Source organism: Janibacter sp. GXQ6167 (assembly GCF_041365945.1).
GTDB lineage: Bacteria > Actinomycetota > Actinomycetes > Actinomycetales > Dermatophilaceae > JBGFSK01.
In genome coordinates this window covers 1-113,228 of record NZ_JBGFSK010000003.1, presented here as the reverse complement: position 1 = coordinate 113,228, position 113,228 = coordinate 1, and the positions used below count along the sequence as shown (strand labels likewise).

The window sequence follows — 113,228 nt, the reverse complement described above, 5'->3', positions numbered from 1 at the left end:
CGCTGATCGAGGCCATGGAGCCCTACGAGGGACTTCCGTGCGGTCTCGGCGCTCGCGACACCCTGCGGACCGAGATGGGCTATCCGCTCCATGGCAATGACCTCTCGCTCGACATCACCCCGGTGATGGCCGGCTCGGCGTGGGCCGTTGGTTGGGACAAGCCGACCTTCTGGGGCAAGGACGCGCTCGTCGCACAGCGCGTGGCGAAGGAGTCGCGCCTCTTGCGAGGCCTCGTCGTGACCGGCCGGGGGATCCCGCGACCGCACCTCAGCGTCAAGAACACCGAAGGGGACGTGGTCGGTGAGGTGACCTCCGGGACCTTCTCCCCGACCCGGAAGCAGGGGATCGCCTTGGCGCTGCTCGACCGGTCGGTCAAGATCGGCGACGAGGTCGTCATCGATGTCCGCGGGCGCGACGTCCCCGCCGAGGTGACCAAGCCCCCCTTCGTCGAGGTGCAGGTGCGTCAGGCGTGAGCGAGCGGTGGAGCTGGACCTACACCGGCCCGAGCGGCCAGCCGCTCAGCGAGGAGTCCGCGGTGGCCGCTGGGTTGCCCATTGACGCGGTCTTCCCCACGCAGGCCGATGCCGAGGCGTGGTTCGCCGAGATCTGGGGCGACCTCGCCGACGCCGGAGTCTCCGCGGTGACATTGCACCGCGACGGCGACGTCGTCTACGGCCCGATGAGCCTCGAAGCGACTGAGTGACGACATCGCGAGAGGGGGGGTTCTGATCGGACTCCCGGAGGTCGGCCGCGATGGCCTGAGCGATCACGATCAGGCGTTGCCCCCGTTGAAGTAGGGCGAACCCGCCCGGCTCTGGTCAGGAGAAGGCGAGCGATGCCGTGCCATAGCGCTGCGGTGGAGTGCAATGCTCCAGCGCAGCGCCGTCGAGGTCTAGCGGCGGGCGAGCGGTGCGGAGGAGGCCATGGACGGTCGAGACCTCACGAAGATCGGAGCTCGGATCGATCACGGTGGTCGAAGGGGGCTCGGCCCACGGTTGCAATTCGGCTGCGGTTCGAGCGAGCGACAGGTGGGCGTGTCCACCCCCACCGCGCTCGGCCCGACGCGTCAGCAGAGCCAGCACGGCGGCGACAATCCCGTAGCCGGTCGCGTGATCGAGCGCCTGAACGGGTAGCGCGCCCGGAGAATCATCGGGCTGCCGGTACTGCCACGCGATCCCGCAGGCCGCCTGCACGATCGAATCGAAGCCGCGTCGCGCCGCCCACGGCCCGGTCCGTCCCCAGGCGTCCAGCGTTGCGATGATGAGGTCCGGGCGGCGCTCGAGGAGGACCTCTGGTGCCAGACCGAAGGGGGCGAGCGCGCCGCCGCGGTAGCCCATCACCACGACATCGGCCTGGTCGATCAGAGCACGGACCGCTGCTCCCTGCTCCGGTACCCGCAGGTCCGCGAGGGCGCTGCGCTTGGACCAGCCCGTGTCGAGATGGGTGCCATGATCTTCGGGTCGGTGCGGTGGGTCGATCCGCAACACGTCGGCCCCCAGCGCTCCAAGGACCCGAGTCGCCGTCGGCCCCGCGATCACTCGGGTGAGGTCGAGGACCCGCACCCCGGCGAGCGGCAGCGCGCCCGGCGTCACCGGTAGCGGTTCGCCCTTGGTCAGACTCCAGCCGATCCACGGAGCGAGATTCGCGTGACGCCCCGGATCGCTCGCTCGCCATTGGGCGGGTGTGCGCACAGCGGCCGCGACGCCACCTGAGGCCACCACGGCGTCCTCGATCTCGGTTGCGCTGCGTTCGCCGATGGCCGCGGCAACTGCGTCGCGGGCGTGGCCTGCGGGATTGGTGAGTCCGAGGGCCGATCGCAGGGCGGCGGCATGGTGCGGATAGTTCGCGTGGGTCCGAACCCAACCGTCGGTGGCCCGGAAGAAGCCGCTGAGGGGAGCGAAGGCGGTCAGGGCGGCGCCGTCGACGCGTAGCAGGCCATAGGAATCGAAGGCGGCGGCGACCGCTTCGGAGCGCACCGTCACGGTCCCAGGGAGGCCAATCGCCTCGCGCCAGCAGCTGAGGGCTGTGGCGGCCGCTTGGACCGCACCGAGCGCGAGCCCTTCGACATCGAGCGGACCGCCCCACCAGGAGCGGGGCCCCGTCACCGGCGCCGCTTCTCGGGCACCGAGGACGGGGGCGAGGGCTCCGAGCAGCTCCTCGCCCGCCACGAGCTACGCCCGGGGCTTGCCGCCGCGCTGCACCATCGGCGCGGGCAGGCGGGTCCGGCGCAGTTGGAAGGCGCGGGTCGTGAGGTAGAGCCCGAGGCCACGAAGGGGGGTGTCCGGACCGAACTTTTCGATGATCTGCTTCTTCGTGCGGAACCAGAGCAGCACCGCGTCGCCGATCGCGAGGAAGACGATCAGGTACATCGACAAAAAGACCAGGGTCGCCCACTGCTGTGCGACCAGGGTGAGGAGCAGGACACCGAGCATCAGCGGCAGCAGGATCTCGCCGATGTTGAAGCGGGAGTCGACCGCGTCTCGGACAAACCGGCGGACCGGACCCTTATCCCGTGCCGGGAGGTGCTTTTCGTCGCCGGTGCGCATCGCCTCGCGCATCTTCATCGACTCTTCGCGGCGTCGCATCCGCTCGGCCTTGCGATCGGCCTTCTTGTTCCCGGTCGCGGGGGCACCGACGAGGGGGCGCTTGCGAGCGGCCTCCTGGTCCTTGCGCTTGGGCGTCGGACGATTCTTGGCGCCCTCCCGGTAGGGGTGAGCCGCCTCGGTGGCCTCTTCTTGCAGGGTCTTATCTTTACGTCCGAACACGAGGGGCACTCTAGTAGCGTTCGCGGATGACCACCGACGCCACTGACGCCCTCACCCCGGACGCGATCGCCGAGATCACCAAGCGCGTCGCCGACCTCATGCCGCAGGTCCGCGCCGATCTGGAGGACTTAACCCGGATCCCGAGCGTCAGCCTCGACTCCTTCGACCAAGCGCAGGTGCAGCGCAGCGCAGAGGCGACCGCCGAGTTGCTACGCGCCGAGGGCCTGGAGGTCCAAATCGTTGAAGAAGGGGGTCGCCCCGCGGTCATCGGGCACATCGACGGCCCTCCGGGAGCCCCGACGGTCCTGCTCTACGCGCACCACGACGTCCAGCCGCCCGGTGACGAAGCGGACTGGGATTCGCCCCCCTTCGAGCCCACCGAACGCGACGGCCGGCTCTACGGACGTGGCGCGGCCGATGACAAAGCCGGGGTGATGGCGCACGTGGCCGCCCTGCGCGCCCACCGCGGCGCCCTACCGGTCGGCGTCACCCTCTTCATCGAGGGCGAAGAGGAGATCGCGAGCGAATCCCTCCCGCGCCTGCTCGAACGTCACCGCGACCGGCTCGCCTGCGACGCGATCGTCCTCGCGGACTCGCTCAACTGGGCGATCGGGACCCCGGCTCTGACGACGACGCTGCGCGGCTCGATCCGGGTCGTCGTGACCGTGCGGACCCTCGCTCATGGCGTGCACTCCGGGATGTTCGGTGGGGCCTGTCCCGACGCGATCACATCCCTGGCCCGCCTGCTCGCGACCTTGCACGATGAGGCCGGAGATGTCGCCATCGCGGGGCTAACGAGCGGCGAGGCGCCCACACTCGACTACGACGAGGCTCGCCTCCGAGAGGAGTCGGGTCTGCTGCCCGGGACCGAACTCATCGGCACCGGCACGATCCTCGATCGCCTCTGGACCAAGCCAGCCGCGACCGTGATCGGCATCAACAGCCCGAGCGTCGAGGAGGCGGGCAACGTGTTGAACCCGACCGCCAGCGCCAAGATCAGCGTGCGCCTCCACCCGGAGCAGGACCCGATGGAGGCATGGGAGGCCATCAAGAACCATCTCGAAGGCAACGCGCCCTGGGGCGCCGAGGTCAGCGTTCAACTGGAAGAAACCGGCTGGGGGTTTGCCGCCAAGGCCGAGGGCCCGGTTTACGACCAGGCGCGCGCCGCCTTCGCCGATGCCTGGGGGAGCGAACCGGTCGACGTGGGGATCGGTGGGTCGATCCCCTTCGTGCGAGCCTTCGCCGACCTCTTCCCCGACGCGGCCATCCTCGTCACCGGGGTCGAAGACCCCGACACCCGCGCCCACGGCGCGAACGAGTCCTTGCACCTCGGCGAGTTTGAGCGCACGTGCGCTGCCGAGGCCATCTTGTTGGCGCGCCTTGGCACGCTGGGGAAGGGGGAGTAGCGGTGGCCGATCAGGCCTATGTCGAGGGCGAGTTCAACCGCGACACGAACTACATCGAGGATCGGATTACGGCCGACGGGAGCAGTCCGTGGCCCGTCGAACCGGGTCGGTACCGGCTGGTCGTGGCGCGGGCCTGCCCCTGGGCCCATCGTTCGACGATCGTGCGGCGCCTGCTCGGGCTCGAAGACGTGATCTCGATGGGGATCTGTGGACCCACGCACGACCAGGACTCGTGGACCTTCGACCTCGATCCGGGTGGGGTGGACCCCGTCCTGCAGATCCCGCGGATCAAGGACGCCTACCTGGCGCGCTTCCCGAACTACCCGCGTGGGATCACGGTCCCGGCCATCGTCGATATCCCAAGTGGCGGAGTCGTCACGAACAACTTCCCGCAGATCACCCTCGACTTTTCGACGCAGTGGCGTGAGTACCACCGCGAGGGTGCCCCCGATCTCTATCCGGAGCCGCTGCGCGAAGAGATCGATCGGGTCGCCCGGCACATCTACACCGAGATCAACAACGGGGTGTACCGCTGCGGGTTCAGCGGACAACAGGCGGCCTACGACGCCGCCTACGAGCGCCTCTTCACCGCGCTCGACCTCGTGAGCGAACGACTCGCGGGCCAGCGGTATCTCGTCGGGGACCACATCACCGAGGCCGACGTGCGCCTCTTCACCACCCTCGTGCGCTTCGATCCGGTCTACCACGGGCACTTCAAGTGCAACCGATCGACGCTGAGCGCGATGCCGGTGCTCTGGGCCTATGCACGCGACCTCTTCACGACGCCGGGGTTCGGCGACACGGTGGACTTCACCCAGATCAAGGAGCACTACTACATCGTTCACCGCGACGTGAACCCGACGGGGATCGTGCCGCGCGGGCCGGATCTCGCCGGTTGGCTCGAACCTCATGGCCGAGAGGCTCTCGGCGGGAGCCCCTTCGGCGAGGGCACGGCGCCGGGCCCGGTCGTCGCGGGGGAGCGGGTCGCGCCGGCTAACAACCCACTCCTCGACGACCGCGGCATGGTCCGGACGAGCTGATCGCGGGCGGGGTCCGCCCGGGCGCGATTGGGTAGGGTCGAGGAGATCTGCCCGCAACCAACCCCACAAGGGAAGGCCCCGTCATGCCCGAGCTTTTTATCGACGGTGAGTGGCGCGACGCCGCCTCCGGCGAGACCCGCACGATCACCTGCCCGGCGGACGGTACCGAGGTCGCCGTGGTGAGCGAAGGGGGCGCGCGCGATGCCCTCGACGCCGTCGCTGCGGCCCGTCGCGCCTTCGACGAGGGACCCTGGCCGCACACTCCGGCACCCGAGCGCGCCGCGCTCCTGCGGGCCGTCGCGGACCGTCTGGAGGCCGAGAAGGACGAGGTCGCCCGCCTCGAATCGCTCGACACCGGGAAACGCTTCTATGAGTCCCAACTCGATGTCGACGACATCGCCTCGGTCTTTCGGCACTTCGCCGACCTGGCGGCCGCCGACGCGGGGCGGGTCGTCGACACCGGGATGAGCCACATCTCCAGCCGGATCGTGCATGAGCCGGTCGGTGTGTGCGTGCTCATCACGCCCTGGAACTATCCGCTCCTGCAGACCTCGTGGAAGGTCGCCCCGGCGCTGGCTGCTGGCAACACCTTCGTGTTGAAGCCCAGCGAACTCACGCCCCACACGGCGATCTGGCTGATGAAGACCCTCGATGACCTCGGTCTGCCGAAGGGCGCCGCGAACCTCGTCCTCGGCGCCGGCGCCGAGGTGGGACCGCCGATGACCGAGAGCCCCGACGTCGACCTCGTCTCCTTTACCGGCGGGCTTGTCTCCGGCAAGCGGGTGATGGTGGCCGCGGCCGAGACCGTTAAGCGGGTCGCGCTGGAGCTCGGCGGGAAGAACCCCAACGTGATCTTCGCCGATGCCGACCTCGACGCCGCGATCGACAATGCGGTGACCGCGGTCTTCTTAGACTCCGGGCAGGTCTGCTCTGCGGGCGCTCGCTTGATCGTCGAAGAGGAGATCCACGACCAGGTCGTCGCCGAACTCGTCCGGCGCGCGAAGGCCATCCGCCTCGGAGGCCCCTTCGATGACAGCGCCGAGACCGGACCGCTCATCAGCGCCGAGCACCGCGCGAAGGTCCAGGCCTATGTCGACCAGGCGGTCGAAGAGGGCGCGACCCTGCTCGCCGGCGGCGGCGCTCCGGACGACCCGGAGCTCGCGAACGGCTACTACTTCGAGCCCACCGTCCTCGATGGCGCCACCACCACGATGAGCGCCGTCCAAGAGGAATCCTTCGGGCCGGTCGTGACCGTTGAGACCTTCTCCGGTGCGACCCGCGATGAGGCCGAGGACGCGGCCATCGCAATCGCCAACGACACGATCTACGGGCTCGCCGGTGCCGTCTGGAGCGAAAATGCCGGGCGGGCCGAGCGGGTCGCGAGCCGACTGCGCCACGGCACGATCTGGATCAACGACTACCACCCCTACGTGCCGCAGGCCGAGTGGGGCGGGATGAAGCAGTCCGGGATCGGCCGCGAGTTGGGCCTGGCCGGTCTGGAGGAGTACCGCGAGACCAAGCACATCTGGCACAACACCCGGCCGGCTCGTGCCGACTGGTTCGCCGACGAGGGGAGTGACGCATGAGCAAGCACTATGACTACGTGATCGTCGGGGGAGGTTCGGCCGGGTCAGCGCTCGCCAACCGCCTCTCCTCGGACCCCAGCACTTCTGTCCTGGTGCTCGAGGCCGGGCGCAACGACTCCAAGCTCGACCCCTTCATCCACATGCCAGCCGCGCTGCCCTTCCCGATCGGCAGCCGCTTTTACGACTGGAAGTATGAGTCGGAGCCCGAGCCGCACATGGGTGGCCGGCGGGTGTACCACGCCCGCGGCAAGGTCCTCGGGGGCTCCTCCAGCATCAACGGGATGATCTTCCAGCGCGGCAACCCGATGGATTACGAACGGTGGGCCGCCGACCCGGGCATGGAGTCCTGGGACTACGCGCACTGCCTCCCGTACTTCAAGCGGATGGAGACCTGTCTCGCTGGAGCCGACGCCTGGCGCGGCGGATCCGGACCCTTGATCCTTGAGCGCGGCCCGGCGACCTCGCCCCTCTTCGGTGCCTTCCTCGAGGCCACCGAGCAGGCCGGTTACCCGCGCACCGACGACGTCAACGGGTATCGCCAGGAGGGCTTTGCTCCCTTCGACCGCAACGTCCATCGCGGCCGCCGACTCTCTGCCGCGCGCGCTTACCTCCACCCGGTGATGAGCCGCAAGAACCTGGACGTCGAGACCCTCGCTCTGGTGACCGGCCTCACGATGAACGGCACCCGGGTGACGGGGGTGACCTACCTGCGGGCCGGGCGAGTGCGACGCGAAGTGACCGCGGGCGACGTGATCCTCTGCGGCGGTGCCTTCAACTCGCCGCAGCTGCTCCAGCTCGCGGGGATCGGCGACCCCGAGCACCTCTCCGCCGCGGGCGTGCAGACGCGGGTCGAGCTGCCCGGCGTCGGCGCGAACCTGCAGGATCACCTGGAGGTCTACGTCCAGTACGCGAGCACCCAGCCGGTCTCGATCGCGCCGTGGATGAAGCACTACCACAAGCCGCGGATCGGGGCCGAGTGGCTCTTCCTCCGCCGCGGAGTCGGGGCGACCAACCACTTCGAGGCGGGTGGGTTCATCCGCTCCAACGACGATGTCTCGTACCCGAACCTGATGTTCCACTTCCTGCCGATCGCGATCCGCTACGACGGCTCGCAGCCGGCGGCCGAGCACGGGTACCAGGTCCACATCGGGCCGATGTACTCCGATGTGCGCGGTTGGCTGCGGATTCGCTCGGCCGACCCGATGGAGCACCCCGCGATCCAGTTCAACTACCTCTCGACCGAGAATGACCGCCGCGAGTGGGTCGAGATGATCCGGGCCGCGCGCACGATCCTCGAGCAGCCCGCCTTCGCCCCCTTCAACGGCGGCGAGATCAGCCCCGGGCCGAGCGTCGATACCGACCAGGAGATCATCGACTGGGTCGCCAAGGACGCCGAGACCGCGCTGCACCCGTCCTGCACGGCGAAGATGGGTACCGACGAGATGTCTGTCATCGACCCGACCTCGATGCGGGTCCACGGGGTCGATGGCCTGCGGGTCGTCGACGCCTCGGTCTTCCCTTATGTCACCAACGGCAATATCTATGCCCCGGTGATGATGGTCGCCGAGAAGGCCGCTGACCTGATCGCCGGCAACACCCCGCTGCCGCCCTCGGACGCCCCCTTCTACCGGCACGGGACGGGCATGCCGATCTTCCCGCCCGGGGACCCGCGCAATGACGCCTGGGACGCGACCCGAGAAATCCCGAGTGCGGCGCAAGCGAACCGCACCCATCAGGGCTGACGAGAGGCCACCAGCGATGAGCGACCTGCGTGAACCCACCGAGACCGATCAGATCGACGGGGGGAGCGCAGGTGAACCCGCCGTCCGGACCAACTGGGTGGTCTTCACCGCCTCCGCGGTCGGCATTATCGCGATCGCGCTCTGGGCGATCATCCGACCGGAGCAGGCCGCCGAGCAGTTGGGGGTCTGGGTCGGGTGGACTTCCACCTGGTTCGGGTGGTTCTACATCGCGCTCGCGACCGCGATCTTGATCTTCGTGATCTATCTCGGCGCCTCGCGGTACGGCCACGTGCGCCTCGGGCCGGACCACTCACAGCCGGAGTTCTCCACCTTCTCCTGGGCGGCCATGCTCTTCGCTGCCGGCATCGGCACCGACCTGATGTTCTTCTCGGTCGCCGAGCCGGTCACCCAGTACCTGCAACCGCCGGACCAGCAGGGCGGGACGATCGAGGCCGCCCGTGAGGCCACCGCGTGGACCCTCTTCCACTATGGGTTGAGCGGATGGGCCATGTATGCCCTGATGGGGATGGCGCTCGGGTACTTCGCCTATCGCCTTCGCCGCCCACTCGCGGTGCGCTCGGCGCTCTACCCGATCTTCGGCAAGCGGATGGATGGCGGGCTCGGCGATGTCGTCGACACCGCCGCGATCCTCGGCACCGTCTTCGGGGTCGCGACGAGCCTCGGCATTGGCGTGGTCCAACTGAACTTCGGCCTGAAGATCCTCTTCGGCGCCGAAGAAAGCACCGGCTGGCAGATCGCGCTCGTGGTCCTCGCCGTCGTCATGGCCGCGATCTCGGCGACCACCGGCGTCGACCGGGGCATTCGCTTCCTCTCGCAACTGAACGTGCTGCTCGCGATCGGCCTCGCCGCATGGGTGCTCGTCACGGGCAAGACCGCCTTCCTCCTCGATGCGATCGTCACCAATGTCGGTGACTTCATCCGGCGATTCCCGGCGATGACGATGGAGACCTTCGCCTACGGCAACACCGAGGCGGTCGAGCAGTACGGGGCCCTCGACTCGACCACGTGGCTGAGCTACTGGACGCTGTTCTTCTGGGCCTGGTGGATCGCCTGGGCGTCCTTCGTCGGGCTCTTCCTAGCCCGGATCTCGCGGGGGCGCACGATCCGCCAGTTTGTCCTCGGGACGATGGTGATCCCCTTCTCCTACATCGTCATGTGGATCTCGATCTTCGGCAATAGCGCGATCGACCGGATCCGCCAGGGTGACGAGTCCTTCGGGACCTCGACCGTCGAAACCCCCCAATTCGGCTTCTACACCCTGCTGATGGACTACCCCGGGGCGACCTTCATCGCGGGCGTCGCGACCTTCGTCGGGTTGCTCTTCTACGTCACCTCCGCCGACTCCGGCGCGCTCGTCATGGGCAACCTGTCGTCGAAGCGCCGCTCGGCGACCGACGATGCCGCGCCGTGGATGCGGATTGTCTGGGCGGCGGTCACCGGCCTGCTCACCATCGCCGTGCTCATCGTCGGAGGCGTCGGTGCGCTGCAAAACGCGACCCTGATCATGGGCCTGCCCTTTGCGATTGTGCTGCTCCTCGTCATGATCGGCCTGTTCCGGGCGCTCCAGGTCGAGGGTCACCGCGTGGATTCGTCGCGCCACTCCCTTCCCCAGATCATCTCGGCCCGCGGCGCTCAGGTCGATCCGGGCGCGGGCCGGTCCTGGAAGGCCCGGCTGGGACGCGCGCTCAACTTCGTCACCGTCGCCCAAGCCTCGCGCTATCTCGATGAGATCGTCGAACCGGCCCTGCGCGACGTGGCCGCCGAACTGCGTGAGCAAGGCGTTTCTGCGGAGGTGCGAACCGACGCGCCCCTGACCGATATCACCGACGACGACTGCACCGGACGCAATGTCGAGCTGCGATTGACGGGGGAGCAGCAACACCCCTTCGTCTACCGCGTCGCGGTGCAAGAGGCGCCGGTGCCCGCGTACGGCGGGCGGATGGTCCGCGGTCAGGACCGCTACGCCCGCCTGGAGGTCCACCTCGCGGGTGGCGGCCTCGGCTACGACGTCATGGGTTATAGCCCGCTACAGATCATTCACGACTGCCTCGACCAGTACGAGCGGCACCTCGAGTTCCTCCGCCTCGAGGACCCGAGCGCCTGATCAGTCCTTGCTGGTCTCTCCCGGGAGGGCGAGCATCCGGTCCAGAGCGATCTTGGCCCAATGGGCGACCTGCGGGTCGACGTGGATGGGGTTCACCACGCGCCCCTCGACGAGAGACTCAAGCGCCCACACGAGGTGCGGGAGGTCGATCCGGTTCATCGTCGAGCAGTAGCAGACATTGCGCTCGAGGAAGGAGATTTCCTGCTCGGGGAACTCGCGGGCGAGGCGCTGCACGAGATTGAGTTCGGTCCCGACGACCCACTTCGTCCCCGGGGGCGACGCCGCCACGGTCTTGATGATCTTCTCGGTGGAACCCACCTCGTCGGCGAGCTCGACCACCTCGTAGCGGCATTCGGGGTGGACGATCACCTTCACGCCCGGGATCTCCCGGCGCGCGGCCTCGACGGCCTCGACCGAAAAGCGTCCGTGCACCGAGCAGTGCCCGCGCCAGAGGATCATCGTCGCGTCGCGAAGTTCGTCGATGGTGAGACCACCCATCGGGCGGCGCGGGTCCCAGACGACGCATCCGGAGAGGTCACCGCCGAGATCGCGGACGTAGGTATTGCGCCCGAGGTGCTGATCGGGCAGGAAGAGGACCTTCGGCCGCTGCTCCAGCGCCCAGGTGAGAGCGGTCTTGGCATTGGAGGACGTGCAGATCGCGCCGCCGTGCTCGCCGGTGAAGGCCTTGATGGCGGCCGAGGAGTTCATATACGTGATCGGGATGACCTGATCGGCGACCCCGGCCTCGGTGAGCTCATCCCAGCACTCCTCGACCTGTTCGATCGCGGCCATATCGGCCATCGAGCAGCCCGCAGCGAGGTCGGGCAAGATCACCGTCTGGTCCTCGCTCGTCAAGATGTCGGCGGACTCGGCCATGAAGTGGACCCCGCAGAAGACGATCCACTCGGCATCCGGCCTCGCCGCGGCCTCCTTGGCGAGTTTGAACGAGTCGCCGGTCGTATCCGCGAACTCGATCACCTCATCGCGCTGGTAGTGATGGCCGAGGACAAAGACGCGATCCCCGAGGGCTTCCTTGGCGGCTCGGGCGCGCGCGACCAGGTCCGGATCGCTCGCCGGTGGCAGCGATCCGGGACACTCGACGCCCCGTTCGGTGCGCAGGTCGCGGCCCTCACCGAGGACCAGCAACGGAAGGGGGGACGAGGGGCCTGACGTCGTGGCGGTCACGGTTTCAGAGTTTCCCACAGACCTCCGTACGCTGGTGATCATGGACGCCCTCCTTCGCCTGTTAGAAGAAGAGGTCATCCTCCTGCTGATGATCCTGCTCGCGGTGGGATCGGTCCTCGGGGCGGTGCGCTTCAAGCGCGTCCAGCTCGGCCCAGCGGCCGTCCTCTTCGCCGCGATCGGCATCGCGAGCCTCGGCGCGACCAAAGGATTTGAGCTCCAGGTCCCCGAGGAGATCGGCATCCTCGGGCTGGTCTTGTTTACCTACACCGTCGGCGTCGTGTCGGGACCGAGCTTCTTCGCGTCCCTGCGCCGCGGGTGGGCGCCGATGCTCGCCGTGCTCGCCACCTTCGTCACCGTTGGCGGCGTCGGAATCGCCCTCGGTCGCCTCTTCGGACTCACCTCACCGGTCATCGCGGGCACGTTCGCCGGGGCCCTCACCAATACCCCGGCCCTCGCCGCAGCCACCCAGCGTTCGGGTGACACGGTCGGTCCGACGATCGGCTACTCGATCGCGTACCTCTACGGCGTCATCGGGATGCTCGCGGTGAGCCTGGTCGTTTTGCGCCAGGAGCGATCGGGTGAGAAGGGGGATGCGCCCCTCACCAACCAGACCGTGCGGGTCGACCGCGATGACCTCACACCCGTCGGCGCCCTGGTCCGCCGCTATAGCGGCCAACTCGTCGTCTCCCGCCTGCGTCACGGCGAGGAAAGCCCAATCGAGTTGCCCTCGGACTGGACCGTCTTGCAGAAGGGCGATCTCGTCGGCCTGGTCGGTCCCGAGGACGTCGTTGCCGAGGTCGCCGAGCGGCTGGGGCATGTCTCCTCCCACGAACTCGTCGAGCACGGGGCCTTCGACTACCGCCGGATCACCCTGTCCAATCCCAAGCTCGCCGGTCGGACCCTCGGCGAGATCGGCATCGATGAGACCTTCGGCGCCAATGTCACCCGGGTCCGCCGCGGTGACGTCGACCTCGTCGCCCATGAGCAGTTCGTCACCCAACTGGGCGACCGGCTGCGGGTGATCGCTCCCCGGCGCACGATGGGAGCCGTCACGAAGCACCTTGGCGATTCCGAGCGCGGGCTGTCCGATATCAACCCGATCGGTTTCGCCCTTGGGCTCGCGATCGGCGTCGCCGTCGGGATCATCGAGATCCCTGTCCCCGGGGGATCCTTCGCCCTCGGTGCGGCGGCGGGCACCTTGCTCGTCGGGTTGGTCTTCGGGCGGATGGGTCGCATCGGCCCGATCGTGGTCTCGATGCCCAACTCGGCGGCCAACACCTTGTCGGTCTTCGGGATGCTCACCTTCCTCGCCTACGCCGGGTCCCGCGCCGGGCAGGGCTTCGCGGCGGCGATCTCCTCCGACCTCGGGTGGAAGATCGCCGTCATCGGTCTCGCGATGACGACCCTCGCCGCAGTGATCCTCGCCGGAGTGGGGCGCTGGGTGCTGAAGATGGACCCGCGTGAACTCGCCGGAGTGATCGCCGGGAGCCAGACGCAGCCGGCCGTCTTGGCCTTCGCCAACGAACGGACCGGCTTCGATACCCGGGTCGGTCTCGGGTATGCCCTTGTCTTCCCCGCCGCCATGATCGCCAAGATCATGTTGGCCCAAGTGATCGCGGTGCTCTAGCCATGCATGTGCTCTTCGCCCCCGACGGATTCACCGGCACCCTGACCGCGCAGCAGGCCGCGGCCGCGATGGCCGAAGGGTGGCGCGCCGCGGCACCGAATGACCTCATCACCATCGTGCCGCTATCCGATGGTGGACCCGGATTCCTCGATGTCATCGCGCAGTCGATGGCGGGGGAGATGGTCATGACGACGGTCTCCGATCCGCTCGGGCGGCCGGTACCCGCCGGGATCTTGCTGACCGGACCGGACGGTGACCGCACCGCGTGGATCGAATCCGCCCAAGCCATCGGGCTCCATCTGCTCAAAGACGCCGAGCGGAACCCCGGCCGCACCACCACGGTGGGCCTCGGCGAACTCATCGCCGCGGCCACCGACTATGACGTGCAGCGCATCGTGGTCGGGCTCGGCGGGTCGGGGACCAATGATGCCGGCGCGGGACTGCTCGCCGCCCTCGGCGCCGGGCCCGCCGACGTCCTCGCGACAGGAGGGGAGGGCCTGCTCGCCGTCCGGGAATCCGACCTGGAGGGCCTCGCGGCCGTCCGAGAGCGCCTCGCGGGCATCGAGCTCATCGCGGCGACCGACGTGGACGCACCACTCCTTGGCCTCCAAGGGGCGAGCGCGGTCTATGCCGAGCAGAAGGGGGCGAGCGCCGAGCAGGCCCAGGCCCTCGAGGCGTGCCTTGGCCACTTCGCCGACCAGGTCGGTCGCGTCCTGCCGGCGCCCACCGATCTGATGACCGGGCGCCCCCGCCGGACCGACCGTGAACCGGGCGCCGGGGCGGCCGGAGGGGTCGGCTTCGCCCTTCTCCTCCTCGGGGCCCGCCGCCTGAGCGGGGTCGACCTCGTCCTTGAGGCCGTCGATTTCGACCGCGTCGCTGCTGCGGCCGATGTGATCGTGACCGGCGAGGGCACCGTGGACTGGCAGAGCCTTCAGGGCAAGGTGGTGACCGGCGTCTGCCGCGCCGGGGCGCGCCATGCCGTGCCGGTCGTGATCATCGCCGGCCGGGTCCTCCTGGGGCGTCGCGAGTCGATGGCGATGGGCGCGGCTGGGGCCTATGCCGTCGCTGAACGCCTCGACGAGGTCGACCGTGCCCTCCTCGATCCCGTGGGGACCTTGACCGAACGGACCGAGCGGGTGGCCCGTACGTGGTCTCCGCGGCGCTGACGTACGCTGGTGGTCAGGTTCACCTCACTTCTGACGGGAACAACCGGCCACGGCCGCAGCGTTACCCACGAAAGAACCTTCACGAACCCGCACCACCGCCCAAGAGTTAAGGACCGAGCATGAGCGTTCACGAGTCCGACCAGCAGGTCGCCGCTACCGAGCAGGAGACGCACGGCGTCCTGCTGACCGATGTCGCCGCGAGCAAGGTGAAGTCCCTGCTCGAGCAGGAGGGTCGCGATGACCTGCGCCTACGTGTCGGTGTTCAGCCCGGCGGCTGCTCCGGCCTGATCTACCAGCTCTACTTCGACGAGCGTTCCCTTGATGGCGACCTCGTGCGTGATTTCGACGGTGTCGAGGTCGTTGTCGACCGGATGAGCGCCCCCTACCTCGGCGGCGCGACGATCGACTTCGCCGACACCATCGAGAAGCAGGGCTTTACCATCGACAACCCCAACGCGGGCAGCTCCTGCGCCTGCGGCGACTCCTTCAGCTGAGTCGCTCCATAAGGACCCGACACCGCGAGCGCGGTCGCCCCGTTTCATGATTCGGGGCGACCGCGCTCGCTGCTATCGGTAGAGGGCGTCGTTGCCCTTAGACGAAGTACATCTCCTCAACGAGGTCGCTCGCCCCGTCGGGGACGCTGATCAGGACCTGCGGATGCGCCATGGCGGCCGAGGCCAGGACGTCGGGGCACTGCGCAGCGAGGTCGCCGAGGTTGCCGGTGTCGAGGCTGTCGGTCGGGGTGGGGTGCATCTCGCTCATGGCCCCATCGTACTCGCTGATGTGATCTATGCCACACCGCGAGCGTCTGTAGGGTTCGCTGCGTGCCTATCGCTATTGCGGGATCCATCGCCACCGACCATCTGATGACCTTCACGGGTCGGTTTGCTGATTCGTTGGTGGTCGACCAACTGGACAAGATCTCGGTGTCCTTCCTCGCCCATCGCCTCGAGATTCGTCGCGGCGGCGTCGCCGCGAATATCTGCTTCGGGATGGCGGGCCTTGGTCAGCGCCCGATCCTCGTCGGCGCCGTCGGCGAGGACTTCTCGGACTATCGCTCCTGGCTAGAACGCCATGGCGTGGATTGCACCTCGGTCCACGTGTCCGAGACCCAGCACACCGCCCGCTTCGTCTGCACGACCGACGACGACATGGCCCAGATCGCGACCTTCTATGCGGGCGCGATGTCCGAGGCACGCGAGATCGAACTCGGCCCGATCGCCCAGCGCGTCGGGGGGCTTGACCTCGTCCTCGTCGGCCCGGATGACCCAGAGGCCATGCGGCGGCACACCCAAGAATGTCGGGACCGAGGCATCCCCTTCGTCGCCGATCCGAGCCAGCAGCTGGCCTTTAGCGACGGTGAGTTCATCAAGCAGCTGGTCGACGGGGCCGAGTACCTCATCACCAACGAGTACGAGTCCCACCTCACCGCGCAAAAGACCGGCTGGAGCCAGGACGAGATCAACGACCGGGTGCGCTACCGGGTGACCACGCTCGGCAAGGATGGCGCGCGGATCACCGGGGCCGATATCGACCCCATTGAGGTGCCCGCAGCGCGCGAGGTCACGCGGGCCGACCCGACGGGTGTCGGCGATGCCTTCCGCGCCGGATTCCTCACCGGAGTGAACTCGGGCATCCCGCTGCGCCAAAGCGCCGAACTCGGCTCGATGCTCGCCACCTACGTCCTTGAGACCATCGGGACCCAGGAGTACGAGCTGGGCCGTGGGCGCTTCCTGGAGCGGCTCGCGGACTCCTACGGCGCCGAAAGCGCCGAGATCATCGCCCCCCACATCTCCTGCCCGCACCGCTAGGTCACGCGTTATGGCGGCTGACGCACCGCCCTTCCCGCCGATCGATCCGGGACTTACGCCCTGGGCCCTCGCCGAACACGAGCCGAGCGCGGGGGAGGACCTCGTCGCGGTGGGCGCCGATCTCGACCCCGCGACCTTGCTCGCGGCGTACCGCGCGGGGCTCTTCCCCATGGGACTTGGGCGTCACGGACGCCCACCGATCGGCTGGTTCGCCCCCACGGTGCGCGGTGTTCTTCGTCCGGGCGGATTCCATGTCTCACGTTCGCTTCGGCGTTCGGCGCGGCGCTATGAGGTGAGCGTCGATCAGGATCTTCGGGGGGTGATGGCGGGCTGCGGCGACCCGGCCCGGACCGGGCGGTGGATCACCCCGCAGATCAGCGCGGCGTACGAGCGCCTGCACGACCTGGGGTGGGTCCACAGCGTGGAGGTCTGGAAGCCGGGGGAGCGCGGTCCGGATGCTCTGGTCGGTGGGGTCTATGGCGTCGCGATCGGTGGACTCTTTGCGGGGGAGTCGATGTTTCACCGGGCGACCGACGCGTCCAAGGTGGCCCTGCTCGCACTCGTCGAGCGGGTCTTTGCCGATGGAGATCCACGCCGGGTGTTCGACGTCCAATGGTCGACGCCACATCTGGCGAGCCTCGGGGTGGTTGAGCTCCCCAGGGAGGAGTACCGCGCGGTGCTCGCAGAGGCCCTGCACGCCCCAGACATCGACTTCTCGATCCCGCCGGACGGGGTCGCGACGATCGCCGAGCCCTAGGGCCGCCATCGTTGCGAGCGGACCGCGGCGATCGCGTCGGGGAGCGCCGCGCAGAAGGCGCTCACCGCCCGGTCTCGGTCGGGGGCCACCGCGCGAAGGGGCACAGTGATCCGAATATTGCCCGTGGTCGGTGCGCCGACGGCGGCGAGGACGTGGCTCGCGGTGAGCGTGTCGGCCGTGCACGCTGATCCCGAGCCCACGGCGAACCCGCGCCGCCCGAGTTCGTCGGCGAGGTGATCGGCGTCCGCGTCGGGCACCGAGATCGTGGTGATGTGCGCGAGCCGATCGAGTTCTGGACCCGGGGTGAGTACCCCGTCGATCGCGCGAGCGGACTGGCGGATGCGCTCAACCAACGCGCGGGCGCCGGACTCCTCGGTTGAGTCGGCGTCCACGTGCCGCCATGCCTCGGCCGCGGCGAGGGCCGCTGGTGCATCAGGTGGGTCGGCAGCCCGCCCGCGCTCGTGCGGGCTATGGGGGCGAAGCCGATCGCAGCGCACGCCGGTCCGCACCACGAGCAACCCGAGGGCGGGACCACCGAAGGCCCGGGCATCGCCGACCAGGACGTCATAATCTCGCGGCGTTTCCCCCCGACCGAGGACGGCGCGGGCGTCGACGAGCAGCGGCACGCCCACCTCGGCGCAATGCGCGGAAGCAGCAGGAAGCGGCTGGATCGTGCCCAGCTCGCCGTTGGCCGCTTGCAACGCTGCGAAGGGGGTGCTCGCCCCGATCGCCTCGGCCCAGGCCGCGAGATCGACCCGACCCTCGCGATCGACCTCGACGAGGCGCTCGGATCCACCCCCTTCGGCGCCAGCGAGCCAGCGCAGGACGCTCGAGTGCTCGACCGCCGACGCGACCGGTCGTCCGTCGGATCGGCGGCGCGCCCGGGAGAGGCCAGCGAGGGCGCTACGCAGGGCCGAATCGCCCGAGGCGTGGAGCGTGATTTCCTCAGGGCTGACCTCGAGTAAGTGGGCGAGGACCGAGCGCGCCTGGTCCAGCAGACGCCGGGCGCGTCGCCCCGCTTCGTGACGGGCGAGCGGATCGGCGAAGGCTAGGTCCTTGGCGGCTTCCCAGGTTTCGCGGGCGCGCGGGTGCACGGGCCCTGGGTTGGCATCGAGGAGATGCTGCTCGTGACTCGCCACGACACCGAACCGTAACGCCCCCCTGCACTCGATCGGTCCCGGCGCTGCGGTACCGTGTGGTGTCTCTTGCCAACCATGGACGTGAGAGGGTGCGTCTTGCCTCACTCTGATGTGTCGACCGCGCGTCGCGGTCGTCGTCGAATCGCCACAATCGGGCTCGTGCTCGGTGTGTTCGCCCTCTCCGCGTGCAGCGCGGTCGGGGTTAACACCAAGTTCTCCAACGGCTACCTCCCCGAGGGGGTTACCGAAGAGTCCAAGCTGGTCACCGACTTGTGGATCGGGTCGTGGATCGCGGCCATGGCGGTCGGCATCCTCGTCTGGGGGCTCACCTTGTGGTGCATGGTGGCCTACCGCAAGCGCAAGGACGACGACGGTTCGCTGCCGATCCAGTTGCAGTACAACGTGCCGCTCGAAATCCTCTACACGGTCGTGCCGATGCTGATGGTCGCCGGCCTCTTCTACTACAGCGAGAAGGCTCAGTCCGAGCTGCACCGGATCGACCCGAACCCGGACCTCACGATCAACGTGGTCGGCAAGCAGTGGACGTGGGACTTTAACTACGTCGACGCGAACGTCCACGAGTCGGGGCAGATGGCGGTCATGACCGGCAAGCCCGGCGTCGAGCAGACGCTGCCGGACCTCTACCTCCCGGTGAACCAGAAGGTCGAGTTCCAGCTCACCTCCCGGGATGTCATCCACTCGTTCTGGGTCCCGGCCTTCCTCGAGAAGTTGGACCTCAACCCGGGCCTGGTCAACCGGCTCCAGGTGACCCCCAACAAGATCGGTACCTACACCGGTAAGTGCGCCGAACTCTGCGGTGCCTACCACTCGCAGATGCTCTTTAACGTCAAGGTCGTGAGCCAAGAGGACTTTGACGCGTACATGCAGAAGTTGAAGGACGAAGGTAAGACCGGGCTTCTGCCGAACACCCTGAACCGCAACGAATTCGTGCCTGGTCAGGACAAGCTGCTGCAGGAGGACGCCCAATGAGCACCATGGAGCGCACCGGTCTAGGTGGTGAGGAGCGGGATCTGAGCACGGGGCGCGCTTCCCGCGCCGGGACCCAGTTCTTCCGGTACATCACCACCACCGACCACAAGGTCATCGGGAACCTGTACCTCATCGCCTCGTTCATCTGGTTCCTGATCGGCGGTCTGATGGCCCTGGTCATCCGCCTCGAACTGTGGAAGCCCGGCCTGCAGGTCGTGGACAACCCCGAGCAGTTCAACCAGATGTTCACGATGCACGGCACGATCATGCTGTTGCTCTTTGCGACTCCCGCCTTCGCGGGCTTCGCCAACGCGCTGATGCCGCTGCAGATCGGCGCTCCCGATGTCGCCTTCCCGCGACTGAATATGTTCGCCTTCTGGCTCTACCTCTTCGGTGGCCTGATCGCCGGCGCTGGCCTCTTCGCTCCCGGCGGGGCGGCGTCCTTCGGGTGGACGGCCTACGCGCCGCTGTCGGACCCCACCTATAGCCCCGGTGTCGGTGGCGACCTCTGGGTCTGGGGTCTGGCCCTTGGTGGTTTCGGAACCATCTTGGGTGCGGTCAACTTCATCACCACGATCATCTGTCTGCGCGCACCCGGCATGACGATGTTCCGGATGCCGATCTTCACCTGGACCGTCCTGATCACCTCGGTGCTGATCCTGATGGCCTTCCCGGTGCTCGCCGCCGCCCTGATCGGCCTCGGTGTCGACCGCCGCTTCGGAGCACACATCTTCAATCCGGAAAACGGTGGGGCCATGCTGTGGCAGCACCTCTTCTGGTTCTTCGGTCACCCAGAGGTGTACGTCCTCGCGCTGCCCTTCTTCGGGGTGATGTCCGAGATCTTCCCGGTCTTCTCGCGCAAGCCGATCTTCGGCTACAAGACGCTGGTCTTCGCGACCATCGCCATCGCCGCGCTGTCGGTCTCGGTGTGGGCGCACCACATGTACGTGACCGGCCAGGTCCTCTTGCCCTTCTTCGCGATCATGACGATGTTGATCGCGGTGCCCACCGGGGTGAAGTTCTTTAACTGGATCGGCACGATGTGGGGCGGCAAGCTGGTCTTTTCGACCCCGATGGTCTGGTCGCTGGGCTTCCTCGTGACCTTCCTCTTCGGTGGTCTGACCGGTGTCATCCTCGCGAGCCCGGCGATGGACTTCCAGGTGAGCGACACCTACTTCGTCGTCGCCCACTTCCACTACGTCCTCTTCGGCACGATCGTCTTCTCGTTCTTCGCTGGCCTGTTCTTCTGGTGGCCGAAGTTCACCGGCAAGATGCTCGACGAGAAGCTCGGACACATCCAGTTCTGGCTGCTCTTCATCGGCTTCCACACCACCTTCCTCGTGCAGCACTGGCTGGGCGTCGAGCGGATGCCGCGCCGCTACGCGGACTACATGGTCGAGGACAACCTGACCCTCGGGAACCAGATCTCGACCGTCGGATCGTTCATCCTCGCGATCTCCTTCCTGCCGTTCTTCTACAACGTCTGGAAGACCCACGTGTCCGCGCCGAAGGTCGAGGTCGACGACCCCTGGGGTTATGGCAACTCCCTCGAGTGGGCCACCTCGTGCCCGCCCCCGCGCCATAACTTCACCTCGATCCCGAAGATTCGTTCGGAGCGCCCGGCGTTCGACCTGCACCATCCCGAATACGCGCCCCGCGCGATCACTGCCACCAAGGAAGAGGTCACTCGATGAAGGTCGAATGGGTCATGTTCGCCATCCTCGGCGTGTTCTTCACGATCGTCGGGGTGATCTACGGTCTGGTGACCGGATGGGGCGAGCCGGTCGGAGCGGTGGCGCTGCTGCTGTGTGCAGGCCTTGGCTTCATGATCGCCTTCTACCTCTGGCTCACCGCTCGGCAGCTGCCTGTTCGCCCGGACGACAACCCGGACGGCGAGATCGCCGACATCGCGGGCCCGTACGGCACTTTCGCGCCGTACAGCTGGTGGCCTCTGTGGCTCGGCCTCACCGCCAGCCTGTGTTTCCTCGGTGTGGCTGTCGGCTGGTGGGTCTTCGCCTTCGGTGCGGTGACCGGGGCGCTCGCCACCATCGGCTGGACCTTCGAGTTCTATAAGGACGAACACGCTCACTGACCCACCGGGCGCCGGGGTGCTCATGGCACTGCGGCGCGCAGGGTAGAGTAGGCAGCAGGGCCCCAGTGCTTCGGCATGGGGCCCTGATCTGTTGGTGGTGTTTGGGAAAGCGCAGGGGGTAGGCCCGAGATGGGTCGGACGAAAACAACGTGGACCGCGATGGCCGCTGCCGCCGTGTTGCTCGCAGCCGGATGTTCTGGGAGCGGGAGCACCACCGCGTCGACCTCTGGGGTTGATGAGCCAGGCGGCACGAGTTCGACCACTGATTCCACCCCGGCCGCGCTCGAGGTGACCCCCAAGGATGGCGCGACGGACGTCACGCCCGACACCACCGTCGAGGTGGCCGCGACCAAGGGATCGATCTCATCGGTGACGGTGAAGGATGCCGACGGGCACTCGGTGCCGGGTGAGGTCGACGGATCGACCTGGAAGGCCTCGGCGAAGCTGATGCCCCAGGCGACGTACACCGTGACGGTCAAAGCCGAGGGTCCTGGCGGGGCCCCGAGCACCGAGAAGACCACCTTCACGACCCTGACTCCGGGGATCACCGCAACCTACGGGATTCTCTACACCGACCAGAAGGTCGGCGTCGCCATGCCGGCGATCATCCAGTTCGACTCCGAGGTGACCGATAAGGCCTATCGGCAAAAGATCGAGCAGGCCGTGTCGGTCAAGACCACGCCCGAGGTCGAGGGCGCCTGGGGCTGGCTCGATAACCGCCAGCTGATGTGGCGGCCGAAGGAGTTCTTCCCGAGCGGGACCAAGGTCGAGATCAACGCGCCTCTGACCGGCTACCAGACCGGCCCGCAGAAGTGGATCGCCAACGATGCGACGGGTGCGATGACCATCGGGCGCAACCAGACGAGCGTGGTCGATCTCGCCAAGCACAAGATGACGGTCAAGCGTGATGGCAAGGTGATCAAGACCTACCCCGTGAGCGGCGGTCGACCCGGACCAGAGACCGAGACGCGCTCCGGTATGAAGGTCATCATGACCAAGGAGCCCGCGGTCACGATGGACTCCGAGAGCCTCGGGATCAAGAAGGGCGACCCGGGCTACTACCGCATCGATACCAATTGGAATATGCGGGTCACCTGGACCGGTGAGTACGTGCACTCGGCTCCGTGGTCGCAAGGCTCGCAGGGATACGCCAATGTCTCGCACGGGTGCGTCAACATGGCGCCCGGCGACGCGAAGTGGATGTTCGACAACTCCCTGATCGGTGACCCGATGGACTTCACCGGTTCCGAGCGAGAGTTCGCGCCCACCGAGGGGATCGGCGTCTGGCAGTTCTCCTGGGCGAAGTGGCAGCAGCAGAGCGCGCTGTAAAGAAGGGAAAGAGCGACGGGGAGTTAACCCCACCCGAGGTCATGCAGGGCCGCGTCGTCGATCCCGAAGTGGTGCGCCACCTCGTGGACGACGGTGATCGCGACCTCCCGGTAGAGCTCCTCGGCGTCCCGCGCCATGCGCCGTAGCGGGCCCCGAAAGAGCAAGATCCGATCGGGAAGGGCGCCCATCGCCCAGCCGCCATCGCGCTCGGTGAGTGGCACCCCTTCGTAGATCCCCAGCAGCTCGCGATCTCCATGCTCGGCGCTCGGCTCCGGCTCGACGAAGATCGCCACATTGTCGGTGAGCGCCATCAGCTCCGAGGGCACCTCCGCCAGGGCTGCCTCGACCAACTGATCGAAGGCATCGTCGTCGACGAAGGGGGAGTGCGCTACCTCGCTCATGTGAGGTCCAACGAGTCGACCGCGTCGGGGTGTTCCACGGCGCGCAGCTCTCGGCGCACGTCCAGGCGGTGCCATTGCCACAGACCCTGCCCAAGGACGAGGAGCCCGAGGCTGGTGGCCGCGAGGGTCAGCACCGACCCGGTCACGAGCGGGGCCACAAGTCCGACGAGGATCGAGTTGAGCACGAGGGTGAGCAGGGTGCTCATCGAGGCGGCCGAGCCCCGAGAGCGCGGGAAGAGGTCGAGCATGGCGAGTTGGAAGATCGGGAAGGCCATGCCCATCCCGAAGGCGATACCCGCCGGCCCGACGACCGCCCAAGGGAGGGTCGCGCTCGTCGCGGGCAGGGCCGCGAGGATGACATTGGCGATCGCGAAGGTGAGACCGACGACCTGGCCGATCGCGACCAGGATGTGGCCGGGAAGGCGCCCGGCGAGTTGGCCATGGAGGAAGGCGCCGGTCACCATGCCACCGATCATCGGCACGAAGAAGACCCAGAAGTCCGAGGACCCGAGGCCGAGCAGGTGCACGATGAAGATCGGCGCCGCGCCGATGTAGAGGAATTGGGCGCCGAAGGTAAACGCGCTGGCCGCGGAGAGCCGCTGGAAACGCCAGTTGCGGCCCACCTCGGCGAGCCCGGAGATCATCGGGCGGACCTTCACCGGCCGCCGCTCCGAGCGGGGGAGGGACTCGGGGAGCAGCACCGCGACGCTCACGGCGACGACCACCCCGAAGAGGGAGAGGAACCAGAAGATGAGCGGCCACGGCCCGAGGGTCAGCAACCACCCACCGACGATCGGGGCGATCGCTGGAGCGATCCCGAAGATCATCGCGATCGTGCTCATCAGGCGCTGGGCACGCTCACCGTCGTACAGGTCACGCACGACGGCCCGGGAAATGATCGTTCCCGCGCCCGCCGAGGCTCCCTGCAGGACGCGGAAGGCGAGCAGGACCGGCAGGGACGGGGCGAGCGCGCAGCCCACGGAGGCGAGCGCATAGACGATCGCCCCGGTGATCATGACCGGTTTGCGGCCGACCGCATCCGAGATCGGCCCATGGAAGATGCTCATCGCCGCGAAGGCGAGCAGATAGACGCTCGCGACCTGCTGCATCGCGGCGGTCCCGACCCCGAGGTCCTCACCGATCGCGGCGAAGGCGGGGAAGGGGGTGTCGATCGAGAACGGCCCGAACATGCCGAGCAGCGCGAGCACGCACGCTACGACGACGATGGAGCGGCCGTGGGGACGCGCATCGGGCCCCGGAGGCGTACCTTCGGGGCCCGATGCGGGAACTGGTGAGCTGGTCAGTCCTGGTGCTCCTTGGCACCGACGGCGGCCGGCTCCTTGGCCGCCTCCACCTCTTCGTGGTGGTGATGCTCCGCCTCGGCGAGCTCGGCCGGGGTGACCGGGTTCACCGCCTCGGAGAAGTAGAAGCGGGAGAGGCGCTCACGCCACTTGCGGCCACGGGACTGCTTGACCACGCCGTTGTCGTCCACGCTCGCCTCGAGCTGAAGCGGCTCGACCGGGTCGTGCTGGATGAGGTTCCACCGCTCGTACTCGCCGAGCGGCTCGTGGACCTCGAAGAACTCGCCGTCCGCGGTGCGGGTGATCCGCCCAGTCTCGCGGCCGTGGAGGACCTTGTTCCGGTCGTGGCGCTGGAGGCTGAGGCAGATCCGGCGGGTCGCCCAGAAGACGAGGATCGGAGCGAGGAAGGTGAGCAGACGCAGCGTGTGCGTGATGTCGTTGATCGACAGGTGGAACTTGATCGCCATGATGTCGTTGCTCGCGGCGAACATCAGCACGCCGTAGAAGGTGAGCGCGGCCATCCCGAGCGCGGTGCGCGTCGGGCGGTTCCGGGGACGGTCGAGCAGGTGGTGCTCGCGGTTGTCACCGGTGATCCACCGTTCGAGGAACGGGTAGGCACCCATCAGCGTGTACATGACGGGGATCAGCAACAGCGCGCCGATGGCGACGTTGAGGCTCCACGTGTAGCCGAAGGTGGTGAACTCCAGCCAGCCGGGCAGGAGTCGAAGCGCCCCATCGGCGAAGCCCATGTACCAGTCGGGTTGGGCGCCGGCGGTGGTGGCGTTCGGGTCGTAGGGGCCATGCGCCCAGACCGCGTTGATCTGCACCAACGAAGCCATCAGGGCGATGACGCCGAAGACGATGAAGAAGAAGCCACCGGCCTTCGCGGCGTAGACCGGCATCACGGGGAAGCCGACGACGTTGTCGTTGGTGCGGCCCGGCCCGGGGAACTGGGTGTGCTTTTGCAAGGCCACCAAGACGATGTGCGCGGTGAACAGCGCGATCAAGATGCCGGGAAGCAGCAGGATGTGCACGGAGTACAGCCGCGGGAGGATGTCTTCGCCGGGGAAGGTCCCGCCGAAGATCGCGTACGACAGGTACGAGCCGATGACCGGCGCCGAGAGCATGAAGCCCTGAGCGGCGCGCAGACCGGTCCCGGAGAGCAGGTCGTCGGGGAGGGAGTATCCGGCGAAGCCTTCGACCAGGGCCAGCATCGACAGCAGCGTTCCGATGACCCAGTTGAGCTCACGGGGCTTGCGGAAGGCGCCGGTGAAGAAGACGCGCAGCATGTGCACCGAGAGCGAAACGATGAAGAGCAGCGCCGCCCAGTGGTGGATCTGCCGGATCAGCAGACCGCCCTTGATGTCGAAGGAGATGTTGAGGGTGGTCGCGTAGGCACGCGACATCTCAACGCCCTGCAACGGGGCGTACGAGCCGTCGTAGTAGGTGTGCCCGTGGCTCGGGTCGAACCACAAGGTGAGGAACACCCCGGTGAGCATGCAGATGATCATCGAGTACATCGCGATCTCACCGAGCATGAACGACCAGTGGTCCGGGAAGACCTTGCGCATCAGGTACCCGACGCCCTTGGCGGCGCCGGTCCGGTCATCGATCCAGCCGGCGACGCCGCCGACCTTCTTCATACCGGGGGAGACGGGAGCCGTCGCGGGTGCGTCATTGGCGCGCAGGGCGTCGGCGGGACGAGCAGTGCTCATTAAGACTCACGCTCCCAGAAGCTCGGGCCGACCGGTTCCTGGAAGGGCTGGTCGGCGATCAGGTAACCCTCGTCATCGACGGTGATCTTCAGCTGCGGGAGCGGGCGCTTCGCCGGGCCGAAGATGACCTTGCAGTCGTCGGTGACATCGAAGGTGGACTGGTGACAGGGGCACAGCAGGTGGTGCGTGGTCTGCTCGTAGAGGCCGACCGGGCAGCCGACGTGCGTGCAGATCTTCGAGTACGCGACGATGCCCTGGTAGCCCCAGTCGCGAGCCTTGCGGCCGCCGGGGGTGTCCTGGAAGTCGTCCGGGTTCAAGCGCATGAGCAAGACGGCCGCCTTGCCCTTCTCCTCGAGACGGTGGTGCTCCATGTCGAGCAGGCCCTCGGGAAGGATGTGGAAGACCGAGCCGATGGTGACATCTTCGGCCTTGACCGGGGTGTTCTCCGGGTCGCGCACGAGGCGCCACTTGTGCGCGGTCCAGTGGCCGTCCTCGCCCTTCTTGCCATTCCAGTACGTGACCGACAGGTCGTTCTTCGGCAGCGGGCCGAGGCTACCGACCAGCTGGAGGAGAAGGGGGAGGGAGAACAGGCCGAGGGCCCCGCCGAGCGTGGCCTTCATCAGCGGGCGGCGGGTGATCTGCGAGGACTCCGCGCCACCGGCCATCGTCGCGACGAACTCCTCGCGGGCCTCGTCGGAGGAGCGCATCGGGTGGCGCATCTCCACCGACTCCTCATCGGGCATCAGGGTCTTGGCCCAGTGCACGGCGCCAAGACCAATCCCGAGCAGGCCAAGCGAGAGGCCAAGGCCGAGCAGGATGTTCGACAAGCTCACGTCCCCGAGACCGGGAACAAACGTGAGGGTCTGGACGTCGACCATGAAGTAGGCGACGAGGAAGAGCAAGGTGCCAAGGATCGACAGCGTGAAGAGACCGGCGACCTGCTTTTCGGCCCGGTCGGCGGCGGCCTCGGAGAGGTCAGAGGCACGCGGCACATGGGGCGGCAGCCCCGGGTTGGCGAAGCGCTCCGGGATGCCACCGGTGCCCTCGACGTGACCCTGGTCGAGGGGGACGGGAGTACCCGTCTCGTGAGGACTGTGCTCACTCATCGTGTCGTCGATCCTGTCTTTATCAAAAGGGGAAGGGTGAGGAGGCGAGGCCTAGGCCGATTTCTGACCGAGCCAGATGGCGAAGCCAACAAGGACTCCGAGGCCAACGGTCCAGATGAAGAGGCCCTCGGGGACCGGGCCGAGCGCGCCGAGCGGGTTACCACCGGGGTTCCCGGCCGACTCCTGGCCCTTGATGTAAGCGATGACGTCGCGCTTGGCCTCGGGGCTCAGGTTCGCGTCGTTGAACTTCGGCATGCTCTGGGGGCCGGTCTCCATGGCCTCGTAGATGTGCTGCGGCTCGACGCCGGTCACCTTCGGGGCGTACTTGCCGCGGGTCAGGGCACCACCGGCGCCGGAAGAGCCGTGGCACATCGCGCAGTTGACGCGGAAGATCTCGCCGCCCTTGCCCGGGTCACCCTTGGTGTAGTCGGTCCACTCGGCATCCGGGACGGCCGGGCCCGGGCCGAGCGCCGCGACGAAGGCGCCGATGTCGGCGATGTCCTCGTCGGAGAACTTCTCCTGCTTGATCCGCGGGGCCTGCACGTCGGGCTTGGCCATCGGCATCCGCCCGGTGCCCATCTGGAAGTCCACCGAGGCGGCGCCAACGCCGACCAGGCTCGGGCCGACATCCTTGATGCCGAGCCCGTTGTTGCCGTGGCAGGTGGCGCAGTTGGCGACGAAGAGTTGCTCACCCTTCTTGGCATCGGCCGCGCTGACGGCGGTGGCGCTCGCCTGCTTGGGCGCGATCGCCGCGTACGCCGTCCCCGTAAGGAGCAGCCCCACCAGGAGCAGCAGCGCCAACATGGCGGGGTGGCGGCGGGAAACCTTAGGCATGGAAGGTCCTGTTCTGTCCGGTCATCGTGGTCATCATCGTGTTTGCCGCCGTTACTGGAGCAGGTAAATCGCCGAGAACAGCGCGATCCACACCACATCGACGAAGTGCCAGTAGTACGAGGTCACGACCGCACCCGTGGCCTGCTGGTGGCTGTAGTGCTTGGTCGTAAAGGTGCGTCCGATGATCAGGAGGAAGGCGAGCAAGCCGGCGGTGACGTGGATTCCGTGGAGGCCGGTCGTTAAGTAGAAAACCGAGGACCACGCGTCGGAGGAGAAGGTCGCTCCCTCGTGGACCAGTTCGGCGTACTCCACGACCTGGCCGGAGACGAAGATCGCGCCGAAGATGTAGGTGAGCACGTACCACTCGCGCATGCCCCACTTGCCGACCTGCAAGAGGCTGCCGGTGCGGGCCTTCTGTCCGGCCTCGGCCTTCATGACCCCCAACTGACACCAGACCGAGGAGACCACCAGGATCGTGGTGTTGACCGCGGCGAAGGGGACGTTCAGCAGCTGGGTCTTCTCCGCCCACAGATCCGGCTCAAGCGCGCGGATCGTGAAGTACATCGCGAAGAGACCAGCGAAGAACATCAGTTCACTGGAGAGCCAGACGATCGTGCCGACCGAGACCATATTCGGGCGGCTAACCGGCCCGAGTGCGGGATCGGACGCGACGGGTCCGGACGTGTCTGAGTGCAGGGAGGATGCAGTGGCCACGGGCACATTATGCCGACGTCTGACTCTGGTTGCGCACCTACCCCCTGGTTTTGTCGTCGGCTCGTGACCGAACGGCCCGGCGAGGCAGCCGAGCGGCCCGGAATTGACGGGCCAAAGACCGGCGTGTCGGGGGCTCTGCGACGCCGGTAACATCGCCCCCATGAGTGCTTCCTCCTCGTCCGCCGTCACCACGTCGAAGAGCCAGCCGACCCAGCACCAGGTGCGGGTTCTGCTGTACAGCGACGACATCACGACCCGCGATGCGGTGCGCGCCGGTGTGGGGCGTCGACCGGCCCGCGATGTCGAGGTGGTCCAGTGGCTCGAGTGCGCCACGGGCCCGGCCGTCGTCGAGGCCGCCGATGCGGGGGGATATGACCTGATGATTCTCGACGGCGAGGCGGCCAAGAGCGGTGGGATGGGCCTCGCCCGTCAGTTGAAGCACGAAATCTTCCAATGCCCGCCGATCTTGGTGCTGACCGGCCGCCCGCAAGATGGCTGGCTCGCCACGTGGTCGCTCGCCGACGCCGTCGTGCCGCACCCGCTGGACCCGATCGCCCTCGCGGACGCCGTCGCCGGGCTTGCCCGGGGTGTCACGCCGAGCACCGACTGACCCCACGATGAGCTTTTCTTGGCCGGAGCTGCTGACCGAGCTGCTCACCGGTCACGACCTTGACGCCGAGCAGACGGCCTGGGCGATGGGCGAGGTGATGAGCGGAGAGGCCGCGCCCGTCCAGGTAGCCGGCTTCCTCATCGCCCTTCGTGCCAAGGGCGAAACCGTCCCCGAAATTGAGGGCCTCGTCTCGGTCATGCTCGAGCGGGCGGTACGAATCGAGGTCCCCGGCGAGACGGTGGACATCGTCGGTACGGGTGGCGATCGCCTCAACACGGTCAATATCTCCACGATGTCGGCGGTCGCCTTGGCAGGCAGTGGCCTCACGGTGGTCAAACACGGCAACCGTGCGGCGTCCAGCCAGTCCGGTTCGGCCGATGTCCTCGAGGCTCTCGGAGTGGATCTCGCGCTACCTCCGGATCAGGTGGGCCAGGTCGCGCTCGAGGCGGGAATCACCTTCTGCTTCGCCAATGCCTTCCACCCGTCCATGCGCCACGCGGCCCCGGCGCGGGCCGGGCTTGGGGTGCCGACGGCCTTTAACCTGCTCGGACCGCTCACGAACCCCGCCCAGCCTCGCTACTCGGCGGTCGGGGTCGCGAACCCGCGGTTCGCTCCGCTCATTGCCGGGGTCTTTGCCTCGGGTGGGCGGGAGGCAATCGTCTTCCGCGGGGATGAGGGTCTTGATGAATTGAGCCCGGCCGGGCCATCGAGGTTGTGGTGGGTGACGGGTGGCGAGGTCACGACCTGGGAGATCACCCCAGAGGAGGTCGGACTGCCGCGCCATGAGCTCGCCGAGATCCGGGGCGGTGATGCACGCGCCAATGCCGAGATCGCGCGCCGCGTCTTTGCCGGGGAACGCATCCCGGCCCGCGACGCGGTCCTGCTCAACGCCGGAGCCGCGTCCGCGCTCGCGAAGGCGCAGGGTCACCCGGTCGAAGATGTCCCCGCAGCGATCGCCGACGGGATCGAGCACATCGCGGCTGCCATCGATGACGGCCGGGCAGCGGCCGCGCTGGAGCGCTGGGTGGAAACGACCCAGCGCCTCGCGGGCTAGCCCTCCAACCCCAGGCTGAAGGCCGCCTCCAGGTCGTGGCGGCTGTAGGTCCGAAAGGCGATATGGGTCGAGGTGCCGATGATGCCGTCGACCTTGTTGAGCCGATCGGCGATCACGTCGTTCAGTTGCTCGTGCTCCTTGACTCGCACCATCGCGATGAGATCGGCGTCTCCGGCGACCGAGTAGACCTCGCTCACCCCGTCAATACCCGCGACGGTTTCGGCGACCTCGGGGATGCGGTCGACCTCGGCGTTGATGAGAACGATGGCGGTGATCACGACGCCCACCCTAGAGCAGGGGCGAGGTCGGCGTAGACCCCCCGAGCCCCTCCGACCGGGCAGGTCCACGACCCATCGATCTCGACGATCCGCACCCCGGGTTCCTCGAGCCAGCGCGCGAGCAACTCGGTCTCGGAGGCGAGGGCCGCGCGGGCCGGCCCGTCCGGAGCAGCGACGACCTCGGCACTGCTTCGCAGCGCCGAGACGTAGGGCATCGGATCGGCGCCTCGCGGGACGAGGCTGCTGCCCGCGAGCCGTCCATGGCGCACGCAGATGAGTTCCCAGCCGCCGCTCGGGCCCCGGCGCGCGGCGATGAGTTCGCGGGTGGCGGTGAGGGGCTCGGCACGTTGGCTGGTGCTGAGCGCGCGGACCAGGGCCGCGAGCCGATCGCGGACCTCGGCGGCCTCTTCGTAGCGGCCCTGATCGGAAAGACTCTCCATCCGCTCACGGAGGCGGGCGAGCGCGAGGCGGCCGTCACCGGTCAGCACCGTGACCGCCTCGGCGACGATCCCTTCGTAGCCCGTGCTATCGATCGCTCCCGTGCACGGAGCCGGGCATCGGCCGATCTCGGCGAGCGCGCAGGCGCTGGTCGGTTTGGTCGGGGAGAGCCGGGTGAGGCACTGACGCAGGGGCACCACATCATGCAGCGCCCGGACCGCGTCCTGCGCTGCTCCCCGGGAGGGGAAGGGGCCTGCCCAGGCCCGATCATCACCGCGAACCGAGCGGACGAGAGATAGCCGCGGGAAGGCCTCGTCGGTGAGGCGCACCCACCAGGCCCGCTCGGGATGGCGCGACCGCCGGTTGTAGCGCGGCTGGTGCGCCGCGATCAGGCGGAGCTCTCGGACCTGCGCCTCGATCGTGGTGGCACAGACGATGGGGGTGACCTCGGCGGCGAGGCGAACCATCTCGGCCATCCGCGAGCGCTTCTCGGAGGCGGTGAAGTAGGTCTGGACCCGAGAGCGGATATCGACCGAGGTCCCGACGTAGAGCGGCTCGCGGCGATCGTCTTTGAAGACGTAGACCCCCGGCGCGCTCGGCAGGTCGGCGGCAAGGTAGCGCTTGCGGCGCTGCTCCGGAGCGACTCGGGCGGTGTAGGACGCCAGTTCCTCGAAGGTCGTCACGCCGATCGACCCGAGCCGGCCGATCAAGGCGTGGAGGACATCGACGGTGGCCTTGGCGTCGTGGAGCGCTCGGTGATCCGGCGGGGTGCTCGCTCCGACGGCGGCGGCGAGGGTCGACAGCTTGTGGTTGCGGACCTCGCCGCGCGGGATCACCTGGCGGGCGAGGTGCACCGTGTCGAGGACCTCGGCGCGCGGCCACGGCAGCTGCGCGGCGGCGCAGGCGGCCTTGAGGAAGGAGATATCGAAGCCCGCGTTGTGGGCGACGAGGACCGCGCCCTTGGCGAACTCCAAGAAGGCGGTGACCGATGCGCTCGGGCCGGGAGCATCACGGACCATCGCGTCGGTGATGCCCGTGAGGGATTGGATGAAGGGGGGAATCGACCGGCCCGGGTTGACGAGGGTCTGAAACTCGCCGAGCACCTCTCCGCCGCGGACCTTCACGGCGCCGATCTCGGTGATCGCATGATCCGAAGGAGAGCCCCCGGTGGTCTCCAGGTCGACCACGACGAAGGTGACGTCGATGAGGTCGGTACCGAAGCCGAGGGTGTCCTGCTGGGTCATGGCCCGAGAACCTACGAGGTCGTACCGACAATCCATCGGCGCCACGCCCACCGAGCGGGGTTGTCGGTGGCGCGCCCTAGCGTCGTTCTCGACGCCGGAGAACCGCTCCGGCTCGAACGGATCGACACGAAGGAGGTGCGAGATGGCTCGCACGGATCTGACGATCGACTGCGCGACCTGCCCCGTTCAGCACGTGGGCTGCGCCGACTGCATGGTGACCGCGCTGGGCGGAGGTCCCGCGACCTGGGTGCCGGATCGAAGCCACAGCCCGTCCGAGGTCGCGATCGAGCTCGGGGAGGACCTGCCGATTGATCGCCGGGAGCGCGCGGCGCTCACCGCCCTCGTCGCCAGTGGGCTCGTCTCGGCGACGGAAGCGACCAGGGCCCGCGCGAGGCGCGAGCCCTGGTCGTCATACCGCGAAGCGGTGGGATAAAGCCGTCGGCGTGACGCCTCAGCCGTAGAGGGCTTCGATCTCGTCCTCGTAGTCGCGCATCACGATATTGCGCTTCAACTTCAGCGACGGGGTGAGCGTCCCGTTGTCCTCGGTGAAGTCGTCGGTCAAGATCGCGAACTTGCGGATCGACTCCGCCTTCGAGACGGCCTTGTTGGCCTCGTCGACCGCCTTTTGGATCTCGGCCAGCACGGTCTCATTGGTCCGGGCCTGCTCGACGGTGATGGTGCCGAGGCCGTTGTTGGCGGCCCAGCCCGGGAGCATCTCTTCGTCCAGGGTGACCAGGGCCGCGATGAAGGGCTTGCCGTCGCCGACGACCATGCACTGGGAGATGATCGGGTGCGCGCGCAACCGGTCTTCGAGCACGGCCGGAGCGACGTTCTTACCGCCGGCCGTGACGAGGATCTCCTTCTTGCGGCCGGTGATCTTCAGGTAGCCATCGGAGTCGAGCTCGCCGATATCGCCGGTGTGGAACCAGCCGTCCTTCAGCGCCTCGGCGGTGGCGGCCTCGTTGTCGCGGTATCCGCGCATGACGTTGACGCCCTGGACCAAGATCTCGCCGTCCTCGGCGATCCGCACCGACACCCCGGGGAGCGGGGCGCCGACGGTGCCGATCTTGACCTTGGCCGGGACGTTGACGCTAAGCGGTGCGGTCGTCTCGGTGAGGCCGTAGCCCTCGAGGATCGTGACGCCGATGCCTCGGAAGAAGTGGCCGAGCCGGGTACCGAGCGGGGCGCCTCCGGAGACCGCGTACTCAACGTGGTTGCCCATCTTGGCGCGCAGCTTGCTGTAGACGAGCTTGTCGAAGATGGCGTGCTGGAGCTTGATATTCAGCGGCACCGAACCGGTGTCCTGGGCCTTCGACCAGGCGATGGCGGTGTCGGCGGCCTTGGCGAAGATCTTGCCCTTGCCGTCGGCCGTCGCGGTCTCGTTGGCCTTGTTGTAGATCTTCTCGAAAACGCGGGGTACGGCGAGAATGAAGGTCGGCTGGAAGGCCTGGAAGTCCTCCAAGATGTTGGCGATATCCGCGCTGTGACCCATGCGCGCCTCGCCGGTGACGCACAGCACCTCGATGAAGCGTGCGAAGACGTGCGCGAGGGGGAGGAAGAGCAGGGTCGAGGCGCCATCGCGCTGGACGACGTCCCCGAGTTCGGCGAGGGTGTTCTCGGCCAGCCCGAGGAAGTTGTCGTGGGTCAGCTCGCAGCCCTTCGGCCGGCCCGTCGTCCCGGAGGTGTAAATGATCGTCGCGAGGCTGTCGCGGCGCACCGAGTCGATGCGCTCGTGGAGCTGGCTGTCGGCGATGTCGGCGCCGCTATCGGAGACCGACTGAAGATCGCCATCGTCGATGACCCACAGGTGGGCGAGGTTGGGGGTTTCGACGCGGGCCTCGTCCGCGACCGCCTTGTGGGCCGCGGTCTCGACGATCAGCGCCTTGGCGCCGGAGTCGCTCACGATCCACTGGACCTGCTCGGCCGAGCTCGTCTCATAGATCGGGACACTGACGGCTCCGGCGACCCAGATCGCGAAGTCGGCGAGGGTCCACTCGTAGCGCGTGCGGGCCATGATCCCGACCCGATCGCCGGCCTCGATGCCCTGCGCAATCAGGCCCTTGGCGAGCGCGCGCACGTCCTGATCAAATTGAGTGGTCGTGATATCGCGCCACCCGCCGTGCTCCTTGACCGAAAAGGCCACGCGTCGCGGGTCGTTTTGGGCGTTCCGGCCCGGCAGGTCTGCGAGTGAATCGGTCGGGTTGCCCTCGACGAGGCGGGGCCGCACGCTGTCCTGCACAGAAAATCTCCTTTGATTTTGGGTGCGCCACTGCTCACCTTGGCGGCGCGGTTAGCGCGAGTTTACCTACCGATCGGGAAACCGCAGGTGGAGTTGGCGGTGATGGTCGACATACTGACCGAGGCACCGAAGGATCGAGATCGAGGAGATATGGACAGCTCGCACGGCGTGCACCCGCCGACGGTGATCGACATCGTCGATGAGACCTTCGTGCGCGCGGACCCGCGCCGAGTGCGTGATCTGCTGGACCGGATGTCGAGCGCCGTGGTGTGGCCGGGGCTCACCCCCGAGGTCACCCTCGACCGAGGAACGCTGGGTGTGCACTGGCACATCGATGGCGAAGTGGTCGGTCGGATGGAGATCTGGCTCGAAGAGGTCAAGGAGGGAACTCTGGTCCATCACTTCGTCCAGGGACGCCTCACCAGGGCCCCTTCGCCGTGGACCACGGTGATCGCTCGCGCGTGGCCGAACTGGCCGAGCGAGCGTGCGGCCACCGCCTACGAGCGACGTCATGCGCGGTCCTGGAAGAGCGCGATCCATACCCTGAAGGACCACGCCGAAGGCCGGGAGCGGTAGTCTCCGCGCATGGCCGACAGCACCAAATCCAGCATCGTGATTAACGCCCCCGCGGGCGAGGTCCTCGACATCATTGCCGACCTGGAGGCCTACCCGCAGTGGGCCAAGGAGATCAAGCAGGTCGAGGTCTTGACCGAAGATGGGGACGGCTGGCCCGACCGGGCCCGCTTCACCCTCGACGCCGGTGCGATCAAAGACACCTACACCTTGGACTACACCTGGGATGTGACCGAAGACGGGACCGGCGTCGCGTCGTGGGTGCTCGTCGATGGCAATGTCTTAAAGGCCATGGACGGGTCCTACGAGTTGCGCGCCGACGGCGACGGGACCTCGGTCACCTACCAATTGATGGTGGACGTGAAGATCCCGATGCTCGGAATGATCAAGCGCAAGGCCGAGAAGATCATCGTCGACACGGCGCTGCGAGACCTGAAGAAGCGCGCGGAGGGCTGAGGTCACCCCGCCTTCGACCACCACTACCCCCTTGCCTTTGCACTTCGTCTCTGGGTCCAACGATGGGCAGCGGGCGGCGCTTGTCGCCGCCCTCCTTGACGACGCCATCGACCCGGTGCACGCGACCTGGGGAGCGACGACCCCATCCTCGGCGTGGGACCTCGCCGAGGACCGAGGGAGTCTGCGGCCTCTCGAAGGGGGACTGCGCGCGCTCCTCGTTGGCCTGGATCTGCCCGGGCCGGTCATCGCCGACCTCGTCGCCGGAGCCCTCCCGGAGGATCTGACCGCAATGGCGGCGCTCGCGGCCGGACTCCGCACGATGGGTGAGCGCACGATCGTTGTGGAGATCCCCGCCCGGTGCGACCCGGGCTCGGTGATCGCCCTTCCCGCGCGGGCGGCCCGGGCGTTGGACGCACTGATCCCGGTCGTCGCTCGCTGGGGTGTGCTAATCGGCCCCACCGGTGTCGGCACCTTGCCCCGTCCGGGCGTGGATGTCTTCGACGCGTTGCGCCAGGTCGCCGCCGAGCTACGGGATCTCGATGCGCTCCTTTGCGATCCCAAGACCGGAATCCACCATGTCCCAGGGGTAGGCCCGGCCGCCGCGGCGGCCAGCGCGGGTCTGGATGTCACGCTCGCGCTGATGGGGCGCGAGCGGACCCGCCGGGCGAGCGATGGCCACCGGGGAACGACGGGCGCGCGCGTGGTGCGCGAAGGGGATCACTGGCGCTACGAGATCGAGTTGCCTGGCCTGCACGCCCAGGACGTCGAGCTGCGCCGCCATCATGATGAGCTCGTCATCGCCTCGGCAGGACGCCGGCGCACTCACCTGCTCCCTTCGGTCCTGCGCCGTTGCGTGGTGACCAGGGCAGGCATGCGCGAAGGCGTGCTGACGCTCGACCTGGTCCCGGACGAGGCGGTGTGGCCCCGGTGAGCACCGATCCGAACGATCTCCTCCGCGACCTCATCGAGGCCCTCGGGCACCTGGACCTGAGCGTGCTCTCGAGCGGCGATCCGCAGGCCCTGGACCGCGCGCTGCTCGGCGCGAGCATGCTCGGATCGGCGCTCACGGATCTGACCGGAGAGCATGATGATGACCCGCAGTTCGGTGCACCGCTTCGCGTGCGCGACACCGCCGGTGTCATCATCCCCATCATCGACGACGATGACCCGGTCCGCCCGGTCGCGGGCCGGGAACCTCATGAGGAGGCCGGATGAGCAACGGGCCGCTCACCATCGGTATCGATATCGGTGGCACCAAGATCGCCGGGGCCGTGATCGCGCCCGATGGGCAGATCGTCGCGTCGGAGCGCATCACCACGCCGGCTGCGTCGACCGATGCGATCATCGCGGCAACGGCCGAACTCGTCACGACGTTGAAGGGCGCCGCCGACGGGCAGATCGTCGGTGTCGGGGTCGCGTGCGCCGCCTTCGTGGACAGCCGGCGCGGGTACGTCTGGTTCGCCCCGAATCTGCCCTGGCGGGATCTACACCTCGGCCCCTTGCTGGAGGATCGCCTCGACCTGCCGGTCATCATCGAAAACGACGCCAATGCCGCCGCGTGGGGCGAGTACCGGTTTGGCGCGGGCCGGGACGTCGACGACATGGTCCTGTTCACCGTCGGGACCGGAGTCGGCGGCGGCTGCATCGTTGACGATCGCCTGCTGCACGGCGCCTTCGGCATTGGCGGCGAACTCGGCCACATCGTGATCGACCCCGGGGGACCTCGGTGCGGGTGCGGCAACAAGGGCTGCCTTGAGGTCTACGCGTCGGGGAATGCGTTGGCGCGCAACGCCCGTGAGCTCGTGGCGTCTCAGTCCCCGATGGGTGAGGCGCTGCGCGAGGCGTGCGGCGGTGATCCGGATGCCTTGCGCGGCCACGATGTCACTCGCTTGGCGGAGGCCGGAGACCTGGCGGCTACCGAACTGCTCGAAGATCTGGGGACTCGCCTTGGCCAGGGGATCGCGTCGGTGTGCGCGGTGTTAGATCCGCGCCTCATCGTGATCGGGGGCGGAGTCGCGGCGGCCGGAGACCTCCTGATCGGACCGGCTCGCACCTCCTTTTCGAAACACCTCACCGGTCGCGGCCACCGCCCTTCGCCGGAACTGGTCGCCGCGATGCTCGGCAATGACGCCGGGATGGTCGGAGCGGGCGCGCTCGCTCATGAGCGCGTCGCGGGAGGGTAGCCGCGGTGTCGACCACGATTGGGATCGATATCGGGGGGACGAAGGTGAGCGGCGGCGTTGTCGACGCGCGGGGCCGGATCCTCGAGCGCGCTCGGCGCGATACTCCTGATCGCTCGCGCGAGCCCGCCGTCGTCGAGGAGACGATCATGGCGGTGATCGACGAACTCCTCGCCCGGCACGAGGGCGTCGAGCCCGAGGCGGTCGGGATCGGGGCCGCGGGCTTCGTCTCCGCTGACCGCGGGACTGTGGTCTTTGCTCCCCACCTGTCATGGCGCAACGAGCCGCTCCGGGACCGGATGAGCGAGCGGACCGGTCGGCCGGTCACCGTCGACAACGATGCCAACGCCGCGCTCTGGGCCGAGTATCGCTATGGCGCCGCCCATGGTCATGCAGAGGTCGTGATGATCACCCTCGGGACGGGGATCGGTGGCGCCCTATTGGTCGCGGGGCACTTAGCGCGCGGGCGCTACGGGCTCGCTGGCGAGTACGGCCATATGCAAGTCGTGCGTGGTGGGCTGCGGTGCGAGTGTGGCAACAAGGGCTGTTGGGAGCAGTACTCGTCCGGCAATGCTCTGGTTCGCGAGGCGCGCTCGATGGTCGCCGCGCAGTCCCCGCTCGCCAGCGAACTCGCGACGCGGGCGAAGGGGGATCCCGCCGCGTTGACCGGGCCAATGATCACCGAGGCAGCGCGAGATGGGGATCGCACGGCGAGGGAGTTGCTCGCCGAGGTCGGGGACTGGCTGGGCCGAGGCATCGCCAATCTCGCGGCGGCCCTCGACCCCGAGCTGTTTGTCATCGGCGGCGGCGTGAGCGCGGCGGGAGAACTGCTCCTTGAGCCGGCTCGCGAACGGCTCGCCAAACAATTGACCGGGCGTGGCTACCGGCCGGTGGCCCGAATCGTGGGGGCCCGACTCGGTCCGGATGCCGGACTGATCGGCGCGGCGGACCTCGCGCGGGTTGAGCATCTGGGGCCGCGATGATTGAGCGCAGCGCTTGTGCGTCAGAGGTCCAGGTCGATCAAGAGGCGGTGTGCCCGTGACACGACTTCGGGTAGCGAGTTACAACGTGCGGGCCCTACAAGACGATGTTGGCGCGCTCGTGCGCACGATCCGGGCGATCGATCCGGATGTCTTGTGCGTGCAAGAGATCCCGCGTTTTTGGCCGATCGCGATGCGGGTGACCGATCTGGCCCGCCGCACCGGATTGGTCTGGGCGGGGCGGGAGACCCGCAGCGGACAGACGAGCATCCTCACCTCGCCCCGGGTACGGACGCTGCAGGTGTCGCACCATCGCTTGCCGACGGTGAGCCGGCTGGATGCTCGTGGCTTCGCGATCGCTCGGGTCGCCCCCTTCGGCGGGTCGCCGGTCAGCGTGGCGAGCGTCCACCTCAGCCTCGACCCCGCCGAGCGAGTCCGCCACGCGCGCACCATCCTCGACGTGCTGAGCAGCGCCGGGGACCCGATGCTGGTCGGGGGCGATCTCAACGAGCAGGAAGACGGCCCGGCGTGGGCCCTCCTGACCGAGCGCCTGCGTCCGGTGTCGGTGATCGAGGCGACCTATCCGTCGTGGGGCCCGGACCGGGTGCTCGACGCGATCCTCGCCTCGCCCGATCTCACCGCACACGACCACGCACCGGTCCAGCTCGTCGCTCAGGATCTGGTGGCCGGGACCGACCATCTGCCGATCTGGGTCGACGTGACGACGCCCTAAAGGATCCCGTCGAATCTACGGACTCCTAAACCGCGCTGGGGCTAGACCCGGGCGCCGTTGTCAGGGTCCTCGCCGCGACGCGTGGGTTGGCGCAGAACGAGCGCGATGGAGCCGGCGACCATCGTGATGATCCCGATCCGCATGAGCGTGCTGCCGCCCGGCCCGACGAGCGCCACCCAGATCACCAGGGCGGGGCCGATCGTGAGGCCCAGCAGCGCGATCCAGAAGGTCCGGTCACGACGCGGCGGCAGGGGAGCGGTTGGTCCTGGGACAAACCGTTCGTCGGGGTCCTCACCTGCCCACTCCTGATCCCCGAGGAGGGCATCGGCGACCGAGCCGGTGGGGTCGACTCGCCACGGCACCGGCGCCGGTGGGGCGGGCGGGGGCGAATCAGCAAACGGGGAGGGGTTGACCCCTGGCTTCGCCGGCGGCCTGCTGTCCGGTGCAGGCCGGTCCGGTGGCGCCGGATCGGGGGAGGGCAGGTCGTGATCGGACTGCTCCGACTCGCGCAGGCGCGCGACGATCTGCGCGAAGGCCGCGTCGATCTCCGGCCCATCGTCGCGCGGGGTGGTGCCCTCTGGTCGCGCCATGGCGCAAATCCTCGCACGAGCGTCGTGCGGACGATGGTGTGACCCGTGAGATGGGGCAGGCGCCCGGACGTTACTGTGCCGTAGAGTGCGACGCGTCACATTCGAGGAAGGCGGAGCGTTGTTCTATTGGTTGCTGAAGGTCATCCTCACCCCGATCCTCACGGTGCTCTTCCGCCCATGGGTCGAAGGCAAAGAGCACATCCCCGCCGAGGGGGCCGCCATCCTCGCGAGCAACCATCTCTCCTTCTCGGACTCGATCTTTTTGCCGATGGTTCTCGATCGCCGGGTGACCTTCCTCGCGAAGGCCGACTACTTCACCGGCGAAGGGATCAAGGGTCGCCTCACCGCGAGTTTCTTTCGCGGTGTCGGACAGCTGCCGATCGACCGCTCCGGCGGATCGGCGAGCGAGGCGGCGCTGAAGGCGGGCACGAAGGTACTCGCCCGCGGCGATCTCCTCGGCCTCTATCCCGAAGGGACCCGCTCGCCCGACTCGCGCCTCTACCGCGGCCGGACCGGGGTCGCGCGGATGGCTCTTACTGCCGGGGTCCCGGTCATCCCCGTCGCGATGATCGACACCGACAAGGCCCAACCGACCGGCAAGATCATCCCGAAGATCATGCGCGTCGGGGTCCGGATCGGCGAGCCCTTGGACTTCTCGCGGTACGCGGGGATGGAAGGCGACCGGTTCGTGTTGCGCTCGGTCACCGACGAGATCATGTATGACCTGATGCGCCTTTCCGAGCAGGAGTACGTGGATATGTACGCCACCTCGATGAAGGAGCGCCTGCTGACGCGGGCCCGGCATCTGGCCCGTGAGCGCAAGGCTGCGGCCGAGCCGGGACGGGCCGTCAGCGAGCTCGAGGACGCGCTCGATAGCGCCGAAGGCTCATCGCGGGAGCGGTCCCCTTGGGCGGACGACGAGAGTTGAGCGAACTCGACGGCCACGCTCGCCGTTACGCGCCCTCGCCGCTGTTTGACAGCACCGCCGGGCGCGGGTTGGCCGTCTACCGTTTCCTCGCCCTCGGGTACGCGGGCGTGATCATCATGATGAACCGCGATCAGGTGGTTCGGCCGGTGATCTTGACGCTCACCTTCGCGGCGCTCATCGCCTGGTCGCTCGTCGCGCCGTGGTTTCCCCGCCCGAGCCGCGTCGCGCTCGCGGTCGAAACCCTCCTTGTCGTGGCCGGCATTCTGCTCACCAATGTCGTCTACAGCGAGGAGGCGCTCGCCGCCGGGGTCGCGACCATCCCCGGCGTGTGGGCCGGGGCCGCCGTCATGGCGGGGGCCCTATTTTCGGGCATTCGCGGGGGCGTGATCATCGCGACGATCATCGCGATCGCCGACCTGATCCAAGTCGCCGAGCCTAACGAACTCACGCGCCACAACATCGTCCTGCTCTACCTCCTTGGGATCTTGATCGGCCTGGCCGTCAACCTCGCCCGGGAGAGCCAGAACCGACTCGAGGCTGCCCTGACGGCCCGCGAACGGCTGAGCGAACGCGAACGCATCGCTCGGGCCGTCCACGACGGGGTCTTGCAGTCCCTGGCGTACATCAACCGGCGCGGTCGGGAGATCGGCGGCGCGTCGGTGGAGTTGGCGGACCTCGCTGCCGAGCAGGAGCGGTCCCTCCGCACGCTCGTCACCCGCTACGAGCCCGCCGTCGATCGGGCCGGCGACCAGGTCGATCTCGCGGCGACCCTCGCCCGGCACCGCACCGACCGAGTCGACGTGGTGCTGCCGGCCGGGCCCCTCGAAATCCAAGCAGCGGTGGCGACCGAGGTCGACGCCGCCGTCGCCGCGGCTCTCGACAACGTTCGCCAGCACGCCGGAGCGGACGCGAGGGCCTGGGTGTTGCTCGACCAGGACGACGACGAACTGCAGGTGATCATCCGCGACGACGGGGTCGGGGTCGCCCCGGGTCGCCTCGTAGAGGCCGCTTCGGAAGGGCGAATCGGCGCCAGCGGGTCCATTCGAGGACGACTTCGGGACGTGGGCGGCGATGCCACCTGGAGTTCGCGGCCGGGCGCCGGATGCACCGTCACGATGCGGATCCCCCATCGTCGCGAATCGGGTGCGCCGCATGGGGTCTATGCGCAAGGCTCGGGTCCATGACCGATGCCGGAAGCCGCGAACCGACCGTCCTCGTTGCCGATGACCACCCGCTGTGGCGAGATGCGCTCGTGCGTGATCTCGAAGCGCAGGGTCTGACCGTCGTCGGCACCGCCGCCGATGGTCCGGGTGCGGTCAACCGGACCCGGGCGACGGTCCCTGACGTCCTCGTCTTAGACCTCCACCTCCCCGGGCTGCGCGGCGACGAGGTGTGCCGGGCGATCAGTGACCTGCCAACCCACGTGCTCATCCTCTCGGCGAGCGGCGAGGAGAATGATGTCCTCGCGGCGATCAAGGCCGGGGCCTCGGGGTACCTTGTGAAATCGGCTTCCAGCGCGCAGATCGTCGCGGCCGTGCGTGAGACCGCGGCCGGAGAAGCGGTGTTCACTCCGGGCCTCGCCGGTCTCGTGCTCGGCGAGTTCCGGCAGATGCGCAGCACGGCGCGCGCCACCGAGGCTCACCCGCAGACCGGCACCACCCTGAGCGAACCGGAGAGCGCGGTGCCCGAACTGACGGACCGCGAGACCGAGATCCTGCGCTATGTGGCGATGGGGATGACGGCCAAGGAGATCGCCGCCGACCTCACGATCTCGCACCGAACCGTGCAAAACCACGTCCAAAACATCCTCGGCAAGTTGCACCTGCACAACCGGGTCGAGCTCACCCGCTTCGCCATCAGCCGGGGCCTCCACGACGTGTAGGGCAGGCTTTTTCTCGCCCAGCAGATGGACCTGGCGTGGGGCGTGTGCTACGGCGTGCCTATCCTTATCCGGTGACAACCGCTTTACCGAGCCCCGATCTGCGTGACCAACTCGCCGTCGACCTGCCTGCCGCCCAGCAGCCGGAGTGGCCCGACCCCGTCGCTCTCGATGAGGCCGTGAGCACCCTGGCCCAGTACCCCCCGCTCGTCTTCGCCGGAGAATGCGATGACCTCCGCGACCGGATGGCCAAGGCCGCGATCGGCGAGGCCTTCGTGTTGCAAGGCGGCGACTGTGCGGAGACCTTCGCCAGCGCCACCGCCGACAACATTCGCGACCGCGTCAAGACGATCCTGCAGATGGCGGCCGTTTTGACCTATGGCGCCGGGCTCCCGGTCGTCAAGGTCGGCCGGATGGCCGGTCAGTACGCCAAGCCTCGGTCTAAGTCCACCGAAACCCGCGACGGCGTGACCCTGCCCGCCTACCGCGGTGACATGGTCAACGACTTCGAATTCACCCCAGCGGCGCGGGCCAATGACCCGCAGCGCCTCGTGCGGGGGTACCACGCGAGCGCCGCGACGCTGAACCTCGTGCGCGCCTTCACCCGTGGCGGTTTCGCCGATCTACGTCACGTCCACGACTGGAACCGCGGGTGGGCCGCCACCTCGGCGAACCACCGGTACGACCGGCTCGCGCGCGATATCGACAAGGCCATGCGCTTCATGGCGGCCTGTGGTGTGGACTTCGAGGCGATGAAGGGGGTCGACTTCTTCTGCGCGCACGAGGCCCTGCTTCTTGACTACGAGCACCCGATGACCCGCGTCGATCACCGCACCGGGCAGCTCTACGACACCTCCGGGCACTTCCTCTGGGTAGGGGAGCGCACCCGGGACGTCGGCGGAGCGCACTTGGACTTCATCTCCAAGGTGCGCAACCCGATCGGGATGAAGGTCTCGGACAAGATCGATCTGGACGATCTGCGCCGCACGATCGACCTGCTCGACCCGCACCGCGAACCCGGTCGGCTCACCTTCATCACCCGGATGGGGGCTGGCACGATCCGCGAGGCTCTCCCCGAGATCATCAAGGCCACTCAGGACACCGGCTCACTCATCACCTGGATCTGCGACCCGATGCACGGCAACACCTTCGAGTCCGCCTCGGGCTTTAAGACCCGTCGCTTCGATGACGTGGTCGACGAGGTGCGCGGCTTCTTCGAGGTCCACGCGGCGCTCGGGACGGTGCCGGGCGGGATCCACGTCGAACTCACTGGCAACGACGTGACCGAGTGCATTGGCGGTTCGCTGCCGATCCTCGATGAGGACCTCAACAAGCGCTACGAGAGCCTCTGCGACCCTCGCCTGAACCACCAGCAGAGCCTCGAGCTGGCCTTCCTCGTCGCCGAGATGCTCGCCGAGCGGGCGGGCTAGACGATCAGGAGCGTGACGGTGCTGCCCTTCGGCACCGACGCGCCGACCTTCGGGTCGACCGCGCGGACCTCGTCCAAGGGACCGCCGAGGAAGGCCTGGACGCGCACCTTGAGGCCGGCGGCCTCCAACTCGCGGGTCGCGGCTGCTCGGCTCATGCCCATCACCTTCGGGATAGTGACCATCTCCGGGCCCTTGGAGATGGTGAGCGTCACCTCGGTCCCGCGGCGGACCGTCCCGTCGGCGCCGGGGTCTTGGCGAACGACGGCCCCCTTCGGGACCTTCTGGTCAAAGACCTCGGTGCCGCGAACGGCCTTGAGCCCCACGCCGGTGAGCGCGGATTCGGCCTCGTCGAAGGCCTTGCCGACGACCGTCGGGACGGTGATGGGTTCGGGTCCGCGGCTCACCACGAGGTTCACCCGTGAGTCGGGGCGCAGGGAGGTGCCGGTATCGGGATCGGTGCGAAGGATCCGTCCCTTAGCGACGGTCTCGCTGTATTGGCGGGTCGTGTTGCCAACCGCGAGGTGGTCCTTGGCGAGCAGGTCCTTGGCTTCCTTCTCGGTCGCACCGGCAAGGCTCGGGACCTCGTAGCGCTCCGGCCCACGGGAGAAGGTCACGATCACGTCGGAGCGCCGGTTGACCTCTGCTCCGGACACCGGATTGGTGGTGATCACGATCCCGCGGGGGATGTCCTCGTCGTAGGCCTCCTTCCGAGACAGGCGAAGGTCGGCCGAGCCGAGCAGGGCCTCGACCTCGGACTGGTTCTTGCCCTCCAGGGTCGGTACGACGGTGGGGGAGCCCGGACCGAGCGCGTAGTACCAGACGCCCCCGGTCACGAGGGCGAGGATCAGCAGGGCCGCGACCACCGCGCTGCGAAGGAGCGTGCGTCGGCGCGCGCGGACGGCCGCCGAAGGGGGCGGACGATCCCCCTTCCCCGTCGCCTTCGTCGTCGCGATCTCCTTCGGAGGTAGCGGGACCACCGCGGTGCCCTTGTCGGAGACCCCGCTCGGTGGGAGCTGGCGGGTCGCGACCGGCGCGGCCGAGACCGCGGGCGCCTGCGGGCGGGTGTCGAGGTCGGCGTCGTTCAGCAGAGCGCGCGTGCGGTGGACCTCAGCCAGCAGGGCGCGGGCATCGTTCGGGCGCTCGTCTGGGTCGCGGTGGGTCGCGAGTTCGACGAGATCATCGAGTTCTCGCGGCAGGTCGGGCACGACGAGCGAGGGTGCGGGGACCGACTCGTGGACATGCTGGAAGGCGACATGGACCGGGTTCTCGCCATCGACAGCCCGCCGGCCGGTCAACAGTTCATAGAGGAGCAGCCCGGAGGCGTACACATCGCTGCGGGCATCGGCGATGCCGCGCTCGACCTGTTCGGGGGAGAGATAAGAGACCGTGCCGAGGATGACCCCGCTGGTCGCCGTGGCCCCACCGACGTGCACGGCGCGCGCCAGACCAAAGTCGGCGACCTTGACCACCCCGTCCTCGCGCAGGAGGACGTTTTCGGGCTTGATATCCCGGTGGATGTACCCGGCGTCGTGAGCGCTCGCGAGACCGGTCAGCATCGGTTCGAGGAGGTCGAGCGCGGCGCGCGGGCTGAGCGGACCCTCGGCGGTCAGCACCTGGCGCAGCGTCCGCCCGGGGACGTACTCCATGGCGAGCCACACCATGGAGTCCTGCTCGCCCTGGTCGAGGACGGCGACGACATTGGGGTGGGCGAGGCGAGCGGCGGCGCGAGCCTCGCGGCGGAACCGGGAGACGAAGGCCTCATCGGTCGCGAGGTCGGCGCGCATGATCTTCAGGGCGACCTCACGCTCAAGGCGCAGGTCGGTCGCGAGGTAGACAGCGGCCATCCCACCGGTCGCGAGGTGCTCGAGCACGCGATAGCGCCCGTCGATGACCTCGCCGACGGGCGCGGTGCGAGAGCCAGGCGCCACAGATACCACGGGATGAAGTGTAAGAGTCCGCGCCTCGATGGCAGACTGTCCGGCGTGTCTTCCCCGTCTCTTGAAGAACTCGTCGGCTCCTGGCTGACCGTCCCCGACCTGGCCGAGCGCCTTGGCCTGCCGCTGTCGCGGGTCCGCGGGCTGATCGAGGACCGCGAACTCATCGCCTCGCGGGTGGGGCCGCGGCAGGTGGTCGCGGTCCCGGAGAAGTTCCTCGACGACGAAGGGGTCCTGCCCGCCCTTCGCGGGACGGTGACCGTCCTTGCCGACGGCGGCTTCAGCGACGACGAGATCATCGAGTGGCTCTTCACCGCCGATGACACCCTCCCGGGTGGCCCCACCCCGATCGAGTCGATCCGCGCCGGGCACAAGACCGAGGTTCGCCGTCGCGCGATGGAAGAGGCGCTCTAGACCGAGCGCAGCCCTCCTAGGCCTGCCGGGCCGTGGTCGCGTCGATGAGTTCGTGCAGGACCTCGAGCGCCTCGGGGTCGAGGCCCGTGGTGGCCTGCAGGGCCTGGTGGGCCCGCTCGATCAGCCGGTCGATATCGGATTCCACTGCCGCGACCGCGCCGGAGCGGGTCATGATCTCGCGGAGGTCATCGACCTGGCTTTCGGTGAGCGCTCCGTCCCCAAGACTCGCCTCGAGCACCGCCGCCTCGTCGTCGCTACAGGCTGCGAGCGTGCGGGCCACGAGGACCGTGCGCTTGCCTTCTCGCAGGTCGTCACCCGCGGGCTTACCGGTCGTCTCGGGGTCGCCAAACACACCGAGGATGTCATCGCGCAACTGGAAGGCCTCGCCGAGCGCCAGCCCATAGTCCGAGAGGTGGTCCAGGTCGGCGGCGCTCGCCCCGCCGGCCGTCGCGCCGATGAGAAGAGGGTGCTCGATCGAGTACTTCGCGCTCTTGTACCGGATCACGTGCCGCGCACGCTGGACCCGCTCGTCGTGGCCGAGACCGGTCCACGGGCGCATGGATTCGACGACATCGATGAACTGACCCGCCATCAGTTGAGTGCGCATTCGGTGGAAGACCGGCCGCGCCGCCGCCAGGGCCACCGGGTCGACCCCGCTTTCTTCGTAGAGGTCATCGCACCACACGAGGCAGAGGTTGCCGGCGAGCAAAGCGCCGGCAAGGCCAAAGCGATCGGGGTCACCGCGCCAGGCCCGCTCGGCGTGGTCGGCGGCCATGACCCGATGAGCGGCGGGGAGCCCGCGGCGGGTGTCGCTGTCATCCATCACGTCGTCGTGGATGAGCGCAGCGGCCTGGAAGAGCTCCATCGAGGCGGCGAGCGCGATCACCCCTTCGTCATCGCGGCCCTCGTCGGGAGCACCCGCGACCCGCCACCCCCAGTAGAGGAAGGCGGCGCGCAGACGCTTGCCTCCCCGCAGCAGGTCGGTGATCGGCGTCGTGAGATCCGCCACGTCGGGGCCGACCTCGGCGAGCAGTTCGCGCTGCTCGGCGAGGACCGCATCGAGGCGGGCCTGGACACGCGGGCGCAGGTCAGCGGCGGCCAAGGGGTCGCGTCGCGTCGACACTGGGAGGGCTCCATCGGTCGTCGGTGAATCGAGCAGCGGGGGGCCGGGAGGTGACCACCCGAGGTTCACGGTATGTGACTGGCCAGCCTACGGCGATCTGCGTGCTCTATCGTCGCGGCCATGACCGCAGGATCTACCGCACCCTTCGCCGACCCCGGAGCGCGCATCCCGCAACGCCTCGCCGCCCAGCGGGCATCGGTGAGCTTTGAGTTTTTCCCGCCGAAGGATGACGCGGGCGAAGCCGTCTTGTGGGAGGCGATCCACCGGCTTGAGGAGGTCGAGCCCGACTTCGTCTCGGTGACCTATGGGGCGGGGGGCACGACCCAGGACCGGACCGTGCGGGTGACCGAGCAGATTGCGAGCGGCACATCGCTCACCCCGCTTGCCCACCTCACCTGCGTTGGCGCCTCGGTCGCGCAGCTGCGAGAGGTCATCGCCGACTACCAGGCAGCGGGGGTCGAGCACGTGCTGGCGCTGCGCGGCGACCCTCCGGGCGATGTGCGCGGCACCTGGGTGGCCCACCGGGAAGGGTTGAGCCACGCCGACGAACTCGTGCGCCTGATCCGCGAGGAGAGCGATATCGAAGTGGGGGTCGCGGCCTTCCCCGACGGCCACCCCGAGTCCTCCTCGATCGAGCAGGATGTCGAGACCCTGGTGCGCAAGGCCGACGCCGGCGCCACCTTCGCGATCACCCAGATGGTCTTCGACGCCGACACCTACCTTCGTCTGCGCGATGCGGTGGCCGCGCATCGCGACCTGCCGATCACGCCGGGGCTGATGCCCGTCACCAATGTTCGCCAGATCGCGCGGATGTCTGAGCTCATGGGTACCCCGCTTCCGAAGACGGTCGTCGAGCGCCTCTCCGCGGTCGATGGCGACCCGGCCGCGGTGCGCGAGGTGGGCGTCCAGATCGCGACCGAGCTCGCCGAGCGGATGCTCCGCGAAGGCGCGCCGGGCATCCACTTCATCACGATGAATCGTTCGACGGCGACCCTCGAGGTCCACCAGAACTTGCTCTCCTGGTGGGCGTGACGGGCTCGGTCCTAGGGCGCTGACACCTCGGCCGGGGTCCCACTGGTGATCCGGACGAGCTCGTCGTAGGTCGTCGCAAAGACCGAGTGGCTGTGGCCCGCGGCCGCCCAGACCTGCTCGTAGCGCGCCAGCGCGGTGTCGATCAGGGTTCGGACCGGTTCGACGTGGCCCACCGGCGCAACGCCGCCGATGGCGAAGCCGGTCCGTGCTCGCACGAAGGCCGGATCGGCGCGCTCGACGGCGGCAAGGCCCAGGTCGCGGCGCACTCGCTCGGTATCGACCCGGTGACCCCCGGAGGTGAGGATCAGCAGCGGCGATGCCTCGCCATCGCTGTCGATCGCCGCGAACACCAGGGAGTTCGCGATCTCTGCCGGGGTGACCCCAAGGGCCTCGGCGGCGGCCTGCGCGGTTCGCACCGCATCGGGCAGATGCCGAATCGTGGGCGAGATGCCGTGCCCGCTCAACACGCCCAACACCCTGGCGACGCTCGGGTGGGTGGAACGGTCGACGTCGGCCGGTCGGTCGGGCGCCATGAGTAGTCCTCTTCGTTGATGACGGAAGAACCTCAAGGGAGGTCTGGCGTGAGTACATCAGGGCTTGTCGGTCGCGGTCGATACGCTGACCACCGAGTGATCAGCGAACAAGCGCATGCAGACGAAGGAGCGAGAAGGCACGTGAGCGATGAGCGCCGTACGTCCCGGCGGACGGGCGTTGAGTCCAATCTGCGGACCGCCGTCGTCTGGTCGGCCGTCTCCACGCTGACCAAGGAGCGACAAAGCGAGATCGGACGCCCCTTGCGCGTGCTCGATCTGGGTGGAGGGACCGGAGGTCTCGCCGTCCCGCTCGCCACTCAGGGGCACACCGTGACCGTCATCGACCCGAGCCTGGATGCCCTCGCGTCATTGCGTCGCCGCAGCGCCGAGGCCGGCGCCGAGGACCGGGTGCGGGCCGTCCAGGGTGATGCCGAGAGCCTGGCGGACATCCTCAAGCGCGGCTCGGTCGATCTCGTGTGCTGCCACGGCACCCTCGAGGTGGTCGAGGATGCCGATGACACGCTCGCCCGCATCGCCCACGTGCTCGCTCCGGGCGGTTACCTCTCGCTCGTCACCGCCCAGCGCCTCGCGGTCGTGCTCGCTCGAGCTCTCGCGGGCCGCTTCGAGCAGGCCCACCAGGCCCTGACCAGCACGGACGGTCGCTGGGGCGAGCATGACCCCCTTCCGCGGCGCTTCGATGCCGAGACGATCACCGAGATGGTCGAGCGCGTGGGCTTCACCGTCGAGGAGGTCCAGGGGCTACGCCTGTTTAGCGATCTGGTGCCGTCCGCGCTGATCGACGGTGACGCCGATCGGCAGGCGCTGCTCGCCTTGGAGATCGCCGCGAGCACCGGACCGGCCGCCGAGGTGCTCGGTTCGCTCGGGAGCGCGATCCACGTGTTAGCCCGACGCGACTAAGGACGCCGCCATGAGCAGGCGCCAGTTCGCGCCGCCGCGGCGGCTTGGCGACGACCCGCCGGATGACACGGGCTGCACCATCTTGCACGTCGACCTCGACGCCTTCTACGCCTCGGCCTCGTTGCTCTCCCACCCCGAGCTCGTCGGGACGCCGGTCATCGTCGGTGGGGGCAGTCGCGGCGTGGTGCTGTCGGCGACCTATGAGGCCCGGGCGAAGGGGGTCACCTCGGCGATGCCGATGTCCCGGGCCCTCAACCTCTGTCCCGAGGCCACGATCTTGCGACCCGACCATCACCTCTATCGGGAGATTTCCGAGGCGGTGATGGCGATCTTTGCCGATGTCACCCCGCAGGTCGAGCCGCTCTCCTCGGACGAGGCCTTCCTCGACATCGCCGGGGCCACTCGACTGCTGGGGCCACCGACCCGGATCGCCGAGTCGATCAGGGCTCGGGTGGAGCGCGAGCAGGGGATTACCTGCTCGGTGGGCGCCGCGGGGACCAAGTTCGTCGCCAAGATCGCCTCGTCGCTGATCAAACCCGACGGTCTGCTCGTCGTCCCGGTCGCCGAGTCAGTCGACTTCGTCCAGGCCCTGCCCGTCGCCGCGCTCTGGGGCGTCGGGGACAAGACCGAACAACGCCTCGCCGCCCATGGCCTGCGCACGGTCGCGGACCTGGCGAGCACGCCCCGGCACCGGCTGATGGACCTGCTCGGCCCCGCAGCCGGGGCACACCTGCACGATCTCGCCTGGGCCCGGGACCGGCGCCGCGTCGAGCCGACTCGTCAGGAGCGCAGCACCGGCGCCGAGCAGACCTTCGGACGCGATGTGCGTGACCCGGAGGCGATCAAGCGCACCCTGCTGACCCTCGCCGAGCGCACCGCGAGTCGGCTACGCCGCGGGGGCTGGCTGGCCCGGACCATCAGCATCAAGGTCCGGTTCGCCGATTTCCGCACCGTGACCCGCTCGCAGTCGCTCGCGCGGCCGACCGATGTGACCCACGAGGTCTATGCCGCTGCGGTTTCGCTCTATGACGCGATGGGACTTGGGCGGACCCCCCTTCGGCTCGTCGGGGTCCGTGCCGAGGGGCTGACCTCGGCCGATGTCACTCCCGTCCAGGGGTTGCTCGACGAGCCCGAACACGGGTGGCGAGACGCGGACCGGGCGGTAGACCGAGCCGCGGCCCGCTTCGGGAAGGGGGCAGTGCGCCCCGCGAGCCTGATTGAGGGCACCCAGGAGGGTGAGAGGTCTTCCACGAGGGACTGAGGCGGACGTATCCTCAGGGACGACGCGGGCGAAGCGGCTCCGAAGGAACCTTATGGGGCTCACCGTTCGTCGGTTGGGTTACCTTTAAGAGAGTTGTCGAGGGTCGCGTTCGAAGCGACCGAGCAGGAGGTCACCGCCGTGGCGCTGTCCGAGCGTGAGCAGCAGATGCTCGCCGAGATGGAGCAGGCGCTGTACGCCGAGGATCCCCGCTTCGCATCGCAGATGCGCCAAGGCCGAGGTCCCGGGGACCGGCGCCGGCTCGTCGCCGGAATTGTGGGGGTCGCCCTCGGCCTCGCCCTGGTCGTCGTCGGGATCAACACGACCTTTTGGATCGGCGCGCTCGGGTTTGCCCTGATCGTCGCCTCCGTCGCGCTCGCCTTGGTCCCGGCCCCGAAGGCCATGGGGGTGGTGCAAGACGACGGCACGACCAAGCCCGCCCGGCGCCGCAAGGGCCGGGGCAAGACCAGCACCAAAGGCAAGCCCAAGTCGGCGCGACCGGCGTCGGGATCCTTCATGGATCGTTTCGAGCAGCGCTGGGATGAGCGCCGCCGCGAACGGCCCTAGAACGCGAGCGCCCCGATCAGCCAGACGAGCCCCATCGTCAGGGCGGTCACGAACTCGATCCCCATGCTGCGCAAGAACCCCTTGATCGCGGCTTTCGTCGCGCTCCAGGCCCGGCTTTGATCCCGAAAGCGCGCGTACTCGATGAGATATACCGCCCCAATGAAGAAGAGCGGCAGTCCGACGAAGGGGATGACGAAGAACCCCACCACCCCGGCGAGGACTCCGAGGACGATCGTCCAGCCGCCGACACCGTCGGCCTTCAGGCGCCGACCGGGGATCAGGATCTGCAAGGTGACGCCGGTCAGGAAGAGAATCGCGCAGATCCCAAAGACGACCCATGCAGTGGTCCCGCCGGTCGCGATGGCCCAGATCAGCACCGCGCCCAGGCAGGCGAGCAGCCCCGGCAAGATCGGGATGACGATGCCGATGAGACCAACGACATAGAGGAGCACCGCCGCCCACTGGGCGACGGTGCTCCCGTCGATCTCGGAGGCAGCGGCCTCCGTGATCACGATCATCGCGCGGTCAGCGCTCGTCGTCGGCAGCGATGGCCGACGTAGCGCTGAGGCGCTCGCTCTGGTCGTCGATCTCGGCCAGGTCCTTCAGCCGGGGCAGGTGCTCGCGGCCGTGGTGGGCGCAAAACAGCAGCTCACCGCCGGCGTGCAGGCGGGCCCGCACGTAGGCCTGGGCTCCGCAGCGGTCGCAGCGGTCTGCCGCGGTCATGGGTGCGGCCAGGGTTGCGTTCACGTGTCGCCTACTTTCTCGTCGTCATCCATCTCGCACTTGGGCGTCAGTGAGGTGAACAGTCAAGCACGCCAAACCCTTCCCGGCCGCATCATGACCCTCTCGCGTGGCGAGATCGGGTGTTGTCGGTCCCCGGGGTTAGCCTGCAGATCAGCATCGCGTTAGAGCCAAGGAGCAAGGACGACCGTGACCCCGGCTGCCACCGCCAAGAAGGCGGCGACCAGTAAGTCCGCCCAGGACTACACCGCGCACCACCTCCAGGTCCTCGAAGGCCTGGAGGCCGTGCGCAAGCGCCCCGGCATGTACATCGGCTCGACCGACAGCCGCGGGCTCATGCACTGCCTCTGGGAGATCATCGATAACGCCGTCGACGAGGCCCTCGGTGGTCACGGAGATCGGATCGAGATCATCTTGCATGCCGACGGCTCGGTCGAGGTGCGCGATCACGCGCGCGGCATCCCGGTCGATATCGAGCCGCGGACCGGACTCACCGGGGTCGAAGTGGTCTTCACCAAACTGCACGCCGGCGGCAAATTCGGCGGCGGGTCGTACACCGCCTCCGGTGGGCTCCACGGCGTCGGGGCGTCGGTCGTCAACGCCCTCTCCTCCCGCCTGGATGTCGAGGTCGACCGGGGCGGCAAGACCTATGCCATGTCCTTTAGAAGGGGGGAGCCGGGCACCTTCTCCGATATCGCGGGCGCCCGGGGCACCAAGGACCCGAGCCACGACTTCACCCCCTTCGCCCGGGGCAGCGAACTCGAGGTGATCGGCAAGACCAAGCGTGGGGTCACTGGGACCCGGATCCGGTACTGGGCCGACCCGCACATCTTCCCCAAGGACGCGACCTTCGACCGGGAGGCGCTGATCGCGCGGGCCCGGCAGACCTCCTTCCTCGTCCCCGGTCTCACCCTGGAAGTGCGCGACGAGCGCGACCCGCAGGCGCCGACCTCGGAGGTTTTCCATCACGACGGGGGCATCGGCGAGTTCGCGGAGTTCCTCGCCCCGGACGCCCCGGTCACCGACGTCTGGCGGCTTCAAGGGACCGGCCACTTCACCGAGACGGTGCCGGTCCTCGACGCGGCGGGGCAGATGACCCCGACCGAGGTCGAACGCGAATGCGGCGTCGATATCGCGGTGCGCTGGGGGACCGGGTACGACACCCGGGTCTCCTCCTTCGTCAACATCATCGCGACGCCGAAGGGCGGCAGCCATGTCGCGGGCTTCGACGCGGCGCTGCTCAAGGTCTTCCGCAAGCAACTCGAGGTCAATGCCCGCCGGCTCAAGGTCGGCAATGACAAGGTCGACAAGGACGATGTGCTCGCCGGGCTCACGGCCGTCGTCACGGTGCGTCTCGCCGAGCCGCAGTTCGAGGGCCAGACCAAGGAGGTCCTCGGGACCGCGCCGGTGCGTCAGATCGTCGCCAAGGTCGTCGAGCGCGAGCTCACCGCCCGGCTGACCTCCACCAAGCGCGGCGACAAGCAGCAGGCGAGCCTGGTGCTGGAGAAGGTCGTCGCCGAGATGAAGTCGCGGATCAGCGCGCGGCTGCACAAGGAGACCCAGCGGCGTAAGAACGCCCTCGAGACCTCATCGCTGCCGCCGAAACTGCGCGATTGCCGTAGCAATGACATCGAGCGTTCCGAATTGTTCATCGTCGAGGGGGACTCGGCGATGGGGACCGCGAAGGAGGCGAGGGATAGCGAGTTCCAGGCGCTGCTGCCGATCCGCGGGAAGATCCTCAACGTCCAAAAGGCCGCGGTCGGTGACATGCTGAAAAACGCCGAGTGCGCCTCGATCATCCAGGTCATCGGCGCCGGTTCGGGCCGGTCCTTCGACCTCGACGCGGCCCGCTACGGCAAGGTCATCATCATGACCGACGCCGATGTCGACGGCGCTCACATCCGCACCCTGCTCCTCACCCTCTTCGTGCGCACGATGCGCCCGCTCATCGAGGCGGGCCGGGTCTATGCGGCGGTCCCACCGCTGCATCGCATCGAGGTGATCAACCCCGGCTCGAAGAAGAACGAGTACATCTACACCTACTCCGAGGCCGAGCTGCGGCGTGAACTCGCGCGCCTCGCCAAGCGCGGCAAGTCGATCAAGCAGCCAATCCAGCGCTACAAGGGCCTCGGCGAGATGGACGCCCACCAGCTCGCGGACACCACGATGGACCCGCGCCACCGGACCTTGCGGCGGGTCACGATGGGTGAGTTGGAAGACGCCGAGCGGGTGTTCGAGTTGCTCATGGGCAAGGACGTCGACCCCCGCCGGGAGTTCATTGTCTCCTCGGCTCGCGAGATCGACCGCGAACGGATTGACGCCTAGACCCTTGCCAACGGGCCGCTCCTAGGTCGATGGTGAACTGTTGCGAGGCATCGCCGCCTCGTGCGGGAGGAGCGCCACATGTCCGACGCCACCACGACCACGGCCACCGAGGAGCACACCGAACTCAAGCGAGCGATCGGCCCGAAGCTCCTGCTGCTCTTCATCATCGGAGACATCCTCGGCACCGGGGTCTACGCGCTGACGGGGAAGGTCGCCCACGAAGTGGGGGGAGCGGCGTGGGCCCCCTTCGTGCTGGCCTTCGCGATCGCCCTCGTGACCGCCTTTTCCTATCTCGAGCTCGTGACGAAGTATCCGCAGGCGGCGGGCGCGGCGCTTTATGCCCACAAGGCCTTCGGGATCCACTTCGTCACCTTCTTGATCTGCTTTACCGTCATGTCATCGGGGATCACCAGTGCCTCGACCGCGAGCAAGGCCTTCGCGGCGAACCTCGTCGATGGGTTCGGGCTCGATCAGGAAAACACCAACCTGGTCCTCGGGATCGCGCTCGTCTTCATGTTGGTGCTCGCGGCGATCAACTTCCGCGGCGTCGGCGAATCGGTGCGGGCCAATGTCGTGCTGACCCTGATCGAGCTCTCCGGTCTGTTGCTCGTGATCTTCGTCGGCTTCTTCGCGATGACTCAGGGGCGGGCCGACTTCTCGCGGATCACCGTCTTTGAGACCTCGGCCGATAAAAACGTCTTCCTCGCGGTGACGGCCGCGACCTCGCTGGCGTTTTTTGCGATGGTCGGCTTCGAAGATGCGGTCAACATGGCCGAGGAGACCCAGAATCCGGAGCGCACCTTCCCCAAAATCATGCTGACCGGGATCGGCATCACCGGGCTGATCTACGTGCTGATCTCGATCGTCGCGGTCGCGCTCGTCCCGGTGGCCGAGTTGGGCGAAGGGGACACCCCGCTCACCAAGGTGCTGACGGCGGGTTTACCGGAGTTCCCAGCCGATAGCGTCATGCCCTTCATCGCCATGTTTGCGGTCGCTAACTCGGCCCTGATCAATATGTTGATGGCCTCCCGGCTGATTTACGGGATGGCGCGTCAGGAGGTCCTGCCGCCGGTCCTCGGGTGGGTCCACAAGGGGCGGCGGACGCCGTGGGTGGCGATCATCTTCACCACGATGATCGCGCTTGGCCTCATCACCGTGGTCACTAAGGACGACAGCGACGCGGTGGCCGCGCTCGGCGGGACGACCGCGCTGCTCCTCCTCGCGGTCTTCGCGATCGTCAACGTCGCGGTCCTCGTCCTGCGCCGTGATCGCCTCGACCGCAAGCATTTCCGCACGCCAACGGTGCTCCCGGTGATCGGGGCCATCTCTTGCGCCTTCTTCGTCACCCCCTTCACCGGGCGGGACACGATCGAGTACGTGATCGCCGGCTGGCTGCTCGCGATCGGCGTCGTCCTCTGGGCGCTCACCTGGATGGCGAACCGCGCATTCTTTGCCAAGAAGACCTACATGCGCGACCCGGAGCACATGCAAGGCGACGATCTCGACGACTAGAGCGCGCCGATCCCGGCGATGACGCCGGTCGTCGGGACGCCCGAGCCATCGCGTTTGCCCGTGGGCTCGGGAAGGGGCAGGGGTGCGCCGTTCGACGCGCTCGCCCGGGCCGAGGCCGGTCCGGCCCAGGCAAAGACCAGAGTGTCCTCGCCCTTTAGAAAGCGGTGGCTGCGCACTCCGCCGGTGGCCCGACCCTTGGCGGGGAACTGATCGAAGGGGGCCACCTTCAGGGCGCCGCCATCGGTCCCGGGCAGGGCGGAGGAGGAGCCGGAGGCGGTGACCACGATGTTGTCTGCATCCGGGTCGACGGCCCCGAAGAAGATCACCCGGGCGCCGTCCGGGAGGCGGATCCCGGCCATCCCGCCCGCCGCCCGACCCTGCGGACGCACGAGATCGGCGGGGAAGTGGAGCAGCTGGGCATCGCTGGTGGCAAAGACCAGGTGCTCCGAACCGGTCCGGAGCATGGCCGCACCCACGACGCGGTCACCGTCTTTGAGGCCGATGGCCTCGAACCGATCCGCCTTCGGGTAGTCGGTCGTCACTCGCTTCACGACGCCCGATGCGGTCCCGAGGGCAAAACCCGGGCCGTCGGACTGGAGGCTGATCAGGGTGAGGGCGATCTCATCGGGCGCGAGATCGAGGTATAGCGCGACCGGGGAGCCTCCGCTGAGATTCGGGGCGCTCCCGCTCGGGGGCAAGGTCGGCAGGTCGAGGGCCGGCAGCCGCGCGACCCGACCGGCGCTCGTGACGATCCCGTACTCGCCGCGGGCGGTGGTCTCGATCGCAGCGATGATCGCATCGTGTTTGGCACGGCCGCCGTCGGCCGCCGGCGGGGTTCCGTCCGAGGTGCGCGCCAGCATCCCGGTCGAGGAGAGCAGCACCCAGCAGGGATCGTCGGGGACCTCTAGCGGCGTCGCGGCGGAAGCGGGGGTACCCGCGGACTCAAGCAGCACCGTCCGCCGCGGGGTCCCGTGGGCCTTCGCGACCTGGGCCAACTCATCGGAGACCACGCGGATCAGGAGTTTGTCGTCGGCGAGAATCGCTTCGAGCTCCTCGATCGCCGCGCGGAGTTCCTCCTGCTCCTTCTCCAGCTCAAGCCGCGAGAACTTGGTAAGGCGGCGCAGTTGGAGGTCGAGGATGTAGGTCGCTTGCGCCTCGGAGAGGTCGAAGACGCTCATCAAGCGGGAGCGGGCGGTGGTCGCATCATCGGAGGTCCGGATCACCTGGATGACCTCGTCGATGTCGAGGATTGCGATCAGGAGGCCCTCGACGAGGTGGAGGCGCTCTTGCTTCTTCCCGAGGCGGTAGGCGGTACGCCGCCGGACCACGTCGACCCGGAAGTCGACGTAGACGGTGAGCAACTCCTTTAGGCCCATCGTGCGCGGTTCGCCGTCGACGAGCGCGACATTGTTGATCGAGAAGGATTCTTCGAGCGGCGTCAGCCGGTAGAGGTGCTGCAGGACCGCCTCGGGGTTGAAGCCGGTCTTGATCTCGATGACGAGGCGCAGGCCGTTGGTGCGGTCGGAGAGATCGGTCACCGCCCGGATGCCCTGCAGCTTCTTGGACTGCACCGCATCGCGGATCTTCTCGGCGACGCGCTCCGGACCCACGAGGTACGGCAGCTCGGTCACCACGATGCCCTGGCGGCGCGCGGTGACCTTCTCGATCGAGGTCGTGGCGCGCGTGCGGAAGGTGCCCTTGCCCGTGAGGTACGCGTCGCGGATCCCCTCAAGGCCGACGATCCGCCCGCCGCCGGGCAGGTCCGGGCCGGGCACAAAGCGCATCAACTCATCGAGCGAGCAGTCCGGGTGGGTCAGCAGGTGGCGAGCCGCCCCGATCACCTCACCGAGGTTGTGCGGGGGCATCTGGGTCGCCATCCCGACCGCGATCCCGGTCGTGCCGTTGACGAGCAGGTTCGGGTAGGCGGCCGGCAAGACCTCCGGCTGGAGGAGCTGGTCGTCGTAGTTGGGGACGAAGGGGACGGTGTCCTCTTCGAGCCCGGTCACCATCAGCAGAGCAGCGGGGGCCATGCGAGCCTCGGTGTACCGGCTCGCGGCGGGGCCGTCATCGAGGGATCCGAAGTTGCCGTGCCCGTCGACGAGGGGCAGCCGCATCGCGAAGGGCTGAGCCATGCGCACGAGCGCGTCGTAGATCGCCGAATCCCCGTGCGGGTGGTACTTGCCCATGACCTCGCCGACCACGCGGGAGGACTTGACGTGGCCCTTGTCCGGGCGCAGCCCCATCTCGTGCATCGCGTAGAGGATGCGGCGGTGGACGGGCTTGAGGCCGTCGCGAGCGTCGGGGAGCGCCCGGGCGTGAATCACCGAGTAGGAGTACTCCAAGAACGCATTGCGCATCTCGTCGGTGACATCGATGTCCTCGATCCGTTCCGGGACATCGCGAGGTGGTGCCGGGGTGCGGGGGGCCATGGGGCTGGTGTCGGCTCTTTCGGTGGGGCGTGGGTGGACCGACCTATCGTGCCCGACGGCGTGGCGCGACACGCCACCGCCACGCGGTCGTAGGCTGGTTCGGCCGGGGGAATGTTTCCCGGCTCACATCACCAACCGCAGCGCAGCCTGCGGCGTCAGAACAGATATGACCGCCGTAACGCTCGCGCCTGCCTTCACGAGGGGACCGATGGCTCGCACCCGGGAGACCGATGCCCATGTGGCCGTGCGAGCCGTCTACGACGCGCATTACGGACGCCTGGCGGGCTGGGCCAAGGGCCTACTCGGAGACCCCGATATCGCGCACGATCTCGCCACGGAGGCCTTCATGCGCCTCGTTCGGGACTGGGATCGCGTCGACGAGCCCAAGGCCTGGCTCTACACCGTGACCGGCAACCTGATTCGCGATCACTGGCGCAAGCGGGGCCGCGAAGCCGCGGCCTACGCCCGGCACGAGGCCGGCAGCGACCGGGACGTCGTGAGTGACCCGGATACGGCAACCACCATCACGGTCCGCGATGCGATCCAGTCCCTACCGGATCGCTTGCGGCTGCCGGTGATGCTCTACTACTACGCAGATCTGCCCGTCGGCTCGGTCGCGCATCAGCTCGGCAAGTCGGATGGGACGATCAAACGGGACCTCTTCGAGGCACGCAAGCGCCTTGCCGTCCTACTGGAGGGTGCGCGATGAACCGCTTCGACCAGGACCCCGACGGGGCTCCTCACGATGGTGAGGACCGTCTGCGCGGTGACCTCCCGACGAAGGGGGTCGTCGAGGACTTCTTCGCCGCGGCTCATAACGACATCGAGCCGCTCCCTGCCGACGATCTGCGGTTCCAGCGGATTCAGCGGGGTGCAGCGCCGGCGCGGCGCGGTGCCCGCCGTGCTTCCCTCGCGGTCGCGGCCGCCGCGGCTCTGGCCCTCGGAGGCCTGGGCCTGTGGCACCAGACGCGCCCTGCCGATGTGATCGACGCGGCCGAGCAGAGCGCGACGACCGTCCCGGTCCCGTCGCCGAGCGATTCGTCCACCGCCCCGACCGTGTCGACCCCGACCGGGCCACTGCCTGTCCCGGTGAGCTTCGATATCGCCTCCTTCACCACGGGCAGTGAGACGGTCCAAGGAGCGCTGGGCTCGGCGGACTGCGGGGACCAGACCTGCACCTCAGTGGTGCGCTCCAGGGACGCCGGGAAGACCTGGCAGGCCGCGAGCGCCCTGAAGGACGTGACGGTTGCCCCCAATGGCTCCTTCGCCACCGTGCCGAGGCAGGTCTCGACGATGCGCTTCGCTGACGCCAAACGCGGCTGGATCGCCGGATCGACGGTGCTCGTGACCAATAACGGCGGCCAAAGCTGGACCAACTATCCCTACCCAGGGGGCACGGTCGTCGCGATGGAAGTCGACGAAAACCAGGTCCGCTTCGTCACCGCGCAAGAGTGCTCGGCGAGCGTCTGCTCTGGACCGGTGCGGGTCTATCAAGCCGCCGTAGGCGCCAAGCTCGCGGACTCGATGGTCCTGCAGATCGACGCGACGGACCTCACCGATGTCGAACTCGTGACCGACCGCTCCGGTGCCTACCTGATGACTCGTGAGCGCGGCGCCACGCCGCGCCTGCACCACCTCACGGTCGATGGCTCCAGCGAGGTGACCAGCCCGTGCGAACGCGGGTCGCTCACGATCGCCGCCCCGGCGGATCAGAGCAAGGAATTGCTCGCCGCCTGCGCCGTTCCCGACGGCCCGGACCACGTCCTCGTCACGATGGCCCAATCCTCCGACTCGGGGGAGAACTGGTCCGGGTCCGATGTCGGGCCGACTCGAGTAGAGGGCACCCGGGTGCGCCTCACCGCGTCGTCGCCGGAGAAGCTCGCCATCGCGACCGTCGGCGCGCAGCAAAACCGGGTCTGGCGCTCCGCCGACGGGGGCGGCTCCTGGGAGCCCGCCAAGGTCCCGCCGGCCGCGCACCTGTGGGTCGCCGCGGGTGGTGGGGATCGCGTTTTCGCCTTCAGCGGAGGCGGGTCCTATCAGGTCAGCGAGGATGGCGCAGTGACCTGGCGCGAGGTCTCCTTCCGCTGATCAGGCGTGGGAGGATGACGGTATGTCCGACACGCTTCCACCCGGTTATCCGACCGAGGTCGAGGCGGATGTGGTCCTGCGGGACGGAACCGTCGCCCACCTGCGGCCCATCCGGCCCGACGATGCGCCCGGGATTCACCGCTTCCATGCCGGTCAGTCCGAAGAGTCCATCTACTTGCGCTTCTTTGCCCCCCTTCGGACGCTGAGCGAGCGAGACGTCGCGCGCTTTACGACCGTCGACTATGTCGACCGGATGGCCCTGGTGGTCACCCACCGCGATGACATCATCGGGATCGGTCGCTACGACCGGATCGATCCCACCGCGGCCGAGGTCGCCTTCAATATCAGCGACCACTATCAGGGCAAGGGGATCGGCTCGGTCCTGCTCGAACACCTCGCGGCGATCGCCGAAGAGCACAACATCACCCGCTTCGAAGCCGAGGTGCTTCCGCAAAACCGCAAGATGCTCAACGTCTTTTCGGAGGCGGGGTACGAAGTCTCCCGGCGCTTTGAAGACGGCGTCGTCATGGTCCACTTCGACATCGAACCGACCGAACGCTCCCAGTCGGTCGCCTTCGCCCGCGAGCACCGGGCCGAGGCGATCAGCGTGCGCTCGCTCCTTCGCCCGAGCCGGATCGCGGTGATCGGTGCGAGCCGCCGGGAGCGGGCCATCGGGCACCAGGTCTTTAAGAACATCCTGGACTCGGGTTTTACCGGCGATGTCGTCCCCGTGAACCCCGAGGCCGGGGACATCCTCGGGGTGGAGGCCGTCGCATCGGTGCGCGATATCGAGGGGACCGTCGATCTGGCGGTGATCGCCGTGCCCGCCGACCTCGTCCTCGACGTCGTGCTGCAGTGCGCGGACATCGGGGTGCACGGCGTGCTGATCCTCTCGTCCGGCTTCGCCGAAGTCGACGAAGAGGGTGCGCGCCGCCAAGCGCGGGTCTTGCGAGCCGTGCGAGATAACGGCATGCGCCTCATCGGCCCCAACTCCTTCGGCGTGCTCAATCTCGATCCAGAGGTGTCGCTCAACGCGACGATGTCGGCGCAGATCCCGCCGCCGGGCCACCTCGGACTGTTTTCCCAAAGCGGCGCCCTCGCCGTCGCCAATCTCGAGTCGGCCGCCCGCCGCAATCTTGGGATCTCGGTCTTTGCCTCCGCGGGCAATCGCGCCGATGTCTCCGGCAACGACCTCATGCAGTACTGGATCGACGACCCCAACACCAGTGCCGTCGGCCTCTACCTCGAATCGATGGGCAATCCCCGCAAGTTCTCCCGGATCGCCCGTGCCCTCGCGAGCAACAAGCCGGTCATCGTGGTCAAGTCGATCGGGTCGACCTTCGGCGTGCCGCCCGGACACCGCGTCCGCACGATCAAGGTGGGGCCGGAGGCGTTCACCGCGATGATGCACCAGGCGGGCGTGATCCACGCCGAGAACGTCCACCAGATGTTCGACGTGGCCCAGCTGCTACTCCACCAGCCCCTTCCGGCTGGCCGACGGGTTGCGGTGGTCGGCAATTCCAGCCAGCTCACGGCGCTCGCCGCCAACAACGCGCGCGGCCGGGGACTCTCGGTCGTCCACGGACCGGTGTCGGTGCGCGCGGAGGCCACCGCTGCGGAGTTCCGGCGGGCGCTCGACGCGGCCTTCGCCGACGAGAACGTTGATTCGGTGATCGTGAGCTTCATCCCGCCGATCGGTGCGCTCGATGAGGACGTGGTTAACGCCGTGCGCCGCGCATCGAAGGAGTCGACCAAGCCCTGCGTCGCGACCCTGCTCGGGATGCGCGGCGTCGATACCGGAGACGACGGGGCGGTGCTCACCAGGGGAGCCGTCGAGGGCGAGGACGGCGTCGAGCCGAAGCGGGCCGTGCCGCTCTACGGCATGCCCGAAGATGCGGTCCGGGCGCTCTCGCTCGCGACCGAGTACGCGATCTGGAAGCGAAGCGACCGCGGCCAGCCCGTGGTGCGCGATGGCATCAACCGGGCCGCTGCTCGCGCAGTCGTCGACCGGGTGCTCGAAGAGGACCCCGAAGGGCGGGCGCTCACCGCTGACGAGGCGCATGAGCTCCTCGCCGCGTACGGGATCGATGTCTGGGATCGGGTCGAAGTGGACTCGGCCGATGAGGCCGTCGCGGCCGCCGAGCAGGTCGGGTATCCGGTTGTGCTCAAATCCCTCTCGCCCTTGGTCCGCAACCAGTCGGTGCTTGACGGGATCCGGGTCGATCTCGCCGACGCGGACGGGGTCCGGGCGGCCTACCAGGCGCTCGACCGTCGCTTGGCACCGCTCGATGCCAACCACTTCGTCGTGCAGAAGATGGCGCCGACGGGCGTCGCCTGCGTGGCGGCGACCACCGAGGACCCGCTCTTTGGGCCGGTGGTCTCCTTCTCGGTGGCGGGCGCTCCGACCGTCCTGCTCGATGACATCTCCTACCGGATCCCACCGCTCACCGATGTCGACGTGAGCGCGCTCATCGACGAGATCAAGACCTCGCCGCTGCTCACCGGCTACCGCCAGTCGACGCCGGTCGACCGGGCGGCGTTGGAGGACGTCATCGGGCGGCTCTCGCTGATGTCCGATGACCTGGTCGATGTCTCGCACGTCGAGCTCAACCCGATCATGGCCTCACCCGGGGGTGTCACGGTGCTCGGTGCCGAGGTCCAGCTCGCCCCGGGTCAGCAGCGCAAGGACCCGGGTCGGCGCACCCTCACGTAGAGTCAGCCACCATGCATGACTCTCACGTGGACCTCAGCGCCGTCGAACTGTCTGCGGCCCTGAATGCCGCGATCGAGCGCGCCGGGTACTACCCGGCGCTCGTCGCAGATGTGGTTCGCGCCGCGCTCGGCGACGAACCCGTGCACTCTCACCTGGTGCATCAGGAGACCACCTTCGACCGCGAAGTGGTCCGCCGTCACGTGACGGTCCTCGCCCGCACGCCCTCCCGGCTGATCATCGCGCACGCCGACGATCACCCCGAGGACGAGACCGGTCGCGGTGAGGTCGTGACGGCCACGACGGAATGCATCCCGCTGAGCGCGGTGCGTGGCGTGATGTTGACCCACGTCGTGGGCGATCCGACCCGTTACCAGCCCGGATCGCTCGGTCGCGAACTCACCCTCACGATCGGGTGGGGCACGGTCACGCGGATCGACCTCGTCCCAGCTCAGTGTGCCGACCCCAACTGCGAGGCCGACCACGGCTACGAGGGCACCTCGGCTGCCGACGACATCGCCCTGCGGATCAGTGCCGTCGCCGAGGGCCGCTCGGCTCTCGATGAGGCCACCGCTTTCGCCCGGGATCTCTCCGCGGCCATCGGTTACCAGACCCGCTCGGCGACGTGAGCCAGGTGCGATCGGCAGCATCGGGCCTTCGCCGGGTCCTGCCGACCGTCGCGACCAGCCTCGGCGTTCCCGGGCTCTGGCGCTCGGGCGACCCGCGCCTCGCACCCGCGTGCCGCGCGGTGGTCGTCCTGATCGACGGCCTCGGGGCGACCCTGCTCGCCCGACGCGGCGGGCACGCCCCCTTCCTGCGCCGACTGATGAAGGCCGAGGCTGCCACCACCATCGGGTGCGGCTTCCCCTCCACGACGGCGACCTCGATGGGGACCTTCGGGACCGGTCTCGACGCCGGCAGCCACGGTCTGGTCGGTTACGAGGCGTACGACCCGCAAGCCGATGCGGTCTTTAACGAGTTGTCCTGGGAGGACGGGCCAGACCCGCTCACCTGGCAGCCGTCGCGGACGGTCTTTGAGAGCACGGCCGCGGCGGGGATCACCGCGGTGCGAATCGGCCCGGCCTTCTTCGACGGCTCGGGGCTCACCCAGGCGGCCTTGCGTGGCGGCCGCTTCATCGCCGCCTCGTCCCTGCCGGATCGCGTGGACGAAGCCATCGCCGCCATCGAGGCGAACCCGCGCGCCCTGATTTACCTCTACTGGGGTGACCTCGACAAGGTCGGGCATGTCTTCGGGTGTCAGTCCTGGCAGTGGGGCGACGAGCTGGAGCGGATCGATGCCGAGCTGGCTCGGCTCGCGAGGCGCTTGCCCGCTGACACCGCCCTGCACATCACGGCCGATCATGGGATGGTCGACGTCCCGCTCCACGCGCGCCTCGACCTCGGCGAGGACCCGGAGTTGGCGAGCGGCGTGCGCCATGTGGCGGGCGAACCACGGTCCCCGCAGCTGCACTGCGAGCCCGGGGCGGTCCCCGACGTGATCGCGACCTGGCGCGAGCGGCTCGGGCGTGACGCGATCGTGCTGACTCGCGAAGAGGCGATCGCGGCCGGCTGGTTCGGCAAGGTCCGCGATGAGGTGCGACCGCGGATCGGCGACGTGGTGACCGCGATGGTCGGACCGACCGCCGTCACCGACTCGCGAAGGCACCGCCCGGAGCTCCTCGCGCTGATCGGCCTGCACGGCTCAATCACCGATGAGGAAGTGGAGATCCCCTGGCTGATTCGCCCGGCTGGGGCAGCGAGCCAGTAAGAGGCTATTCGCCGGGGCGCGAGCCAAACATCACGTCATCCCAACTCGGCACGCTAGGCCGGCCCTTGCGTCGCGGCGCCGGCGCGGCGCCGTCGGCATCAGGATCTGAGCCGTCGGAGCCATCGGACTCGTCGGCGCTCGGCTCGTCGAGGGTCGGGACGCTGCTCGGTCCGGAGGCCGATTCGGCGGGCAACTCGGGCACCGCCGGGGGAGCGAAGAGGGCGTCGTCGGGGACGTCGAGGACGGTCTCGTCGGCGGCGGGCGCGGATGCGGTCCGGCGGCCACGGCGCTGCACGGTGCTGTGATCGCGCATGGAGGCGATCAGTTCCTCGGTCGTCGGGTGGGAGTGCCGGGCCTCTTCGGCCTCACCGTCGTAGATCGGGGTCGGCCGTCGCGGATCGGTGAGCGCCGACACCGGGTCTTCGTCTTCGGTCAACCACCGCGCCTCGTCGTCGCGGGCCTCGACGCTCATGGACCGGGCATCGAACCACCAGGTCGCGACCCGGGAGCGGCCCCCCGCCTCGAATCGGGCGGTGAGGGTCCAACGCCCGTCGCCGTCGCGCGCCGAGTCCCACGCGACGTCCTCGGCGTCGACATCGCGGTCGGCGAGTCGGTCGGCGACGCGCTGGCCAAGGCTCTCGTGTCGACCGGCATGCCCCCGCGCGCGGATCGTCACCGTGCGCCCGAGATCGGCGACGTGCTGGCGCTCGGCGAGCACCGGGCCATCGAACCGCGAAATCTTCTCCAACGACCATCCGGTGCGGCGGGCGACATCCTCGGCGCTCGCCCCGGCGCGGATCATCGCCTGGACCTCGCGCGGGCGGACTTCACCGGTGCTCTCGAGTTGGAGTTGGCCGAGCCGGGCGCGCTCTAAGCGGATGGCGGCGCGCAGCGCGTCATCGATCGGGAGGCGGTAGCGCTCACCGTCGTCGTCCACCACGACGAGGTGCTCGGCGTCGTCGCCGACATCGAGCAGTCGCAACTCACGCATGGTGCTCCTTGGTCCGGGTCGACTCGTCCCTAGGGACTCTGCCATCTTGATGCCCCGGACCGTCGTCACCACGCCGTGACCGGTTACCGTCGTCGATATGGCGACCCCCTCGATGGCCCCGTACGACGCAGTGCTGCTCCTCTCCTTCGGGGGGCCCGAGCATCAGGACGAGGTCGTCCCCTTCCTCCGCCGGGTGACCGCAGGCAAGGGGATCCCCGATGAACGTCTCGAAGAGGTGGGCGCGCATTACCGGCTCTTCGGCGGGCGCTCGCCGATCAACGACCAGAACCGTGCGTTGCTCGCGGCTTTACGCGTCGAGCTCGACGCGCGCGGCATCACGACTCCGCTGCGGTGGGGCAACCGGCACAGCGCCCCCTTCGTCGCCGACGCCCTGCGCGAGGCCAAGGAGGCCGGCGAAGAGCGCGTGCTTGCCCTGCGGACCAGCGCGTGGCGCTCGTACTCATCGTGTCGGCAGTACCGGGAAGACCTTGAGGGCGCGGCGGTCGAGGGCGTGAGCGTCGACGTGGTGCGGCCCTACGGCGAACATCCCGGCTTCGCGGCCACCAACGCGGCGCTCGTGCGCGATGCGCTCGCTCTCGCGCGGGACGCGAACCCCGACCTGCGCGACCTCCGGGTGCTCTATGTCACCCACTCCATCCCAGATGCCATGGACCTGACCTCTGGGCCGCCGGACGAGGAGCGGGCGTACAGCCGAGGACACCTCGCGCTCGCCGCCGCGATCACCGACGACGTGCAGGCCGAACTCGGCCTTGAGGTGGCGACCGAACTCGTCTACTGCTCGCGCTCGGGCCCACCAGCCATGCCCTGGCTGGAACCCGACGTCGCCGATCGCATCCGGGAACTGCCCGCCGAAGGGGTCCGCCGCGTCATCGTCGTCCCGATCGGGTTCGTCTCGGATCACATGGAGGTCGTCTACGACCTTGACGTCGATGCCGCCGAGGCCGCCGAATCCGCGCAGATCGAGATGGTCCGAATCCCGACGGTCGGGATCGATCAGCGCTTCGTCGCTGGCCTCGTCGATCTGCTGCTGGAGCAGGCCGCCCGGGCCCGAGGCGAGAGCCCGGACGCGCCAGCGTGGGGCCCCCTTCGCGCCACCCCGTCACCCTGCCCGGCCGGCTGCTGCCCTAATCTGCGCAGATGAGCGCGAATCTGACTCCTCCCGCCGATCTTGACGTCCGGGCCCTGCGCGACCTGTGTGAGCAGCTCGCCCGCGAGGCCGGGGCGCTCATCGTCGATGGCCGTCCCGATGACCTGGGCGTCGCCTCGACCAAGTCGTCGGCGACCGATGTCGTGACGGTGATGGACCAGCGCAGTCAGGACCTGGTGCGCGAACGCCTGGCCGCCGCGCGGCCGAGGGATGCCTTCTACGGGGAGGAAGAAGGGGGAGCGAGCGGCGAATCGGGGCTGACCTGGGTCGTCGACCCGATCGACGGGACGGTCAACTACCTCTATGGGCTCCCGGCCTACTCGGTGTCGGTCGCTGCGGTGATCGGTGATCCGGCAACCGATGGCGCTTGGCGTCCGGTGGCGGGCGCGGTGGTGAACCCGGTGTCGGGAGAGTGTTACGTGGCGGCGCTCGGGGAGGGCGCAACCCTCCAGGTCGGGGACGGACCCCGGAGGACCTTGCGTGTCGCCGAGCCGGAGTCGCTCGGACAGACCCTGGTCGCGACCGGGTTCGGCTATGAGGCCGGTCGGCGCCGCTGGCAGGCGGCGATCCTCGCCGAGGTGCTCGGCGATGTCCGGGACATCCGCCGTCTCGGCAGCGCCGCGCTCGACCTTTGCCGGGTCGCCGATGGGACGGTCGACGCCTTCTACGAGCGGGGCCTTAATGCCTGGGACCTCGCCGCCGGGTGGCTCGTCGTCACCGAGGCCGGTGGGGTGGTCGACGACGGGACCGGAGCCGACCCGCGAACGGCCATGGTGCTCGCGGCGGCGCCGCGCACGCACGCCGCTCTCGGAGCCCGGTTGCGCTCGGCAATCGCGGTCGTGGGCGAGGGTGACTAGCGCGAAGTCCAGGCGATAGGGCACAATCCGGCGCGCCGGGCACAAATCGCGGTCCCCGCGCGTTACCGCCAGCGAAACCACCCATTGAGTTTTTTCCAGCGTAAGAGGAACGGGAGACATGGCGACTGACTACGACGCCCCTCGGAAGACCGACGACGAGCTTTCCGAGGACTCGATCGAGGAGTTGAAGTCTCGGCGCGTCGACAAGAACTCGTCGAATGTCGACGTCGACGAGACCGAGATGGCCGAAGGCTTCGAGCTGCCCGGCGCGGACCTGTCCGGCGAAGAGATGTCGGTGCGGGTCATCCCGCGCCAGGCCGACGAGTTCACCTGCACCCGGTGCTTCCTGGTGCATCACCACTCGCAGTTGGCCTCGGACGGCCCGGGCGGGCCGGTGTGCCGGGAGTGCGCGGCCTGATCCCCCTTCGGTATCGCCGCCTTCACCCGGGCGCCACGGCACCGCGCTACGCCAAGTCCGGCGATGCCGGTGCCGATCTGGCGACGGTCGAAGAGGTGACGCTGGCGCCGGGGGAGCGCGCGCTCGTCCCGACCGGGATCGCTCTTGAGATCCCGCCCGGGTGGGTGGGGCTCGTGCACCCGCGCTCGGGTCTCGCCGCGCGTCACGGGCTCACCATCGTCAATGCCCCCGGCACGATCGATTCGGGCTATCGCGGAGAGATTTTGGTCAATCTGGTGAACCTCGACCCGCGCGAGCCGATCACGCTGCGGCCCGGAGACCGGATCGCCCAACTGGTCCTGCAGGAAGTGGGTCAGGCCGATTTCGTCGAGGTCGATTCGCTTCCGGCGAGCGAGCGGGGGGAAACTGGACACGGATCAAGCGGTGGGTTCGGGTCGTCGGGGACGCCCCCTTCGACCCATCACCGACGCACAACGCCAAGAGGTGAGGCATAGATGTTCGGCCGCAAGAAGAAGCGCCGCGAGGACGAGGACGGGCAGGAGACGCCCGTCGTCGAGGCGGAGGAGCAGAGCGCCCCTGCGGAGCGGCCCGCGCGGCCCCTCGACCGGTCCGAGGTGGACGAGTTGGGCGACCTCCTCGACCTCGGCGGGCTCTGGCTGCCGATCGTCGGCGGGATGGAGTTGCGCCTCGAAGTCGATCCCTCCCGCGACGAGATCTCGGCCGCCCAGGTGATGGTCGCCGACTCGACGGTGCAACTCCAGGCCTTCGCTGCTCCCCGCTCGGGCGGTCTCTGGGATGAGATCCGCCCCGAGATCGCCGACTCGGTCACCTCCGGTGGGGGGAGCGCTGAAGTGGTGGACGGCCCGTTCGGCCGTGAACTGACGGTCCGGATCGCGCAGCCCGGCCCCGACGGTCGCCCGGCCATGGTGCCGGCGATCTTTGTCGGCTTCGACGGCCCGCGCTGGTTCCTCCGCGCGGTCTACTCCGGCCTTGCCGTTGTCGATCAGGACGCCCGGGCCCGGGTCGATGAGTTCATCTCTGAGGTCGTGGTGGTCCGCGGCGATCCCCCGATGGCACCGCGCGAGCTGCTCGCGCTCCAGGTCCCCCCGGAGGCCTCGACGGAGGCTCAGCCCGAGGATGCCGATGACGAGCCCGGTCGTGACGACCTCAACCCCTTCGAGCGCGGACCCGAGATCACCGAGGTGCGGTAATGGCCCTGCTGAGGCGCCTTCGTGATCTGCTCCGCGATGACGAAGAGGTCGAAGCGCACGAGTTGCGGGAGCGCTCGACCAGCAGCGGCGGTAAGGCCGTCGCCGACGCCCACGACCGTGAGGTGATCACCGCGATCGGGACGATTACGTCGGTCACCTTGCGTCCCCGCGACAGCGTCCCGGCCCTGGTCGCCGACCTCTACGACGGCTCGCAACAGATCAGCTTGACCTGGCTCGGCCGGCGTCAGATCCGCGGCATCAACCCCGGGGTCACGCTGCGCGCGACCGGACGGGTCTGCCACCCGAAGGGGGTGGCGACGATCTTCAACCCTGCCTACGAAATTGTCCCCAGCCGAGAGCACCGACCCACATGAGCACCCCGGACCAGACCGACACGACGCTCACCGTCGAGTCGGTGATCCGCCACCGCCTCTCGCAAGCGCTCGGTGGCCTACGCGGCTCGCTCGAAACCGCGCTGCCGATGATCGTCTTTGTGATCACGTGGTCGGTGACCACCGATCGCAAGACCTCACTGTCGGCCGCGGCCGGGGTGACGATCGTGCTCGCGATCGCCCGCGTGGCGCAGCGTCAAACCCTCCAGTTCGTCTTGTCCTCGGTGTTCGCGACGGCCCTCGCTGCCTTCTTCGCCTTGCGGTCCGGACGCGCTGAGGATGCCTTCTTGCCGGGCATCTTGACGAGCGCCGGGTGGGGGGTCGCGACGGTCGTCTCGATCGTCGCGCGCTGGCCACTCGTCGGGCTGCTCGTCGGCGCCTCGGACACCAAGGCAGCGGCGGCCGGTGACCCCTTCCGCTGGCGTCGCAATCCGGCGGTGGTGCGGGTCTGCACGCGGCTCACCCTCGTGCTCGCTGCGGTGTACGCGATCCGGGTGGCGATCATGGGCCCGCTCTATCTCACCGAGAATATCGCCGCGCTCACCGTTGCCAAGGTGGCTTTGGGTTGGCCTCTCTGGGCCGCTGCCGTCGCGGTGATGGGCCTCATGCTGGTCGGTGGGCATACCCCGATCGACCCCGAGGACGACTTCGTGACCGGCGAGGTCACGCAGGAGGGCTAAGCGTCAGCTCGGGTCCGGGTGCCCACGCCGTGGGCGGCCGGGTCGCATCATGTCTTCGAGATCACCTTCGGCGTCGGCCGTGGTGAGGAAGAGCAGCTCGTCGAGGGCCTCCAGAGCATCGTCGGGCCCCGGAGAGATCGGGCGCTGGTCGCGGATGATTCCCGCGAGGACGGTATCGGCGGGGAAGGAAATATCCCCGACCCGGCGGCCGACGTAGGGGTTGTCGGCGGGCAGGGTGATCTCGACCATCGTCGCGTGACCCTGCTGGAACTCAAAGATCCGCACCAGATCGCCGACGCTCACGGCCTCTTCGACGAGGGCGGTCATCAGGCGCGGAGTCGACACGGCGATATCGACGCCCCAGGACTCATCGAACATCCACTCGTTCTTCGGGTTGTTGACCCGAGCGACGGTTCGCGGGACCCCGAACTCGGTCTTGGCGAGCAAGGAGACGACGAGGTTGACCTTGTCATCGCCGGTCGCGGCGACGACGACCTCGCAATCGGCGAGCCCGGCCTCCTGGAGGGACGAGATCTCGCAGGCATCTCCGGCGAGCCAGATCGCATCGGGGACCTTCGTCACCCGAGCCTCGTCGGCGTCCTTGTCGATGAGCAACACCGTGTGCTCGTTGTGCAGCAGCTCGCGAGCGATCGAGCGTCCGACGCTTCCCGCTCCGGCGATCACGACACGCATCAGCTAGACCGTCCTTTTGGCTATTCGCGGACCGGCGGGGGATCGTCGAGGATCCGCTCGACGTCGTGGAGCCGTTCCCTGGGGATCACGAGGTGGAGCAGGTCGCCTTCCTGGTAGACCGTGTCCGCGCTCGGCAAGGCGCCCTCCCCGAGACGGGTGAGGTAGGCGACGCGGACCTGGGCCACCTCTTCGACCTCGGTGAGGCGCCGCCCGATCCACGACGGGCTCACCGCAATCTCGGCGAGGACGAGGCGCCCGGAGGCGTCGGTGAGTTCTGGGGCGTGGCCTTGAGGGAGGAGGCGGCGGAGCACCTGATCGGCGGTCCACCGCACGGTCGCGACGGTCGGGATGCCGAGGCGCTGGTACACCTCGGCGCGATCCGGGTCGTAGATCCGGGCCACGACATGCTCGACCCCGAACGTCTCCCGGGCGACGCGGGCCGCGAGGATATTGGAGTTGTCGCCGCTCGAGACGGCCGCGAAGGCGTAGGCGTCCTCGATCCCGGCTTCCATCAGCGCGTCCCGGTCGAAGCCGACGCCCGGAACCCGCCGGCCGGTGAACTCCGGCCCGAGCCGCCGGAAGGCGTCCTCGTCCTGGTCGATCACGGCGACCTCGTGCCCGAGGCGCTCGAGGGAACGGGCGAGAGAGGCGCCGACCCGGCCACAGCCCATGATGACGAAGTGCACGATGAGGACGGTACACGCCTTACCGGGGCTCACGCCTGACGGCATCGCGGGCCTAGACTCGGCAGACGTGTCATCCGGACGACTTTTTAAGCGGCTCATCCTCGGCCGCGCCATGCGCAGCGATCGCATGAGCGAGACCCTCCTGCCGAAGAGGATCGCCCTTCCGGTCTTTGCCAGCGATGCCCTGTCGTCGGTTGCCTATGCCCCGGACGAGATCCTGCTGACGCTCGGGATGGCTGGCGGGGCGCTCGCCCTCACCCAGTCGTGGAAGATCGCGCTCGCGGTCGCCTTCGTGATGATCATCGTCGTCATGTCGTATCGCCAGAACGTCCGGGCGTACCCATCGGGCGGAGGCGACTATGAGGTGGCGACGACCAATATCGGTCCGAAGGCGGGTCTGACCGTCGCCAGTGCCCTCCTCGTGGACTACGTCCTGACGGTCGCGGTCTCGGTGTCATCCGGTGTGCAAAATGCCGGCGCGGCCTTCGACTTCGTGCGCGGCCATGAGGTGATCGTTGCCTGCGTCATCGTGCTTGCCCTGACCGCGATGAACCTGCGCGGCGTGCGCGAGTCCGGTCGCGCGTTTGCCGTCCCGACCTACCTCTTCATGGTGACCGTCATCGGGATGGCGATCTTCGGTCTCTTCCGGGAGGTCACCGGCACCCTGCCGGCCGCCGAGAGCGCCTCGCTGGAGCTCGCTCCGGAGACCGGCTACGAGCAAATCGGCGCGGTCGCGATGGTCTTCTTGCTGCTGCGCGCCTTCTCCTCGGGCTGCGCCGCGCTCACCGGCGTCGAGGCGATCTCCAATGGCGTGCCCGCCTTCCGCAAACCCAAGAGCCAAAACGCGGCGACCACCCTGCTCATGATGGGGCTGATCTCGATCTCGATGCTGCTGTCGATGATCGCGCTCGCGCACTGGACCGGCGTGAAGTTCGCCGACGACCCGGCGCAGCAACTGCTGCGCGATGGGGTTCCGGTCGGCGAGGAGTATGTGCAAGACACCGTCATGGGGCAGGTCGCCAAGTCGGTCTTCTCCGAGGTCCATGCCGGCGTCGTGATCGTCTCGATCGTGACCGGCCTGATCTTGATCCTCGCGGCCAACACCGCCTTTAACGGCTTCCCGGTGCTCGCGTCCATCCTCGCCAAGGACGGCTACCTCCCGCGCCAACTCCATACCCGCGGTGACCGCCTCGCCTTCTCCAACGGCATCTTGATTCTCGCCGCGGCGGCCGCCGTGCTGATCTTCATTTACGACGCGAAGGTCACCGCGCTCATCCAGCTCTACATCGTTGGGGTCTTCGTCTCCTTCACGCTGAGCCAGATCGGGATGATCCGGCACTGGAACCGGCACCTCGCCCTGGAGCGTGACCCCTCGGAGCGGGGGCGGATGATGCGTAGCCGGGTTATCAACGGGATCGGCGCGACGATGTCCGGCACCGTGCTGGTCGTCGTCTTGCTCACCAAGTTCACCCACGGTGCGGGCTTTGCGGTCGCGGCGATGGCGCTGCTCTACGCGATCATGCTCGGGATCCGCCGCCACTACGACCGGGTGAGTGAAGAGTTGTCGGTCGAGGAGGGCGAGACCCGCCATCAGCTGCTTCCCTCCCGGGTGCATGCCATCGTGCTCGTGAGCAAGATCCACAAGCCGACGCTGAGGGCGCTGGCCTATGCCGCTGCGACGCGGCCGTCGCGGCTCGAAGCCGTGACCGTCGATGTCGACCCCGACGAGACGAAGGCCCTGCAGGACGAGTGGGATCGGCGCGGCATTCCGATCGCGCTGAAGAGTCTCGAGTCGCCGTACCGCGAGATCACCCGGCCGGTCGTCGACTACGTCAAGTCGATCCGCAGCGGCAACCCCCGCGAGCTCGTGGTGGTCTATATCCCGCAGTACGTGCTCGGGCACTGGTGGGAACAGGTCCTGCACAATCAGAGCGCGCTGCGCCTGCGGACCCGTCTGCTCTTCACGCCGGGCGTGATGGTCTCCTCCGTCCCATGGCAGCTCGAATCCGCCGAGGGAGCCGAGGAACGCCTCGATGGTCCGGTCGCGGGCGACGTGCGCCGCGGCGAAGGCATGGTCCAGCGGTGAGCGAACTCGATGTGGGCTCACGGGTCGAACTCACAGTCGGCCCGGTGGCGCACGGGGGGCACTGCGTGGCCCGGCACGAAGGTCGGGTGATCTTTGTCCGGCACGCGCTGCCCGACGAGGTGGTCATCGCGGAGGTGACCGAAGGGGGCGAAGGAAGCCGTTTCCTGCGGGCCGATGCGGTCCAGATCATCGAGGCCAGCGCGGACCGAGTCGCGGCGCGCTGCCCCGTGGCGGGACCGGGTGGCTGCGGTGGCTGCGACCTCCAGCACGTCTCCCTTCCGGCGCAGCGCCAGTGGAAGGCCACGGTGATCGCCGAGCAGTTGCGGCGGCTCGCGGGCATCGAGCGCGAGGTCATCGTCGAGCCGCTCGCGGATGACGATGGCTTCACCTACCGGACTCGGGTCGATCTCGCCGTCGACGAAGAGGGCGTCGCGGGATTGCGCAAGCACCGCTCACACGACGTCCTGCCGGTCGACGGTTGTCCGATCGCGGTCCCCGAGATCAGCACCGAGATCGCCCGCCTGACGCCGAAGCGGCACCCCGACGTCGGGGTGATCTCGCTCGCGCACACCTCGACCGGCGAGACCTCGGTCCGAGAGCGCCTCCGCGGGTGGCATACCGACGGCGGGGGCCTGCTGACCGAGGTGGTCCCCACCCCGAACGGGCAGGTGCGCCTCACGATCGCCGAGGACTCCTTCTTCCAGGTCCATCGGGACGCGCCGCGCGCCTTCGTCGACGCCGTGCTGGAAGCGGCGCAGGTGCGTCCGGGGGAGCGGGTCTTGGACCTCTACGCAGGCGTCGGGCTCTTCTCGGTCCCGCTGGCGCTCGCGGCGGGGGGTGACGGGCAACTCGTCGCGGTCGAATCCGATCCGGCGGCGACCGGGCTCCTGGCCGACAATCTTGCCGATACCCCCCAGGCCGTCGCGCTCGCGGGTCGGGTCGATGACCTCTTCGGGGTCGCGCGACCCAAGCCGAAGGGGAGGCGCCGCGGTGGTGGCCGGGGGAGGACCTGGGTTCCTGCGCGGTCGCCGCTCATGCCACCGAGCGCCGATGTCGTGGTCTTGGACCCGCCGCGGAGCGGGGCGGATCGCCATGTCATCGGCGCCGTGACCGCCCTTCGTCCTCGGCGGATCGTCTACGTCGCGTGTGACCCGGCCGCGCTCGGCCGCGACACCGGTTACCTCCGCGATGGGGGCTACGAGATGGGGGAGCTGCGGGCCTTCGATGCCTTCCCGCAGACCCACCACGTCGAGTGCATCGCGACCTTCGAACGAGCCGCCGACTAGGCTGGGGCGCAAGGCGCCGTGGCCCGCCGCGGTCGCCATGTGGTTAAATATCTTGACGTCAAGATAAATGACAACCTTCGGACTAAGGAGTCGGCTGTGGCCAGCGCGAACACCTTCAACGCCCACGGGGAGCTTTCCGTCGGCGAGAAGACCTACGAGATCTACCGCATCAACGAGGTCGAGGGTGCGGACACCCTCCCGTACAGCCTCAAGGTCCTCCTCGAAAACCTGCTGCGGACGGAAGACGGCGCGAACATCACCGCCGATCACATCCGCGCGCTCGGGTCCTGGGACGCCGACGCCGAGCCGAGCACCGAGATCCAGTTCACCCCGGCGCGGGTGATCATGCAGGACTTCACCGGCGTCCCGTGCGTCGTCGACCTCGCCACCATGCGCGAGGCCGTCTCCGATCTCGGCGGCGACCCGAGCACGATCAACCCGCTCGCCCCCGCCGAGCTCGTCATCGACCACTCGGTCCAGATCGATGTCTTCGGTCGCCCGGACGCTTTCGAGCGCAATGTCGAGTTCGAATACGCCCGCAACAAGGAGCGCTACCAGTTCCTCCGGTGGGGCCAGGGCGCCTTCGACGACTTCAAGGTCGTCCCCCCGGGCACCGGCATCGTCCACCAGGTCAACATCGAGCGCCTCGCCCGCGTCACGATGGAGCGCGACGGCGTCGCCTACCCCGACACCTGCGTCGGGACGGACTCGCACACCACGATGGTCAACGGCCTCGGCGTCCTCGGCTGGGGCGTTGGTGGCATCGAGGCCGAGGCCGCGATGCTCGGCCAGCCCGTCTCGATGCTCATCCCGCGCGTCGTCGGCTTCAAGCTGACCGGTGAGATGAAGCCGGGCGTCACCGCGACCGATGTCGTGCTCACGATCACCGACATGCTGCGCCAGCACGGCGTCGTCGGGAAGTTCGTCGAGTTCTACGGCGCCGGTGTCGCCGCCCTTCCGCTCGCCAACCGCGCCACGATCGGCAACATGAGCCCGGAGTTCGGGTCCACCTGCGCGATCTTCCCGATCGACGAGGTCACGCTCGAATACATGCGCCTCACCGGCCGCTCCGAGGAGCAGGTCGCGCTCACCGAGGCGTACACCAAGGAGCAGGGGATGTGGCTCGACCCCGACGCCGAGCCGCGCTTCTCCGAAAAGCTCGAGCTCGACCTCGCGACGGTCGTCCCGTCGATCGCCGGCCCGAAGCGCCCGCAGGACCGGATCGTGCTGTCGGAGTCCAGGGATGCCTTCGCCCGCGACGTTCGCGGGTACGGCGTCGAGGGCGAACTTCGCTCGGTGCCCGTCACCCGTGAGGGTCAAGAGATTGCCCTCAAGGACGGCGCGGTCGTGATCGCCTCGATCACCTCGTGCACCAACACCTCGAACCCGTCGGTGATGATGGCCGCCGCCATGCTCGCCAAGAACGCGGTGGACAAGGGCCTCACGGTTGCCCCGTGGGTCAAGACGTCCATGGCTCCCGGCAGCAAGGTCGTGACCGGCTACTACGAGAAGGCGGGCCTTTGGCCGTACCTCGACAAGCTCGGCTTCAACCTGGTCGGGTACGGCTGCGCGACCTGCATCGGTAACTCGGGCCCCCTTCCCGAGGAGATCTCCGCCGCGGTCAACGAGCACGACCTCACCGTCACCTCGGTCCTGTCGGGTAACCGCAACTTCGAGGGGCGGATCAACCCCGATGTGAAGATGAACTACCTCGCCTCGCCGCCGCTCGTCGTCGCCTACGCGCTCGCTGGGACGATGGACTTCGACTTCGAAAACGACCCGCTCGGGCAGGACGCCGACGGCAACGATGTCTTCCTCACCGACATCTGGCCCGCGCCGGAGGACGTCGAGGAGACCATTTCGCAGGCCATCAGCCGCGACCTCTTTGTCGACGACTACGCCGATGTCTTCGCCGGTGACGAGCGCTGGAAGTCCTTGCCCACCCCCGAGGGTCAGACCTTTGAGTGGGATGCCGATTCGACCTACGTGCGCAAGCCGACGTACTTCGATGGCATGACGATGGAGCTCACCCCGGTGACCGACATCAGCGGCGCTCGTGTGCTCGCCAAGTTGGGCGACTCCGTGACGACCGACCACATCTCTCCGGCCGGTTCGATCAAGGTCGACAGCCCGGCGGGTCGCTACCTCGCCGAGCACGGGGTCGCGGTCAAGGACTTCAACTCCTACGGCTCGCGTCGCGGTAACCACGAGGTGATGATCCGTGGCACCTTCGCCAACATCCGGCTGCGCAACCAGCTGCTCGATGGCGTCGAAGGGGGCTTCACCCGCTCCTTCATCGACGGCGAGGGCGTGACGGCCGGCGAGCAGACGACGATCTACGACGCCGCCGAGGCCTACCGTGCGGCGGACATCCCGCTCGTCGTGCTGGGCGGCAAGGAGTACGGCTCGGGGTCCTCGCGTGACTGGGCCGCCAAGGGCACCTCGCTGCTCGGGGTCCGCGCGGTCATCGCCGAGAGCTACGAGCGGATTCACCGCTCCAACCTCATCGGCATGGGCGTGCTCCCGCTGCAGTTCCCGGCGGGCATCAACGCCGACAAGTGCGGCCTCGATGGCAGCGAGACCTTCGACATCTCCGGGGTCACGGCGCTCAACGACGGCAAGACCCCGCGCACGGTCAAGGTCGTCGCGACCAAGGAGTCCGGCGAGACGATCGAGTTCGACGCGGTGCTTCGGATCGACACCCCCGGTGAGGCGGACTACTACCGCAACGGCGGCATCTTGCAGTACGTGCTGCGCTCGCTCGTGAAGTAGGCGAATCACCCTTAAGGGCCCGGTCACCGGTGGTGGCCGGGCCCTTAGTGTGGGGGGATGACTGAGCGACCGGTTGCCCTGATCACCGGAGGAACCCGAGGGATCGGCCGCGCCATCGCGGCCGAGCTCGCCGCCGATCACCACCTGCTGATCGGTGGCCGGGATCCGGAAGGGGTTCGCGCGGCCTGCGACGAGTGGCCGAGCGCAGCCCCCTTCGTCGCCGATCTGGCGGACGAGCGGGCGACCGCGGACGCTGCGGCGAGCGTGGAGCGGCTCGACGTCCTGGTGCTCAATGCTGGGGTGGCCGGTAGCGGGCGGATCGAGGATCTCGATCGGGCGCAGTGGCGCGAGATCCTCGAGCTCAACCTGGTCTCGGTCGCCGACCTCACTCGGCTGCTCCTGCCGCGCCTGCGCGAGCGGTCCGGTCAGGTCATCGCGATCAACTCCGGCTCGGGATACACCTCGCACCCCGGCGGTGGGGCCTACTCAGCGTCGAAGTTCGCGCTGCGCGCCTTCACCGACGCCCTGCGCGAAGAGGAACGAGGCGCGATCCGCGTGACCTCGATCCATCCCGGGCGGGTGGATACCGACATGCAGGTGGACCTGCAACGCCAACGCGGTCGCGACTACGACCCGGCGGACCACCTGCGGGCCGAGTCCGTCGCGGCGACGGTCCGACTCGCGGTGGACGCCACCGCGGACGCCATGATCGAAGAACTCAGCATCCGCCCGGTGCGCAGCCTGTGACCCAACCCGCCGGCCCGCTCCCCGCGCTGCTCCGGCCGGTCCTCGTGCTCGCGGCGTTGGTCTACGCCAGTTGGTTGCTGCTGCTGATCGTGAGCGGTGAGCCGAGCCCGGTCACCTCCTATGTCTCCGAAGGGGGGATCCCCGGCGCGCCCGGTCGGGGTGCCTACCTGACGGGCGACCTCATCGCGGGGTGTGCGCTCCTGATCGGGGCGCTCCTTCCGGGCTGGCCCGCGGTGCGCTCGGGCCCGCGGGCCGTCACGATCGGGCGGATCGCGCTCGGGGTATGGGGCCTCGGCACCCTCGTCGACGCCGCCTTCCCCATGACCTGCTCGGCGACCTCCGACCCAACCTGCGCCGTGGGTGGAGCGGCGAGCACCGCCGACCTCATCCATGCCGGCGCCAGCACCACCGCCAATCTGGCGCTGCTCGTCACGGTCATTGCCCTGACGATCGCGGTGACCTCGCTCTCTCGCGGGCTCGCGATGGTGGTGGTCGTGATGTGGGTCGGCTCGAGCGTGACCACGCTGATCTTTGAGCTGACCCAGGCGAACTACGCCCTCGGGCTCTGGCAGCGCGGGTTGCTGGCCCTCACGACGGCCTGGCTCCTCGCCCTCGCCTTCGAGATCAGGATTGAGCGGTGATCGGGCCGGGGGAGCGCCTGGAGGTCGTGGCCGATGAAGGGAGCGACGATGGGCTCGGCTGCATCGTCGCGTATCTCCCGGGGATGGCCCGGCCCGGACGCGACGCCTTCGGGGTCATCGAACGGGTGGGGCGCGGGCGCCACCTCGCGCTCGAACGCGCGAGCGTGCGCGAGGCCCTGACGTCGCCTGCCACCCTGACGGCCCAGGTGGAGGCGCTCGACGACGTGCTCGCCACGCACGCCCCTGACGCCCCGGCGATCGTGGTCGCCCACTCCTACGCCGGGCTGTCGGCGATCGCCTGGGCTGCGCGCCGGCCGGATCGCTGCCGAGCACTCCTCCTGCTCGACACCTCCATCCCGACGGCCCGAGCGCCGCTGACTCCTCTTCGGTGGCGCTGGGGCATCGCCCACTCGGCCGCGCGGGCGACCCGCGCCCGCACGACCTCCGAGGCGGCGTGGCGCTGGGCGGGGGCGATCGAAGAAAACGCGTCCTACGCCGAGGTGAGCCGGGAGGCGCACGATGAGGTGCGTGACCCCCTTCGCGCGCCGACGGTGGTCGTGACCGCCCGGCCGCTCATTGCTGGCCCGTTCGCGCGCTCGTGGATCAGTACGCAGGAGGCTCTCGCGGGCCGCCTGGGCGCCCTGCACACGATGGTTTGGCCGAGCGGACACCTCATCCCGACACGCCGCCCCGGCGATATCGCGGCCCTGATTCGTGCGGCCCAGGGAGGCCCAGCGGACACTCAGCGAGGTACACCTAGACTGGGCGGGTTGCCCAAGACTGGAAGGACCCCTTAGCCGTGACCGAGCTCGAGCGCATCGGTGGACCTCGCGACCTCGATGGCTTGTCCGAGGACCAGTTGAGCACCCTCGCCGAGGAGATCCGCGACTTCCTCGTCACGAACGTCTCCCGTAGTGGCGGCCACCTGGGCCCCAACCTCGGCGTCGTTGAGTTGACGCTCGCGCTGCACCGGGTCTTCCGCTCGCCGCAGGACACCCTCGTCTTCGACACCGGTCACCAGTCGTACGTGCACAAGATCCTCACCGGGCGCCAGGACTTCTCGGCGCTGCGCAGCCGCGGGGGGCTGTCGGGGTACCCCAGCCGCTCCGAGTCCGACCACGATGTCGTCGAAAACTCACACGCCTCGACCTCCCTCTCCTGGGCCGAGGGGATTGCCAAGGGCTATCGCCTCGCTGGTCAGGATCGGCATGTCGTCGCCGTCATCGGTGATGGGGCGCTGACCGGTGGGATGGCCTGGGAGGCGCTGAACAATATCGCCGCCGACAAGACCCTGCCGCTCGTGGTGGTCGTCAACGACAACGAGCGCTCCTATGCGCCGACGATTGGAGGTCTCGCGGCGCACCTGGCCTCCCTTCGCACCACCAGCCAGTACGAGTCGGTGCTGGATTGGGGCAAGGAGCGCCTCACCAAGACCCCCATTGTCGGGCGGACTGCTTACCAGGCCTTCCACTCGCTGAAGAAGGGGGCGAAGGACTTCCTCGCCCCGCAGGGGATGTTTGAAGACCTCGGGATCAAGTACCTCGGGCCGGTCGATGGTCATGACCAGCACGCCGTCGAGCAGGCCCTCAGCCAGGCGAAGTCCTTCGGCGGGCCGGTGCTCGTCCACGTCATCACGCAAAAGGGCCGTGGCTACGCGCCGGCCGTCAACGATCTCGCCGACAACTTCCACGGGATCGGGCAGATCAACCCCGAGACCGGGTTGCCGCTGGAGATCGCCGGGCGGAGCTGGACCGATGAGTTCAGTGACGAGATGGTCGCCCTCGGGGCCGAGCGCTCGGATGTCGTCGCCATCACCGCCGCGATGATGATGCCGGTCGGCCTGCAGCCCTTCGCCGACGCCTATCCCGAGCGCATCTTCGACGTCGGGATCGCCGAGCAGCACGCGACGACGATGGCGGCCGGGCTGGCGTTTTCTGGGATGCACCCGGTGGTCGCGATCTACGCGACCTTCTTGAACCGTGCCTTCGACCAGCTCCTGATGGACTGTGCGATGCATCGCGCGGGCGTCACCTTTGTGCTCGACCGTGCTGGGGTCACCGGTCCCGATGGGGCGAGTCACCACGGGATGTGGGATCTCGCCCTCACGGCGATGATCCCCGGGGTGCGGGTCGCAGCGCCGCGTGACGGTGCCCAGGTGCGCGCGTGCGTGCGCGAGGCGGTCGCGATCGAGGACGGGCCGACCGTCGTGCGTTTCCCGAAGGGGAGCGTCGCTCCGCCGCTGACGGCGGTGACGACCTACGGCAGCCTCGATGTGCTCGCTGGGTCGGCCGACGATGACGTGGATGTGCTCATCGTCGCGGTCGGATCGATGGCCCGCCTCGGGATGGACACCGCGGACGTGCTGGCCGAAGGGGGGACGCGCTCGGTCGTCGTCGACCCGCGGTGGGTGCTCCCGGTATCCGACGACCTCACCGCCCTCGCTCGCCGCGCGCGGGCCGTCGCGGTGATCGAGGACGGCAATGTCGCCGGCGGGATCGGCGGCGAGGTGGACCGGGTGCTCGCCGAGGCAGGGGTATCGGCTCCGGTGGTGCGGATCGGCCTGCCGAAGGACTTCCTCGACCACGCCTCCCGCGGTGAGGTCCTCCAGCACGTCGGGCTCACCCCCGCCGCGGTCGCCGAGCGGGTGCGCGAGCGCCTGCCCCGCTAAATATCGCGGAAGGGTCGCACGTCCGCGCCGAGTGCGTTGAGGCGCTCGGCGAGGTCCTCATAACCGCGGTTGATCACGTACACATTGCGCAAGAAGGACACGCCCGGGGCCGCGAGCATCGCGAGCAGGACGACGACGCCGGGGCGTAGCGCCGGCGGGCACGCCACCTCATTCGCGCGCCAGCGGGTCGGGCCGGTGATCTGCACGCGGTGCGGGTCGAGCAGGGTCGCCTGACCGCCGATCTTGTTGAGCTCCAACAGGTAGATCGCGCGGTTTTCGTAGACCCAGTCGTGGATCGTCGTCGTGCCCTCCGCGCAGGCGGCGATGAGCGCGAAGAAGGGCAGGTTGTCGATATTCAGGCCCGGGAACGGCAAGGGGTGGATCTTGTCGGCCGGGGCCTTCAGCGGGCCGGGGTGGGTCGTGATGTCGACCAGGCGGGTCTTGCCGTTCGCCGCGTGATACTCCTCCGAGAGGGTGTACTTCATCCCCATCTGCTCGAGGGTCGCGAGCTCGATCTCGAGGAACTCGATGGGCGAGCGCCGGATCGTGATCTCGCTGCCCGTCACCACCGCGGCGGCGATGAGGCTCATCGCCTCGATCGGGTCCTCGCTGGGGGAGTACTCGACGTCGACATTGATCTCGGAGACCCCCTTCACCTTCAAGGTGGTCGTGCCGATCCCCTTCACCTTCACCCCGAGCAACTCGAGGAAGAAGCAGAGGTCCTGGACCATGTAGTTCGAACTGGCATTGCGGATCGTGGTCCAGCCGGGGTGGCGGGCGGCGGCCATGAGGGCGTTCTCGGTGACGGTGTCGCCGCGCTCGGTGAGCACGATGGCTCGGTCGGCGGCCTCGGCGTTTTCCTCGGTCACCGTCGCCTCGTAGTGCCCCTGGTGGGCGATCACGTCGAGGCCGAAGTGCTTCAAGGAGGCCAGGTGCGGCTCGACCGTGCGGGTGCCGAGATTGCAGCCGCCCGCGTACGGGAGCTGGAAGCTCGGAGTTTCGTGGAGCAGCGGCCCCAGGAACATGATCACGGTCCGGGTGCGGCGAGCGGCCTCTTCGTCCATCGCGGCGAGGTCGAGCACCGGCGGGGGAGTGATCTTGAGGTCATTGCTGTCGGGCAGCCACTCGGTGACCACGCCGATGGAGTTCAAGACCTCGAGGATCCGGTTGACCTCTTCGATCCGGGCCAGCGAGCGCAGGGTCGTCGTGCCCTTGTTGAGCAGTGACGCACAGAGCAGGGCGACGGCGGCGTTCTTGCTGGTCTTGACGTCGATCTCGCCAGAGAGCTGGCGTCCGCCGTCGATCCGCAGGTGCACCGCGCCTTCGACACCGGACTTCCCGAGCGCGACGAACTCGGCATCGAGGGCCTCGCTGATCCGCGCGAGGGAGTCCAAGGTGAGGTTCTGTTTTCCGGCTTCAAAACGGGTGACCGCGCTCTGGCTGGTCCCGAGGAGGGTCGCCAGTTCCGCCTGCGACATGCCCTTGTTTTGGCGGGCATCGCGGATCAGTCCGCCGATTCGGACCAGATAGTCTTCAGCCATACCGTCAACGGTAACTCATATATGAGGTGAGTCAACCGCACGCCCATGTGGCGCGGAAAGTGCTGCTGGGCGGGGTTATTGCTGGGGCGGGCTGATTTTTCCGGGGCACCGGCGCGGGGGCGTGGGGAGCCTGTCGGGCATTGGCGCGGGAAGTGCTGCTGGGCGGGGTTATTGCTGGGGCGGGCTCCCGTTTCCGGGACATCGGCGCGATGGGGCCCGGGGACGGCGAAGGGGGATGCGCGCCAGTGGCGCACATCCCCCTTCGTCGTGGAAGCGATCAGCCGATCAGGCCGGGACGCTCGCGACCCCCGGCGGGAGGAAACGCCGGATGGGCATTGTCCTAGTCGGAGGAGAACCAATCGGCGCGCGCGGCGAACCAGCCGATGGCCCCCTTGCGATGGGTCATCCGCACGTAGATTCCCCAGAATCCGGTATCCGGCGCATACGCGATGCAATCGCGACCGGTGACCCGATTCGAGCGGAAACATGTCGGGTTCAGCACCAGGTTCCTGCCAGCCGCAGCGCGCGCATGCCACAACTCGTTGACCGCCTGCGAACTGCCGTGTCGCAACGCGCCCCGTCGGTCGCGCCGGTTAATGGCGTTAATCAACATCTGGGCCTTGGCGCGCTCCGAGTAGAGGAAACGCTTGCCCGGCACCATTTTCCGCTGCGCCTTGCTCCAGGTGAAACTCACCCTGCCGGTACCGGTCCCGCAGCACAAGCCTTCACCCGAGAGCTTGACCCCTTGCACATACGCGGTCGTCTTCTTGGCGGTGCGACGAACGCTATGGACGTCGGTCCGCGGGCCGAAGGCGGTCGTGTCGTACCGGCCGATCATCTGCCGCTTGCTGTTGTAGAAAAGAACGAAAGATGACCACGACGTTCCTCCGGCGTTGCAGTAGAGGACCGCGACGGCACCCTTCGAGGCGCCCGGCGCGATCGCGCCGACCTTTGAGCGAGACCGGTCGAGTCGAACAAACCCGTTGATGGGCTTGATCCCTGGGAGTTTGCCGTTTTTCAATCGTCCGGATTTGTGGCCGCACACGCTGGGCACGCGCACGTTGAGCAGGTCCTTGGTCGTGCGAAAACCGGTGCTCATCGCGGATGCGGGCTCGGTCGATGCCAGGGAGACAGCCGGTGGGGTGCTGGCAGGGCCGGACGAGGCTCGAGCTGGTGCGCTTGCGGCAAGAACAACCGCGGTGGCCATCAGGATCAGCGCGGTGATCAGTGACACGAGGCGCGTGAGACGACCCATCGTGGGCGAACTTCCTCTGGTCGCGGATGGTCGGGCATCAGGTGATCGACCCATTAATCGAAGTAGGACCAATCGGATCGGGTCGCTTTCCACGACACGCTCGACTTCGGATGGGTCATCCGGAGGGAAACACCTCGATACGACTGCCCAGCGAAGACAAAACACTGTCGAGCGCTTAGCGTGTGAAGAGCGGTGCATCGGCTACCCAGCGACAACATTCCGTCGCGCCGAGCCTCCCAGAGCATCGCGACGACGGGAGATGACCCGTGTCGCAGGGCCGCCTTTCGATTGCGCCGGTTGACGGCGTTAATCAACGACTGGGCCTTGGCGCGCTCGGAGTAGCGATAGCGCGAACCTGCGACCAGCTTCTTGCGCGACTTGCTCCACGTGAAGGACACCCGACCCGTACCCGTCCCGCAGCATGAGCCTTCGTCTGAGTACTCGATGTTCATGACATAGACGGTGGTCTTCTTCGGACTGAGCCGCATGCTGTGCACGATCGTACGACCCTGGAAAGTTCGCGTGTTGTAGTGGCCGATCATCTGACGCTTGTTGTTGTACATGACCACGTGCTGGGGCCAGGGGACCCCACCGGCCGAGCAGTTGAACACTGCCACCGCACCCCGAGCGGCCCCCGGCGCGATGTTTCCGATTCGCGAGCGCTTCTTGTCCAGCTCGACGAATCCTTCGGAGGCTGGGATTCCCGGCAGTTTCCCGTTCTTCAGACGTCCGGCCTTGTGGCCGCACATGCTGGGCACGCGCACGTTGAGCAGGTCCTTGGTCGACCGGAACCCCGGTAAGGGGGCCGCCGCCGGTGCGGTGGCCGCGGGCGCGTCGGCGACCGGGATTGGGGCGGACTGGGCGGGTGCGCTGATGGCGAGCGTGGTCGCTGCTAGCAGCGCGGAGACCGTGAGACGGCGGCGGGTGAGCGGGCCTCGCATAGAAGGAACTCCCTTGGGCAATGAGTGAGGCATCGGCGGGAGCCGGCGCCTCACTCATCGTCCTCCGGAGGATCGCCGACCGGTATCCACAAATCTATGGACGTCGGAAAGTGCGTCTGGGTGGGGTTATTGCTGGGGCGGGCTCCCGTTTCCGGGGCACCGGCGCGGGGGCGTGGGCAGTCGCTCAGGTGGTGGCGCGGGAAGTGCCGCTGGGCGGGGTTATTGCTGGGGCGGGCTCCCGTTTCCGGGACATCGGCGCGATGGGGCCCGGGGACGGCGAAGGGGGATGCGCGCCAGTGGCGCACATCCCCCTCCGTCGTGGAAGCGATCAGCCGATCAGGCCGGGACGCTCGCGACCCCCGGCGGGAGGAAGCGGCGGCCGTTGACCTTCTCGGAGATGCCTTCGCGGTCGAGCAGCGGCGTGACGCCACCGTTCCAGAACTGGAAACCGGCGCCGGTGATCATGCCGAGGTCGATATCCATCGGGGCCTGGGCGACGCCGTCGGCGAGCATCAGCCCAACCTCTTCGGCGATGACCGACAGGATCCGCTCACGGACCTGCGCCTCGTCGAGCGCGACCGGGTTCTCCGGCGCGATGTGCGCGGCGACGAGCTCGGGGTCGGGCACGGGCTTGCCGGTGTCCCAGAGGTAGTAGCCGGGCTTGCCCATCTCGACCATCTTCTGCAGGTTCGGCGAGACGTAGAACCGGTCGCCGAAGGCGCGGTGCAGGCTCTCGTTGTTGTGCAAGGCGATGGCCGGGCCGACGAGGCCGAGCAGGACGAAGGGGGGCATCGGGACGAGCCCCGCGATGGCCCGCTCGGCGACGGCCACATCGGTGCCCTCGTCGACGACCTTGGAGAACTCGCCCATGAATCGACCGAGGAGACGGTTGACGAGGAAGGAGCCGCTGTCCTTGACGAGGATCGTCGTCTTCTTCAGCGCCTTGCCCGCGGCGAACGCGGTGGCGAGCGCCGCGTCGTCGGTCTTCTCACCCGGGATGATCTCGAGCAGCGGCATGACCGCGACCGGGTTGAAGAAGTGGAAGCCCACGACCCGCTCGGGGTGCTCCAGCTCGGAGGCCATCTCGGTGATCGACAGCGAGGAGGTGTTCGACGCGAGGACGCACTCGGGCGTCACGACGGCCTCGACCTCGGCCCAGACCTTCTTCTTGACGCTCATCTCTTCGAAGACCGCTTCGATCACGAAGTCGGCGTCGGCGAAGCCGTCCTTGGACGTCGACCCGGTGATGAGGCCCTTGAGTTGGTTGGCCTTGTCCTGCGAGATCTTGCCCTTCGCGAGGGACTTGTCGATCTCGCCGTGGACGTAGGCGACGCCCTTGTCGACCCGCTCCTGGTCGAGGTCGGTCATCACGACCGGGACCTTCAGGTTGCGGATGAAGAGCATCGCCATCTGGCTCGCCATGAGGCCAGCGCCGACGATGCCGACCTTGGTCACCGGACGGGCCAGCGACTTATCGGGCGCACCGGCGGGACGCTTGGCGCGCTTTTGGACCAGCTCGAAGGCGTAGAGCCCGGCGCGCAGTTCGTCGCCCATGAGGAGGTCAGCGAGGGCCTCGTCCTCGGCGGCGAAGGCCTCTTCGCGGGTCGAGGTACGGGCGGCCTTGACCAGCTCAATCGCCCGGTAGGGGGCCGGGGACTTGCCGGAGGTCTTGGCGTCGGCGAAGGCGGTCGCGGCATTCGCGGCGGCCTCCCACTCGGCCTCGACGTCGCCGACCTCGCGACGCTCGATCGTGACCGAGCCACCGATGACCTCGGCGGCCCACTTCAGGGAGTCCTCGAGGTAGGTGACCGGGGCAAACATCGCATCGGCGATACCGAGCTTGAAGGCCTGCGGGCCGCTCAGCATTCGGTTCATCGACAGCGGGTTCTCGACGATGACCTTCAGGGCGTCGCCGGGGCCGATGAGGCGCGGCAGCATGTAGCAGCCACCCCAACCGGGCACGAGGCCGAGGAAGACCTCGGGCAACGCCAGGGCGGGGACGCCGGCGCTGATCGTGCGGTAGTCGCACGCGAGCGCGATCTCCACGCCGCCGCCCATCGCGGCGCCATTGACGAAGGCGAAGGTGGGGACCGAGAGGTCCATGATCGCGGAGAAGGCGGCGTGCCCGGCCTTGGCGATCTCCAGGGCCTGGTCGCGCCCGGTCACGCTCGGGACACCGGTCAGGTCGGCGCCCACGGCGAAGATGAACGGCTTGCCGGTGATCCCGACGGCCTGGATCTCGCCCTTGTCGGCGCGCGCGGCGAGTTCATCGACGGTGGCCTTCAAGCCCGCGATGGTCGCCGGGCCGAAGGTATTGGGCTTGGTGTGGTCGAACCCGTTGTCGAGGGTGATGAGAGCCATCGTGCCGGCGCCCCCGGGGAGGGTGACGTCCTGGACCGGAGTCTTGGTGATGACCTCGTCGGGGAAGGACGCGGTAAGGGTGTCGCTCATGCTCAGTTCTCCTTGCCGTAGTCGGCGTGGTGCGGGTTCTCCCAGATGACGGAGCCACCCATGCCAATCCCGATACACATCGCGGTGACGCCGTAGCGCACGCTCGGGTCCTCTTCGAACTGGCGCGCGAGCTGGTTCATCAGGCGCACGGCCGAGGAGGCGAGCGGGTGGCCGGTGGCGATCGCGCCGCCATAGCGGTTGACCTTGTCGGAGTCATCCGGGATGCCGAAGTGCTCGAGGAAGGCGAGCACCTGGACGGCGAAGGCCTCGTTGAGCTCGAACAGACCGATGTCATCGATCGTGAGCCCGGCCTTCTCCAGGGCCTTCTCGGTGGCCGGGACCGGGCCGTAACCCATGACCTCTGGCTCGACGCCGACGAAGGCGAACTCGACGAGGCGCATCTTGATCGGGAGGCCAAGCTCCTTGGCCTTGTCCTCCGCGGCGATGATGCACGCGGTGGCGCCGTCGTTGAGGCCCGCGGCGTTACCGGCCGTCACCGCGCCATGCGGGCGGAAGGGGGTCTTCAGGCCCTCCAGGTCGGCCATCGTGGTCTGCGGGCGCGGCGGCTCGTCGGTCGTCGCCAGGCCCCAGCCCTTCTCGGCGTGGCGGGTCGCGACCGGCACGAGGTCGGGCTGAATCTTGCCGTCGGCGTAGGCCTTGGCGAGCTTGGCCTGGCTGTTCAGGGCGTACTCGTCGGAGCGCTTCTTGGTAAGGCTCGGGTAGCGGTCGTGGAGGTTCTCGGCCGTCTTGCCCATGACGAGCGCGGAGGGGTCGACGAGCTTTTCGGCGACGACGCGCGGGTTGGGGTCGACGCCCTCACCCATCGGGTGACGGCCCATGTGCTCGACGCCGCCCGCGATCGCGATGTCGATCGCGCCGAAGGCGATCGACCCGGCGACATTGGTGACCGCGGTCATCGCGCCGGCACACATGCGGTCGACGGAGTAACCGGGGGTGGTGTTCGGCAGTCCGGAGAGCAGCGAGGCCATGCGGCCGAGGGTGAGGCCCTGGTCGCCGATCTGAGTGGTCGCGGCGATGGCGACCTCTTCGACCTTCTCGGGGTTCAGGTCCGGGTTGCGCTCCATGAGTTCACGGATGCACTTGATGACCAGGTCGTCGGCGCGGGTCTGGGCATACATGCCCTTCTCCCCGGCCTTGCCGAATGGTGTGCGGACACCATCGACGAATACGACCTCACGCAGGGTGCGGGGCACGTTAGGGCCTCTTTCTTTTCGCGGAAAAGGTGGGCAGGCGCCGATGACGATGGGTCGTCGGCGACCTTCCCCCAGGCTACTAAGCGCTTGCTCACCAGTCAGCACGCAGGGAAAGTGAGAGGTCTCACGTCCGGCGAAGGGCGATCAGCGGGAACGCCTAGCCGGGGTGATCGGCGAAGGCCTGGGCCAGCATGGGCGCGACGATGCCGCGCTGCCAGGGCCGGGCGCCGAGAGCCGCGAGCGCCGCGTCGAAGGCGGCGGGCTCGAGGGTGTCCGGTGGGGTCCAGATGACCCGACGCAGGGGGTCGGGCGAGATGACGTTTTCGACCGGGATCGTGTGCTCCTCGCCGAAGGCGGCGAGTGCCTCGCGGGTCGCGGCCAGTCGGGCGGCGGCGTTCGGGTTGCGATCGGCCCAGGAGCGGGCCGGCGGCGGTCCGTCGCTTTTCAGGCTTGCTGGCGGCAGGTCGGCGTCATCAAGGCCCCGCGCTCGGTCCAGGGCCGCGAGCCAGGTCCGGGATTGGCGCTGGATCGCGCGATGGCCCTTCGGCAGGTCGGCTGCGCTCTTGGGGTCGGCGAGGGCGATATCGACCAGAGCGGTGTCGGGGATGATCCGGCCCGGGGAGGTGTCGCGCTCCTTGGCGAGGTCATCGCGGGCGTACCACAGCTCGCGCACGGCGGCGAGGATCCGAGGTTGTCGGATCTTGTGCAGGCCCGAGGTGCGCCGCCATGGGTCCATCTTGACCGTGGGTTCCCAGGTGAGCAGGGCCTCGAACTCCTCGCGGGCCCACTGCGACTTGCCCTGTTGGGCGAGGTCGACCCCCATGAGATTGCGCACCTCGCCGAGGACCTCGACGTCGAGCGCGGCATAGCGCAGCCACGGCTCGGGCAGGGGCCGGGTCGACCAGTCGACCGCGGAATGCTCCTTGGCGAGGGTGAGTCCCAAGTAGTGCTCGACCACGGCGGCGAGGCCGACCCGGGGGAGGCCCAGCAGACGCGCGGCGAGTTCGGTATCAAAGAGTTGCCGCGGGCGCAGTCCCACTTCGGCCAGACAAGCGAGGTCCTGGGTCGCGGCGTGCAAAACCCACTCGGCGCTCCCGATCGCGGTGTCGAGCGGTTCCAGGTCGGGCAGGGCCATCGGGTCGATGAGCCAGCCTCCACTCCCTTCGCGCCGCAGTTGGACGAGATAGGCGCGTTGCCCGTAGCGGTACCCGGAGGCTCGCTCCGCGTCCAGAGCGACCGGACCGACGCCGTTGGCGACGGCCTCGGCGGCCTCGGCCAATTCGCGCTCGGCCGTGATCACCGGGGGGATCCCACCGGCAGGTTCGGTCAGCATCGGCAGCGAAGGATCCGGGATCGTGACCCGGCTCATCGACGCCTACCCGGGAGAGGGACCACGCCATCGGGAAGGGGAGGCAGGCCGCCAATCGTGCACAAAAGATCGGCCCAGGCCTGGAGGTGTTCGCCGGCCTCGTTGTCATGCGGGGTCCACGAGGCGCGGATTTCTAACTCGACCGACTGCTCACGGTCGTCGAGATCGCCGAAGGACTCCGAGACCACGCGGGTTACGGTACCTGCCGCGTGGGAGTAGGTGAGGCCCCGCTCGTCGAGGGAGTCCGCGAGCCAGGACCAGCCGACGCCGCCAAACATCGGGTCACCGGCGACCTCGGGCTCGAGTTCGGCGCGGGCGTACGTGACGACCCGCCACGGGCCACCCCAGGGTTCGGGGGATTCCGGATCGTGCAGCAGGACGAAGCGGCCGGAGGCGAGCTCGTCCTCGTCGTCGATGACATCGCCGGTCAGGGCGATCGCGTGGGGCGCGATGCGGGTGGGGGCAGGGACCTCGGTGAGGCGGACCTCCGGGCGCAGCCGGGCGGCATGGAGGTCGCGGATCGCGTCGGCGAACTCGCTCGACTCGGCGCCGGGGCTGCTATGGGTGGCCACGACCACCGAGCGTAGGCGTCGGGAGGCGAATCCGCCGGGAGGGCACGCCGAGCGCTGCGTAGCCTTGCTCAGCGTGACCGTCCTTCTCGCGCTCGGCTCCTCCGTCGTGTGGGGGACCTCGGACTTCGTCGCGGGGCTGCTATCCCGCCGCGTCTCGCCGTGGGTCGTGATGGTGTGGTCGCAACTGATCGGCCTGCTGATCATGACCGTGGCGGTCATCGTCCGCGGCGCGGGGATCGCCCCCGGTGCGTGGTTGGGGTGGGCGGCAGCCGCCGCGATCGCCGGCAGCGCTGGGTTGGGGTGCTTCTACTCGGCGCTCGCGAGCGGCACGATGGGCGTCGTCGCACCGATCGCCTCCCTCGGGGTCGCCGTCCCGGTACTCCTCGGGGTCATCGGCGGCGATGTCCCGAGCGCGACCGCCTGGGTCGGGATGGCCGCGGCGATCGTCGGCGTGGTCCTCGCCTCGGGACCCGAGATCCACGGCGACGCTGGGCCGCGTCCGGTCCTGCTCGCTTCGGCGGCGGGCGTCGGCTTCGGGTTAGCGCTCTACTTCTTGCACCGTGCCGCTCGGGATTCGTTGCTCCATGCGCTCTTCGGGATGCGCCTCACGACCGTTGTCGTTGCCGTGGTGATCGTCCTCGGGTGGTGGCTCGTGCGCCACCCCGCCGGCTCGGCGCTCCGCCCAGAGACCACCCCAGCGGCGTTGCTTGGGCTCGGCGTGGTCGGGGCGGCCGATCTCGGTGCCAACGCCCTCTTCGCGGCGGCGAGCACGACGGCGATGGTGAGCGTCGCGAGCGTCCTCGGATCGCTGTACTCGGTGGTGACGGCTGGGTGGGCTCGCCTGATCCTCGGCGAGCGGCTGCGCCCGATCCAGCTCCTCGGGGTCGCGCTCGTCGTCCTCGGCGTCGTGCTGATCGCGCTGTAGACCGGCTCGCCGGACAGCGGGCGGCCGCACCGTGCGAGGATGCAGGACGTGACTGAGACCCCCTTCGACCCTCGCCGCGACAGCCTCCTCGTGAAGGCCGCGCGCGGTCAGACCACCTCGCGCACCCCCGTGTGGTTCATGCGTCAGGCCGGGCGTTCGCTGCCCGAGTACCGCGCCGTGCGGGAGGGGACCGCCATGTTGGAGGCGTGCCGGAACCCCGAACTCGTCACCGAGATCACCCTCCAGCCGGTCCGGCGTCACGGGGTCGATGCGGCGATCTTCTTCTCCGACATCGTCGTGCCGCTCGCTGCGGTCGGGGTCGACCTCGACATCGTGCCGGGCACCGGGCCGGTCGTCGCCGCGCCCTTCCGCACGCGCGCTGACCTTGACCGGCTGCCCGACCTCACGCCGGAGCACGTCGGCGATATCACCAAGTCGGTGCAGATGCTCGTGCGCGAACTCGGCCCGACCCCGCTCATCGGGTTCGCCGGTGCCCCCTTCACCCTCGCGTCCTACCTCGTCGAAGGGGGACCGAGCCGCAACCACGAGCACACCAAGGCGCTCATGCATGGCGACCCGCAGCTCTGGCATGACCTCTGTGCCCGGTTGGCGCAGATCTCCGGAGCCTTCCTCCGCGTGCAGGTCGACGCCGGGGCGAGCGCCGTGCAGCTCTTCGACAGTTGGGCCGGGGCGCTCTCGCGGGCCGACTACCGCACCCACGTCCAGGAACACTCGCGGGCCGCGTTTGCCGCCCTCGATGGGCTCGACGTCCCCCGGATCCACTTCGGCGTCGGGACGGGGGAGTTGCTGACCGACATGTCCGAGGTGGGAACCGATGTTGTCGGGGTCGACTACCGGGTGGCGCTGCCCGATGCGATCGCCCGGCTCGGGGGGCGCTTCGCGGTGCAGGGCAACCTCGACCCGGCGCTGCTCTTCGCCCCCTGGGAGCCCCTGGAGCAGGCGGTGCGCCGCATCGTCGCCGAAGGGCGCACCGCACCGGGCCACATCTTTAACCTCGGGCACGGCGTGTTGCCGAGCACCGACCCCGATGTCCTGACCCGCGTCGTCGCGCTGGTCCACGAGGTCTCCGAGCGCTAATCGTCAGTCGCCCTCCGATGCGACAGGGGGCGCGAAGTGAGTGCGCCGGAACCGCCGGCGAAGGAGCCACGCGGGCGCACCGGCCACGAGCGCGAGGGCGGCGAGGAAGGGCAGGAGAGCGCCCAGAGCAGTCGCGCTGGCGGCGAGGACGCCAAGGAGAGCTGACCACCCCGCGGTCAGGCCAGCGAGGAATCCGGTATCGGAGTGATCCCTCGCACCCGGCACATCGTCCGGTGTCAGCTCGACCGTGATCGGCGCTGTCGCGGTCGTGTTCTTCAGCTCATCGAAGCGAGACTGCAGCGACTCGAGGTCCCCCTGACGGCTCGAGAGTTCGCCCTCCAAGGCAACGATGTCGGAGAGCTTGGTCGCCGTGGACATCAACGCCCGTAGCCGGGCGACGGAGGCCTTCGCCGTCCGAATCCGTGCCTCGGTGTCGACGTACTCGCTCGTCACATTGGTTGTGCTCAGGCTGCGGTTGTCGACGACGCCGATCGCCTCCAGAGCATCGAGCGCCGCCTCGAGGCGCTCGGTCGGGACCTCGACCACCACCGTGGCGCTCGTGGAGATCTGCTCGGAACTGATCTGCCCGCCGACGGAGGAGGCGGTGCGTCGGACCTTGGTGGCGGCCTCATCGACATCGCTCACGGTGAGATCGATCGATGCCTCGCGCTGCAGGCGCTCGGGCGTGGGCGTGACCGCATCCTTGGTCTCCTCCGGATTCTGCGATGAGTCGCCATCGGCCGGTGGGTCATTCGGCGTCCCGAAGGGCTGAGCGCTCGGCCCCTGACTCGAGGCCACCCCTTCGGCCCCGGAATCCGACCCGCTGCCCGCGCACGCCGCGACACCGACGAGCGCGGCTGCAGCAACGGCGACAATCGCGCTCGCGCGCCTGAGTTTGCGCTGACTGATCATGAAGAGTTCCCCTTCGCCTTGTGCGGCCGACGCTCGTCGCCAACCGATTTGCCCCTAGGACGCGACGAGGGCGTGATGTGGTTCCACGCCAAGCCGATTGAAGGTGGGCCGAGGTCCCCTGGCAGAGTGGGGGCATGCATGGATCGGTGGTTGTCGTCGGTGGGGGCATGGCTGGACTCACGGCGGCTCATCACCTCGTGGAGGCCGAGCCCGACCTGAGCGTGACGCTGATCGAGGCGGGCGATCGGGTCGGGGGCAAGTTGCGCCGCGAAGAGGTCGGCGGCCTGCACCTCGATGTCGGCGCGGAGTCGATGTTGAATCGCAGCGCCATCGGGCACCAGTTGGTCGAGGCGGTCGGTCTCGCCGACGATGTGGTCCATCCCGAGCCGGTCGCCGCCCAGATCTGGTCGCGGGGGGGACTGCACGCCGTCCCGCGGCGCACCTTCATGGGGGTGCCCGCCGAGGCCGGTCTCGCCGCCGGCCTGTTGACCGAGGACGAAGTGGACCGGGCGCAGGCGCCGCGGGCGCTCGCACCCGTCTCCGATGACATCTCGGTCGCCGAAGCCATCGGGTCCACCTTCGGGCCCGCCGTCGTCGAACGACTCGTCGAGCCGCTCCTCGGCGGCGTGTACGCGGGGCGCGCCGACCAGTTGTCGGCGCGCTCGACGATGGCGCCGTTGTGGCCGGCATTGCACGAAGGGCGTCCGCTCCCCGAAGCAATCGCCGCGATGATCCCGGCCCCGGCGCCGGACGCGCCCCCGCGGGCGCCGATGCTCTTTGGCCTAAGGGGTGGGGTGGCCTCCCTGCCCGAGCGCCTCGGTGCCAATCTCGTCCGGCGCGGGGTCGCGATCCACACCTCGACGATCGTGCGAGCCGTAGAGCGCACGGCGACCGGCTGGCGGGTCGTCACCGGCCCGACGATCGCCCCGGTCGCGGTCGAGGCCGACGCCGTCGTGCTCGCCCTTCCGGCCACGCCGACCTCGCGCCTGCTGACCGAGCACGCCCCAGGGGCGGCCGCCGCCTTGGCCGCGGTCGACCACGCGTCCATGGCCGTCATCACGCTGGTCTTGGTTCGACGGGCCGGGGACCCGGCCGGCTTGACCGGCTCGGGCTTCCTCGTCCCGGCCGGCGACGGCCGGCGGATCAAGGCCAGCACGTTTAGTACGCGGAAGTGGGCCTGGGTCGGCGAAGACGCGAAGCGGCTGGCGCTGCGCGCCTCGGTCGGGCGCGCCGGTGAGGTGGGCGCGCTGCAGCGCGCCGACGAGGACCTCGTCGCCGATGCGCTCGCGGACATCACCGAGGCCATCGGGGGCCCGCTGCCGCACCTGATCGACTCGCACGTGCAGCGCTGGGGCGCCGGTCTGCCTCAGTACACGGTGGGCCACCACCAGCGCGTCGCCGCGGTCCGCTCCGAAGTTGCCGACCTGCCCGGGCTCACCGTCGCTGGGGCCACCTATGACGGTGTCGGTGTCGCCGCCGTCGTCGCGAGCGGCCAGCAGGCCGCCGTCCATACCCTCGCCTATCTATCGCAAGGAGATCGCTAGATGACCACCCGCTCCATCCCGCCGAAGCCCACCCGCGAGCAGCTCGCCGAGATCAACGCGACCGTGCGCTACGCGATGTTTTCGGTCTTCGCCCAGACGACCCCCCTTCCGGACGACCGGGACGCGCTCGTCGCCGAGGTCGAGGAGCTCTTTGCCGAGCTCACGCAGGGCGGCGTCGTGATCCGCGGCGTGTACGACGTGGCGGGTCTGCGCGCCGACGCCGACCTCATGGTGTGGTGGCACGCGGAGACCATCGAGCAACTGCAGGACGCGTACCACCGGCTGTTGCGCACCGGATTCGGTGCCCACCTCGAGCCGGTCTGGTCCGTCGCGGCGCTGCACCGGCAGGCGGAGTTCAACCGGAGCCACATCCCCGCCTTCATGGCCGAAGAGGAGGCGCGTGACTACGTGTGCGTGTACCCCTTCGTCCGGTCCTACGACTGGTATGTCATGGACGAAAAGGATCGTCGCCGGATGCTCGCCGAGCACGGTGCGCTGGCGCGGGACTACCCAGACGTACGGGCCAACACGATCAGCGCGTTCGCGCTCGGCGACTACGAGTGGTTGTTGTGCTTCGAGGCCGATGAGTTGCACCGGATCGTGGACCTGATGCGGGTCATGCGGGCCTCCGAGGCGCGTCTGCACGTCCGGGAGGAAATCCCCTTCTACACCGGCCCGCGGGTCGAGATCGCGAAGTTGGTCGCCGACCTGCGCTGAACCAGCGCCGCAGTGGACGCCCGGGCGAGGGTCAGCTCTCGCTCGGGCGCAGCGTCATCGCGATCGAGTTGATGCAGTAGCGCTGGTCGGTCGGGGTGTCGTATCCCTCGCCGCTGAAGACGTGGCCGAGGTGGCTGCCGCAATTGGCGCACCGCACCTCGACGCGCGGACGGCCCGGAAGCGAGGTGTCCTCCAGGTACTCGACCGAGTCACCGGCGAGCGGCGAGTAGAAGCTCGGCCAACCGCAGTGGCTGTCGAACTTCGTCTGCGAGGTGAACAATTCGGCGCCGCAGGCGCGGCAGGCGTAGACCCCTTCGGTCTTGGTGTCGGTGTATTCACCGATGAAGGGGCGCTCGGTGCCCGCCTGACGCAGGACCGCGTACTCGCTCGGGCTGAGTTCTTCGCGCCACTGCGCGTCGTCCTTGGTCACGGGGTAGCTGTGGCCGGTGGGCTCCATCGATTGAGCTCCTTTTCGAGTCGAGCGGGCGGAGGGGGCAGCGATACGGTGCAACGCCAGCACGCCGCGTGGCGTTCCCGACCCCTACTCTTCGATCATGGCGAAGAGTCCAGCAGGCGTCGTGGTCTCCGGTGAACGCGAGGTCAGGGTATCGAGCCCCGATCGGGTGATTTACGAGGCGACCGATCGAACCCCCGAGATCACCAAACTGCAGGTCTGCGAGTACTTCGCCGCGATGGGTGAGGCGCTCATGCTCGCGGTGGGAGAGCGGCCGACCGCGATGGAGCGCTGGCCGAAGGGGTGGCGCGAGGGGATGCGGCTCGCGACCAGCACCACCGACAAGGACGGTGACGGCTTCTACCAAAAGCGGCTGCCGAAGGGGGCGCCGGACTGGCTAGAGACCGTCCGGGTCTCATCTCCCAATGGCCGTCCGATCGACGAGTTGTGCCCGAGCGAGCCGGCAGCGGCCGTGTGGGCGGCCCAGATGGGGACGCTGACCTTCCACCCGTGGCCGGTCCGACGGCCGGATGTCGATCACCCCGATGAGTTGCGGATCGATCTGGATCCGCAACCCGGGACCGGATTTTCCGATGTTCAGCGGGTCGCCGGGGTGTGCCGGGAGTTGCTGGAGGAACTTGGCCTGCGTGGGTACCCGAAGACGAGCGGCAACCGGGGCGTGCACATCTATCTGCGGATCGAACCCGAACACGGGTTTGAAGGGGTGCGCCATGCCGCGATCGGGCTGGGCCGGGAACTCGAGCGCCGCGATGACGGGGTGACCACGGCCTGGTGGAAGGAAGAGCGCGGGGCGCGTGTCTTCGTCGACTTCAATCAAAACAACCGGGATCGCACGATCGCCTCGGCGTGGAGCCTGCGAGCGCGACCCGGCGCGCCGGTCAGCACACCCCTCACCTGGGAGCAGTTAGCGGACGTGCGCGATCCGGCCGAGTACAACCTGATGACCGTCCCGGATGTCCTCGCCGATGGCAACGCGTGGGCCGAGATGGACGAGACGGCGTACTCCCTTCGGCCGCTGCTCGACCTCTGGGAGACGCTTCCGGGTGGAGAACTAAACTTCCCGCCCGACTACCCGAAGATGCCGGGGGAGCCGCCGCGCGTCCAGCCATCGAAGAAGGTTGCCGAGCACTGGGATGACGACGGCAACCGCATCGACGGAGCGCGTTAGACGCTGCGGTAGCCCCCGATGTTCGAAAGGGTCGTGCCGTTGACCGTCGCCTCACCGCGGCCGTTAACCCAGACCGGGCTGGGGACAGCGGACGAGCACGGCAGTGAGAAGTCGATCCTCGGGAGAGTGATCGTGCCGTTCGCGTCCGGCGCAGGCACCGTGCCGACGTAGTTCGAGCGATAGCGGTAGTAGGTGCGGGTGCCGTCGCTGAACGTCTCTCCGGTCCGCGTCGGAGCTGACCACGCTGCGTTGCTTGAAGTCCAACCGGTGAGGTTGTTGACCGACACGAGGACCGAGGCGGTAATCCCGGTCACCGTCGAATTTGGGCGAACGTTGATGATCCGGAAGAAGGTGTTGACGTTATCTGTCGTCACCCTGAGCTGGTTACCACCGGTGCATGAGCTGCGGGTGACGAGGTAATTGCGCTGGAGCTCGGGTTGGGGGGAGGCCGCGAAGGTCGGTGCGGCGGCGGCCACGGCGAGGACCGGGACGGACCAGGCGGCACCGCGGGCGACGGTACGTCGGTTGATAGTGGCGGATTTGTGCTCAATCGGGGTGTTTTAGGCACTCATAGGTCTTATCCTAAGCAGATTTCAGGTCAGAATGTCACCCAGGTCATACTCCGGGGCGCGCTCGATCTGCTCCAGCAGGCACGATTCGGGCGTGCGATCGGGACGCCAGCGGACGAACGTCACCGCATGCCGGAAGCGTTGTCCCTCAAGCTGATCGAAGGCCACCTCGACGACTCGCTCGGGCCGAAGGGGGACATAGGAGATGTCCTTCGACGAGGAAAACCGCGATCGATCGGTCTCGGCGTGGACGGCCTCGCCGTCCTCGCCGCGAATCACCAACGGCTCGAGTTCATCGATCAGCTCGAGCCGGCGGGCCCCGGTGAAGGCGGCAATCCCGCCCACCCCGATGAGCTCACCGCCCTCGTCGATCAGGCCAAGGAGCAGCGAGCCAACTCCCTTCCCGCTCTTGTGGATTCGGTACCCGATGACGATGGCCTCGGCCGTGCGGCGGTGTTTGACCTTCACCATGATCCGCTTACCGGGGGAGTAGGGGGCGGCGAGGGGCTTGGCGATGACTCCGTCGAGACCGGCGCCCTCGAAGCGGGTGAACCAGTCCCGCGCGACCTCGGCGTCACCGGTGGTGCGCGTCAGGTGGATCGGGGCGTCGGACGCGAGCGGAATCCCTTCGAGGGCATCGCGGCGGGTGGCGAAGGGAGCGTCGAGATAGGACTGGTCGCCGAGGGCAAGGAGGTCGAAGGCGATGATCTCGGCGGGCGTCTCGCGCGCGAGCAGCGCGATCCGGGAGGCTGCCGGGTGGATCCGGGCGCTGAGGGACTCCCAATCAAGACGCTGGTGATCGGGCTCGCCGCGGCGAACGACGATCTCACCATCGAGCACGATCTGCTCGGGCAGGTACTGGCTCACGGCCTCGACGACCTCGGGGAAGTACCGGGTGAGCGACTTGCCGCTGCGGCTCGCGAGCTCGACCTTCGCGCGGTCGCGGATCACGATGACGCGGAATCCGTCCCACTTCGGCTCGTACGAATAGCCACCGTCGATCGCATCCGGGTCCGGCACGGTCTTAGCGGACTTGGCGAGCATCGGTGCGATGGGCAACTCGATCGGCGTCTTCACAGGTCGCATCGTTGCACTGATGAGGTGCGAGCATTAAGGGGTGATCTCATCCCACACTGCTCGGCGGATCGGAACCTATGGCGCCGTCACGGCCGTTTCGGCCGCGGTGGGGACCGCAAGCGTGTGGCTCGGGGCGGCGACGTACGTCGCTCGCGTCGCGCTGACGCCGGACCCAGAGCGCCCCGATGACGTCGAGATCCGGGTGATCCACACCGACAGCATCACCCTCGATCTCACGCCGGAGACGGTCGTGCCGGGACGGTATGGGCTCTGGCTCGATGGTGGGAAGGGGCACGCGCGGGTGGGGGAGGTCCTGGAGATCGACCACTCTCTCGGGCGGGTCCGACGCCGCCTGCTCGGCGTAGACCGGGGGGTACTGCGACCCGGACCGGCGCGGTGGAACCAGTACTACTACGGCGAGGCGCCCGATCTCTCCCTCGGATTGCCGACCGAGTACGTCGATGTCGCAACGGATCTCGGGCCCATGCCGGCCTGGATTGTCCCCGCCGAGGAGCCGACGGCACGGTGGGCGATCCTCGTGCACGGCCGAGGGGCCCTGCGTCACGAGTGCCTGCGGGCGGTGCCTCCCCTTCGCCGCCAGGGGTTGACCTGCCTCATCCCGAGCTATCGCAATGACGAGGGAGCTCCCGCCGGGCCCGATGGCCGGTACAACCTGGGCCTTGCCGAATGGCGCGATGTCGACGATGCGATCCGCCTCGCGATCGAGCGGGGAGCCCAAGAGATCGTCCTCGCGGGCTGGTCGATGGGCGGGGCGATCGTGTTGCAGACCCTGAGCCAGTCTGAGTTCGCTCCGCTGGTGAGCCGCGCGGTGCTCGACGGTCCGGTTGTTGACTGGGCCGATGTGCTCCGGCATCACGCGGTGCTGAACTCGGTGCCGCACCCGGTCGCTGACCTCAGCCGCGTGCTAATGGGGCGGCGGTGGGCGCGACGGCTCGTCGGGGTGCGCGAGTCGGTCGATGTGGCGCGCACGAACTGGGTCGAGCGGGCCGAGGAACTCACTCACCCCCTTCTCATCATCCATTCGCGAGACGACGAGTTCGTCCCGTCCGGGCCCTCGGAGGCACTGGCGAGAGCCCGGCCCGATCTGGTGCGGTTCGAGCCGTGGTCGCTCGCGCGCCATTGCAAGGAGTGGAATGTCGACCCGGCGCGCTGGGAGCGCTTGGTCGAGCAGTGGGTCTCGCAGAAGGCGGAGCTGCCCGCCTAGGTGGTGCCCGTGCCGACCCGCCACAGGCCGAGCAGGGTCCCGTCCTCTTCCAGCAGGAGGAAGGGAGTGAGCGGCACCTGGAGGTCGCTCCCGGCGATGATGCGCGGCTGCTCTCCGCCGACCAGGTGGGGGGCGAAGGTCAGGGCGAGCTCATCGACCAGTCCGGCCGCGAGGAGTGACCCGGCGAGCGTCGGGCCCCCTTCGCTTAACACGTGCGGTCCGAAGCGTGCCTGGCATCGGGCGATCACCGCGGCGAGGTCGACCTCTTCATCCCCAAGGACCCAGACCGCATCGTCGCCGAGACGCTGGCGCGCGTCATCGAGGGCGCCGGGGTCGGCCGCAGCGCAGGTCGCGAGGGCGACGTGTCCCCCTTCGGCGGCCAGCCCGTCCGGGAGCATCGCCCGGCGGCTCACGATGACCAGCGCGGTGCCATCACCGATCGGGCGGTAGCCCTCGGCCTGCGCGGTACGCGCGCCGACCAGGACCGCGTCCGCGTGGCTGCGCTGGGCCGAGTAGCAGCGGTTGTCCGGTGGCGTGTTGATCGACCCGGAGAGGCCGTCCGCTCCCGCGGCGGCGCCGTCGAGGGTGCTCACCATGTTGAGGCGCACCCATGGGCCCGCCGGTGGGGCGTAGCGAGCTCGTAAGGCGTCGTCATCGAGGACGGAGCCGACGCCGGAACCGAGCAAGATGCGCATCGCCCTATGGTGCCTCGTCAGTGCCATGATGAAGCGTATGGCGAATAAGAAGGTCAAGAAGGCGAAGGAAAAGGCCGCGCGCAAGGCGGTCGAAAAGGCACTTCGTAAGGCCGAGGAAAAGAAGCGCGCCAAGGCCGAGAAGAAGGCCAAAGAGGCCAAGAAGGCCGAGAAGAAGGCGGCCAAGGAGGCTGAGCAGGCCGAGCAGGCTCGGGCCCGGGAGGTGCGGGCCGCGAGCGAGCAGGCGAGCGCGGCGCGGGCCGAGCTCGATGAGGCCGCGCAGGTTGTGCATGAGGTCCTGACGCCGCCAGCTTTGGGCGCGCTCCTGAAGGCCGGACCGACGACGGACCTCGGGGCGATCGACACGAGGGGGACTCCGGGTTTCGACGGCTCCAAGGCCGACGCCGAGGCGCTAATGCCGATCCTTGCCGACGAGGTCAGTTCCTTGCAGGAGCGGCTCTACGCCGAGTCCAAGGGCGGGGGAGAGCGCAGCGTGCTGCTCGTCATCCAGGGCATGGACACCGCCGGGAAGGGCGGGATCATGCGCCATGTCGTCGGCGCGATGGACCCCCAGGGGACGCGGATCACGGCCTTTAAGGCTCCGACCGAAGAGGAGAAGGCTCACCCCTTCCTCTGGCGGATCCGCAACGCGCTCCCGGAGCCGGGGCACGTCGGCGTCTTTGACCGTTCTCACTACGAGGACGTCCTGATCGTGCGGGTCCACGATCTGGTGCCGCGGGCGCAGTGGTCACGCCGGTACGGGCAGATCAACACCTTCGAGCGCGGGCTCGTCACCAAGGGCATGACGGTCATCAAGGTCATGCTCCATATCTCCTCCGATGAGCAAAAGGCTCGGCTGGCCGAACGCCTCGAGCGGCCGGATAAGTACTGGAAGTTCAACCCGGGCGATATCGACGAGCGTCGCCACTGGGACGACTACCAGGAGGCCTACCAGGCGGCGATCGAGAAGTGCTCGACCGACGAGGCGCCCTGGTACGTCGTGCCCGCGGATCGCAAGTGGTACGCGCGCCTCGCGGTCATGACGCTGCTGCGCGAGCACCTCCTCGCGTTGGACCCGCAATGGCCCGAGGCGGACTTCGACGTGGCCGAGCAGCAAAAACTCCTCGCCGAGAGCTGATCGCGGCGGCGAGAACCGCGGTATCTCGCGGGTTTGGCGGGGTTGTTCACCCTCGGTTTGAAGTTCGCGCCGAATCTGGGCTACTGTCACTCCGCACGCCAACGAGCGCGGGAAACCGGGCCGGGGGTGTGACGCGCGGATGTAGCTCAGTTGGTAGAGCGCAACCTTGCCAAGGTTGAGGTCGCCGGTTCGAGGCCGGTCATCCGCTCGGAAGGTTCACCCCCTTCGGTGGTGGAGTGGCCGAGAGGCGAGGCAACGGCCTGCAAAGCCGTCTACACGGGTTCAAATCCCGTCTCCACCTCGACCATGCAGAACCTTGCATGCTCTTGGGCGATTGGCGCAGCGGTAGCGCGCTTCCTTGACACGGAAGAGGTCACTGGTTCAAACCCAGTATCGCCCACCACCGAATAAGGCCCCTGACCTGCGGAAACGCGGGACAGGGGCCTTCTTCGCTTTCGCGCGTAAACCGTTCCCCGCGGGTCACAGCATGGTCACAGGGTCGTCCCAGTGGTTGAGATCTGCGCCACGCTCCGGTTTCGTCGCCTGGCATGACAGCGCTACCAACCCTGTCCCTACCCATGGCGGACGAAGGCCATAAGAGCGGTGTCCTCGGCTCGATCGAGCGAGGCATCGATACGGTCTTCGCCCCCCTGACCGAGTGGTCCGCGAAGATCATCTTCGTCCCGATCCCGCTGCCGGGAGGGAACTCGATCCCCTTCGTCGTGGTGTGGCTGGTCGTTGCCGCTGTGATCATTACCTTCTACCTGGGCTTCATCCAGTTCCGCGGATTCCCCACCTCGCTCGATGTCGTCCGGGGGAAGTTCTCCCGCTCGGATGACCCCGGCGAAGTTCCCCACTTCCAAGCGCTGACCTCGGCGGTTTCCGGCACCGTCGGCCTCGGCAATATCGCCGGTGTCGGCGCGGCGGTCGCCCTCGGTGTCCAGGGGCGACCTTCTGGATGATCCTCGCGGGCTTGCTCGGCATGGCGACGAAGTTCGTCGAGTGCACGCTCGGTGTGAAGTACCGGGAGGTGCACGAGGACGGGACGGTCTCCGGTGGCCCGTTTAAGTACCTCCCGGTCGCGTTCTCGCGCTTCCCGGGTTTCGTCGCGAAGGGGTTGACCGGGCTCTTCGCCGTCGCCATCCTCTTCTTCGGCGTGGCCGGCGGCACGATGTTCCAGTCGAATCAGACCTTCGCTCAGGCCCGGAACACCTTCGGTGGCGCCGATGGCTTCCTCGGCAGCGACGGCGCGGCGCTGATCTTCGGCGTCGTCCTCGCGATCGGTGTTGGCATCGTCATCATCGGCGGGATGCGCTCGATCGGGGCGGTGACGAGCCGCCTGGTGCCCTTCATGGCGATCATCTACGTGGCGGCCTGCTTGCTCGTCATCGGCAAGAACATCGCTCACGTCCCGGACGCCTTCGCTCAGATCATTGACGGGGCGTTTTCGCCGACCGGCGTGAGCGGCGGCATCATCGGCGTGCTGATCATCGGTTTCCAGCGGGCCGCCTTCTCCAACGAGGCCGGGCTGGGTTCCGCGCCCATCGCGCACTCCACGGTGAAGACTCGCCGGCCGGTCAGCGAGGGCTTCGTCGCGTCTCTCGAGCCCTTCATCGACACCGTCGTCATCTGCACCATGACGGCCCTGACGATCATCATCGCCTCGGATGACAGCTACCTGAAGGTCCGCGAGGAGATCGGCTCCGGTGGTGACCTCAGCACTGACGGCGTGACCCTGACCTCTAACGCGTTCGAGACCTTCCTCCCGTGGTTCCCGTGGGTGCTCACCCTCGCGGTGGTCCTCTTCGCGTTCTCGACGGTGATCACCTGGTCGTACTACGGGCTGAAGGCGTGGCACTACCTCTTCGGTCGCTCCGCCATCGGGGACAAGATCTTCTACGGGATCGTCTGCACCTTCGTCATCATCGGTGCGGTCCTCACCTTCAAGAACGTCCTCGACTTCGCCGACGCGTTCCTCTTCGTCTGTGCCTTCGTCAACCTGCTGGGTCTGTACCTGCTACTCCCGGTAGTCAAGAAGGAGATGAAGGAGTACCTGGCCGACCGCAAGTCCGGGCGGCTCTATGAGCTCGGCGCGGAGGACGACTCCGAGCTCGCAAAGGTGCGCGAGGAGCAGGGCAACACTGGCGACCTCCCGAAGATGGAGGGCGAGCAGTTGCGCTACGAGAACGAAGACGGCCGGAACCAGCCGTAATCTGCCTCGCAATCACCGCTCGAAGGCCCCGGGAGTTCTCCCGGGGCCTTCGGTCTCTGTTCAGGGATCGGTGATCTTGCGAGCGTGATCGAGGCCCTCGGTCTCGGCGACGGCAGCGCGCTCGGTCTCCCGAGAGATGAGTTCGTCGTAGGTCGACGTGGGCTCTTCGGCGTCGACCGCTCGCTCGCGAGCTCCCGTGAGCCACGCGCGCGTCACCACACTGTCCTGGTGCTCGCCCAGGGCCTCTTGCACCTCTTCGGCGGCGACCGCGAGCGATGCCGCTCGGGCGCCGAGGACCGGCACCGCGGACTCGGCGAGGTAGCGCAACCGCTTTGCCTTCTTCCGCGCCGCGTGAAGGGCGTGATCGCGGGCCTCGTCGAGCGCGCCAGGGGTGGCGCCCGGCGAAGGGGGTGGCACCGCCGCGAGGTCGCGGGCGAAGCGTCGACGGGCCGCGTCGATCCGTGCCACCAGGGCGTCCGAGGTATCGACGCCGGGACGCAGGGGCGCCGCCGCAGCGACCTCGAGATCGTCGACCAGCCGGGCGAATCGCGGCGAGTCGATCGCGGCGATCGTCGCCTCGTGCCCGTCGGCGTAGGCCCGCCCCAGTGCGGTCGCGATCCGGGTGGCGATCGGGCCGTCGACGCGCTCGGGTGGAAGCGCCGCGATCGCGTCGGCCAGGTGGTCGCGCATCACTTCGGCGTCGCGCGGCACGGCGAGGACATGCCCGAGCCACTTGAGTTCATCTCTCAGGTGGCGCGGTTTGCTGGGCAGCAGAGGCCCGTAGGAGGCGAGCGTGGAGCGCAACCGCCTCGCCGCAACCCGCATCGTGTGGATGGCATCGGGCTCGTCGCGCCGCACGGGCCCCACAGCACCGATGAGCCCATCGGTGTAGCGCTGGAGATACCCGCGCATGGCCTCGCCGGTCGTCTCGGGCATCGTCGCCCCCTTCGTCGCGGAGCGCCCAGCGTAGCCAGCGGCGGCGATACCGTGGGGGCTCGCCCACCGGCCAACGAGAGGGAACGTGATGCGCATCCAGGGCAAGGTCTTCATCGTGACCGGAGGTGGCTCTGGGATCGGTCGCGAGGTGGTCCTCGGGCTGCTGATGAAGGGGGCTCGGGTCGCCGCGGTCGATCTGCGCGCCGAAGCGCTCGAGCAGACCGCCGCCCTCGCCGGCCAGGTCGAGCGGCTCTCCCTTCATCCGCTGGATGTCACCGACCGGAGCGGCGTGGAGGCGATGGTCGAGGAGGTCATCGCGGCACACGGTCAGCTCGACGGGCTGCTCAATGTCGCGGGGACTATCCAGCAGTTCGTGCCGATCCTCGATCTCAGCTACGAGGAGATCGAGCGGGTGATGAACGTGAACTTCTGGGGCGTCGTCAATACGACGAAGGCGGCGCTGCCGCACCTGCTGGAGCGCCCAGAAGCCGGGATCGTCAACGTCTCGTCGATGGGCGGCTTCACTCCGGTACCGGGCCAATCGGCCTACGGTGCAAGCAAAGCCGCGGTCAAACTCTTCACCGAGGGGCTCTACGCCGAGATGCGCGGCACTTCGGTCGGCGTCACCGTGGTCTTCCCCGGGGCGATCGCCACCGAGATCTCGACGAACTCCGGCGTCTCGATGGGGGAGCGCACCAAGGATCAGGACAGCGGCGCGATGCCGACGACCAGTGCGCCCGATGCTGCCGCGGCCATCATTGACGGGCTCGAGAAGGGGACCTACCGCATCCTGATCGGCAAGGACGCTCGCGCGCTCGACGCGCTCTCCCGGATGTCGCCGAGACGGGCCACGGAGATGATCGCCAAGAAGATGGCCGACCTCCTCGGCCGCTAGGACCTTCGTGGACTTCGCGCGATTCGCGGACCGCACCCTCACCGGTGTCGAGGCGATCACCCACGACCTGGCGGAAGTGACGAGCGGCCAGTGGGCCGTCGTCGTGACCTTCGAAGGGCGTTGCACCGCAGTCAAATTCACGAACTCATTGGCGGCCGACCACTACCTCGAAGGGGGTCCGCTGGCACGCTGGGAGCCACCTGCTGGGTCGTGGCGTACCAGCCTGGACGAGCGGGCGTACACCGCTGGCGTCTCGACGATCCGCGAACACATCGCTGCGGGGACCGTCTACCAGGTCAATCTTTGCCGGACGATGACGGCAGCGTTGCCCCCTTCGTCGCACCTCCCGGCCTTGGCGCCGATCCTCGCCCGCGGCAATCCCGCTCCCTACGCGGCGACCATCCACGTGCCGAGCGCTGGTCTCGACATCGTCTCGGCGTCGCCCGAGGCGTACCTCCTGCGCGACGGCGCCCGGGTGGTCAGCCGTCCGATCAAGGGAACCGGTCGGGTCGCGAGTGATCTCGGCAGCAAAGACCACGCCGAAAACGTCATGATCACCGACCTCGTCCGCAACGACCTGTCGCATGTCGCGCTGCCGGGAACCGTTGCCGTCGAGGCCCTGTGCGCGATCGAGAGCCACCCTGGCCTCGTTCACCTGGTCTCGGATGTCGCCTGCCGGCTCCGGCCCGGCGTCGGGTGGAGCGACATCCTCGAGGGGACCTTCCCTCCGGGTTCGGTGAGTGGGGCGCCCAAGTCCAGTGCGCTGCGGATCATCGGGGAGCTCGAACCCGGCCCACGCGGCCCCTACTGCGGCGCCATCGGATGGATCGACGCCGATCGGGACCAGGCCGCGCTCGCGGTCGGGATTCGGACCTTCTGGGCGGAGGGGGAAGGGGGAGCGCGCACCCTCTCCTTCGGGACCGGCGCCGGGATCACCTGGGGCTCGGACCCGCATGCCGAATGGGCCGAGACCGAGCTGAAGGCCGCGCGGTTAGTGGCGCTCGCGTCCAGCGGGGATCCAGCGGGCGCTCATACTGTGAGGCCAGGGATCTGAAAGGCTAGGCAGCATGAATTCTGAAGCGCGCGTGTGGGTCGATGGCGCCCTCGTACGACCCGACGAGGCCTCCGTGGCAGCGCTGGATCACGGCGTGACCGTGGGCGACGGCGCGTTCGAGACGTGCAAGGTGGTCGACGGCACCCCCTTCGCCCTGACCCGCCACCTCATGCGCCTGGATCGGACGATGGCCGGGCTGGGGCTCCCCACTGCCGATCATGCGCGAATCCGCGAGGGCATCGAGGCCGTGTGTGAGGCGGGGGAGCCGATCCCCTTCGGCCGGTTGCGCTTCACGATTACCGGTGGAGTTGGCCCGATGGGCTCTGACCGCGCGAACGCCCCCCTGACCTACATCGTGACGACCGGCCCGATTCCTCGTCCGGCGGCGACCGGGGTGCTCGTCACCGTGCCGTGGACTCGTAATGAGCGGGCCGCGACGGCCGGACTGAAGACGACGTCGTATGCGGATAACGTCGTCGCCCTCGCCTACGTCAAGGAGCGCGGGGGAGACGAGGCGATCTTCGCCAATACCCGCGGAGAGCTTTGCGAAGGCACCGGCAGCAACCTCTTCGTCGTGCGTGACGGAGTCGTCCTCACCCCGCCGCTGGACTCGGGTTGTCTCGCCGGGATCACCCGCGAACTCACCATCGAGTGGGCGCGCGGTGCCGGGATCGAGGTGCGCGAAGAGGCGCTGCCGCTCGGTGTGCTCGACGAGGTCGACGAGGTCTTCGCGACGTCGACGACCAAGGATGTGCTCGGGATCCGCCGGGTCGACGATCGCGAGTTCGCGGCCCCCGGGCCGGTCACTGCCCGGGTGGCTCAGGCCTTCGCCGATGCGTCGGCTCGGGGCATCGACCCGTGACCTTGCGAAGGGGGACGAAGGGCGCGGTCGAGGAGAAGAAACGCCCGGTCGGTCTTGATGCCGATGGAAACCGTCGCCCGTATCTGGAGATTCGCTCCGAGCAGCGCGCGGATGTCCGTCGCGAGTTGAGCGATCGCTTCGGCGACAACCACCGGATCGACCCGCTCGAAGATCCCATCGCGTGGCGCCGTGCCATCCGCGTGAACCCCATCGGGGCGCTCGTTTGGCGGACCCTCGTCTTCCTCGTCGGGCTCTCGATCATCCTGGTCGGGATCCCGATGGTGCCGCTCACGGGGCCGGGATGGGTGGTCATCTTCATCGGCCTGCTGGTGTGGAGTACCGAGTTCATGTGGGCGCGGCGGGTCATGCTCTTTGTGAAGGGCGAGGTGCAAGCCTTCAACCATTGGGCCGTCGTCCTGCCGCTGAAGCTCAAGGTGCCAATGGTGATCGGGTCGATCATCTTCGGATGGCTCTGCATGTGGGCGGTCTTCTGGGTGACGGGAGTGCCGGGGTGGTTCCCGGAGATCGCGCGGGAGTGGCTCACCAAGCTCCCCGGCGTGAGCTGATCCCCCTTCGCCCCCACCGGTGGGGGCAAAGGCTGTGACCGTTGTCACACCCCCTTCCTAGACTGAACATATGTTCGAAGAACTCGTGAAGCGGTGTCGAGAGCACGCGGAGTCCAGCCGGGGGCTCGCTGCCGACGTGATCGACGCGGTCCGCTCGAAGGGGGAGTGCGCTCACCTCGAGGAGCTCAGTGATGCGCTCGCCGCCCTGGAGGCAGCCCGGCGTTCGATTGATGGGGCCCAGCTGGGGGTGATCGGCGAGGTCGCGCGGCGGAGCGAGGCGCGCGGGCCCGACGGGTACGTGCACCCGGTGCGGGGGCCCGAGGGGGAGGTGGCCGATATCGCCCCCGATGTGGTGGCGCTGACCATCGACGCCGGTCCGACCGAGGCGCTCCTGCGCTGCCGAGATGCCGTGGGGGTGGCGCGTACACCGGCGGTGCTCGATGCCCTTGCGGCTGGAGCGATCCGCGAGCGGACGACGCGCCTCGTCGTGCAGGAGACGGCCGATGCGTCGCCAACGGCATGCGCGGCGATCGCGGAGCATCTGATGGCGCCGGTGCGGGGGAGGCCGGGGTCGACGCGGTTGACCGATCTCGAGCCGCGTGAGGTGGCGCGGGCCTGCCGACGGGTCCTCGAGCGGGTCGATCGCGGGGCGCTCGATCGGCGAGCCGAGCGCAATCGGCTGACCAAGCTCAACGTCGATCTCGAGCCGGGTCCGCTCGGCACGAGCTACCTGACGGCCACCCTGCCGAGCGAAGTGGGGCAGGTCGTCATGGCCTCGGTCGATCAGTTGGCGCATCAGATCAAGGGGGAACGGCCCTACGTCCCGATCGGGGTCGCTCGGGCCCAGGCGCTCGCCGACTTGGCGTTGCGTGGGGTCAGGGTGCGCACCGAGGTGGCGATCGGGGTGCCGATCGTGACGGCGGGTCCGCTGATGTTTGCCCCCACCGGTGGGGGCAAAGCCCCGCAGGCGGCTTCGTCGGAGGGGGAGTGCGTCGGTCTTCGGGTGCCATCATCGGAGGGGGAATGGGCGGCGATGGAGGCAATGCTGCACGCCGGGGTGCGGCCGATTCCGCTGTCCCGGTCGGACCTCTTCGACCCCGAGCTCTCAGGGATCGTCAGGCTCGCGAGCGAAACGCCCGGGCCGAGCTCCGCGTGGATCGGCGGCGTTGAGGTGCCGGGGGTGGGGTACATCCCGAGCGAGGTCGTTGCTCGGATCAGCACCCACGTCGACACCCGAGTCGCCCGAGTCCTGCTCGACGCGCACACGGGAGTGACCCTGGCGACATCGGCGGCGACGTACCGGGCGCCGAAGGGAGTCCGCCGACTCATCGAGGCCCGCGATGGACGCTGCCGGATGTGGGGCTGCGAACGGCCAGCAGTCTCCTGCGACCTCGACCACGCGACCCCCTGGCCGAAGGGCGCCACGGAGATCCGCAATCTGGCGGCTCTGTGTCGGCACCATCACCGAGTGAAGCACGCTCCTGGGTGGGCCTACCGGCTCGACGACGATGGCACCGTCACATGGACCTCGCCCGCAGGGACGAGCGCGGTGTCCTTCCCGGCGCATCACGTGGCGCAGGTGCCCGAGGCGCGGTCGACGGAGATGGCTTTGCCCCCACCGGTGGGGGCAAAGGACCCATCGGTGGGGGCGGCGCTCGCGGATTCGCCCCCACGGTTGGGGGCGAAGGCCTCCGTCGAGGACGAGCTGCCGCCCTTCTGACCCCCGATTGGCCTTGCACGCGACTCGCCAGGTAATCTGCCGAAGGCCCGCGCGCGACCCACCGGTCGAGCGGGCCGCTTCGGACGTATAGCTCAGCTGGTTAGAGCGCTCGCTTCACACGCGAGAGGTCAGGGGTTCGAGTCCCTTTACGTCCACCAGCCACGATCGGCCTCTCACCTGGGCAAACGCCAGGTCAGAGGCCGTTCGTCTACCTGCTTGCATCGCGAGATGCATCGGATGGGTCGGTTTTTGGCATAGATATGGCCCCGCCACGGCGGTCACCGTGCGGGGCCTGACGAGAGATCTAGGAGGTCTCCCGTGGTTGCCAGCGTACTCGTCTCAGCTCCCGGGCATCTAGTCCCGGTCGAGCGAAAGCATGACTGGAGCGACCTGTGTCGCTCTGTGCGTCCGGGAGACCCGGGCGCTCACTCGACCGCACCCATTCCCGCTTAGCCGCTCCAGGGGCCCGTCAGGGCCCGGCGCGGCGCTCCAGGGCATCAGCCGCGCGTGACGGTCGCGAGAGTCAACGCCACCCGTCCGAACCAACTCGACCGCCTCCGGTGACTTTCCACCAAGACCCGCAGAACCGGCTCGGGTCGCCCTGTCGCCAGGCTGTGCACGGCCTCGAAGGGGTTCGCGGACAGCCTGCTCTCATTTCGAGGGCGGGCTAGAAGGGTTGGGTCGGCACGACCGTGGTGAGAAGTGAAGGGAGGGTGCCCCAGAAGTCTGTCTTGCGCCAGCGAGTCCACGTGGTTGCGCCCGGTCCCGCGTCGGTCAAGTCCCGGGTAGTGGTGTAGCGCTGCGTGTTCTTTGGTGGGGTGATCAGGCAGTCAGGGCGGGCAGTTCATCGGCTCCGATCTCGGGTTCGGTGGCGGAGCTTGGGGATCGCGACGTCGATGGTTCCGACCCGGGTATCGAGGTCGCGGTGCCCGGTAGCCGTTGCGCTGGCTCGTGCGGCCCGGTGTCGGCCGGCCGTACTCGGCACCGACGACAGCGTCAGCGTCAGCGG

The 113,228-nt window shown here is 68.4% G+C and carries 105 protein-coding genes, 4 tRNA genes and 2 pseudogenes (1 of these 111 running past the window's edge); 73 read left to right on the top strand and 38 right to left on the bottom strand.

The genetic code is table 11. The annotated features are described in order from the left end of the window. Both gcvT and AB8K43_RS05530 read left to right on the top strand, forming a co-directional pair. Positions 1 to 473, top strand: the 3' end of a protein-coding gene (gcvT, locus tag AB8K43_RS05535) for a glycine cleavage system aminomethyltransferase GcvT (RefSeq protein ID WP_370892293.1). 634 nt of this gene lie to the left of the window's left edge; only the last 473 of its 1,107 coding nucleotides appear in the window; its start codon lies beyond the left edge, outside the window; its stop codon occupies positions 471 to 473. Further along, the gene (locus tag AB8K43_RS05530) at positions 470 to 703 is read left to right on the top strand and encodes a hypothetical protein (RefSeq protein ID WP_370892291.1); all 234 of its coding nucleotides are present in this window, start codon (positions 470 to 472) and stop codon (positions 701 to 703) included. Before gcvT ends, AB8K43_RS05530 begins: the two co-directional genes overlap by 4 nt. Before the next feature lie 115 nt (positions 704 to 818). On the opposite strand, the gene AB8K43_RS05525 is transcribed toward AB8K43_RS05530, so the two are convergent. Continuing rightward, a complete protein-coding gene (locus AB8K43_RS05525) occupies positions 819 to 2,168 on the bottom strand; it encodes a CoA transferase (RefSeq protein ID WP_370892290.1) in 1,350 nt (449 codons plus the stop codon). 3 nt (positions 2,169 to 2,171) lie between these two features. Beyond that, complete coding sequence (locus AB8K43_RS05520; protein ID WP_370892288.1) at positions 2,172 to 2,765, bottom strand: DUF3043 domain-containing protein; 594 nt, start codon at positions 2,763 to 2,765, stop codon at positions 2,172 to 2,174. A gap of 26 nt (positions 2,766 to 2,791) precedes the next feature. Here AB8K43_RS05520 and AB8K43_RS05515 point away from each other — a divergent pair, with 26 nt between their 5' ends. The 5 genes from AB8K43_RS05515 to betT all read left to right on the top strand — a co-directional run bounded on the left by AB8K43_RS05515 (position 2,792) and on the right by betT (position 10,664). Then, positions 2,792 to 4,171: a dipeptidase gene (locus AB8K43_RS05515; RefSeq protein ID WP_370892286.1), complete on the top strand. Its 1,380-nt coding sequence runs from the start codon at positions 2,792 to 2,794 to the stop codon at positions 4,169 to 4,171. Between the two features lie 2 nt (positions 4,172 to 4,173). Next, positions 4,174 to 5,211 carry a glutathione S-transferase family protein gene (locus tag AB8K43_RS05510; RefSeq protein WP_370892285.1) on the top strand — a complete coding sequence of 346 codons (1,038 nt, stop codon included), beginning with the start codon at positions 4,174 to 4,176 and terminating at the stop codon, positions 5,209 to 5,211. 83 nt (positions 5,212 to 5,294) lie between these two features. After that, positions 5,295 to 6,797: an aldehyde dehydrogenase family protein gene (locus AB8K43_RS05505; RefSeq protein ID WP_370892283.1), complete on the top strand. Its 1,503-nt coding sequence runs from the start codon at positions 5,295 to 5,297 to the stop codon at positions 6,795 to 6,797. Then, positions 6,794 to 8,539, top strand: coding sequence for a choline dehydrogenase (gene betA / locus AB8K43_RS05500; RefSeq protein WP_370892282.1), 1,746 nt, complete (start codon positions 6,794 to 6,796; stop codon positions 8,537 to 8,539). The genes AB8K43_RS05505 and betA overlap by 4 nt, the downstream gene beginning before the upstream one ends. A gap of 16 nt (positions 8,540 to 8,555) precedes the next feature. Further along, positions 8,556 to 10,664: a choline BCCT transporter BetT gene (gene betT / locus AB8K43_RS05495; RefSeq protein WP_370892280.1), complete on the top strand. Its 2,109-nt coding sequence runs from the start codon at positions 8,556 to 8,558 to the stop codon at positions 10,662 to 10,664. Here betT and nadA read toward each other — a convergent pair whose 3' ends face one another. Continuing rightward, entirely contained in the window at positions 10,665 to 11,891 is a 1,227-nt protein-coding gene (gene nadA, locus AB8K43_RS05490; RefSeq protein ID WP_370892278.1) for a quinolinate synthase NadA, read from the bottom strand. It abuts the gene before it with no gap. Here nadA and AB8K43_RS05485 point away from each other — a divergent pair. The 3 genes from AB8K43_RS05485 to AB8K43_RS05475 all read left to right on the top strand — a co-directional run bounded on the left by AB8K43_RS05485 (position 11,890) and on the right by AB8K43_RS05475 (position 15,136). Further along, positions 11,890 to 13,476 (top strand): aspartate:alanine exchanger family transporter, encoded by a 1,587-nt coding sequence (locus AB8K43_RS05485; protein WP_370892276.1) that lies wholly within the window; start codon positions 11,890 to 11,892, stop codon positions 13,474 to 13,476. The two genes, nadA and AB8K43_RS05485, sit on opposite strands and share 2 nt — an antisense overlap. A gap of 2 nt (positions 13,477 to 13,478) precedes the next feature. Then, entirely contained in the window at positions 13,479 to 14,642 is a 1,164-nt protein-coding gene (locus AB8K43_RS05480; protein WP_370892274.1) for a glycerate kinase, read from the top strand. 119 nt (positions 14,643 to 14,761) lie between these two features. Next, the gene (locus tag AB8K43_RS05475) at positions 14,762 to 15,136 is read left to right on the top strand and encodes a HesB/IscA family protein (RefSeq protein ID WP_370892272.1); all 375 of its coding nucleotides are present in this window, start codon (positions 14,762 to 14,764) and stop codon (positions 15,134 to 15,136) included. Positions 15,137 to 15,233: 97 nt separating this feature from the next. Here AB8K43_RS05475 and AB8K43_RS05470 read toward each other — a convergent pair whose 3' ends face one another. Continuing rightward, positions 15,234 to 15,404 carry a hypothetical protein gene (locus tag AB8K43_RS05470; protein WP_370892270.1) on the bottom strand — a complete coding sequence of 57 codons (171 nt, stop codon included), beginning with the start codon at positions 15,402 to 15,404 and terminating at the stop codon, positions 15,234 to 15,236. Positions 15,405 to 15,466: 62 nt separating this feature from the next. On the opposite strand from AB8K43_RS05470, the gene AB8K43_RS05465 reads away from it, so the two are divergent. Beyond that, positions 15,467 to 16,453: a carbohydrate kinase family protein gene (locus tag AB8K43_RS05465; RefSeq protein WP_370892268.1), complete on the top strand. Its 987-nt coding sequence runs from the start codon at positions 15,467 to 15,469 to the stop codon at positions 16,451 to 16,453. A gap of 10 nt (positions 16,454 to 16,463) precedes the next feature. Then, entirely contained in the window at positions 16,464 to 17,210 is a 747-nt protein-coding gene (aat, locus tag AB8K43_RS05460) for a leucyl/phenylalanyl-tRNA--protein transferase (protein WP_370892266.1), read from the top strand. Here the strand turns inward: aat and AB8K43_RS05455 are convergent. Next, positions 17,207 to 18,349 (bottom strand): aminotransferase class V-fold PLP-dependent enzyme, encoded by a 1,143-nt coding sequence (locus tag AB8K43_RS05455; RefSeq protein WP_370892264.1) that lies wholly within the window; start codon positions 18,347 to 18,349, stop codon positions 17,207 to 17,209. The genes aat and AB8K43_RS05455 overlap by 4 nt on opposite strands. Before the next feature lie 159 nt (positions 18,350 to 18,508). Between AB8K43_RS05455 and coxB the strand changes: the two genes are divergently transcribed. From coxB to AB8K43_RS05435, 4 genes are all read left to right on the top strand, one after another. After that, positions 18,509 to 19,339, top strand: coding sequence for a cytochrome c oxidase subunit II (gene coxB / locus AB8K43_RS05450; RefSeq protein ID WP_370892263.1), 831 nt, complete (start codon positions 18,509 to 18,511; stop codon positions 19,337 to 19,339). Further along, on the top strand, positions 19,336 to 21,033 hold the full coding sequence (ctaD, locus tag AB8K43_RS05445) for a cytochrome c oxidase subunit I (protein WP_370892261.1): 1,698 nt from the start codon (positions 19,336 to 19,338) through the stop codon (positions 21,031 to 21,033). The genes coxB and ctaD overlap by 4 nt, the downstream gene beginning before the upstream one ends. Further along, on the top strand, positions 21,030 to 21,431 hold the full coding sequence (locus AB8K43_RS05440) for a cytochrome c oxidase subunit 4 (RefSeq protein ID WP_370892259.1): 402 nt from the start codon (positions 21,030 to 21,032) through the stop codon (positions 21,429 to 21,431). The genes ctaD and AB8K43_RS05440 overlap by 4 nt, the downstream gene beginning before the upstream one ends. Positions 21,432 to 21,590: 159 nt before the next feature. Beyond that, positions 21,591 to 22,760, top strand: a complete 1,170-nt coding sequence (locus tag AB8K43_RS05435) for an Ig-like domain-containing protein (protein ID WP_370892257.1) — start codon at positions 21,591 to 21,593, stop codon at positions 22,758 to 22,760. Positions 22,761 to 22,783: 23 nt separating this feature from the next. Here the strand turns inward: AB8K43_RS05435 and AB8K43_RS05430 are convergent, their stop codons facing one another. From AB8K43_RS05430 to AB8K43_RS05405, 6 genes are all read right to left on the bottom strand, one after another. Further along, a complete protein-coding gene (locus AB8K43_RS05430) occupies positions 22,784 to 23,161 on the bottom strand; it encodes a metallopeptidase family protein (RefSeq protein ID WP_370892255.1) in 378 nt (125 codons plus the stop codon). Then, a complete protein-coding gene (locus tag AB8K43_RS05425) occupies positions 23,158 to 24,387 on the bottom strand; it encodes a multidrug effflux MFS transporter (protein WP_370892773.1) in 1,230 nt (409 codons plus the stop codon). The genes AB8K43_RS05430 and AB8K43_RS05425 overlap by 4 nt, the downstream gene beginning before the upstream one ends. Before the next feature lie 74 nt (positions 24,388 to 24,461). After that, the gene (locus AB8K43_RS05420) at positions 24,462 to 26,177 is read right to left on the bottom strand and encodes a cytochrome bc complex cytochrome b subunit (RefSeq protein ID WP_370892253.1); all 1,716 of its coding nucleotides are present in this window, start codon (positions 26,175 to 26,177) and stop codon (positions 24,462 to 24,464) included. Then, positions 26,177 to 27,283: a Rieske 2Fe-2S domain-containing protein gene (locus AB8K43_RS05415; RefSeq protein ID WP_370892251.1), complete on the bottom strand. Its 1,107-nt coding sequence runs from the start codon at positions 27,281 to 27,283 to the stop codon at positions 26,177 to 26,179. The genes AB8K43_RS05420 and AB8K43_RS05415 overlap by 1 nt, the downstream gene beginning before the upstream one ends. 51 nt (positions 27,284 to 27,334) lie before the next feature. Next, positions 27,335 to 28,117 (bottom strand): c-type cytochrome, encoded by a 783-nt coding sequence (locus AB8K43_RS05410; protein WP_370892249.1) that lies wholly within the window; start codon positions 28,115 to 28,117, stop codon positions 27,335 to 27,337. Positions 28,118 to 28,168: 51 nt separating this feature from the next. Then, entirely contained in the window at positions 28,169 to 28,747 is a 579-nt protein-coding gene (locus tag AB8K43_RS05405; protein WP_370892771.1) for a heme-copper oxidase subunit III, read from the bottom strand. Positions 28,748 to 28,991: 244 nt separating this feature from the next. Here AB8K43_RS05405 and AB8K43_RS05400 point away from each other — a divergent pair, with 244 nt between their 5' ends. Continuing rightward, the gene (locus AB8K43_RS05400; RefSeq protein WP_370892247.1) at positions 28,992 to 29,441 is read left to right on the top strand and encodes a hypothetical protein; all 450 of its coding nucleotides are present in this window, start codon (positions 28,992 to 28,994) and stop codon (positions 29,439 to 29,441) included. Positions 29,442 to 29,448: 7 nt separating this feature from the next. After that, the gene (trpD, locus tag AB8K43_RS05395; RefSeq protein ID WP_370892245.1) at positions 29,449 to 30,495 is read left to right on the top strand and encodes an anthranilate phosphoribosyltransferase; all 1,047 of its coding nucleotides are present in this window, start codon (positions 29,449 to 29,451) and stop codon (positions 30,493 to 30,495) included. On the opposite strand, the gene AB8K43_RS05390 is transcribed toward trpD, so the two are convergent. Then, positions 30,492 to 30,773 (bottom strand): Lrp/AsnC family transcriptional regulator, encoded by a 282-nt coding sequence (locus AB8K43_RS05390; RefSeq protein WP_370892243.1) that lies wholly within the window; start codon positions 30,771 to 30,773, stop codon positions 30,492 to 30,494. The genes trpD and AB8K43_RS05390 overlap by 4 nt on opposite strands. Further along, entirely contained in the window at positions 30,770 to 32,455 is a 1,686-nt protein-coding gene (locus tag AB8K43_RS05385) for a DEDD exonuclease domain-containing protein (protein ID WP_370892241.1), read from the bottom strand. Before AB8K43_RS05385 ends, AB8K43_RS05390 begins: the two co-directional genes overlap by 4 nt. Positions 32,456 to 32,597: 142 nt before the next feature. On the opposite strand from AB8K43_RS05385, the gene AB8K43_RS05380 reads away from it, so the two are divergent. Next, positions 32,598 to 32,888 carry a hypothetical protein gene (locus AB8K43_RS05380; RefSeq protein ID WP_370892239.1) on the top strand — a complete coding sequence of 97 codons (291 nt, stop codon included), beginning with the start codon at positions 32,598 to 32,600 and terminating at the stop codon, positions 32,886 to 32,888. A gap of 18 nt (positions 32,889 to 32,906) precedes the next feature. Here the strand turns inward: AB8K43_RS05380 and AB8K43_RS05375 are convergent, their stop codons facing one another. Then, positions 32,907 to 34,694, bottom strand: coding sequence for a long-chain fatty acid--CoA ligase (locus tag AB8K43_RS05375; RefSeq protein WP_370892237.1), 1,788 nt, complete (start codon positions 34,692 to 34,694; stop codon positions 32,907 to 32,909). 150 nt (positions 34,695 to 34,844) lie between these two features. On the opposite strand from AB8K43_RS05375, the gene AB8K43_RS05370 reads away from it, so the two are divergent. The 7 genes from AB8K43_RS05370 to AB8K43_RS05340 are packed head-to-tail and all read left to right on the top strand — an operon-like array spanning position 34,845 to position 39,616. Next, positions 34,845 to 35,270, top strand: coding sequence for a hypothetical protein (locus AB8K43_RS05370; RefSeq protein WP_370892235.1), 426 nt, complete (start codon positions 34,845 to 34,847; stop codon positions 35,268 to 35,270). 9 nt (positions 35,271 to 35,279) lie between these two features. Beyond that, positions 35,280 to 35,723, top strand: a complete 444-nt coding sequence (locus AB8K43_RS05365; protein WP_370892233.1) for an SRPBCC family protein — start codon at positions 35,280 to 35,282, stop codon at positions 35,721 to 35,723. Positions 35,724 to 35,754: 31 nt separating this feature from the next. Further along, positions 35,755 to 36,654 (top strand): hypothetical protein, encoded by a 900-nt coding sequence (locus tag AB8K43_RS05360; protein WP_370892231.1) that lies wholly within the window; start codon positions 35,755 to 35,757, stop codon positions 36,652 to 36,654. Beyond that, positions 36,651 to 36,938 carry a hypothetical protein gene (locus AB8K43_RS05355; protein WP_370892229.1) on the top strand — a complete coding sequence of 96 codons (288 nt, stop codon included), beginning with the start codon at positions 36,651 to 36,653 and terminating at the stop codon, positions 36,936 to 36,938. The genes AB8K43_RS05360 and AB8K43_RS05355 overlap by 4 nt, the downstream gene beginning before the upstream one ends. Further along, the gene (locus AB8K43_RS05350) at positions 36,935 to 37,906 is read left to right on the top strand and encodes an ROK family protein (protein WP_370892228.1); all 972 of its coding nucleotides are present in this window, start codon (positions 36,935 to 36,937) and stop codon (positions 37,904 to 37,906) included. Before AB8K43_RS05355 ends, AB8K43_RS05350 begins: the two co-directional genes overlap by 4 nt. A 5-nt stretch (positions 37,907 to 37,911) precedes the next feature. Beyond that, on the top strand, positions 37,912 to 38,886 hold the full coding sequence (locus tag AB8K43_RS05345; RefSeq protein WP_370892225.1) for an ROK family glucokinase: 975 nt from the start codon (positions 37,912 to 37,914) through the stop codon (positions 38,884 to 38,886). A 55-nt stretch (positions 38,887 to 38,941) separates the two neighbouring features. Then, complete coding sequence (locus AB8K43_RS05340) at positions 38,942 to 39,616, top strand: endonuclease/exonuclease/phosphatase family protein (RefSeq protein ID WP_370892223.1); 675 nt, start codon at positions 38,942 to 38,944, stop codon at positions 39,614 to 39,616. Between the two features lie 41 nt (positions 39,617 to 39,657). Here AB8K43_RS05340 and AB8K43_RS05335 read toward each other — a convergent pair whose 3' ends face one another. Beyond that, on the bottom strand, positions 39,658 to 40,206 hold the full coding sequence (locus AB8K43_RS05335) for a hypothetical protein (RefSeq protein ID WP_370892221.1): 549 nt from the start codon (positions 40,204 to 40,206) through the stop codon (positions 39,658 to 39,660). A 118-nt stretch (positions 40,207 to 40,324) separates the two neighbouring features. Between AB8K43_RS05335 and AB8K43_RS05330 the strand changes: the two genes are divergently transcribed. From AB8K43_RS05330 to AB8K43_RS05315, 4 genes are all read left to right on the top strand, one after another. Continuing rightward, the gene (locus AB8K43_RS05330; protein ID WP_370892769.1) at positions 40,325 to 41,134 is read left to right on the top strand and encodes a lysophospholipid acyltransferase family protein; all 810 of its coding nucleotides are present in this window, start codon (positions 40,325 to 40,327) and stop codon (positions 41,132 to 41,134) included. Beyond that, positions 41,131 to 42,318, top strand: coding sequence for a MacS family sensor histidine kinase (gene macS, locus AB8K43_RS05325; RefSeq protein ID WP_370892219.1), 1,188 nt, complete (start codon positions 41,131 to 41,133; stop codon positions 42,316 to 42,318). Before AB8K43_RS05330 ends, macS begins: the two co-directional genes overlap by 4 nt. After that, positions 42,315 to 43,016: a response regulator gene (locus AB8K43_RS05320; protein ID WP_370892217.1), complete on the top strand. Its 702-nt coding sequence runs from the start codon at positions 42,315 to 42,317 to the stop codon at positions 43,014 to 43,016. Before macS ends, AB8K43_RS05320 begins: the two co-directional genes overlap by 4 nt. A 71-nt stretch (positions 43,017 to 43,087) precedes the next feature. Then, complete coding sequence (locus AB8K43_RS05315) at positions 43,088 to 44,443, top strand: class II 3-deoxy-7-phosphoheptulonate synthase (RefSeq protein ID WP_370892214.1); 1,356 nt, start codon at positions 43,088 to 43,090, stop codon at positions 44,441 to 44,443. Here AB8K43_RS05315 and pknB read toward each other — a convergent pair. Further along, the gene (gene pknB / locus AB8K43_RS05310; RefSeq protein ID WP_370892212.1) at positions 44,440 to 46,380 is read right to left on the bottom strand and encodes a Stk1 family PASTA domain-containing Ser/Thr kinase; all 1,941 of its coding nucleotides are present in this window, start codon (positions 46,378 to 46,380) and stop codon (positions 44,440 to 44,442) included. The two genes, AB8K43_RS05315 and pknB, sit on opposite strands and share 4 nt — an antisense overlap. A gap of 45 nt (positions 46,381 to 46,425) precedes the next feature. Here pknB and AB8K43_RS05305 point away from each other — a divergent pair, with 45 nt between their 5' ends. Then, the gene (locus AB8K43_RS05305) at positions 46,426 to 46,791 is read left to right on the top strand and encodes an Rv2175c family DNA-binding protein (RefSeq protein ID WP_370892210.1); all 366 of its coding nucleotides are present in this window, start codon (positions 46,426 to 46,428) and stop codon (positions 46,789 to 46,791) included. A gap of 16 nt (positions 46,792 to 46,807) precedes the next feature. Here the strand turns inward: AB8K43_RS05305 and AB8K43_RS05300 are convergent, their stop codons facing one another. Continuing rightward, positions 46,808 to 47,914, bottom strand: coding sequence for a polyprenyl synthetase family protein (locus tag AB8K43_RS05300; RefSeq protein WP_370892208.1), 1,107 nt, complete (start codon positions 47,912 to 47,914; stop codon positions 46,808 to 46,810). 120 nt (positions 47,915 to 48,034) lie between these two features. Between AB8K43_RS05300 and metF the strand changes: the two genes are divergently transcribed. Next, positions 48,035 to 48,946: a methylenetetrahydrofolate reductase [NAD(P)H] gene (gene metF / locus AB8K43_RS05295; RefSeq protein WP_370892206.1), complete on the top strand. Its 912-nt coding sequence runs from the start codon at positions 48,035 to 48,037 to the stop codon at positions 48,944 to 48,946. 11 nt (positions 48,947 to 48,957) lie between these two features. Here the strand turns inward: metF and AB8K43_RS05290 are convergent, their stop codons facing one another. Next, positions 48,958 to 49,479: a YbaK/EbsC family protein gene (locus AB8K43_RS05290; RefSeq protein ID WP_370892204.1), complete on the bottom strand. Its 522-nt coding sequence runs from the start codon at positions 49,477 to 49,479 to the stop codon at positions 48,958 to 48,960. A 141-nt stretch (positions 49,480 to 49,620) separates the two neighbouring features. Between AB8K43_RS05290 and AB8K43_RS05285 the strand changes: the two genes are divergently transcribed. The 3 genes from AB8K43_RS05285 to AB8K43_RS05275 all read left to right on the top strand — a co-directional run bounded on the left by AB8K43_RS05285 (position 49,621) and on the right by AB8K43_RS05275 (position 52,222). After that, positions 49,621 to 50,397: a methyltransferase domain-containing protein gene (locus AB8K43_RS05285; RefSeq protein ID WP_370892202.1), complete on the top strand. Its 777-nt coding sequence runs from the start codon at positions 49,621 to 49,623 to the stop codon at positions 50,395 to 50,397. Between the two features lie 10 nt (positions 50,398 to 50,407). Further along, a complete protein-coding gene (gene dinB / locus AB8K43_RS05280; protein ID WP_370892200.1) occupies positions 50,408 to 51,658 on the top strand; it encodes a DNA polymerase IV in 1,251 nt (416 codons plus the stop codon). A 93-nt stretch (positions 51,659 to 51,751) separates the two neighbouring features. After that, positions 51,752 to 52,222, top strand: a complete 471-nt coding sequence (locus AB8K43_RS05275; RefSeq protein ID WP_370892198.1) for a DUF3040 domain-containing protein — start codon at positions 51,752 to 51,754, stop codon at positions 52,220 to 52,222. On the opposite strand, the gene AB8K43_RS05270 is transcribed toward AB8K43_RS05275, so the two are convergent. Both AB8K43_RS05270 and AB8K43_RS05265 read right to left on the bottom strand, forming a co-directional pair. Further along, positions 52,219 to 52,740 (bottom strand): DUF456 domain-containing protein, encoded by a 522-nt coding sequence (locus tag AB8K43_RS05270; protein WP_370892197.1) that lies wholly within the window; start codon positions 52,738 to 52,740, stop codon positions 52,219 to 52,221. The genes AB8K43_RS05275 and AB8K43_RS05270 overlap by 4 nt on opposite strands. 7 nt (positions 52,741 to 52,747) lie before the next feature. Next, positions 52,748 to 52,969, bottom strand: a complete 222-nt coding sequence (locus AB8K43_RS05265; protein ID WP_370892195.1) for a hypothetical protein — start codon at positions 52,967 to 52,969, stop codon at positions 52,748 to 52,750. Positions 52,970 to 53,152: 183 nt separating this feature from the next. Between AB8K43_RS05265 and AB8K43_RS05260 the strand changes: the two genes are divergently transcribed. Continuing rightward, on the top strand, positions 53,153 to 55,288 hold the full coding sequence (locus AB8K43_RS05260) for a type IIA DNA topoisomerase subunit B (protein WP_370892194.1): 2,136 nt from the start codon (positions 53,153 to 53,155) through the stop codon (positions 55,286 to 55,288). Between the two features lie 78 nt (positions 55,289 to 55,366). Continuing rightward, positions 55,367 to 56,800 (top strand): APC family permease, encoded by a 1,434-nt coding sequence (locus AB8K43_RS05255; RefSeq protein ID WP_370892192.1) that lies wholly within the window; start codon positions 55,367 to 55,369, stop codon positions 56,798 to 56,800. On the opposite strand, the gene AB8K43_RS05250 is transcribed toward AB8K43_RS05255, so the two are convergent. Next, positions 56,797 to 59,229, bottom strand: coding sequence for a DNA topoisomerase (ATP-hydrolyzing) subunit A (locus AB8K43_RS05250; RefSeq protein ID WP_370892190.1), 2,433 nt, complete (start codon positions 59,227 to 59,229; stop codon positions 56,797 to 56,799). The two genes, AB8K43_RS05255 and AB8K43_RS05250, sit on opposite strands and share 4 nt — an antisense overlap. Positions 59,230 to 59,437: 208 nt before the next feature. Here AB8K43_RS05250 and AB8K43_RS05245 point away from each other — a divergent pair, with 208 nt between their 5' ends. The 5 genes from AB8K43_RS05245 to AB8K43_RS05225 are packed head-to-tail and all read left to right on the top strand — an operon-like array spanning position 59,438 to position 65,795. Beyond that, positions 59,438 to 59,938, top strand: coding sequence for an RNA polymerase sigma factor (locus tag AB8K43_RS05245; protein ID WP_370892189.1), 501 nt, complete (start codon positions 59,438 to 59,440; stop codon positions 59,936 to 59,938). Then, positions 59,935 to 61,317, top strand: coding sequence for a WD40/YVTN/BNR-like repeat-containing protein (locus tag AB8K43_RS05240; protein WP_370892187.1), 1,383 nt, complete (start codon positions 59,935 to 59,937; stop codon positions 61,315 to 61,317). The genes AB8K43_RS05245 and AB8K43_RS05240 overlap by 4 nt, the downstream gene beginning before the upstream one ends. Before the next feature lie 22 nt (positions 61,318 to 61,339). Continuing rightward, positions 61,340 to 64,030: a GNAT family N-acetyltransferase gene (locus AB8K43_RS05235; RefSeq protein WP_370892185.1), complete on the top strand. Its 2,691-nt coding sequence runs from the start codon at positions 61,340 to 61,342 to the stop codon at positions 64,028 to 64,030. 11 nt (positions 64,031 to 64,041) lie between these two features. Further along, the gene (locus AB8K43_RS05230) at positions 64,042 to 64,656 is read left to right on the top strand and encodes a DUF5998 family protein (protein WP_370892183.1); all 615 of its coding nucleotides are present in this window, start codon (positions 64,042 to 64,044) and stop codon (positions 64,654 to 64,656) included. Continuing rightward, positions 64,653 to 65,795 (top strand): alkaline phosphatase family protein, encoded by a 1,143-nt coding sequence (locus AB8K43_RS05225; protein ID WP_370892181.1) that lies wholly within the window; start codon positions 64,653 to 64,655, stop codon positions 65,793 to 65,795. Before AB8K43_RS05230 ends, AB8K43_RS05225 begins: the two co-directional genes overlap by 4 nt. 4 nt (positions 65,796 to 65,799) lie before the next feature. On the opposite strand, the gene sepH is transcribed toward AB8K43_RS05225, so the two are convergent. Then, complete coding sequence (gene sepH, locus AB8K43_RS05220) at positions 65,800 to 66,786, bottom strand: septation protein SepH (protein ID WP_370892178.1); 987 nt, start codon at positions 66,784 to 66,786, stop codon at positions 65,800 to 65,802. Between the two features lie 97 nt (positions 66,787 to 66,883). On the opposite strand from sepH, the gene AB8K43_RS05215 reads away from it, so the two are divergent. From AB8K43_RS05215 to AB8K43_RS05185, 7 genes are all read left to right on the top strand, one after another. Next, positions 66,884 to 67,948, top strand: a complete 1,065-nt coding sequence (locus AB8K43_RS05215) for a ferrochelatase (protein ID WP_370892176.1) — start codon at positions 66,884 to 66,886, stop codon at positions 67,946 to 67,948. Next, a complete protein-coding gene (locus AB8K43_RS05210) occupies positions 67,945 to 68,811 on the top strand; it encodes an inositol monophosphatase family protein (protein ID WP_370892175.1) in 867 nt (288 codons plus the stop codon). The genes AB8K43_RS05215 and AB8K43_RS05210 overlap by 4 nt, the downstream gene beginning before the upstream one ends. Before the next feature lie 118 nt (positions 68,812 to 68,929). Beyond that, a complete protein-coding gene (locus AB8K43_RS05205) occupies positions 68,930 to 69,229 on the top strand; it encodes a DUF4193 domain-containing protein (RefSeq protein WP_370892173.1) in 300 nt (99 codons plus the stop codon). Next, positions 69,217 to 69,723 (top strand): dUTP diphosphatase, encoded by a 507-nt coding sequence (gene dut / locus AB8K43_RS05200; RefSeq protein ID WP_370892171.1) that lies wholly within the window; start codon positions 69,217 to 69,219, stop codon positions 69,721 to 69,723. The genes AB8K43_RS05205 and dut overlap by 13 nt, the downstream gene beginning before the upstream one ends. Continuing rightward, entirely contained in the window at positions 69,724 to 70,440 is a 717-nt protein-coding gene (locus AB8K43_RS05195; RefSeq protein WP_370892169.1) for a DUF3710 domain-containing protein, read from the top strand. Continuing rightward, on the top strand, positions 70,440 to 70,814 hold the full coding sequence (locus AB8K43_RS05190; RefSeq protein WP_370892167.1) for an OB-fold nucleic acid binding domain-containing protein: 375 nt from the start codon (positions 70,440 to 70,442) through the stop codon (positions 70,812 to 70,814). The genes AB8K43_RS05195 and AB8K43_RS05190 overlap by 1 nt, the downstream gene beginning before the upstream one ends. After that, complete coding sequence (locus AB8K43_RS05185) at positions 70,811 to 71,512, top strand: DUF3159 domain-containing protein (protein ID WP_370892165.1); 702 nt, start codon at positions 70,811 to 70,813, stop codon at positions 71,510 to 71,512. Before AB8K43_RS05190 ends, AB8K43_RS05185 begins: the two co-directional genes overlap by 4 nt. A gap of 3 nt (positions 71,513 to 71,515) precedes the next feature. Here AB8K43_RS05185 and AB8K43_RS05180 read toward each other — a convergent pair whose 3' ends face one another. Further along, positions 71,516 to 72,205, bottom strand: a complete 690-nt coding sequence (locus AB8K43_RS05180; protein ID WP_370892163.1) for a TrkA family potassium uptake protein — start codon at positions 72,203 to 72,205, stop codon at positions 71,516 to 71,518. 20 nt (positions 72,206 to 72,225) lie between these two features. Beyond that, entirely contained in the window at positions 72,226 to 72,891 is a 666-nt protein-coding gene (locus AB8K43_RS05175; RefSeq protein WP_370892161.1) for a TrkA family potassium uptake protein, read from the bottom strand. A gap of 112 nt (positions 72,892 to 73,003) precedes the next feature. On the opposite strand from AB8K43_RS05175, the gene AB8K43_RS05170 reads away from it, so the two are divergent. The 7 genes from AB8K43_RS05170 (at position 73,004) to dxs (ending at position 83,091) form a co-directional block, all read left to right on the top strand. Next, positions 73,004 to 74,977, top strand: a complete 1,974-nt coding sequence (locus AB8K43_RS05170; protein WP_370892767.1) for an APC family permease — start codon at positions 73,004 to 73,006, stop codon at positions 74,975 to 74,977. Then, a complete protein-coding gene (locus AB8K43_RS05165; protein ID WP_370892159.1) occupies positions 74,974 to 76,263 on the top strand; it encodes a class I SAM-dependent RNA methyltransferase in 1,290 nt (429 codons plus the stop codon). The genes AB8K43_RS05170 and AB8K43_RS05165 overlap by 4 nt, the downstream gene beginning before the upstream one ends. A gap of 96 nt (positions 76,264 to 76,359) precedes the next feature. Continuing rightward, positions 76,360 to 79,035 (top strand): aconitate hydratase AcnA, encoded by a 2,676-nt coding sequence (gene acnA, locus AB8K43_RS05160; protein ID WP_370892157.1) that lies wholly within the window; start codon positions 76,360 to 76,362, stop codon positions 79,033 to 79,035. A 57-nt stretch (positions 79,036 to 79,092) separates the two neighbouring features. Continuing rightward, positions 79,093 to 79,782, top strand: coding sequence for an SDR family oxidoreductase (locus AB8K43_RS05155; RefSeq protein ID WP_370892155.1), 690 nt, complete (start codon positions 79,093 to 79,095; stop codon positions 79,780 to 79,782). Next, positions 79,779 to 80,423, top strand: a complete 645-nt coding sequence (locus tag AB8K43_RS05150; protein WP_370892153.1) for a DUF998 domain-containing protein — start codon at positions 79,779 to 79,781, stop codon at positions 80,421 to 80,423. The genes AB8K43_RS05155 and AB8K43_RS05150 overlap by 4 nt, the downstream gene beginning before the upstream one ends. After that, a complete protein-coding gene (locus AB8K43_RS05145; protein ID WP_370892151.1) occupies positions 80,420 to 81,220 on the top strand; it encodes an alpha/beta fold hydrolase in 801 nt (266 codons plus the stop codon). The genes AB8K43_RS05150 and AB8K43_RS05145 overlap by 4 nt, the downstream gene beginning before the upstream one ends. Positions 81,221 to 81,222: 2 nt before the next feature. Further along, the gene (gene dxs / locus AB8K43_RS05140) at positions 81,223 to 83,091 is read left to right on the top strand and encodes a 1-deoxy-D-xylulose-5-phosphate synthase (RefSeq protein WP_370892149.1); all 1,869 of its coding nucleotides are present in this window, start codon (positions 81,223 to 81,225) and stop codon (positions 83,089 to 83,091) included. On the opposite strand, the gene AB8K43_RS05135 is transcribed toward dxs, so the two are convergent. From AB8K43_RS05135 to AB8K43_RS05105, 7 genes are all read right to left on the bottom strand, one after another. Then, positions 83,088 to 84,632 (bottom strand): helix-turn-helix domain-containing protein, encoded by a 1,545-nt coding sequence (locus AB8K43_RS05135; protein WP_370892147.1) that lies wholly within the window; start codon positions 84,630 to 84,632, stop codon positions 83,088 to 83,090. The two genes, dxs and AB8K43_RS05135, sit on opposite strands and share 4 nt — an antisense overlap. 340 nt (positions 84,633 to 84,972) lie before the next feature. Then, a complete protein-coding gene (locus AB8K43_RS05130; protein ID WP_370892146.1) occupies positions 84,973 to 85,866 on the bottom strand; it encodes a hypothetical protein in 894 nt (297 codons plus the stop codon). Positions 85,867 to 85,940: 74 nt separating this feature from the next. Then, positions 85,941 to 86,828 carry a hypothetical protein gene (locus tag AB8K43_RS05125; protein WP_370892144.1) on the bottom strand — a complete coding sequence of 296 codons (888 nt, stop codon included), beginning with the start codon at positions 86,826 to 86,828 and terminating at the stop codon, positions 85,941 to 85,943. Positions 86,829 to 87,164: 336 nt separating this feature from the next. Beyond that, a complete protein-coding gene (locus tag AB8K43_RS05120) occupies positions 87,165 to 89,279 on the bottom strand; it encodes a 3-hydroxyacyl-CoA dehydrogenase NAD-binding domain-containing protein (protein ID WP_370892142.1) in 2,115 nt (704 codons plus the stop codon). A 2-nt stretch (positions 89,280 to 89,281) separates the two neighbouring features. Continuing rightward, complete coding sequence (locus tag AB8K43_RS05115) at positions 89,282 to 90,493, bottom strand: acetyl-CoA C-acyltransferase (RefSeq protein WP_370892140.1); 1,212 nt, start codon at positions 90,491 to 90,493, stop codon at positions 89,282 to 89,284. Positions 90,494 to 90,650: 157 nt separating this feature from the next. Then, complete coding sequence (locus tag AB8K43_RS05110) at positions 90,651 to 91,862, bottom strand: HRDC domain-containing protein (RefSeq protein WP_370892139.1); 1,212 nt, start codon at positions 91,860 to 91,862, stop codon at positions 90,651 to 90,653. After that, the gene (locus AB8K43_RS05105) at positions 91,859 to 92,434 is read right to left on the bottom strand and encodes a DUF3000 domain-containing protein (protein ID WP_370892137.1); all 576 of its coding nucleotides are present in this window, start codon (positions 92,432 to 92,434) and stop codon (positions 91,859 to 91,861) included. Before AB8K43_RS05105 ends, AB8K43_RS05110 begins: the two co-directional genes overlap by 4 nt. A 73-nt stretch (positions 92,435 to 92,507) precedes the next feature. Between AB8K43_RS05105 and AB8K43_RS05100 the strand changes: the two genes are divergently transcribed. Continuing rightward, positions 92,508 to 93,359 carry an EamA family transporter gene (locus AB8K43_RS05100; protein ID WP_370892135.1) on the top strand — a complete coding sequence of 284 codons (852 nt, stop codon included), beginning with the start codon at positions 92,508 to 92,510 and terminating at the stop codon, positions 93,357 to 93,359. Positions 93,360 to 93,398: 39 nt separating this feature from the next. Further along, on the top strand, positions 93,399 to 94,457 hold the full coding sequence (gene hemE / locus AB8K43_RS05095; protein ID WP_370892133.1) for a uroporphyrinogen decarboxylase: 1,059 nt from the start codon (positions 93,399 to 93,401) through the stop codon (positions 94,455 to 94,457). A gap of 3 nt (positions 94,458 to 94,460) precedes the next feature. Here the strand turns inward: hemE and AB8K43_RS05090 are convergent, their stop codons facing one another. Beyond that, positions 94,461 to 95,369, bottom strand: a complete 909-nt coding sequence (locus tag AB8K43_RS05090) for a DUF4349 domain-containing protein (protein WP_370892131.1) — start codon at positions 95,367 to 95,369, stop codon at positions 94,461 to 94,463. Between the two features lie 134 nt (positions 95,370 to 95,503). On the opposite strand from AB8K43_RS05090, the gene hemG reads away from it, so the two are divergent. Continuing rightward, positions 95,504 to 96,913 carry a protoporphyrinogen oxidase gene (gene hemG / locus AB8K43_RS05085; RefSeq protein WP_370892129.1) on the top strand — a complete coding sequence of 470 codons (1,410 nt, stop codon included), beginning with the start codon at positions 95,504 to 95,506 and terminating at the stop codon, positions 96,911 to 96,913. Continuing rightward, entirely contained in the window at positions 96,914 to 97,630 is a 717-nt protein-coding gene (gene hemQ / locus AB8K43_RS05080; protein WP_370892127.1) for a hydrogen peroxide-dependent heme synthase, read from the top strand. It begins immediately after the preceding gene. Positions 97,631 to 97,661: 31 nt separating this feature from the next. Here hemQ and msrB read toward each other — a convergent pair whose 3' ends face one another. Further along, on the bottom strand, positions 97,662 to 98,087 hold the full coding sequence (msrB, locus tag AB8K43_RS05075) for a peptide-methionine (R)-S-oxide reductase MsrB (protein WP_370892126.1): 426 nt from the start codon (positions 98,085 to 98,087) through the stop codon (positions 97,662 to 97,664). Between the two features lie 97 nt (positions 98,088 to 98,184). On the opposite strand from msrB, the gene AB8K43_RS05070 reads away from it, so the two are divergent. Continuing rightward, positions 98,185 to 99,273: a DNA polymerase domain-containing protein gene (locus tag AB8K43_RS05070; RefSeq protein WP_370892125.1), complete on the top strand. Its 1,089-nt coding sequence runs from the start codon at positions 98,185 to 98,187 to the stop codon at positions 99,271 to 99,273. Here AB8K43_RS05070 and AB8K43_RS05065 read toward each other — a convergent pair. Next, positions 99,270 to 99,749: a hypothetical protein gene (locus AB8K43_RS05065; protein WP_370892123.1), complete on the bottom strand. Its 480-nt coding sequence runs from the start codon at positions 99,747 to 99,749 to the stop codon at positions 99,270 to 99,272. The genes AB8K43_RS05070 and AB8K43_RS05065 overlap by 4 nt on opposite strands. Before the next feature lie 117 nt (positions 99,750 to 99,866). Next, entirely contained in the window at positions 99,867 to 100,928 is a 1,062-nt protein-coding gene (locus AB8K43_RS05060; protein WP_370892121.1) for an ATP-dependent DNA ligase, read from the bottom strand. A 31-nt stretch (positions 100,929 to 100,959) separates the two neighbouring features. On the opposite strand from AB8K43_RS05060, the gene AB8K43_RS05055 reads away from it, so the two are divergent. Beyond that, positions 100,960 to 102,144 (top strand): alpha/beta hydrolase family protein, encoded by a 1,185-nt coding sequence (locus tag AB8K43_RS05055; RefSeq protein WP_370892119.1) that lies wholly within the window; start codon positions 100,960 to 100,962, stop codon positions 102,142 to 102,144. On the opposite strand, the gene AB8K43_RS05050 is transcribed toward AB8K43_RS05055, so the two are convergent. Continuing rightward, complete coding sequence (locus AB8K43_RS05050) at positions 102,141 to 102,839, bottom strand: dihydrofolate reductase family protein (RefSeq protein ID WP_370892117.1); 699 nt, start codon at positions 102,837 to 102,839, stop codon at positions 102,141 to 102,143. The two genes, AB8K43_RS05055 and AB8K43_RS05050, sit on opposite strands and share 4 nt — an antisense overlap. Positions 102,840 to 102,876: 37 nt before the next feature. On the opposite strand from AB8K43_RS05050, the gene AB8K43_RS05045 reads away from it, so the two are divergent. The 5 genes and pseudogenes from AB8K43_RS05045 (at position 102,877) to AB8K43_RS05025 (ending at position 106,186) form a co-directional block, all read left to right on the top strand. Continuing rightward, on the top strand, positions 102,877 to 103,974 hold the full coding sequence (locus AB8K43_RS05045) for a polyphosphate kinase 2 family protein (protein WP_370892115.1): 1,098 nt from the start codon (positions 102,877 to 102,879) through the stop codon (positions 103,972 to 103,974). Positions 103,975 to 104,109: 135 nt separating this feature from the next. Next, positions 104,110 to 104,182 (top strand) — tRNA-Gly (locus AB8K43_RS05040). 22 nt (positions 104,183 to 104,204) lie between these two features. Beyond that, positions 104,205 to 104,275 (top strand) — tRNA-Cys (locus tag AB8K43_RS05035). A 27-nt stretch (positions 104,276 to 104,302) separates the two neighbouring features. Continuing rightward, positions 104,303 to 104,377: transfer RNA gene (locus AB8K43_RS05030), tRNA-Val, on the top strand. Between the two features lie 145 nt (positions 104,378 to 104,522). After that, positions 104,523 to 106,186: pseudogene (locus AB8K43_RS05025) on the top strand (alanine/glycine:cation symporter family protein). 60 nt (positions 106,187 to 106,246) lie between these two features. On the opposite strand, the gene AB8K43_RS05020 reads toward AB8K43_RS05025, so the two are convergent. Then, positions 106,247 to 107,218, bottom strand: a complete 972-nt coding sequence (locus tag AB8K43_RS05020; RefSeq protein ID WP_370892113.1) for a CHAD domain-containing protein — start codon at positions 107,216 to 107,218, stop codon at positions 106,247 to 106,249. On the opposite strand from AB8K43_RS05020, the gene AB8K43_RS05015 reads away from it, so the two are divergent. The 6 genes from AB8K43_RS05015 to AB8K43_RS04990 all read left to right on the top strand — a co-directional run bounded on the left by AB8K43_RS05015 (position 107,211) and on the right by AB8K43_RS04990 (position 112,377). Then, positions 107,211 to 108,017 (top strand): SDR family NAD(P)-dependent oxidoreductase, encoded by an 807-nt coding sequence (locus AB8K43_RS05015; protein WP_370892766.1) that lies wholly within the window; start codon positions 107,211 to 107,213, stop codon positions 108,015 to 108,017. The two genes, AB8K43_RS05020 and AB8K43_RS05015, sit on opposite strands and share 8 nt — an antisense overlap. Positions 108,018 to 108,024: 7 nt before the next feature. Next, positions 108,025 to 109,071 carry a chorismate-binding protein gene (locus AB8K43_RS05010; protein ID WP_370892111.1) on the top strand — a complete coding sequence of 349 codons (1,047 nt, stop codon included), beginning with the start codon at positions 108,025 to 108,027 and terminating at the stop codon, positions 109,069 to 109,071. 13 nt (positions 109,072 to 109,084) lie between these two features. After that, entirely contained in the window at positions 109,085 to 109,933 is an 849-nt protein-coding gene (locus tag AB8K43_RS05005) for an aminotransferase class IV (protein ID WP_370892109.1), read from the top strand. Then, complete coding sequence (locus AB8K43_RS05000; protein WP_370892107.1) at positions 109,930 to 110,499, top strand: PGPGW domain-containing protein; 570 nt, start codon at positions 109,930 to 109,932, stop codon at positions 110,497 to 110,499. Before AB8K43_RS05005 ends, AB8K43_RS05000 begins: the two co-directional genes overlap by 4 nt. 70 nt (positions 110,500 to 110,569) lie before the next feature. Next, a complete protein-coding gene (locus tag AB8K43_RS04995) occupies positions 110,570 to 112,219 on the top strand; it encodes an HNH endonuclease signature motif containing protein (RefSeq protein ID WP_370892106.1) in 1,650 nt (549 codons plus the stop codon). An 81-nt stretch (positions 112,220 to 112,300) separates the two neighbouring features. After that, positions 112,301 to 112,377 (top strand) — tRNA-Val (locus AB8K43_RS04990). A gap of 704 nt (positions 112,378 to 113,081) precedes the next feature. Here the strand turns inward: AB8K43_RS04990 and AB8K43_RS04985 are convergent. Further along, positions 113,082 to 113,228: pseudogene (locus tag AB8K43_RS04985) on the bottom strand (transposase); the annotation flags it as partial.

What these genes read in the sequence shown, in the direction of transcription:
- AB8K43_RS05060 (WP_370892121.1), bottom strand. Translation starts at nt 100,928, where the DNA reads ATGCGACCTGTGAAGACGCCGATCGAGTTGCCCATCGCACCGATGCTC.
- AB8K43_RS05320 (WP_370892217.1), top strand. Translation starts at nt 42,315, where the DNA reads ATGACCGATGCCGGAAGCCGCGAACCGACCGTCCTCGTTGCCGATGAC.
- AB8K43_RS05365 (WP_370892233.1), top strand. Translation starts at nt 35,280, where the DNA reads ATGGCCGACAGCACCAAATCCAGCATCGTGATTAACGCCCCCGCGGGC.
- betA (WP_370892282.1), top strand. Translation starts at nt 6,794, where the DNA reads ATGAGCAAGCACTATGACTACGTGATCGTCGGGGGAGGTTCGGCCGGG.
- AB8K43_RS05090 (WP_370892131.1), bottom strand. Translation starts at nt 95,369, where the DNA reads ATGATCAGTCAGCGCAAACTCAGGCGCGCGAGCGCGATTGTCGCCGTT.
- hemE (WP_370892133.1), top strand. Translation starts at nt 93,399, where the DNA reads ATGCAGGACGTGACTGAGACCCCCTTCGACCCTCGCCGCGACAGCCTC.
- AB8K43_RS05005 (WP_370892109.1), top strand. Translation starts at nt 109,085, where the DNA reads ATGAATTCTGAAGCGCGCGTGTGGGTCGATGGCGCCCTCGTACGACCC.
- AB8K43_RS05015 (WP_370892766.1), top strand. Translation starts at nt 107,211, where the DNA reads ATGCGCATCCAGGGCAAGGTCTTCATCGTGACCGGAGGTGGCTCTGGG.
- AB8K43_RS05120 (WP_370892142.1), bottom strand. Translation starts at nt 89,279, where the DNA reads ATGAGCGACACCCTTACCGCGTCCTTCCCCGACGAGGTCATCACCAAG.
- AB8K43_RS05290 (WP_370892204.1), bottom strand. Translation starts at nt 49,479, where the DNA reads ATGGCGCCCGACCGACCGGCCGACGTCGACCGTTCCACCCACCCGAGC.
- AB8K43_RS05270 (WP_370892197.1), bottom strand. Translation starts at nt 52,740, where the DNA reads ATGATCGTGATCACGGAGGCCGCTGCCTCCGAGATCGACGGGAGCACC.
- AB8K43_RS05050 (WP_370892117.1), bottom strand. Translation starts at nt 102,839, where the DNA reads ATGCGCATCTTGCTCGGTTCCGGCGTCGGCTCCGTCCTCGATGACGAC.
- AB8K43_RS05410 (WP_370892249.1), bottom strand. Translation starts at nt 28,117, where the DNA reads ATGCCTAAGGTTTCCCGCCGCCACCCCGCCATGTTGGCGCTGCTGCTC.
- AB8K43_RS05420 (WP_370892253.1), bottom strand. Translation starts at nt 26,177, where the DNA reads ATGAGCACTGCTCGTCCCGCCGACGCCCTGCGCGCCAATGACGCACCC.
- AB8K43_RS05400 (WP_370892247.1), top strand. Translation starts at nt 28,992, where the DNA reads ATGAGTGCTTCCTCCTCGTCCGCCGTCACCACGTCGAAGAGCCAGCCG.
- AB8K43_RS05250 (WP_370892190.1), bottom strand. Translation starts at nt 59,229, where the DNA reads ATGGCCCCCCGCACCCCGGCACCACCTCGCGATGTCCCGGAACGGATC.
- AB8K43_RS05020 (WP_370892113.1), bottom strand. Translation starts at nt 107,218, where the DNA reads ATGCGCATCACGTTCCCTCTCGTTGGCCGGTGGGCGAGCCCCCACGGT.
- ctaD (WP_370892261.1), top strand. Translation starts at nt 19,336, where the DNA reads ATGAGCACCATGGAGCGCACCGGTCTAGGTGGTGAGGAGCGGGATCTG.
- trpD (WP_370892245.1), top strand. Translation starts at nt 29,449, where the DNA reads ATGAGCTTTTCTTGGCCGGAGCTGCTGACCGAGCTGCTCACCGGTCAC.
- AB8K43_RS05215 (WP_370892176.1), top strand. Translation starts at nt 66,884, where the DNA reads ATGGCGACCCCCTCGATGGCCCCGTACGACGCAGTGCTGCTCCTCTCC.
- AB8K43_RS05190 (WP_370892167.1), top strand. Translation starts at nt 70,440, where the DNA reads ATGGCCCTGCTGAGGCGCCTTCGTGATCTGCTCCGCGATGACGAAGAG.
- sepH (WP_370892178.1), bottom strand. Translation starts at nt 66,786, where the DNA reads ATGCGTGAGTTGCGACTGCTCGATGTCGGCGACGACGCCGAGCACCTC.
- AB8K43_RS05110 (WP_370892139.1), bottom strand. Translation starts at nt 91,862, where the DNA reads ATGAGCCGGGTCACGATCCCGGATCCTTCGCTGCCGATGCTGACCGAA.
- AB8K43_RS05205 (WP_370892173.1), top strand. Translation starts at nt 68,930, where the DNA reads ATGGCGACTGACTACGACGCCCCTCGGAAGACCGACGACGAGCTTTCC.
- AB8K43_RS05440 (WP_370892259.1), top strand. Translation starts at nt 21,030, where the DNA reads ATGAAGGTCGAATGGGTCATGTTCGCCATCCTCGGCGTGTTCTTCACG.
- AB8K43_RS05235 (WP_370892185.1), top strand. Translation starts at nt 61,340, where the DNA reads ATGTCCGACACGCTTCCACCCGGTTATCCGACCGAGGTCGAGGCGGAT.
- metF (WP_370892206.1), top strand. Translation starts at nt 48,035, where the DNA reads ATGACCGCAGGATCTACCGCACCCTTCGCCGACCCCGGAGCGCGCATC.
- hemQ (WP_370892127.1), top strand. Translation starts at nt 96,914, where the DNA reads ATGACCACCCGCTCCATCCCGCCGAAGCCCACCCGCGAGCAGCTCGCC.
- AB8K43_RS05070 (WP_370892125.1), top strand. Translation starts at nt 98,185, where the DNA reads ATGGCGAAGAGTCCAGCAGGCGTCGTGGTCTCCGGTGAACGCGAGGTC.
- AB8K43_RS05195 (WP_370892169.1), top strand. Translation starts at nt 69,724, where the DNA reads ATGTTCGGCCGCAAGAAGAAGCGCCGCGAGGACGAGGACGGGCAGGAG.
- AB8K43_RS05405 (WP_370892771.1), bottom strand. Translation starts at nt 28,747, where the DNA reads ATGGTCTCGGTCGGCACGATCGTCTGGCTCTCCAGTGAACTGATGTTC.
- AB8K43_RS05415 (WP_370892251.1), bottom strand. Translation starts at nt 27,283, where the DNA reads ATGAGTGAGCACAGTCCTCACGAGACGGGTACTCCCGTCCCCCTCGAC.
- AB8K43_RS05240 (WP_370892187.1), top strand. Translation starts at nt 59,935, where the DNA reads ATGAACCGCTTCGACCAGGACCCCGACGGGGCTCCTCACGATGGTGAG.
- AB8K43_RS05210 (WP_370892175.1), top strand. Translation starts at nt 67,945, where the DNA reads ATGAGCGCGAATCTGACTCCTCCCGCCGATCTTGACGTCCGGGCCCTG.
- AB8K43_RS05335 (WP_370892221.1), bottom strand. Translation starts at nt 40,206, where the DNA reads ATGGCGCGACCAGAGGGCACCACCCCGCGCGACGATGGGCCGGAGATC.
- AB8K43_RS05475 (WP_370892272.1), top strand. Translation starts at nt 14,762, where the DNA reads ATGAGCGTTCACGAGTCCGACCAGCAGGTCGCCGCTACCGAGCAGGAG.
- AB8K43_RS05255 (WP_370892192.1), top strand. Translation starts at nt 55,367, where the DNA reads ATGTCCGACGCCACCACGACCACGGCCACCGAGGAGCACACCGAACTC.
- AB8K43_RS05045 (WP_370892115.1), top strand. Translation starts at nt 102,877, where the DNA reads ATGGCGAATAAGAAGGTCAAGAAGGCGAAGGAAAAGGCCGCGCGCAAG.
- AB8K43_RS05125 (WP_370892144.1), bottom strand. Translation starts at nt 86,828, where the DNA reads ATGCGAGGCCCGCTCACCCGCCGCCGTCTCACGGTCTCCGCGCTGCTA.
- hemG (WP_370892129.1), top strand. Translation starts at nt 95,504, where the DNA reads ATGCATGGATCGGTGGTTGTCGTCGGTGGGGGCATGGCTGGACTCACG.
- AB8K43_RS05505 (WP_370892283.1), top strand. Translation starts at nt 5,295, where the DNA reads ATGCCCGAGCTTTTTATCGACGGTGAGTGGCGCGACGCCGCCTCCGGC.
- AB8K43_RS04995 (WP_370892106.1), top strand. Translation starts at nt 110,570, where the DNA reads ATGTTCGAAGAACTCGTGAAGCGGTGTCGAGAGCACGCGGAGTCCAGC.
- AB8K43_RS05350 (WP_370892228.1), top strand. Translation starts at nt 36,935, where the DNA reads ATGAGCAACGGGCCGCTCACCATCGGTATCGATATCGGTGGCACCAAG.
- AB8K43_RS05430 (WP_370892255.1), bottom strand. Translation starts at nt 23,161, where the DNA reads ATGAGCGAGGTAGCGCACTCCCCCTTCGTCGACGACGATGCCTTCGAT.
- dinB (WP_370892200.1), top strand. Translation starts at nt 50,408, where the DNA reads ATGAGCAGGCGCCAGTTCGCGCCGCCGCGGCGGCTTGGCGACGACCCG.
- AB8K43_RS05485 (WP_370892276.1), top strand. Translation starts at nt 11,890, where the DNA reads ATGGACGCCCTCCTTCGCCTGTTAGAAGAAGAGGTCATCCTCCTGCTG.
- aat (WP_370892266.1), top strand. Translation starts at nt 16,464, where the DNA reads ATGGCGGCTGACGCACCGCCCTTCCCGCCGATCGATCCGGGACTTACG.
- AB8K43_RS05155 (WP_370892155.1), top strand. Translation starts at nt 79,093, where the DNA reads ATGACTGAGCGACCGGTTGCCCTGATCACCGGAGGAACCCGAGGGATC.
- AB8K43_RS05470 (WP_370892270.1), bottom strand. Translation starts at nt 15,404, where the DNA reads ATGAGCGAGATGCACCCCACCCCGACCGACAGCCTCGACACCGGCAAC.
- AB8K43_RS05230 (WP_370892183.1), top strand. Translation starts at nt 64,042, where the DNA reads ATGCATGACTCTCACGTGGACCTCAGCGCCGTCGAACTGTCTGCGGCC.
- AB8K43_RS05180 (WP_370892163.1), bottom strand. Translation starts at nt 72,205, where the DNA reads ATGCGTGTCGTGATCGCCGGAGCGGGAAGCGTCGGACGCTCGATCGCT.
- betT (WP_370892280.1), top strand. Translation starts at nt 8,556, where the DNA reads ATGAGCGACCTGCGTGAACCCACCGAGACCGATCAGATCGACGGGGGG.
- msrB (WP_370892126.1), bottom strand. Translation starts at nt 98,087, where the DNA reads ATGGAGCCCACCGGCCACAGCTACCCCGTGACCAAGGACGACGCGCAG.
- nadA (WP_370892278.1), bottom strand. Translation starts at nt 11,891, where the DNA reads ATGATCACCAGCGTACGGAGGTCTGTGGGAAACTCTGAAACCGTGACC.
- AB8K43_RS05370 (WP_370892235.1), top strand. Translation starts at nt 34,845, where the DNA reads ATGGACAGCTCGCACGGCGTGCACCCGCCGACGGTGATCGACATCGTC.
- AB8K43_RS05185 (WP_370892165.1), top strand. Translation starts at nt 70,811, where the DNA reads ATGAGCACCCCGGACCAGACCGACACGACGCTCACCGTCGAGTCGGTG.
- AB8K43_RS05515 (WP_370892286.1), top strand. Translation starts at nt 2,792, where the DNA reads ATGACCACCGACGCCACTGACGCCCTCACCCCGGACGCGATCGCCGAG.
- AB8K43_RS05435 (WP_370892257.1), top strand. Translation starts at nt 21,591, where the DNA reads ATGGCCGCTGCCGCCGTGTTGCTCGCAGCCGGATGTTCTGGGAGCGGG.
- AB8K43_RS05135 (WP_370892147.1), bottom strand. Translation starts at nt 84,632, where the DNA reads ATGGCTGAAGACTATCTGGTCCGAATCGGCGGACTGATCCGCGATGCC.
- AB8K43_RS05480 (WP_370892274.1), top strand. Translation starts at nt 13,479, where the DNA reads ATGCATGTGCTCTTCGCCCCCGACGGATTCACCGGCACCCTGACCGCG.
- AB8K43_RS05245 (WP_370892189.1), top strand. Translation starts at nt 59,438, where the DNA reads ATGGCTCGCACCCGGGAGACCGATGCCCATGTGGCCGTGCGAGCCGTC.
- AB8K43_RS05385 (WP_370892241.1), bottom strand. Translation starts at nt 32,455, where the DNA reads ATGACCCAGCAGGACACCCTCGGCTTCGGTACCGACCTCATCGACGTC.
- AB8K43_RS05380 (WP_370892239.1), top strand. Translation starts at nt 32,598, where the DNA reads ATGGCTCGCACGGATCTGACGATCGACTGCGCGACCTGCCCCGTTCAG.
- AB8K43_RS05170 (WP_370892767.1), top strand. Translation starts at nt 73,004, where the DNA reads ATGCGCAGCGATCGCATGAGCGAGACCCTCCTGCCGAAGAGGATCGCC.